The following is an 82,258-nucleotide window of genomic DNA, read 5'->3' on the forward strand; positions in this document are numbered from 1 at the left end:
ATGCCCACGCGGAGCGATGGGCACGATCAGTGTTGAGGCGGACTTGTGTATAACGATGAGCGCAGGAGCGTCGGAACGATCACTTACCCGGAAATCCCTCAGCCGCGCGCCTGTTCGATCAGCTCGATGTATTCCTCGGCGTTGCGCTGGTCCTTGATCAGGGCGATGAAATCATTGCCGTGCTCGTCCTTGCCGTCGAAGTCATGACCGGCTTCCTTGAAGAACACCAGAAAGCGCTCGAAATCGTTGATCCGCAGACCGCGATAGGCCTTGATCAGTTTGTGCAGCGAGGGCGAGGTGGCATCGTAGGGTTCGAAATTCAGGAACAGTTTGATCTGCTCATCACCGATCTCATCGCCAATCAACTGTTTCTTGTCTTTACGCATTGCGGGCTCCACCTGGTCGCAGACACTTTCACGGGCGGGCAGTTTACCCCTGCGTGAGTGTACGGCTCAACGCGCGCGTGCAGGCGTGGTGTGCAGGTCGGCCCAGATGTGACCGTTGGCGTAACTGATGAACTGGCAATACACTTTTTCGTTGCGCAGCAAATCCACAAGAATCCGGTATTGGGCCAGCGGGTAGTAAAGCGTCAGGGTGCGTGAAGGCTCGTCGTAAGCGGGTTTCTTCAGACTCTTGCTGTCGCCCGAATCGAAGTGGATCAGCACCTGCGAAATGGACGCCCCCTTGTTCAAGGACTTGCCCTTGAGGCGCAACAGCAACGACGAAGTGACCGGAATGGGCTGTTGGCTCGACGGTCTCTGATTACCGGCGACGATGGTGTACTCGGTGACCCGCATCAATTGCTGCACCTCGGGTTCACCGACACGCAGGCCCTGTTCGTCGGGCGGCAGGTACTGGTCGTGCATGGGGCTGGCTGACACCGGTACCGCAACGGTCAGACCTGAAAACAGCGCCAGCGCAAGGGCGCCCGGAATCAGTAGCTTCATGCAGAGTGTCCCTGAGAGATGCGGATAGACGCTGCCCCGGTCGCTCGCCAGAGCAGCGATCAGACAGCGTTACATGCCTTTGACGGCGTAGATACCGGCAGCATTGCGCCAGTAGCCCTTGTAATCCATGCCGAAACCGAAGATGTAGCGGTCGATGCATGGCAGGCCGACGTAGTTGGCTTTAAGGTCCGGGCGAGCCTTGCGGTCGTGGTCCTTGTCGATCAGCACGGCGGTATGAACCGCACGGGCTCCAGCGTGTTTGCAGAAGTCGATGATCGCGCCCAGCGTGTGGCCTTCATCGAGGATGTCGTCGATGATCAGCACGTCGCGGTCGATAAACGAGACTTCCGGCTTGGCTTTCCAGAACAGGTCGCCGCCAGTGGTTTCGTTGCGATAGCGGGTCGCGTGCAGGTAGGACGCTTCCAGCGGGAAGTTCAGATGGGTCAACAGCTTGCCCGAAAAGATCAGGCCGCCGTTCATGACGCAAAACACAACCGGGTTGCGTTCAGCCAGTTCGGCATTGATCTGCGCGCCGACACGAGCGATGGCAGCATCGACTTCGGCTTCTGTGTACAGGCAGTCAGCCTCGCGCATGATTTGACGGATATGCTCGAGATCAGCAGACATGAAGCGCTCTCCAGGTGGGGGCAGTGTAAGAAAAGCGGGCAAAGGTACGCATCCGTTCGGCTCAGAGCAAGTGATTCTGGACTAACGTTGCGAGTGTCTTCTAAAAGCAGCGAACGTCCAAGCCAAAGAACAATACTGCACACATCGTAAGACAGTATCGGCTGAATAGATTAATCTAGGCCGTTTTTTTGCCCCCGCTGGAGCCTTTCCTTATGCCCATTCGTGAGATCCGTCATCCGCTGATCCGCCACAAGCTCGGCCTGATGCGCCGCGCAGACATCAGCACCAAGAATTTCCGTGAGCTGGCTCAGGAAGTGGGCGCTCTGCTTACTTATGAAGCCACTGCCGACCTGACGCTGGAAAACTACGATATCCAGGGCTGGGCCGGAACCGTGTCGGTCGAGAAAATCGCCGGCAAGAAAATCACTGTTGTGCCGATTCTGCGTGCCGGCATCGGCATGCTCGACGGCGTGCTCAGCCTGATTCCGGGTGCCAAGGTCAGTGCCGTGGGCGTAGCCCGCAATGAAGAAACCCTGCAGGCCCACACCTACCTCGAGAAGCTGGTCCCGGAAATCGACGAGCGTCTGGCGATGATCATCGACCCGATGCTGGCGACCGGCAGCTCGATGGTTGCCACTATCGACCTGCTCAAGAAAGCCGGCTGCAAGGAAATCCGCGCCATGGTGCTGGTTGCCGCGCCCGAAGGCATTGCCGCCGTGGAAGCTGCACACCCGGACGTGATGATCTACACCGCTTCCATCGATGAGCGCCTCAACGAACACGGTTACATTATTCCGGGCCTTGGCGATGCCGGTGACAAGATTTTCGGCACCAAACAGAAGGACGCATAACCCGATGACGCAGCACGAGTTCAACGATCCACTGTGGCGTACGGTTCTGTCCGGTGCGCAAATGCTGTTCGTGGCTTTTGGCGCGCTGGTCCTGATGCCGCTGATCACCGGACTCGATCCTAACGTTGCATTGTTCACCGCAGGTCTGGGCACGCTGTTGTTCCAGATCGTGACCGGCCGCCAGGTGCCTGTATTTCTGGCATCGAGCTTTGCCTTCATCACCCCGATCATTCTCGCCAAGGGTCAGTTCGGCCTCGCCGCAACCATGGGCGGTGTGATGGCCGCGGGCTTCGTCTACACCTTCCTCGGCCTCGCCGTGAAGATCAAAGGCACCGGTTTCATCGACCGCCTGCTGCCGCCGGTGGTGATTGGTCCGGTGATCATTTCCATCGGCCTGGCCATGGCGCCGATTGCCGCCAACATGGCGATGGGCAAATCCGGTGATGGTGCCGAGCTGATTCATTACCAGACCGCGATGCTGATTTCGATGCCTGCCCTGCTCACCACGCTGATCGTGGCAGTGTTCGGCAAAGGCATCTTCAGGCTGGTGCCGATCATTTCCGGCGTGCTCGTCGGTTTTGCGCTGTCGTTCTATTTCGGTGTGGTCGACACGGCGAAGATTGCCGCAGCACCCTGGCTGGCGATCCCGCATTTCACCGCGCCGGAATTCAACTGGCAGGCGATCCTGTTCATCGTGCCGGTTGCCCTGGCTCCGGCCATTGAACACATCGGTGGTGTGATTGCGGTGGGCAGCGTGACCGGTCGCGATTACCTGAAGAAACCGGGTTTGCACCGCACCCTGCTCGGTGACGGCATTGCCACCACCGCCGCAGGCCTGTTCGGCGGTCCGCCCAATACCACGTACGCCGAAGTGACGGGCGCGGTGATGCTGACCAAGAACTACAACCCGAAAATCATGACCTGGGCATCGATCTTCGCGATCACCCTGGCGTTCATCGGCAAGTTCGGCGCGCTGCTGCAGAGCATTCCGGTGCCGGTGATGGGCGGGATTCTGTGCCTGCTGTTCGGTTCGATTGCGGCGGTGGGCATGAACACCCTGATTCGCCACAGGATCGACCTGTCGGAAGCGCGCAATCTGGTGATCGTCTCGGTGACGTTAGTGTTTGGTATCGGTGGCGTGCTGATCGGTACAGGCACTGGCCCGGACGATTTCGGCATGAAAGGCATCGCCCTGTGCGCCGTGACCGCCATCGTGCTGAACCTGATCCTGCCGGGCAACGACAGCTGGAAAAACAAGCAGCTGGATGATCAGTTGCCGTAAGAGCGTTGACCGTGACGCACTGCGTCACATCACGGCCGGACGCAGAGCGTCCTGAGAGGCATTACCACGCGGAGCGTGGTAACGATCATTGTTTTCATGCATGCAGCCCGGGACGCTCTGCGTCCCGTTTGAACCAGCGCCTTACAACATCAACGGTGCACGTTCGCAGAGCTTGTTCAACTCACGTGCCCAGTTCGGATCGTCGTTCAGGCACGGTATCAGTACCAACTCCTCCCCGCCCGCTTCCTTGAACTGCTCGGCACCGCGGTCGCCAATCTCTTCCAGCGTCTCGATGCAGTCGGCGACAAATGCCGGACACATGACCAGCAGCTTCTTCACGCCCTGCGCCGCCAGCTCGTCAAGGCGCGCTTCGGTGTAGGGTTCGATCCACTTGGCGCGCCCCAGACGCGACTGGAACGATACCGACCATTTGCCATCGGGGATGCCCATGCGCTTGGCAAAAGCGGCAGCCGATTGCAGGCATTGCGCGCGGTAGCAGGTGGCGAGCACCTCTGCGGGCGCGGTCATGCAGCAGTCTTCCTTGAAGCAGTGCTTACCGGTCGGGTCCAGCTTGTGCAAATGGCGCTCGGGCAGACCGTGAAAGCTCAGCAGCAAGTGGTCGTGTGGCTGCTCCAGGTGCGGGCGTACATTGTCCACCAGTGCGTTCAGGTATTCCGGCTGATCGAAGAACGGCTGCAGCAGTGAGAACTGCACCTTCAGCGATTTTGCCCGCACTACACGCTTGGCTTCTTCGATGACCGTGGTGACGGTGCTGTCGGCAAACTGTGGATACAGCGGCGCAAGGGTGACTTTCTTGATGCCCTGCTCTGCCAGCCGCGTCAGCACGGTTTCGATGGAGGGCTCGCCGTATCGCATCGCCAGCTCGACCGGGCCGTGATCCCACTCTTTCTTCATGGCCTGTTGCAGACGCTTGCTCAGCACAACCAGCGGCGAGCCCTCATCCCACCAGATCGACGCGTAAGCGTGAGCAGACTGTTCCGGGCGCTTGATCAGAATCAGCGACACCAGCAGCCTGCGCACCGGCCACGGCAGGTCGATGACGTAAGGATCCATGAGGAACTGATTGAGGTAGCTACGCACATCTGCCACCTGGGTGGATGCAGGCGAACCCAGGTTGACCAGCAACAACGCGTGATCAGTCATGCAACTTCCTAATTCAATGGCTTTCAGTGTCGACCCAGCAGATCCTGCAGGGCGGTTTTCAGATCAGTAAAACGAAACGTGAAACCGGCTTGCTGCAGACGATCGGGGCGCGCCCGTTGCCCGCCCAGCAGCAGTACCGACAATTCCCCCAGCAGCACTTTGAGCGCCAGCGAAGGCATCGGCATGAAAGCCGGCCGATGCAGGATGCCTGCAAGGGTCTTGGCAAAATCGCGGTTGCGTACGGCCGCAGGCGCACAAAGATTATAAGGGCCGCGGGCATCGTCGAGATTCAACAGAAAATCAATCGCTGCGATTTGGTCCTGAACGTGAATCCAGGGCATCCACTGCCGACCGTTGCCAATCGGGCCGCCCATGCCGAACTTGAAAGGCGGCAACAGTTTCTGCAAAAAACCGCCACGGTCGGACAACACCAGACCGGTGCGTATCAACACCACCCGCACACCCAAGGCTTCACCCCGCTGCGCGGTCTCTTCCCAGGCACCGCACAACTGGCTGGCAAAGTCTTCCTTGGCGGGGTGAGAGGTTTCGTCCAGCTCTCGTTCACCGCTGTCGCCATACCAGCCCACCGCCGACCCGGAGATCATCAGCGCGGGCTTTTGTGTCGCCTTGCCCATCCACGCCAGCAACTGCTCGGTCAGACCGATGCGGCTGTCCCAGAGCATCAATCGACGCTTGCGGGTCCAGGGCCTGTCGGCAATCGGCGCGCCTGCCAGGTTGACGACGGCATCGACGGGCTGATCGCCCAGTTCGTCGAGACGGGCAATGCCCTTCACCGATGATCCGCACAGCTTGGGCACATCAGCGGGCCGTCGACTCCAGACGGTCAATTGATGACCCTGGGTGGACCAGTGTCGGCAGAGCGCTCGTCCTATCAAACCAGTACCGCCGGTCAGCAATATGTGCATGGCAGGTTACCTCGCGTGGCGTTCGTGGCAATTGAGTAGTCTATTTTTCAAGGGTGACGCTTATCCAGACAACGAAACCATTGACTGAACCATAGGCCACACCTGAACGGACTGGAGCTTTACTGCCCCGCTCGGGTGGTTGGCCCATTGTCGATTGGCAGCAGACTGAACGTCTTCGACCTTCAAGGTTGCAGAGTGACTCACAACAGAATCGAGAACCACTGCAAGTTATACCAGACAAGAAGATTGTACAGGTTTTAACTACGGCGTAGTCTGTACAGACAAGGTAACGAGGCCCCTATGACTGTCCCTATCGCAATCATCGGTACCGGTATCGCCGGACTTTCAGCGGCCCAGGCGCTCACTGCAGCCGGGCATGAGGTGCACCTGTTCGACAAAAGCCGCGGCAGCGGCGGTCGGATGTCCAGCAAACGCAGCGACGCAGGCTCGCTGGACATGGGTGCGCAATATTTCACCGCTCGCGATCGGCGCTTTGCGACGGCCGTCAAACAGTGGCAGGCCCAGGGCCATGTCGCCGAGTGGACACCTTCGCTCTACAACTTTCAGAACGGCAGACTCAGCCCGTCGCCAGACGAACAGGTGCGCTGGGTCGGCAAGCCCGGCATGAGCGCTATCACCCGCGCCATGCGTGGCGATCTGCCGGTGTCGTTCTCGTGCCGCATCACTGAAGTGTTTCGCGGTGAACAGCACTGGAACCTGCTGGACGCGGAAGGCGAGAGCCATGGCCCGTTCAGCCACGTCATCATCGCAACGCCCGCCCCTCAGGCCACGCCGTTGCTGGCAGCGGCACCCAAGCTGGCCAGCGTCGTGGCCGGGGTCAAGATGGACCCGACCTGGGCCATCGCGCTGGCATTCAGCACACCGCTGCAAACGCCCATGCAAGGCTGCTTCGTACAGGACAGCCCGGTTGACTGGCTGGCACGCAACCGCAGCAAACCCGAACGCGATGACACGCTCGACACCTGGATTCTGCACGCCACCAGCAACTGGAGTCGGCAGCATCTGGACATGCCGAAGGAAGAAGTCATCGAGCAGTTGCAAGGTGCGTTTGCAGAGATGATCGAGTGCACGATGCCCGAACCTGTCTTTACCCTCGCCCACCGCTGGCTGTATGCACGCCCGGCAGGCTCTCACGAATGGGGCGCGCTTTCCGACGCCGACCTTGGCATTTATGTGTGCGGCGACTGGTGCCTGTCAGGCCGGGTCGAAGGTGCATGGCTCAGTGGTCAGGAAGCCGCGCGCCGTTTGTTGGAACACGCGCAATGAACCAGATCAATCCACGCAAACTGCTGCTGTCGAAATGGACAGCAGCCACGCCGGTCAATCGTGAGAAGCATTTTATGGTGACCGAGCTGTTCAAGGACGAAGAAGGCACAGTGCTGGAAATCGAGCTGCAGGCGGTGCTGACCCAACGCAGCGAGCGCCTGCCGTGGCAGGTGCTGCAGGCAGCGGACGTATGGCGGATGGGCTGGAAGTAGCACTTCAAGCGTGTCTGCCGTGCGACAGCATTACGCTGGAGACGTGAAGGCCTCCTACAACCCAGTAATCACTGCCTCAACCCCCTTTTCCACCCTCTACAAACAATTTGACTTGTACAGCTATGCACCTATGATGAGTGCAAGTTGTACAGAGCATTTTGTCTGTACAAGTCTTCTGTAGAGGTTGGTGATGTCAACGGACGTAATCGAAAAGCCCAAACTCGGTATCAGTGCCTGCCTGATGGGCGCCGAGGTTCGCTTCAATGGCGGCCACAAGGAATCGCATCTGTGCACCCGTGCACTGAGCCAATACTTTGATTTCGTCCAGGCCTGCCCTGAAGTCGCGATCGGTATGGGCATCCCGCGCGAGCCTATCCGGCTGGTCGGTGATGCGGAAAATCCTCGCGCGCTGGGCACGGTCAATCGCGAACTTGACGTCACCGAGGCCTTGGCCGATTACGGCACGCAGATGGCCGAAGAGCTGGGCGACCTCTGCGGTTACATCTTCATGCAGAAATCTCCGTCGTGCGGCCTGGAGCGAGTGAAGGTTTATCGCGAGAACGGCGCGCCGGTCGACGGTGGAGGCACCGGCATCTACGCCAAGGCCTTCTGCGAACGCCACCCCAACCTGCCGGTAGAAGAAGACGGACGTCTCAACGACGCCGTGCTGCGGGAAAACTTCGTGACGCGGGTGTTCGCTTATTCGGCGTGGCAGCAGCTTCTGAAAGAAGGCGTGACGCGCCGCGCCCTGACCGAATTCCACTCGCGCTACAAATACCAACTGATGGCCAACGACCCCGTGCAATACAAGGCACTGGGCAAAATGCTCGGCAGCATGGGCCGCAGTGATCCGAAAGACATCGCTCCACAGTATTTCAGCGACCTGATGACCGCACTCAAGAAATGCGCGACTCGTCGCACCCACACCAACGTACTTCAGCACCTGGCTGGCTACCTCAAGCAGACCATCGGCGCCGAAGACAAACAGGAAATCCAGCAGTTGATCGGCCAGTACCATCAGGGGATCGTGCCCTTGATCGTGCCGCTGACCCTGCTCAAACACCATTTCCGCCAACACCCGGATCCGTATGTGGCGCTGCAGGTGTACATGCAGCCGCATCCGGAAAACCTCAGCCTGCGTAATGCGATTTGACTATGAATGAACTGGATAAGGATGCCCCGGACGACTGGCTGCCGATCCGCGAGGTTGCACGTCAGACCGGCGTCAATGCCGTCACTCTGCGTGCGTGGGAACGGCGTTACGGCCTGATCGTCCCGCACCGTACCGAGAAGGGTCATCGCCTGTATTCACAGGAACACGTCCAGCGCGTGATGATGATTCTTACCTGGCTCAACCGTGGCGTGTCGGTCAGCCAGGTCAAGGCCTTGCTCGACGACGACCTGCAGGACGCGCCTGTACCTTCGAACGACTGGGATGCGCTGCGTCAGACGCTGCTGATCGCCATTGGCGAGCTGGCCGAGCGTCGAGTCGATGATGTGTTCAACCAGGCCATGTCGCTGTACCCGCCACGCACCCTGTGCGAGCAACTGCTTATGCCGCTGCTGGCGGAGCTGGAACAGCGTTGGCAAGGCAAGTTTGGCGCTCAACTGGAGCGCACCTTCTTTTACTCCTGGCTGCGCAGCAAGTTCGGCGCACGCATCTACCACAACAATCGCCAGCTCAGCGGCAGGCCCGTGTTGCTGGTCAACCAATCCGACCTGCCGCTGGAGCCACACCTGTGGCTGACGGCATGGCTGGTCAGCAGCGCCGACTGCCCGGTCGAAGTGTTCGACTGGCCCCTGCCCGCCGGAGAGCTGGCGCTGGCGGCCGAATACCTGCAACCGCGCGGCATCGTGCTGTATTCGAGCAAATCCCTGAACGTCGCCCAGCTGCCACGCTTGCTGGCCAATATTGCCTGCCCGGTGGTGCTGGGTGGACCAACGGTGAAGATCCATAACGCCGAGTTGCTCGTAAGTGCAAACGAGGTTGTAGGTCTGACCCTCGTCGACGACCCGCTCAGTGCTCAGATCGAGCTCAACAGGCTCGGCATTATCTAAGGACTCAACATGCAACTGCTTTGGCTGCGCACTGACCTGCGCGTTCATGACAATACTGCCTTGAGCGCCGCCATGGAGCGGGGACCGACACTGGCGGTCTATCTGATCAGTCCGGCCCAATGGCAAAGCCATGACGACGCAGACTGCAAGGTCGACTTCTGGCTGCGTAATCTGGTCGAGCTGGAAAAGGCGCTCGGCAAACTCAATGTGCCGTTGCTGATCCGCGAAGCGGACACCTGGGACAAGGCGCCCGAGGTTCTGTCGACACTGTGCGGGCAGTTCAAGATTGAAGCTGTTCATGCCAACGAGGAATACGGCATCAACGAAACCCGCCGCGACGAGGCGGTGCAGAAGACGCTGGAAGATGCCGGGGTTCATTTCCACAGCCATCTGGACCAGTTGCTGTTCAAGCCCGGCAGTGTTCTGACCAAGACCGGCAACTATTTTCAGGTCTTCAGCCAGTTCAAGAAAGTCTGCTATTCGCGACTGCACGAAGCGATGCCGCGTACGGTACGCACGCCCAGGCCACAGGACTCTTTGCCGACCAAAAGCGACGCGATTCCGCATACGGTCAAAGGCTTCTCTACGCCGTCCGAAGCACTGCGCAACCTGTGGCCTGCGGGTGAGGACGAGGCGCATCGGCGTTTGTCCGAGTTCACTGACGATCAAATTCATTACTACAAGACCGAACGCGACCTCCCGGCAAAGCCCGGCACCAGTCAGCTGTCGGCCTACCTTGCAGCGGGCGTGGTCTCGCCGCGTCAGTGTCTGCACGCGGCCCTGACCAGCAATCATGGGGAATTCGAGACCGGCAGTGAAGGAAGCGTGACCTGGATCAATGAACTGTTGTGGCGTGAGTTCTACAAGCACACGCTGGTCGGCTATCCTCGTGTTTCACGCCATCGTGCGTTTCGCCCCGAAACCGAAGCCTTGCAATGGCGTAACGCGCCTGACGAACTGCTGGCCTGGCAAGAGGCGCGCACCGGTCTGCCGATCATCGACGCGGCCATGCGTCAATTGCTGGAGACCGGCTGGATGCATAACCGACTACGGATGGTCGTTGCGATGTTCCTCACCAAGAATCTGCTGATCGACTGGCGGGAAGGCGAGCGCTTTTTCATGCGCCACCTGATCGACGGTGACCTGGCCGCCAACAACGGTGGCTGGCAATGGAGTTCGTCCACCGGAACGGACTCTGTGCCCTACTTCCGTATTTTCAACCCGCTCTCGCAGTCGGAACGATTCGACCCTGAAGGCGTGTTCCTCAAGCGCTGGCTGCCGGAGCTGGCTGACCTTAACAAAAAGCAGGTCCACAACCCGGCCTCTGCCGGTGGCCTGTTTGGCGTCGCGGATTATCCGGCGCCCATCGTCGACCTGAGCAAAAGCCGCGCCCGTGCGCTGGCCGCCTTCAAGGCGCTGCCCGGCCGCCAGTCGGCGACGGAGAAAGCGGATGACTGATTTCCTGCATCGATTCGCTGAAGGCTTCGCGGCGCTGAACAAGGAAAACCTTGATCGGATCGCCGAGCTGTACAGCGACGACGTCTCTTTCAGCGACCCGATGCACGACATCCATGGCCTGGCAGACATGCGGCGCTATTTCGCCGAGCTGTATGCCAACGTCAGCGACCTGCGTTTCGACTTCCATGCGTTCGACGAGGTCCGGTCCGGTGAGGGCTATCTGCTCTGGACCATGCACTACTCACATCCGCGTCTGGCCAATGGCCGCACCATCCATGTCCAGGGCTGCTCGCACCTGAAGTGGCGCGACGACAAGGTTTATCGGCACCGGGACTACTTCGACGCTGGCGCACTGCTCTATGAGCATTTGCCCGTCATGGGTCGGGTGATCAATTGGCTCAAGAAGAGGTTGGCATGAACACTCCTGTTGCTCGACGTATCTGGCTGACCGGTGCAAGCAGCGGTATCGGCCTCGCGCTGGCCATTGAACTGCTCAAGGCGGGCCATCGTGTTGCGCTGACCGCACGCACGCTGGAGCCGCTGCAGAACCTGGCCGCGCAATACCCTACTCAAGTGCTGCTGGCGACCGGCGATATCACCGACGGCCTGCAGGTCACTGCCATTGCAGACCTGATCGCTCAGGAATGGGGTGCGCTGGACACGGCGATCCTCAACGCGGGCACCTGTGAGTACATCGATGCCCGGCAATTCGAAGCCGCGATGGTCGAGCGCGTGGTGCGCACCAACCTGCTGGCCAGCAGTTTCTGTATTCAGGAAGCCTTGCCGCTGCTGCGCAAGGGGCGTCGTCCTCATCTGGTCGGCGTAGCCAGTGCCGTGACCTTTCTGGCCCTGCCACGCGCCGAAGCCTATGGCGCGTCCAAGGCCGGTCTGCGCTATCTGTTCGAAGCCCTGCGCCTGGATCTGGCCAGCGAGAATATCGACGTGACCATCGTCAGTCCGGGTTTCGTTGATACACCGCTGACCGAGAAAAACGATTTTCCGATGCCCATGCGCTGGCCGGTCGGCAAGGCAGCGAAATACATCGCCCAGAATCTGGCTCGCGAAAAACGTCCGCTGGAGATCGCCTTCCCTGCCGCATTCATTTTCAGCATGCGACTGCTGGCCATGCTGCCCGCCCGAGCCAGGTTCGCCATTGGCAAGCGCATGGCACGCTCTTCCGAACCCGGCGCGACGTCGAATAAGGACTTTCAATGAAAATCGCCGTAGTCGGCAGCGGTATTGCCGGGCTGACCAGTGCCTACCTGCTCAACCGCTCGCACGATGTGACGGTGTTCGAATCGTCCGACTGGATCGGCGGGCACACGCACACCGTGGATGTGCAGGTCGATGGTCGTCATCACGCCATCGATACCGGTTTCATTGTGTTCAACGACTGGACGTATCCGAACTTCATCAAGTTGCTCGGCCAGTTGGGTGTGGCGTTCAAACCCACCGAAATGAGCTTTTCGGTACACGATCCGCGTACCGGGGTCGAGTACAACGGCAACAACCTGAACAGCCTGTTCGCCCAGCGCAGCAACCTGCTGTCACCCAAATTCTGGGGCATGCTGCGCGACATTCTGCGCTTCAATCGCTTGGCCATCGAAGACCTGGAAAACCAGCGCATCGCAGCTGACACCACGCTGGGTGAGTACTTGAAGAACGGCGGTTACGGCCAGCGCTTTATCGATCATTACATCGTGCCGATGGGTGCGGCGATCTGGTCGATGTCGCTGGCGGACATGCTGGGATTCCCGCTGCAGTTCTTTGTGCGCTTCTTCAAGAACCACGGCCTGCTGTCAGTGACCAACCGGCCGCAGTGGTGCGTGATCGAAGGCGGTTCGAGAAGCTACATCGAGCCGTTGACGGCCTCTTTCCGGGAGAAGATTCGTCTGTCCTGTCCGGTCACCCGAGTCGAGCGCGATCAGGACGGCGTCACGCTGCACAGCGCGATGGGCACCGAGCGCTTCGACAAGGTGATCTTCGCCTGTCACAGCGATCAGGCCCTCGCCATGCTGGCCGAGCCGTCCAGTGCCGAGCAAAGCGTTCTGGGCGCGTTGCGCTATGCCGAGAACGACGTGGTGCTGCACACCGACACCCGACTGCTGCCTGACCGCCGCCTGGCTTGGGCCAGCTGGAATTACCGGCTGGGCGGCGGCGAGCAGCAACTGGCGGCCGTCACGTATGACATGAATATTCTGCAGGGCATCGAGAGCGAGACCACTTTCTGCGTAAGCCTGAATCAGAACGCGGCCATCGATCCTGAAAAGGTCATCGGCCGCTATCGCTACGCTCACCCGCAATACAGCCTGCAGGCCGTTGCAGCCCAGGCTCGCTGGGAAGAAATCAGCGGCGTCGATCACACGTGGTACTGCGGCGCGTATTGGGCCAACGGCTTTCATGAAGACGGCGTGGTCAGCGGTCTGCGTGTCGCCAAAGCCTTCGGGGAAGCCCTGTGAACAGCGCGCTGTACAGCGGCTGGATCTCGCATCGGCGGTTTGCCCCCCGAGCGCATGCGTTCACCTATCGCATTGGCCTGCTGTATCTGGATCTGGATGAACAGGCCAGCGTGCTCGGCTTATCGCCGCTGGCCGGGAGCAAACGCTTTGCGCCGTTCTCGTTTCGTGAGCGCGATTACCTGCCGGAACTGACAGGCCGTGGTCTCTCGCTGATCGAGGCCGTGCGCGAACGGGTCAGTGCTGCGCTGGGGCGCACGCCGACGGGCTCCGTTTGCCTGCTGACCCAGGCGCGCAGCTGGGGCCTGTCGTTCAATCCGGTGAGTTTCTTCTATTGCCATGAGGCTGACGGCTCGCTGGCCGCCATCTTGTGTGAAGTGACCAACACCCCGTGGGGCGAGCGCTACAGCTATGTACTGCCGGCCGACGGCGAAGGGCATCAGCATTTTGCCGTGGCCAAGGCGTTTCATGTTTCACCGTTTCTGCCTCGCGATCTTGAGTACCGAATGAGTTTCAGCCAGCCCGCCGAACGCATCGGCGTGCACATGGCCGACTGGCAGGGCGAACTGAAAATGTTCGACGCCACGCTCAACCTGACGCGCCAGAGCCTGAGCCGTCAAACGCTGCACCGTTACCTGATCACGTTTCCCTGGATGACCGCAAAAACCTGTCTGGCGATTTACTGGCAGGCCATGCGCCTGCTCGCCAAACGCATACCGATCTTTTCCCATCAGGCCGCCGACGGCGAGTACCGTGCTGCCGCCGCGCAACCCAAGGATTCACGCCATGAAAAGCAGTAGCAGTAGTTTTTCTGCCAATCTGGGTACCAACAGCCTGACCGCCAGCATCCTGCGTCGAGGTGTGCTTCGACAACTGGCAGGCCTGCGCAATGGTCAACTGGTCGTCATCGAAGGTGGCGAGCGCCACACATTCGGCAAGGCAGGCGCCCTGATTCAAGGTGAAGTGCACGTTCTGGATTCTGCCGCCTGGGGCATGATCGCCAGCACCGGCTCGATCGGAGCTGCCGAGGCGTTCATCCACGGGTACTGGACCACGCCGGACCTGACCGCCGTGGTCAGAATCTTCGTCAGCAACCTGGATGTGCTGGACGCCATGGAAGGCGGTTTCGCCCGCCTGACGCGCCCGGTGATTCACGGCTTGCACTGGCTGAACCGCAACACGCGCAAAGGCTCGCAGAAAAACATCGCGGCCCATTACGACTTGGGTAACACGCTGTTCGAGCAGTTTCTCGACCCGACGATGATGTACTCCGCCGCCCAGTTCCTGAGCCCGGACGACACACTGGAACAGGCGCAGTTGAACAAACTGGAGCGCATCTGCCAGAAGCTGGCGCTCAAACCGACCGATCACCTGCTGGAAATCGGCACGGGCTGGGGCAGCATGGCCATCTATGCGGCGCAGCATTATGGATGCCGGGTCACGACCACGACCCTTTCCGCCGAGCAATTCGCCTACACCGAACAACGCCTGAACGAGCTGGGCCTGAAGGATCGCGTCACGCTGCTGCTGACCGACTATCGAGACCTGACCGGCGAGTACGACAAGCTGGTGTCCATCGAAATGATCGAAGCCGTGGGCCACCGCTTCCTGCCGACCTATTTCAAGCAATGCGCCAGCCTGCTCAAAAGCGACGGGCTGATGCTGCTGCAGGCGATCACCATTCGCGAGCAGCGTTACGCGCAGGCCAAGCGCAATGTGGACTTCATCCAGCGCTATATCTTTCCCGGCGGCGCCCTGCCCTCGGTGGCGAAGATGCTCGACATCGTCGGTTCCGACACCGACATGAACCTGCTGCACATGGAAGACTTCGGCCTGCACTACGCGCGCACGCTGCGCATGTGGTACGACAATTTCAGGCACGCCCACGTCAAACTGACCGAACTGGGCTATGACGAGTATTTCCTGCGGTTGTGGGAGTTCTATCTGTGCTACTGCGAGGGTGGCTTTCTGGAGCGTACCATCGGCACTGCTCAACTGCTGCTGGCCAAACCCGAAGCACTGCGTGAACCGTTGCTCGGACGTTTCAATGCTTAAGCCGGTCGCCAACGCACTGCTGTTCCAGGCGGGCTGGTTCGCCTGTGTGCTGGGCAGCAACAGTTACTGGCTACTGATTGCCGTCGGCGTGCTGCTGATTCACTTCCTTTGGCTCAGCTCTTGGGCGGCCGAAGGAAGGCTGGTGCTGATGGTCACACTGGTGGGCATGGTGTTGGACAGCGTGCTGATGATGCTGGGGGTCTTCGACTTCGGCACCGGCGGTTATCTGATCCCGCTGTGGCTGATTCTGTTATGGGCGATTCTGGGCACCACGCTCAACCATTGCCTTGCCTGGACAGCGACGCCCGTCTGGCGGGCGGCGGTTCTGGGCGCTATTGGCGGCCCGATGTCTTACTATGCCGGCTCACAACTGGCGCAGGTTCATCTTCCGCTCGGGTTCTGGCCCAGCATGACGCTGCTGGCCTTGATCTGGGCAGCTGTATTTCCCCTGCTTCAGTGGCTGGCAGCAAGCGTGCGCGCCAGACACCCGGGAGCTTCCCTCTGAACGACACCCTCATCCCGCTCGTACCTGTCATCGACGAGGAACCCGTCACCTGCTCCACCTGCGCAGCCTGCTGCTGCCAACTGGAGGTGATGCTTATCACCGATACGGGTGTGCCTGAGCGTTACATTGATACCGATGACTGGGGCGGCGAAGTCATGCTGCGCCTGGACGACGGCTGGTGCGCGGCGCTGGATCGCAACACGATGATGTGCACGATCTATGAGAAACGACCGTTGATCTGTCGGGAATTCGAGGCGGGTGCGGAGGATTGTCTGAACGAGCGCAAGGGGATTGCGACGGCTTATCTTTGATGGGGCTGCAGGTGAGACCTGCAGCTTGCCGGACGCATGCCAATGCAGCGCATTGGCACGATCAGGTTTGAATCAGAACGGCATTTTGTAGTGCAGTGCGTAGCTTTCGATACCATCGTTCGGCTGTTTGATGCCGGCGTTGGAGTAGTGAGTGGCACGGATGCCAACCTCATGACCGCCCGCGAAACGCAGACCGAAGCCGATACGGTCTTCGAAGTTGAAGGCCGAGCCAAACTTGCGATCTTCAACCTGAGTGTTCGAGAACACGGAAACGCCGATACCTGCCTCGATGTAAGGCTTCACGCTGCCGCCTGCGAACTCATAGACCAGAACCGGAGAGAACGACAGACTGTGGTTGTCTTTGTAATCCTTGCCGTCCCAGTAGGTGTAGGCACCATCCCAGTAACCGGTCAGACGACCCACGTCGCTTTGCAGCCAGCTCTTGTCCCAATCGAATTGAACGCCCAGACGATAGGTCATGGTCGATTCGCCGGTCTGACCGACCGAAAACTCGACGCCATCAGCCTGCGCCATTGAAACTTGCCCCGCCAGGATGGCTGAAAAAACAGCCATGCAAAAGAATCTCTTCATGAGAAACGCCCTAAATTGTATGAAGTGTTACCAGTATTGAAATTGGGTCAGTCGCGCTTATAGAAATCGCAGACGAAGCGTTAGTTCAGCCCCGAAACGATTTTTTTCACGTTTTTTTTACAAATGGAAGCTTCTCACATTACTGGAAGTTTTCCATAGGTCGCGTAGGACTTTTCTGAATTTGTCAGGATCGTCACTGGACCAATACAACGTCTCGCGAGCAGGGCCGCTGGCGAGCAGACCGTTTGCGGATAAGAGACGCTCAAGCTGACGCGCCACCGCAGCGCCGGTATCGATCAGGGCGACCGACTCGGGGAGCATTTGCTGCAGCAACGGTTTGAGGAAGGGGTAATGCGTGCAGCCCAGAATGACAGTGTCGCAACGCTCGGCCAGCAAAGGCTCGACGTAGCGACCCAGCAACTGACGAATCTGTGGGCTTTGCAGATCACCGGTTTCAATCAGTTCGACCAGCCCCGGGCAGGGCTGAGTCACCACACGAACATCACTGGCGAACCTGTCGAGCAAGGCGGCGAAGCGAGCGCTCTGCAGCGTTCCAGTTGTTGCCAGTACGCCTACAACGCCGCTGCGGGTCGCCTCGGCCGCGGGTTTGACCGCAGGCTCCATGCCCACGATGGGCCAGTCCGGATAAAGCTGACGAATATGGGCAACGCCTGCCGCCGTGGCCGTATTACACGCAACGACCAGCGCCTTGGCACCCTGCTCGCGAAAGAAACCGGCGATGCTCAGGCAGCGTTCGACGATGTACTCGGGGCTTTTTTCGCCATACGGAATGTGGCCGCAATCGGCCAGGTACATCAGCGATTCGTGGGGCAGCCTCTGACGAATCTCGCCCAGCACCGACAGGCCTCCGACACCGGAGTCGAACACCCCGACCGGAGCATCGCTGCCATAGCTCATGTGAACGTCAAGCATGCTCGCCCTGCCCGTTTGCCGCACCACAGACGCTGCAACCGGGATCACGCTTGACCTTCAATTCTCGAAAACGGGTGGTCAATGCATCGATCAACAATAGGCGACCCACCATCGGTTCGCCAAAACCTGCGAGCAGCTTCAACGCTTCAAGGGCCTGCAGGCTGCCCACCAGTCCGACCAGCGGACCGATGACACCCGCCTCGCTGCACGTCAGTTCGGCCTCGCTGCCATGCCCATATAGACAGTGGTAGCAGGGACTCTCGCTGCGCCGCGGATCGAACACCGACAGCTGACCTTCGAGCCGAATGGCCGCACCGCTGACCAGCGGCTTGCCAGCCATCACGCACGCAGCATTGACTGCCTCGCGGGTCGAGAAGTTATCGGAGCAGTCCAGAACCAGATCCACGGCCTGTACCGCAGCGCTCAATGAATCGACGTTCAGCGCTTCACGATGGGCGACCAGCCGGACTTCCGGGTTGATGGCGGTCAGACGGACGATGGCCGAATCCACCTTGGTCATACCGACACTCTGGGTGTCATGAATGATCTGGCGTTGCAGATTGGTCAGGTCGACACTGTCGAAGTCTGCCAGGTGCAGCTCGCCGACTCCGGCAGCCGCCAGGTACAAGGCGACCGGCGAGCCCAGCCCGCCGAGTCCAACCACCAGTGCCCGACTTTTGCCGAGGCGCAATTGTCCTTCGATATCGACGTGTTGCAGCAGAATCTGCCGGCTATAGCGCAGCAGCTCCTGATCACTCAGCACGGCACGCATCCGAAGGTAATACGCTCATGTTCACCCAGATCACGGCGGGTCTGAATGCGCTCGAAGCCATGACGGATCAGCAACTCGCGCACTGCAGGACCCTGGTCATAGCCATGTTCCAGCAACAACCAGCCGCCCGGAGTCAGGTGAGCGGGCGCCTCGCTGATGATGGTGCGCAGATCGTCCAGACCATCGGGGCCTGAGGTCAGCGCACTGCCTGGTTCGAAACGCACATCGCCCATCGAAAGATGCGGATCGGTTTCGGCGATGTACGGCGGGTTGCTGATGATCAGATCGAACTGCCGACCTTCCAGCGCACTGAACCAGTGGCTGTTCAGAACTTCGGCGTTGTCCAGTTGCAGACGCTGGCGATTGCGCTCGGCCAGCGCCACGGCTTCAGGCACACGATCAACAGCCGTGATTTTCCATTGCCGACGGTCATTGGCCAGCGCAAGACCGATGGCTCCGGTGCCCGTTCCCAGGTCCAGAACCTGGGTAGGCGCGAAAGCAGGCACCAACTCCAATGCAGCCTCGACCAGCATTTCAGTCTCGGGTCGTGGAATCAGGGTGTGCGGCGCGACTTCGAGGTCGAGCTTCCAGAAGCCTTGCTGACCCAGAATATAGGCGACAGGCTCACCGGTACGGCGACGTTGCAGGTAACCCGCGAACGCCAGCGCCGCTTCAGTGCTGACAATGCGCTCGGGCCAGGTGTGCAGGAAGCTGCGGGGCTTGCCCAGGACAGCGGCCAGCAACAACTCGGCGTCGAGCCGGGCGGTCGGGGAATCGGGAAGCTCAGCGCTTCTTAACAAGCTGGCGATGATGGTCATTTACTCACCCAGTGCCGCAAGTTGATCAGCCTGATATTCAGCGAGTAGCGGTTCTATCACTGCATCGACTCCACCGGCCATGACTTCATCCAGCGAATACAGGGTCAGGTTCACGCGGTGATCCGTTACTCGCCCCTGAGGGAAATTGTACGTGCGAATACGCTCCGAACGGTCACCGGAGCCCACGAGCAGCTTGCGCTCGCTGGCAATCGCATTGGCCGCGGCGCTGGTCTGCTGGTCATTGAGTTTGGCAGATAACCAGGACATCGCACGCGCTCTGTTCTTGTGCTGCGACCGCTCTTCCTGGCACTCCACGACGATACCTGACGGCAAGTGGGTGATGCGGATGGCCGAGTCGGTCTTGTTGACGTGCTGACCACCGGCGCCGGAGGAACGGTAGGTGTCGACACGCAGGTCCGCCGGGTTGATCTCGATCGCCTGCTGTTCATCAGGTTCCGGCAACACCGCCACCGTGCAGGCCGACGTATGAATGCGGCCCTGGGATTCGGTTTCCGGTACGCGCTGCACACGATGCGCACCGGACTCGAACTTCAGCTTGCCGTAGACGTTCTCGCCTTCGACGCGGGCAATGACTTCCTTGTAGCCGCCATGTTCGCCTTCGTTCTCGGACAGTACTTCGACGCGCCAGCCACGTCGTTCGGCATAACGCGAATACATGCGAAACAGGTCGCCGGAAAAAATGGCCGCTTCGTCGCCGCCGGTACCGGCGCGTATTTCCAGAAACACGTTACGGCCGTCGTTAGGGTCTTTGGGCAGCAACAGGCGCTGCAACTCAGCCTCCAGCTCGACCAGTTGCAGCTTGGTCTCCCGAACTTCCTCAACCGCCATTTCACGCATGTCCGGATCACTGTCCTTGAGCAGCGCCTGCGCACCTTCCAGATCGGCCACCAGCTTGATGCGCTGATTGTAGAGCGCGATAACAGGCTCTACCTCGGCGTATTCACGAGAATAGGCGCGAAATTTGGTCTGATCGCTGATGACTTCTGCATCGCCCAGCAACGCAGTCAGTTCCTCGAAGCGGTCGCTGAGCACATCCAGCTTGTTGAGCAGTGAAGCTTTCATTGCGGGGTTTTATCCGTCGAGCCCTCACCGAGGGCAAAAAGTTCCTGAGCCATGGCCAGCGCATCGACGCGGCCTTCGGCAGACAGCTTCTTGAGCTGAACGCTCGGAGCGTGCAGCAATTTGTTGGTCAGACCGCGCGCCAGTTGCACCAGAACGTCTTCAGCATTGCTGCCGTTGGCGAGCATGCGCTGGGCCTTGCTCAGTTCTTCGTCCCGCAGCCGCTCGCTCTGCTGGCGATAGGCGCGCAACACATCGACTGCCGCCAGCTCACGCAGGCGGGACATGAAGTCCTCGGCTCCGGCACTGACCAGCTGTTCAGCCGCCAGTGCTGCGCCCTGACGACTTTTGAGATTCTCGGCGACGACTTCATGCAGGTCATCGACGCTGTACAGATAAACGTCATCCAGTTCGCCGACTTCCGGCTCGATATCGCGGGGTACGGCAATATCGACCATGAAGATCGGCTTGTGCTTGCGCAGTTTCAGCGCACTTTCAACGGCGCCCTTGCCCAGAATCGGCAACTGGCTGGCCGTCGAGCTGATGACAATGTCGCTGTTGACCAGCTCGGCCGGAATATCCGACAGCAACACCGCATGGGCACCGAACTCGGCGGCCAGAATACTCGCGCGTTCCAGCGTGCGGTTGGCGACCACGATGCGTTTGACGCCAAGGTCGTGCAAATGCCGGGCAACCAGCGTGATGGTCTCGCCCGCGCCGATCAGAAGCGCCTGACTGCGCTGCAGATCGCTGAAAATCTGTTTGGCCAGACTGACGGCGGCAAACGCTACCGATACCGGGTTCTCGCCAATGGCGGTGTCCGTGCGCACCTGTTTGGCAGCGCTGAAAGTGGCCTGGAACAGTCGGCCGAGCAACGGACCGACGGTACCCGCCTCGCGGGCGACAGCGTACGCCGATTTCATCTGGCCGAGAATCTGCGGCTCACCCAATACCAGAGAATCGAGACCCGACGCCACGCGCATCATGTGCCGCACGGCCTCGTCGTCTTCGTGGACATAGGCGCTGGCGCGCAGCTCATCCAGGCTCAGATGATGGTAATCGGCGAGCCAGGCCAGAATCTGATCGGCCACCCGCTCGTCATGCTCGATGTACAGCTCACTGCGATTGCAGGTCGAGAGGATTGCCGCTTCACGACTGTGCGTCAGGCGACACAGCTGCTGCAGGGCCTCAACCAACTGTTCGGGCGTAAATGCCACGCGCTCGCGAACGTCGACCGAGGCGGTCTTATGGTTGATACCAAGTGCAAGGAAGGCCATTCAGGGTCGCTGGTTGTGACGTGAAGCCGGCAATTGTCCTACTTCAATAAGCTCAGAACAACCACCGCATATTATTGTCCCACTAGAATCGTTCGTCGCAGGCCGCCTGTGCAGGCCTGCAGCACCGCTAAAATAAGCATTGCAGTACTTTTTCCGACGGCTGTGGGTTTGCCAACAGCCTTGTGTCATGATGATCCAAACCGCAGGTAAGCCGCCCTTCTTATATATGAATAGATTCTCCGCGTTGTTCCTTGCCCTGGCCTTTCTAGGCGGCTGTCAGTCCATGACCCCCGTTGCGTCGCAGCCCGATACTGCGCAGAAAGACACCCCGCCCGCGCCTGAAACCAAGCCGCAGGTTTACGGTTCGTTCACTCAGGAGACCCTTGTCAGCCTGCTGAGCGCGGAGCTGGCTGGCCAACGCAACCGCTTCGACATCGCGCTGGACAACTACGTGACCCAGGCGATCAAGACTCAGGATCCGGGCGTTTCCGAACGGGCCTATCGCATCGCCGAATACATGGGCGCCGACCAGTCGGCCCTGGAAACCGCGCTGATCTGGGCCAAAAACGACCCGAAGAACCTTGAGGCGCAACGGGCCGCCGCGATTCAACTGGCGCGCTCCGGCCGCTACGACGACTCCATGGCTTACATGGAGAAGGTGCTGCAGGGTCAGGGCGACACGCATTTCGACTTCCTGGCACTGTCCGCCGCAGAAACCGATTCGGATACGCGCAACGGCTTGCTCAAAAGCTTTGACCGGTTGCTGGGCAAATACCCGAATAACGGTCAACTGATCTTCGGCAAAGCACTACTGCTTCAACAGAACGGCGACTCCGAACAGTCGCTCAAGCTGTTGGAAGACAATCCCCCCAAGGAAGGCGAAGTAGCGCCCATCCTGCTCCGCACCCGCCTGCTGCAAAGCATGGGACGCGGTAAGGAAGCATTGCCGATCCTTGAAAAAAGCATCAAGAAATACCCCGAAGACAAACGTCTGCGCCTGACCTATGCCCGTATGCTGGTGGAACAGAACCGCATGAATGATGCAAAGGTGCAGTTCTCCAGCCTTTTGCAGCAGTATCCGGAAGACGATGACCTGCGCTTTTCGCTGGCACTGGTCTGTCTGGAAGCCAAGGCCTGGGATGAAGCGGCTGGTTATCTGGAAGAACTCATCGCTCGCGGTGCCCACGTCGACTCGGCGCACCTGAATCTGGGCCGCATTCATGAAGAGCGTGATGACCCGCAAAGCGCGCTGGATGAATACGCCCAGGTCGGTCCCGGCACTGATTTCCTGACGGCACAGTTGCGCCAGAGCGACATCCTGATCGGCAATGGCAACGCCGCAGAAGCCTCCAAGCGCCTGGCCGAGGCTCGCGACTCCCAACCGGAATACGCCATACAGCTTTATCTGATCGAAGCCGAAACCCTGACCAGCAACGACCATGCCGACCGCGGCTGGCAGGTACTGAGTCAGGCGCTCAAGCAATACCCGGACGACATCAATCTGCTGTACACCCGGGCGATGCTCGCCGAAAAGCGCAATGACCTGGCGCAGATGGAAAAGGATCTGCGCTCGATTATCAAGCGCGAGCCTGAAAACGCCATGGCCCTCAATGCACTGGGCTATACGCTTTCAGACCGCACCACGCGCTATGCCGAGGCACGAGCACTGATCGAAAAGGCTCACTCGATAAACCCCGACGATCCGGCCGTTCTCGACAGCCTTGGCTGGGTCAATTATCGAATGGGCAATCTGGACGAGGCCGAACGCCTGCTGCGCAAGGCCCTCGAACGCTTTCCCGACCACGAAGTTGCCGCTCACCTGGGTGAAGTGCTCTGGGCCAAAGGCCAACAGAGCGAAGCCCGAAAAGTCTGGGCCAAAGCCCTGGAACAGCAACCCGACAGCCCTATTCTGCGCAGCACCCTGCGGCGCTTGACCGGATCAGAGACCCTTTGACGTTATGTTTTTGCGCCACGTAGTTGTATTCAGCCTCATCGCCCTGCTTGCCGGCTGTGCCGGCCTCACGTCCCGCGAATCGGTTCAGGGCAAGGGCGATCCCGCGCAATGGCGCGAACACAAACAGCAACTGAGCAGCCTCGACGGCTGGCAGATCAACGGCAAGGTCGGTATTCGCGCGCCGAAAGACTCCGGCAGCGGCACTCTGTTCTGGCTGCAGCGTCAGGATTACTACGACATCCGTCTCTCCGGTCCGCTGGGACGCGGTGCGGCGCGCCTGACCGGCAGACCCGGCGCAGTCGCGCTCGAGGTGGCCAATCAGGGTCGCTACGAAGCAAAGACCCCTGAAGAACTTCTGCAGGACCAGCTCGGCTGGAGACTCCCGGTTTCTCACCTTGTGTGGTGGGTACGCGGCCTTCCCGCACCGGACAGCAAAAGCCAGGTCACCCTGGACGGCGACAGTCGTCTGGCGACCCTTGATCAGGACGGCTGGCAGGTCGAGTACCTGAGTTACGTCGAACAGAACGGCTACTGGCTGCCCGAGCGCGTGAAACTGCACGGCCAGGACCTCGACGTCACGCTGGTCATCAAGGACTGGCAGCCTCGCAAACTGGGGCAGTGAACATGAACACACCACAACTGGTTCTGCCCGCCCCGGCAAAACTGAACCTGATGCTGCATATTCTGGGACGCCGCCCTGACGGCTATCATGAGTTGCAGACGATCTTTCAGTTTCTCGATCACGGCGACGAACTGGGCTTCGCCATTCGCGAAGACGGCGAGATTTGCCTGCAGACCGATGTGCCGGGCGTTCCACACAACAGCAATCTGATCGTAAAGGCGGCCCGGGCACTTCAGAAACAGTCGGGCTGCAAGCTCGGCATGGATATCTGGCTGGAAAAGCGCCTGCCCATGGGTGGCGGTATCGGTGGCGGCAGCTCTGACGCCGCGACCACCCTGCTGGGTCTTAACCACTTGTGGAATCTTGGCTGGGATGAAGATCGTCTCGCCGCGCTGGGCCTGACGCTCGGTGCCGATGTACCGGTTTTCGTCCGTGGCCACGCGGCGTTTGCAGAAGGCGTCGGAGAAATTCTGACCCCCGTAAACCCCGAAGAACCTTGGTATTTGGTGCTTGTTCCGCAAGTCGCTGTAAGTACAGCAGAAATTTTTTCAGATCCGTTGTTGACACGCGACTCGCCGCCCATTAAAGTGCGCCCCGTTCCCAAGGGAAACAGTCGAAATGACTGTAAAGCGGTTGTAGAGAGGCGTTATCCAGAAGTACGTAACGCTTTGAATTTGTTAGGTAATTTTACCGAAGCAAAATTAACCGGAACTGGAAGTTGTGTGTTTGGGGCCTTCCCAAACAAAGCTGAAGCTGATAAAGTCTCGGCCCTTCTTACAGAGACCCTTACAGGGTTTGTCGCGAAAGGAAGTAACATTTCGATGTTGCATCGCAAGCTTCAAGATCTGTAGCAGGAATTGAGTGCCAGGCACTCGATTGATTCAATACAGGGGCGTCGCCAAGCGGTAAGGCAGCAGGTTTTGATCCTGCCATGCGTTGGTTCGAATCCAGCCGCCCCTGCCATTTTCCATACTCATCCAGGTTACCCTCAGCCTCTAGGTACTGCGCGTGTCCAAGATGATGGTCTTTACGGGGAATGCTAACCCCGATCTCGCTCGGCGTGTAGTACGTCAGCTGCATATCCCACTGGGTGATGTTTCTGTTGGTAAGTTCTCCGACGGCGAAATCAGCACTGAGATTAATGAAAACGTCCGCGGTAAAGACGTCTTCATCATTCAGCCGACCTGCGCTCCGACAAATGACAACCTGATGGAACTCGTCGTGATGGCTGATGCCTTCCGCCGCTCCTCAGCGTCCCGAATCACTGCTGTGATTCCCTACTTTGGTTATGCCCGTCAGGACCGCCGTCCGCGTTCCGCACGTGTGGCTATCAGCGCGAAAGTCGTCGCCGATATGCTGACCGTGGTGGGTATCGATCGTGTTCTCACGGTTGATCTTCATGCTGACCAGATCCAGGGCTTCTTCGATATTCCGGTAGATAACATCTACGGCTCCCCCGTTCTGGTGGATGACATCGAAGACCAGCGCTTTGAAAACCTGATGATCGTTTCCCCGGATATCGGCGGCGTCGTGCGTGCACGAGCAGTGGCCAAATCCCTGGGCGTGGATCTCGGGATCATCGACAAACGCCGTGAGAAAGCCAATCACTCCGAAGTGATGCATATCATCGGTGATGTCGAAGGGCGTACCTGTATTCTGGTCGATGACATGGTCGACACCGCCGGCACCCTGTGCCACGCGGCCAAGGCCCTGAAAGAGCATGGCGCTGCCAAGGTCTTTGCCTACTGCACACATCCTGTGCTGTCGGGTCGGGCGATCGAAAACATTGAAAATTCCGTGCTGGACGAACTGGTGGTGACGAACACCATCCCGTTGTCCGCTGCTGCACAAGCCTGTAGCCGTATCCGCCAACTGGATATTGCCCCGGTAGTCGCCGAAGCGGTTCGCCGCATCAGCAACGAAGAATCGATCAGCGCGATGTTCCGCTAAGGGTTCTCCCTAAGCCTGCATTTCGTCGACGAAAAGCGCCCCGCCCTGGCATTCGGTCAGGGCGGGGCTTTTTTGCCCATATCGCTCTGGCGCTGGTCGCAAACGCCATTGTGAATGTGGTTATTTTGGAGAAACAACATGAACGATTTTACTCTGAATGCTGAACAGCGTTCCGACCTGGGGAAAGGTGCGAGCCGCCGCCTGCGTCGTCTCGCTAGCCTGGTTCCAGCTGTTGTCTACGGTGGCGACAAAGCCCCTGAGTCCATCAGCATGCTGGCCAAGGAAGTTGCAAAACTGCTCGAAAACGAAGCTGCTTTCAGCCACGTTATCGAACTGAACGTTGCTGGTAAGAAGCAAAACGTTCTGATCAAGGCCCTGCAGCGTCACCCGGCCAAAGGCCACGTGATGCACGCTGACTTCGTGCGCGTTATCGCTGGTCAGAAACTGACCGCTATCGTGCCGATCCACTTCATCAACGAAGAAGCTCCGGTCAAGAAAGGCGGCGAGATCTCGCACACTACCACTGAACTGGAAGTGACCTGCCTGCCGAAAGACCTGCCTGAGTTCATCGAAGTTGACTTGGGCGCGCTGGAAATCGGTGACAACGTTCACCTGTCCGAACTGAAAGCCCCTAAAGGCGTTGAGTTCGTCGCTTTGGCACACGGTACCGACCTGGCAATCGCCAACGTCCACGCACCGCGTATCGTCAAAGACGAAGACGAAGGCGAAGCAGAAGAAGGCGCTGCAGAGTAATTTCATTACTGTGCAGAGTCGGAGTTGCTCAGGAAACATCGCGAGCGATAGCAGGCAAAGCGGGCGGAATCGCGGAGTTTACATCATGGTAAATGAGCACTTTTCGTCCACGTTGCCGCTGTCGTCAGCGGCTTGACCACAACTCCAAAGGAAGGGCCCCTGTCGTGACCGCCATACAACTGATCGTTGGCCTGGGAAATCCAGGCGCTGAATACGAACAGACCCGGCATAACGCAGGGGCTCTTTTCGTTGAGCGTATTGCTGCGGCGCAACGAGTCAATCTCGTTCCCGAGCGCAAATTCTTTGGCCTGACCGGACGCTTCTCGCATCAGGGTCAGGATGTTCGTCTGTTGATCCCCACCACGTACATGAACCGCAGCGGCCAGGCCGTGGCGGCACTCGCCGGTTTCTATCGCATTCCGGTCGACTCGATTCTGGTGGCGCACGACGAACTCGATCTGCCTCCGGGCGTTGCCAAACTCAAAGTGGGCGGCGGCCATGGCGGTCATAACGGACTGCGCGACATCATCGCGCAGCTCGGCAATCAGAACACTTTTCATCGCTTGCGGCTTGGCATCGGCCACCCGGGCGATGCCAGCAAGGTGTCGGGCTTTGTTCTGGGTCGAGCGCCGCGCGCCGAACAGGAAAAGCTGGACGCCAGTATCGACTTTGCCCTCGGCGTGCTGCCGGATATCTTCGCCGGTGAATGGAACCGGGCGATGAAAAACCTGCACAGCCAGAAGGCCTGACATCACTCGAGGGGAAACACCATGGGATTCAATTGCGGCATCGTCGGCCTGCCTAACGTCGGCAAGTCCACCCTGTTCAACGCCCTGACCAAATCCGGTATTGCGGCCGAGAACTTCCCCTTCTGCACCATCGAGCCGAACAGCGGCATCGTGCCGATGCCGGATCCACGCCTTGCCGCGCTGGCCGCGATCGTGAACCCGAAGCGCATCCTGCCGACCACCATGGAATTCGTCGACATCGCGGGCCTCGTTGCCGGCGCCTCGAAAGGTGAAGGCCTGGGCAACAAGTTTCTGGCCAACATTCGCGAAACCGACGCCATCGCTCACGTGGTGCGCTGCTTCGAAGACGAGAACGTGATTCACGTCTCCAACAGTGTCGACCCCAAGCGCGATATCGAGATCATCGACCTCGAACTGATCTTCGCTGACCTCGACAGCTGTGAAAAGCAACTGCAGAAAGTCACTCGCAACGCCAAGGGCGGCGACAAGGACGCAGTGGTCCAGAAGGGCCTGCTCGAGCAATTGATCAGCCACTTCACCGAAGGCAAGCCGGCACGCAGCCTGATGAAGTCCATGAGCAATGACGAGAAAGCCGTCATTCGTGGCTTCCACCTGCTGACCACCAAGCCGGTCATGTACATCGCCAACGTCGCGGAAGACGGTTTCGAGAACAACCCGCTGCTGGACGTGGTTCGCGCCATCGCCGAAGAGGAAGGCGCGATGCTGGTGCCGGTCTGCAACAAGATCGAAGCGGAAATCGCCGAGCTGGATGACGGCGAAGAGAAGGACATGTTCCTCGAAGCCCTGGGCCTTGAAGAACCCGGCCTCAACCGCGTGATTCGCGCAGGCTACGAAATGCTCCACCTGCAGACCTACTTCACCGCCGGTGTAGAAGAAGTCCGCGCATGGACCGTCCGCGTCGGTGCCACCGCACCTCAGGCCGCAGGCGTCATCCACACCGATTTCGAAAAAGGCTTCATCCGCGCCGAATGCGTCGCCTACGACGACTTCATCCAGTACAAAGGCGAAGGCGGCGCGAAGGAAGCAGGCAAATGGCGCCTGGAAGGCAAGGACTACATCGTCAAGGACGGCGACGTGCTGCACTTCCGTTTCAACGTGTAACCAAACAGGGTCATTCGAAGACTCTGCTCCCTCATTCGAGTGATTACTGCAAAGCCCCTTAACCGGGGCTTTTGCATTTCTGCTGCCCCTGAATTATTTGATGGGGATCACATATCTTTCTATGTAAAATGCGCACTTTCATGTTGCCATCACTGCGTCTGGGTGAACATTTTTTCAGACTGGCACTCAATGGTTGCGACATAATCCAGATCAACTCCACGGACCGGGCAAAGCCTTGTCTCGAACCAAGGTGAATATTCTCTTGAAGATCTTAGTAACAGGTGGCGCTGGTTTCATTGGCTCGGCAGTTATCCGCCATATCATTTCCAATACAAATGATTCGGTCATCAACGTCGACAAGCTGACCTATGCGGGCAACCTCGAGTCGCTTCAATCGGTTGAAGACAGCGAGCGCTATGCGTTTGCGCACGTGGACATCTGTGACCGTGAAGCGATCGACAAGGTGTTCCAGGAACATCAGCCAGACGCAATCATGCACCTGGCCGCCGAATCTCATGTAGACCGCTCCATCACCGGCCCGTCCGAGTTCATCCAGACCAACATCATCGGCACTTACACGCTGCTTGAAGCGGCACGTGCCTACTGGAACCAGCTGGACGAAGCACGCAAGAGCAACTTCCGTTTCCACCACATTTCGACTGACGAAGTGTATGGCGACCTGGAAGGCCCGGAAGATCTGTTCACCGAAACGACACCGTATCAGCCAAGCTCGCCCTACTCGGCCAGCAAGGCCAGCTCCGACCACCTGGTTCGTGCCTGGAGCAGAACCTATGGTTTGCCTACCCTGGTCACCAACTGCTCGAACAACTACGGCCCGTGCCACTTCCCGGAGAAGCTGATCCCGCTGATCATTCTCAACGCGCTGGAAGGCAAGCCGCTGCCGATCTACGGCAAAGGCGATCAGGTTCGTGACTGGCTGTACGTCGAAGATCACGCTCGCGCACTGTACAAGGTCGTGACCGAGGGCGAGATTGGCGAGACCTACAACATTGGCGGCCACAACGAAAAGCAGAACATCGAAGTCGTCCATACTGTCTGCGCCCTCCTCGACCAACTGCGTCCGGATTCGGCTTACCTGCCACACGCAAGCCTGATCACTTACGTTCAGGATCGTCCTGGCCACGATCTGCGCTACGCTATCGACGCCAGCAAGATCCAGCGTGAGCTGGGCTGGGTTCCGGAAGAGAGCTTCGAGTCCGGCATCCGCAAGACGGTGGAGTGGTACCTCAACAATCCGGAGTGGGTTGCTCACGTGAAAAGCGGCAGCTACCAGCAATGGATCGACAAGAACTACACAGCTCGTGCCGATAAATAAATGAAAATTCTTCTGCTGGGTAAAAACGGCCAAGTGGGCTGGGAGCTGCAACGCTCCCTCGCCGTGCTGGGCGAAGTCATTGCTCTGGACCGTCAGGTGGCCTCGACGGCCTATGGCGAGATTTCCGGTGACCTGTCCAACCTCGACGAGCTGCGCAAGACAATTCGTCAGGTTCAACCCCAGGTGATCGTCAATGCTGCCGCCTACACGGCCGTGGACAAGGCTGAAACCGAGCAGGTACTGGCCCGCACGGTCAATGCGCTGGCCAGCCAGGTCCTGGCAGAAGAAGCCCTCCAGCTGGATGCATTGCTGGTCCACTATTCGACCGACTATGTCTTCAACGGAACCGGCAGCCAGGCGTGGAAAGAGACCAATGCAGTCTCGCCGGTCAATTATTACGGCGCGACCAAGCTCGAAGGCGAACAACTGATCGTTGCATCGGGCTGCAAGCACCTGATCTTCCGCACTAGTTGGGTCTATGCCGCACGAGGCAACAACTTCGCCAAAACGATGTTGCGCCTCGCCAAAGACCGCCCGAGCCTGAACGTTATTGCCGACCAGATCGGCGCCCCTACAGGCGCGGAGCTTCTGGCCGATATAGCCACAGCTGCACTGCAGCAGGCGCTGACACGCCCCGAACTGTGCGGGATTTACCATCTTGCGCCCGCCGGAGAAGTGTCTTGGCACGCCTACGCCCAATTCGTTATCGACTTTGCTCGAGCGAACGGGGAACCGCTGGCTGTGGAAACGATCAATCCAATCGCCACAACCGATTATCCGACACCTGCGCAACGCCCACTGAATTCGCGTCTGAATACAGAAAAGTTGCGTCACAACTTTTCTCTGCATTTGCCGGACTGGCAAAGCGGCGTAACCCGCATGCTCATGGAATCTCTGAATAAATGACAACGACTAATCGTAAAGGCATCATCCTGGCCGGCGGCTCGGGGACTCGTCTACACCCCCTGACACTCGGCGTGTCCAAGCAAATGCTGCCTATCTACGACAAGCCGATGATTTTCTACCCGCTGTCGGTGCTGATGCTGGCCGGCATGCGTGAAATCCTGATCATCTCGACACCTGAAGACCTGCCCTCCTTCCGCAAACTTCTGGGCGACGGCAGCCAGTACGGCATTCAGCTAACTTATGCAGAGCAACCGACTCCGGATGGCCTGGCTCAGGCTTTCATCATCGGTGAAGAGTTCATCGGCAAAGACCCTTGCTGCCTGATTCTGGGCGACAACATTTTCTACGGTCAGCACTTCTCGGAAAACCTGCGCTCAGCCAGTCAGCAAACCAGCGGCGCAACCGTGTTCGGCTATCACGTGTCCGATCCTGAGCGCTTTGGTGTTGTCGAGTTCGACGAAACCGGCCGTGCCCTGAGCATCGAAGAAAAACCGTCGGCACCCAAGTCGAGCTACGCAGTAACCGGTCTGTATTTCTACGACAATCAGGTTGTCGAGATAGCCAAGAACATCAAGCCTTCCGAGCGCGGCGAGCTGGAAATCACTGACGTGAACCGCGCCTACCTCGAACAGAAAAGCCTGACCGTGGAAATCCTGGGTCGCGGCTTTGCCTGGCTGGATACCGGCACCCACGAGTCGCTGCTGGAAGCGAGCCATTTCGTACACACCATCGAACAGCGCCAAGGCTGGAAAGTGGCCTGCCTCGAAGAAATCGCGTACACCAATGGCTGGATCACCCCAGAACAACTCGGCGCGCAAGCGCAGAAGCTGAAGAAAACCGGTTACGGTCAGTACCTGCAAAAACTGCTGGATCTGGGATCGTTCTGATTTCCGGCGCCTCTTTACACTTCATACCGCAAGGCGATGGACAGCATGTCTTCTGTTTTTCCCAGGGTTGCCGTGCTGCTGGCCGCCTACAACGGTATGAAGTGGATCGAGGAGCAACTTGATTCCATTCTGAATCAGATCAATGTCAGCGTTGCCGTCTTCATCAGTGTCGACCCGTCCACGGACGGCACTGAAGCACGCTGCATGTCCTACGCACAGAACCACGCGAACGTCATTCTGCTTCCCGAAGCAGGTCCGTTTGGCGGGGCATCTCGCAACTTTTTCCGCCTGATCAAAGATGTCGATTTCTGCGCATTCGACTATGTGGCGTTTTCTGATCAGGACGATATCTGGCACCCCGACAAGCTCGACCGAGCGACTTCACGCCTGAGCTCAGGGGATCATGACGCCTACTCCAGTAACGTCACGGCCTTCTGGCCCGACGGCAGACGTATGCTGCTCGACAAGGCACAGCCGCAGGTCAAGTGGGATCACGTGTTCGAAGCGGCCGGCCCTGGCTGCACTTACGTACTGAACCGCACGCTTGCTGACGCATTCAAGGCCTCGCTTCTTGAACACTGGGCTGCGGCTCAGGATGTCGGCCTGCATGACTGGTACTGTTACGCGTTCGCCCGCAGTCATGGATTTCGCTGGTTCATAGACCCGACCCCCGGCATGGATTATCGCCAGCACGCGGGCAATCAGGTTGGCGCCAACACTGGCCTTGCAGCGCTCAAGACTCGACTGGGTAAAATCACGAACGGCTGGTGGCCTGCCCAGGTATTGCTTATTGATCGGCTCACCGGTGGCAGTCAGGTGCTGGATCATGGACAGTCACGCTCTACCCGCGCACTGTTTTTTGGTCTCGTGTTCAAAGCCCGCCAATGCCGACGCCGCCCTCGCGACCAGGGTCTTTTCGTCATCGCCTGCCTTGCGGCCGTGATAGCGCGATAATGACGCGCTCATCCTCCTCCGCGACACGAAAGCGCCTAGCCAGCACAAGCCATTGATAAATAAAGTCAATGCCTACGCGAGACGATCCACGACCGCCAGCTAAGCCCTGAACAGAATTGTCGGGAACGAGCAAACACCTAGCGATCCTATGGTTAAATTCCCGCCATCGAATGTTCTCCGAAGGCCGCCTATGTTAATGTGCGCACCTTTGTTTACAGCGTAACGACGCTCAAAGGAGCAGCACGGCACGACCTGCCAAAACCCTTGTCCAAGGGGAGTTCCCTCCGGGGAGCTGTCTGTTTCGATGCGGAGTCGCCTTCGTGCCGACACACGATCCCGGATGAGTTTTTGCAAAATTGTCCTGTACTGAAATCCTTGAGTTGTTCGTCATCGCAACCCTATCGAAAAGACCTAAAACAACGATGCGTGCAATGTGCTCAGCAGTACTGATGACTCCCGCTCTCCACGCCGTGCAGAAGCCTTTCGCCGGAATCGCTCATACGCGCTTTTTTCATCGCGCATGCACTATCTCTTCAAAGCGCTTTTTCCACATGCCCTCACACGTCGGGCAGCAAGCATCCTTTATCAGACGCTTTTCCAAACCAGTGCCGCACGAGTCTGCGCTGGTCAGTTTTTCGGAGATACCCTACGTATGATCGCAACCCGCCTCGCTATTCCTGACGTCATCGTCTTCGAGCCAAAGGTATTTGGTGATGATCGCGGTTTTTTCTATGAAAGCTTCAACCAGAAAGCGTTCGATGAAGCCGTTGGTCATCCCGTTACCTTTGTTCAGGACAATCACTCACGCTCGGCGAAAGGTGTGCTTCGGGGTCTGCATTATCAAATCAGGCAAGCCCAAGGCAAGCTGGTGCGCGTCACTCAGGGCGAAGTGTTCGATGTCGCTGTGGACCTCAGGAAACGCTCGCCGACATTCGGCAAATGGGTAGGCATACATTTGAGCGCTGAAAACAAAAAGCAGTTGTGGATTCCGGAAGGCTTCGCCCATGGCTTCGTGGTGTTATCCGAAAGCGCCGAGTTCCTGTACAAGACCACGGATTACTGGGCGCCAGAGCATGAACGCAGTCTGGCCTGGAACGATTCGAGCGTAGCGATCCAATGGCCCATGAGCGAACAGCCTGCGCTGTCCGCCAAGGATCAGAACGCCGTGCGTTTCGAAGACGCCGAGGTATTCGCTTAATGAATCCCCACATGACGCCATCTGCCGGCCCCTTGAGACTGGTACACAGCCTCTGGACGAACCGCTCGTTGATTTCACAGATGACCCGACGCGAAGTCATCGGTCGCTACCGCGGCTCCGTCATGGGACTGGCCTGGTCATTCTTCAACCCGGTTCTGATGCTGGCGGTATACACCTTCGTCTTTTCCGAGATTTTCAGTGCCCGCTGGGTCGGTGTCGACACTGGCAAGGGTGGTTTTGCCATCCTCTTGTTCGTCGGCATGATCGTGCATGGCCTGTTCGCAGAGTGTGCCAACAGGGCGCCCTCACTGGTGATGAGTAATAGCAACTACGTGAAGAAAGTGGTGTTCCCGCTGGAGATTCTTCCGGTCATTACCCTGGGTTCTGCACTCTTTCACAGCTGCATCAGCCTTGTGGTGCTGGTGATCGCCCAGTTGTTGATCTCCCATACGCTGTACTGGACCGCCCTGCTCTTTCCGCTGATCCTCGTACCTCTGATTCTGGGTACGTTGGGCATCAGTTGGTTTCTGGCCTCATTGGGCGTTTACCTGCGCGACGTCGGCCATGTGATCACCGTACTGACAACTGTTCTTCTGTTCCTGTCTCCAGTTCTCTATCCAATCGCTGCGCTGCCAGAAGTCTATCGACCATGGCTGCAGATGAACCCCCTGACCTACGTCATTGAAGAAAGCCGCAGCGTCTTGCTGTTCGGACATCTTCCTCAATGGGACAGCCTGGGCATCGCGATAGTGATCGGCTCGCTGATGGCGGTCGCAGGGTTCTGGTTCTTCCAAAAGACACGTAAAGGATTCGCTGATGTCATCTGATCAACCGGTTATCAGCGTAAACAACGTCTCCAAGTGTTTTTACACCTACGACAAGCCCCATGAGCGTCTCAAGCAGGCCCTGGTGCCGAGACTGCAGCGTTGGGCAGGCAAACAGGCCACTACTACGTACGGTAAAGAGTTCTGGGCGCTGCGAGACATCAGCTTCCATGTCAACAAAGGCGAGACTGTAGGCATTGTCGGGCGCAACGGATCCGGCAAGTCCACGCTGCTGCAGATCATCTGCGGAACGCTGGCCCCGACCCTCGGTGAAATCCAGACCCGTGGCCGCGTCGCGGCCTTGCTTGAACTGGGCTCGGGCTTCAACCCCGAATTCACTGGCCGTGAAAACGTTTACCTGAACGCAGCCGTGCTGGGCCTGACCCGTGACGAAGTCGATGAGCGATTCGACGCCATTGCAGGCTTTGCCGACATCGGCGAGTTCCTTGATCAGCCCGTCAAAGCCTACTCCAGCGGCATGGCAGTACGCTTGGCGTTCGCGGTACAGGCTCAGGTCGATCCAGAGATACTGGTCGTCGACGAGGCCCTGTCCGTTGGCGATGCGCGCTTCCAGGCCAAGTGCTTCGAGCGCCTGCGACAGCTGAAGGAAAACGGCACCAGTATCCTGCTGGTCACGCACTCCAGCGAACAGGTTGTCACCCACTGCTCACGCGCCATTCTGCTGGAGCAGAGCAGAATCGAGATGATTGGCGAATCACGCCCCGTCATCAACCGCTATACCGACCTCCTGTTCGGACGTGACAAGAGTCCGATCACCGACAAAAGCCTGGACCTGGCCGAAGCCGAGCGTGTCGAGATCGCTCCGGTTGAGACGGATACCATCGCGCTGCGGTTTGACGAGGATGTCTACGCCAGCCGACCTGGCTACAACCCGCACGAGTACCGCTGGGGCGATGGCGCAGCGACGCTGCTTGATTTCCATTTGAGCGCGTCAGGCCGTGAGTTTCCGAACAGCGTAGAGTCCGGTGAGGAAATTGTTTTCAATCTGGCGTTGAGGTTTAACCGCATGATTGTCAACCCGATCATTGGTTTCACCATCAAGACCAAGGAAGGCGTGACCGTATACGGCACCAATTCCTACATGCAGGATTGCGCAGGCGTGAGCAGCATAGGGGGCGTTGGTACTCAGGCAAAGGCATGCCTGAAATTCAAGAGTTCTTTGGCAACCGGCGATTACTTCATATCCGTCGGGATTGCTTCTCGAGAAGGTGAAGAAATCGCCCCTCATGACAGACGCTACGACTCCATACATTTCGTCGTAGAGCCCACCCCCAACCTCCTTGGTTTGATCGACCTGGGTGCGTCCATGGATATCGAACCGGTAACAGTTAATGCTTGATCTTTCCAGATATGGCTATAGCCACGATGTTGATACAGCGGTTTGGGTTCGCTCCGACTATCAAGGCATCGCGTACAGTGATGGCGACAACTCCGAGACTGAGCTGGCGAGAATTGTTCGTGAAGCGAACGACGTGTCAGTGCTTTCCAGCGAGCTTCCTCAATACTGCACCGACTGGCCAAAGCTTTATCACCTGACGTCCAGCCGCGGAAACATCTTTCGTCCGTTTGAGCACCTGCTCAAAGGTAAATCTGTTCTTGAGATAGGCGCAGGCTGTGGCGCGATCAGCCGCTATCTGGGCGAAGCCGGCGCTGAAGTGCTGGCCTTGGAAGGCAGCCCTCGTCGAGCGGCGATCGCCGCAAGCAGAACCCGGGATCTGGACAATGTCACAGTCCTTTCGGAAAGATTCGACGACTTCAAGGTCGATCAGCAGTTCGATGTCATCACCCTGATCGGGGTGCTCGAATACGCGAGCATGTTCAGCGCGGACGCCGATCCGGCGTACGGCATGCTGAATCGAGTCCGCAAGCTTCTCAAACCTGACGGCCATCTGTTCATCGCCATCGAGAACCAGCTAGGACTCAAGTATTTTGCGGGCGCGCCAGAAGACCATCTAGGCATTGCCATGTACGGCATCGAAGGTCGATATGTAGAGCGCCAGCCGAAAACGTTTGGCAGAAAAGAGCTGGAAGCGCTCATTGATCGCGCAGGATTTGCGTCCTCGGACTTTTTGTCTCCCTACCCCGACTACAAGATTCCCAACTCCATGATCACGGAGAGGGGCTTCAAATCCAGGCATTTTGATGCCGCTGCACTGGCCTGCCAGAACACCAGGAAAGATCCGCAATTGCCCGCGGACACTACGTTCAATCTCGAGAGAGCCTGGCCCGTAGTGATCGATAATCATCTGGGCATGGACCTTGCCAACTCCTTTCTGGTAGTCGCTTCATGCCAGAGCGAGCAGGTAGTACCAACCGACATTCTGGCTTACCACTACAGCACCGGCCGCAACGCGGCATACTGCAAGGCCTCTGTTTTCGTAGAGACCCCGGAAGGCATCGAAGTTCAGTACCAGCGACTTGGCCACACCGCTGCCCAAACGGAAGATGCGGACGATACGTTCAACTTTATCCTGCCCGAGTCTCACGGTTACGCCAGAGGCTCGCTGCTGAGTCTGCATTTCCAGCAAGCGGCTACCACACAGAACTGGACAGTTGAAACGTTCACTCCATTCTTGACGCTCTATCTCGACAGCCTGAAAAAGTTGTTGGCGACTGAGGGAAATCCGATAACGCTCGACAGTGTCGATTCACGTCTGCCAGGTCATTATCTGGACGCCGTTGCCCAGAACATTATCCTCGACGATCAAGGCGAGCCTCATCTCATCGATATTGAATGGGAGATGAAAGGCGGCGTCGAGCTTGGGCATCTGTTGATGCGCGGCTTGTTGCTGCTGATAGCAGGTACGGTGCCGTTTCACCCGACTGCCACCATGATCAGCCGACGTGATTTCATTATTCAATTGCTGGGCAGCGCCGGACTTGCCGTCACTGACGAGGAACTGAATCGTTTTGCAGTTCTGGAGGCGATGTTTCAGGAAAAAGTGACGGGACGCGAAGCTGCAAGCTTTTTGAACTGGGTTCCAGAAGCCACTATTCAAAAAAACGGATCCGCGCCCAACGAAAGCCCCAAGATGGCGATGCTTTATCTTGGCGACACCGACGGTGGATTTTCCGAGGACAGGACTCGAAGCCATCGAGTTCATGACGGGTATCAAACAGTTATTTTCAGCGTTCCAGCTTCGTCGCGATGCGCTTCCTTGCGATTTGACCCTGCAAACGTTCGACAGTCGTTCTCGGTCAGCACGATAAAGGTCTATGTCGCCAACGAGGAGGTCTGGACCTGGCATGACGGTATCGACTTACCGTTGACTGCAGCGGGCACCACAGCGTTTTCCAACAATGCCAACGGTACGTTATTCATGGCGCTCAATGACGATCCGCACGTCATGCTGCCTGCCGATCTCAACACGTTTATCAGTCAGAAAGCCTTCAAGATTCAGATCTCGTTCACGCTGCTGACCGAACCTCAGGTTGCTGAAAGGTTGCAGCAGCAGGAAGAGGAACTGAAGCAGGCGCTTGAGACCACGACCGATCAAAACATCAGGGAGCACTCTGCGCTTGAAGCCATCGAGGCAGCGAACCTGGCGGAGCAGGAAAGCCATCGTCTGGCACTTGCCAAAATCGAAGTTGAAAATCTTTCAATACAAGAGTGTCATCGTCTTGAGCGAATGGAATTTGAAGCTTCGAACGCGGCCCTTAGAGCACATCATGAGCGCGAACTGCTGGAACTCATGGCAGAGAAGCAGGCGATCCTGGCGGAGCATAAGCAGGAACGTCTAGCCATTGAAGCAGAGCATCTTGCAGATCAAGAAGATCAACAGCTCCAATTACTGCAGAAAGAAGCAGAACATTTGCAGATTATTGAGCAGCATCGTTTCGCTCTGGCAAAGCTGGAAACCGAAAACCAATTACTGCATGAAAATCATCGACTGACCTTGGCTGGTATTGAGTCAGACACAATGATCCTGAGAAGAAATCAAGGCATTGAACTCAGTGGGCTTGAAGAAAAAATTCTAACGCTGACGGAAAATCATCGGCTTGAGCTAGAGGCTAAAGACACTCATATTCATAATTTGAATACGAGCATACTCTCAATGCAGGCCTCTCACAGTTGGCAGTTGACGGCCCCTCTAAGAAAGGTCACAAAAGCCATCTATAGAACAAAAAACAGCATCACTGCATTACCGAAGATCATACGACGTGGTGGTGGAGTTTACGGGACCGCGAAGAAAGCACTCAAAGTTTGGCGTGTGCGGGGGGTTGCCGGTGTCATAGCTCAAGCCCGATGGGCAAAGGGTGAGGCGATGCAGGGAGCTAATGGGAACCGGAATGATTACTCCCTCTGGGTCAAGACTTACGACACTCTGGACGAAAAGAAAATTTCCCGAATTACCGACGACCTGAACACGTGGGATGACGGTCCGGTTATTTCCATTATCATGCCTGTTTTTAACCCACCGCTCGACTTGCTGCGCGAGGCCGTCGAAAGCGTACGCGCTCAGTTGTACCCCCATTGGGAACTTTGCATAGCTGACGATGCTTCAACCCACCTGAATGTTACCGAATACCTGAGGACCTTGTCGGCCCAGGAAGACCGTATCAAAGTCATTTTTCGTGACCATAATGGTCATATTTCAGCGGCGAGCAACTCCGCCCTGGGGCTGGCATCGGGGCAATTCATAGCCTTGATGGACAATGACGATTTATTGCCGAAGCACGCCCTTTACTGGGTGGCCCGCACGATTCGTGAAAATCCCGAGGCTGGCCTGATCTATTCAGATGAAGACAAGATCGATGTCCGCGGCACGCGCAGCTCTCCTTACTTCAAGCCGGACTGGAACGCATATCTATTCCGTTCGCAAAATATGGTTTGCCACCTGGGTGTATATCGTAGAGATCTGGTCAACGAAGCAGGACAGTTCAGAGTTGGATTTGAAGGCGCACAGGACTACGATTTGGCACTGCGGTGCATAGAAAGGCTGGACCGCAGCCAGATCATTCACATTCCTCATGTGCTTTATCACTGGCGTGCTCATGAAGGCAGTACCGCTTTGGCGGGTAACGAAAAGCCTTACGCTGGGCAGGCTGGCGTTAACGCGCTCAATGAACATCTCCAGCGCAAAGGAGAGATCGGCGTAGCGGAACTGTCGAGGCTTGGCATGTACCGTGTTCGTTACCCATTGCCCGCTTCGCAACCGCTAGTCAGTCTGATCATACCCACTCGTAATGCTCATGCACTTGTCAAACAATGCGTTGATAGCATCAAGCGCCTGACCACCTATGGCAATTACGAAATCGTCCTTATTGATAACGGCTCCGACGACCCAGCGGCACTGGAATACTTCGCGCACTTGGACCAGGAAGAAAACATTCGCGTGGTACGTGATGAAGGCCCCTTCAACTATTCTGCCCTCAACAATGCCGCCGTGCGTAGTGCCAACGGTGAACTGGTAGGACTCATCAATAATGACATCGAAGTCATCACACCCGACTGGTTGAGCGAAATGGTGTCGATAGCGCTGCAGCCCGATGTCGGAGCCGTAGGGGCTCGACTCTGGTACCCCGATGATACCTTGCAGCACGGTGGCGTTATCGCCGGGCTAGGCGGCGTCGCGGGTCACTCCCACAAAGACCTCCCCAAGGGGGCCCCAGGGTATTTCTGCAGAGCAGAACTCATCCAGGAGTTCTCAGCGGTGACAGCAGCGTGCCTGATTATCAGAAAAACAGTCTTTGAACAGGTCGGTGGCTTAGAAGAAGAACACTTGAAAATTGCCTTCAACGACGTGGATTTCTGTCTCAAAGTGAAAGAGGCGGGGTACGTCAACGTATGGACGCCGTTTGCAGAGCTGTATCACCATGAGTCAGCGACTCGAGGGCTGGAAGACACCCCCGAAAAACAGGAGCGATTCGCCAAGGAAATCGAGTATATTAAAACCCGTTGGCCGAAGATTCAGATGGACTATTGCTACAGTCCAAATCTGACTTTGGATTATCAAGATTTTAGTCTGGCCTGGCCTCCAAGGAAGATAAATTGAAAAAGTTTCATGCACAAAAGAACCCAGCACCTGATGCACGCCTGGGTTTGGGAGAAGTCCGTGTTTAATAATACACACGTTGAAAAACCAGACGATCATGTCGTGATCCGTTACCAGTTATTGTTGGCTATTTTCTACTTCCTGATTGTGGCATTTTGGTCTGTAGGCATTACGTTTCATGGTGCGCCGGACGAAGCCACGCACTTCTTTCTTTTAGAATACATGAAAACGTTCCACACCTTGCCGGGGGCGACCGAGCCGAGCCAGCTGTTTGTCGGTCCCATATCCGGGTGGCCGTGGCACCCAGGCGCTTTTTGGTATCATGGATTGCCCTTCCCTCATGTGCTGGGTGCGCTGGTTACTTCCTACAGTTTTGGCTGGCTCCTACCAGACGACTTGGGTTACCTGGCTGTCCGGTCGTTCAACTGGCTGCTGGGCGCAGTATTCATCTGTGCTCTTTTTCGTATTGCGCACCGCTCAGGCATGCAAAAGAAATCGGCAGCTTTCGTTGCGCTGCTGATAGCGCTGATCCCCCAAGTCTCCTTCGTCTTCTCTTATTTCAATAGCGATGCGTACGGACTGACGAGTATTGCATTGGCCTTGAGTGCGCTCTTGGGCTTTTCGAAGGCCCCAAGCAAACTGACCGCCATTTATCTGGGTGCGGCGTTAGGGCTCTTGCTGCTGGCAAAGCTTTACTTCTTACCCGCGTTGGTTTTCGTTGCCATCATGTTTTTTGCCTATCAGCACTTAGGCAATAGAAAACCCACCGATTATTTGGCCACGGTAGCCGTCGTCGCACTGATCGTTGCCGCGCCGATGCTTCTGGTGACGTACTTAAAATTTGGAGAAGTCACCGGCATCTCTGGACAGCTGAAATTTGTAGCCATGCACAAGTCCAACCTTGGGCTGGGTTTTGGAACGTGCTACATCGGATGCGCAGACCACTTTTTCAACACGGACACGCTGTGGCCCTGGTTGAGTCTGGCGACGAAAAGCTATTTCTCGGTCACCGGCTGGATGGACACCTATCTGCCGCCGCCTTATTACATGGGCGCTGCATTACTGTTCATCATCTTCGTGATCGGTGCGGTAGTTCAAACCATTCGCCTCTACACGCCGGATGATAAAAAACAGTTTCTGCTCAACCACCTTCTGCCGCTGGTTATGATATTGGGTCTGTTTCCCTCTATCGTCTTCTTCAGCATACTGGGTTCGCAAAACTCTCTACCGCAGCCGCAAGGGCGTTATCTGTTTGTGACCGTTCCGTTTCTGGCCCTTTTGATAGCCATCGCCACGACGCGCTATGCAAATGTCCAGAACTCGGCTTCGGTGGCCCGCGTAGCAAAGTCAAATCGATTCCACCTGAAATTTCTCTTCATCGTTACGATCTGGATGGTGTGGACGAACATGCTTGCCTGGAGCCTGAATACACTGCACCCGACAAACATACAACGCTCGACTCTCGGGCGCCCGGTGGTCGAAGCCTTACAAGACAGCCCAGCGTTTGGCGCTCTAGGGGGCGTAACGCTCAATGCACAGCAACTGGCAAAGCTCTTGTTTATTAATCAGGGAGAGTTTTTGCTGAAAGCCCCATTGAACACGCCTATTGCAACTGGAAACATCGATATCCTACGTCCGACCAAGGACGGCTGGCTTATCGGTGGCTGGACCTTCATTGAGCAAACTGACGGCTTGCCTCAGTATGTCGTTGCCGTCGAGGCCGGAAAAGTAGTAGGGGCTGTCAAAGTTGATCGTAAACGCCCGGATGTCGCAGCTGCCCTTGCAAACAAGAAAGCCCTCAAAAGTGGCTATGAAGGCTCAATTGTGGCCTCCTCGTCGCCTGAAAAATGTGATCTGAAACTCTACACGTTGACCTCTAATTTCAAAATTTTTGCAATGGCTGATGCTTGCGAGCCTATTAGCCGTTCGTCTCACTGATTATGGAAGCCCTCATGGAAAATATCCCTCTTTTCTCCGCCATCAAAGCCAACGCCGGACTCGATTTCGTCACCCCGCTGAAATCCGTTCTGGACAGCCACTGGTACGTATTGGGTAACGAAGTAAAACTGTTCGAGGAAGAGTTCGCTGCTTACGTTGGCGTCTCGAACTGCATCAGTGTAGCCAACGGCTCCGATGCGCTCGAACTGGCACTCAGGGGGCTGGGTGTTTCGAAGGGTGATCAGGTCGTTGCGGTCGCAAACGCCGGTTTCTACGGTAGCACCGCTATTCATGCAGTGGGCGCAGAGCCTGTCTATGCGGATGTCGATCCGAAGACCCTTACCCTTTGCACCCAGTCGCTGTCCGCTGTAATTAACGCGTCCAAGCCATCGGTCATCATCGTTACGCACCTGTACGGCCAGCTTGCGAACATTGAAGAAATCGTTCAGATCGCTTCGGCTGCAGGCATTCCTGTGCTCGAGGACTGCGCGCAATCCCACGGCGCTCGTCGTAACGGCAAACAGGCAGGCAGCTTTGGCACCATCGCATGCTTCAGCTTCTATCCGACCAAGAATCTGGGTGCACTAGGTGATGGCGGTGCCGTGGTAACCAGCGACGACCAACTCGCCGCCCGCATCCGTCAGCTCCGCCAATACGGCTGGGATCAGAAATACCGCGTTGCCATCCCTGGTGGCCGTAACAGTCGCCTTGACGAAATGCAGGCTGCAATCCTGCGTATCAAATTGCCGCATCTGGACACTTGGAACGAACAACGTCGTTCGATTGCCAAGCGCTACAGCGAAGCGTTTGCAGGCTTGGATATGCAGTTGCCGTGTTCGGTGGCAGATGATTACGTTGGACACCTTTATGTGGTGCGCGTCGAAGATCGAGCTTCGTTCGCAGCAGCCCTGAAGGAAAAGCAGGTCAGCACCGACATTCACTACCCGATTGCCGACCACAGACAACCGGCTTACAACGCGGCGACCTCGGTCGCTCTGGACGTAACCGAGCGTACGTGCGATACCGTCATCTCGCTACCATGCTTCCCTGGTCTGGCCGATGAAGAAGTCGAGCGTGTCATCGAAGCTGTGAAGGCTTATTTTTCCAAGGAGCAATGATTTTGCTGACGTTGGTCATTCCCGTTTATCGCAACGAGAGCAATCTTCCAGACCTGCTCGCTGCTGTGACGGCTTTGGATGTGCAGCTTGAACATGCACTCGAAGTGGTGTTTGTGGTGGACGGCAGCCCTGACCGCTGTTACGAGATTCTGCGAGAGCAATTGCCCTCGCAGTCCTTCACCTCAAAGCTGATTCTGCTGTCGAGAAACTTCGGTTCTTTCATGGCGATTCGTACCGGCCTGCAGCATGGTACCGGTGAGCGTTACGCCGTCATGGCAGCTGACCTTCAGGAGCCTCCGGAGCTGGTTCTGGAAATGAACAGGGTTCTGACCCGCGGCGATATCGATGTCGTGGTCGGCGTGCGTGAAGGCCGTCAGGACCCTTGGGCAACACGAACGGCCTCAAAGCTGTTCTGGGGCTTCTACCGACGCTACGTCATCCCGGAGATTCCACCGGGCGGCGTGGACATGTTCGCTTGCAACAAGGCGTTCAGGGATACCTTGCTGACCCTTGAGGAGCGTCACAGCTCCTTGATCGCGCAGATTTTCTGGATGGGCTATCGCCGTGAAGTAGTGACTTACACTCGGCAGGAACGTGTCCACGGCACGTCAGCCTGGACCTTGCGCAAGAAGATCAATTACCTGATGGACAGCGTGTTCTCATTTACGGACATGCCCATCAGGATACTGACTCGAGTCGGTGCAACTGGCTCAGCCCTGGCCGCTATTTTTGGCGTCTTCACGCTCATTGCAAAACTTGAAGGCAGGATCGAAGTTCCAGGCTACGCGATGATCATGCTGGCTATCACCTTCCTGGGATGCCTGAACCTCATGGGTTTGGGGATCGTTGGTTCTTATGCGTGGCGCACTTATGAAAATACAAAGAACAGACCCTTGGCCATCCCCATGCGGGTAGAGGGATTTGGAGAAAAAAATGAGCAGCGGTAAGGATTTCTTTGTTCACAGTCACGCCTTGTGTGAGTCGGAAAACATAGGCAAGGACTCACGTGTCTGGGCTTTTGCTCATATCCTGCCGGGTGCCCGGCTGGGAAGTGAATGCAATGTCTGCGACAACGTGTTCGTCGAGAACGATGTCATTATTGGTGACCGCGTCACGCTGAAATGCGGCGTACAGGTGTGGGACGGTATTACCATTGAAGATGATGTCTTCATCGGCCCGAACGCTACTTTCACCAATGATCTCTTCCCACGCAGCAAGGTCTATCCGCAGACTTTTGCTCGCACCATTATCCGTAAAGGCGCTTCTCTGGGAGCCAACTGCACCATCCTGCCAGGCATCACCATCGGAATGAATGCAATGGTAGGGGCTGGCGCCGTAGTAACACGATCGGTGCCGCCTAATGCAATCGTAGTGGGTAACCCGGCCAAGATCATCGGTTATGTGGATGCCAAGCCGGTTGCAGCAAACAGCGAAGCGCGCGCTGAAAAGGCTTCGCCTGGCGTAATCGCCACAACCGTGAAAAACGTCACCCTGCACACCATGAATGAAGTGTCGGACATCCGTGGCAGCCTGTCTGCGGGCGAGTTTGAACGCTCGATTCCATTCAAATCCGAGCGTTACTTTCTGGTTTATGACGTGCCGACAGCCGAGACTCGAGGCGAGCACGCGCATCTCCAGTGCCACCAGTTTCTGATCGCGGTCAAAGGTTCGGTTCATGTCGTTGCTGACGACGGCGTCAATCGAGAAGAGTTTGTTCTGGACAAGCCAAACAAAGGTATTCACCTGCCGCCCATGACGTGGGGCATTCAGTACCGTTATTCTCAGGACGCCGTGTTGCTTGTATTCGCCTCTCATTATTACGATTCCGCCGACTACGTTCGTAACTATGACGAGTTCAAATCACTGATCGCAAACGCCGAATAACGACTCGATGATGAATCAGGCTGTCTCTAAATTCTTGAAGCAAGACTTTGCCCGATTCCTGATGTCAGGCGGTTTCAACACCGCCTTGACCTACGGACTGTATCTCGTGTTGCTGATGTTTCTTTCTTACAACGTCAGCTACACCATCTCCTATGTGACCGGCATCCTGCTGGCGTATACCTTGAACAGATTCTTCGTATTCAAGAGCCATCAAGGCCTGCGCTCAGTTATCCTGCTTCCTCTGATTTATCTCGTTCAATACTGTTTGAGCCTGATGATACTGTGGTGCTGGGTCGAAAAGCTTGAGCTGGATGCAAGGCTTGCACCTCTGGTTGCCATTGCGCTTACGCTGCCTGTGACCTTTGTTCTTTCGAAACTGGCTTTTTCCGCAAAACGCGTGAGTACATAATCGCGCTTAAAGCATCCAATCTAAAAAGCAAAAAAATGCTGCTGGTTTAAACCAGCAGCATCGCATAACAGCTATAAAATCTTCCTGCAGTTACTCTATATCGCCACTTCAATCATTGACTCTCGGAGGGAACGCCACTGAGAAGTCTTCTGCTGCAAACGTAAGGTTTGGGTTGTAGAACGGGTCATTTGCAATGACATCTTTCCACTTGGTTTGCATGTATACCACCTCACTCATAAAACGCTTGACCTTTTCCGGCGTGTCTTCGATTCCTCGAGTGGCTGACTCGTGGTGGTAAAGATCTGCATTGGGTGTCCAGACATTCTGATAACCAGCGTCCATAATCTTCAAGCAAAAATCCACATCGTTAAACGCAATTTTGAGATCGTTTTCATTTAGCCCACCCACCTCTTGGAAGACAGATTTCTTAACGATAAGACACGCCGCGGTTACGGCCGACATTCCCTGGATCAAAGACGCTCGCCCAAAGTATCCATGATGCCCCCTAGGCAGCATTTTATGGGCGTGTCCGGCCAATGTCAGAGGCCCCATTATCACGCCACCATGCTGCAGCCGATTATCGGGGTACCACAACCTGGCACCAATCGCGCCTGCATTCGGCTGCAGTGCAAGGGAAACCATTTCATCCAGCCACTCAGGACTGATGACTTCAATGTCATTGTTGATCAGGCCGACGAGTTCACCGTTTGCCTGTTCGACAGCATTGTTATTGATCGCTGAGTAATTGAACTCACCGTCATCACGAATGACAGTGATCCCTTTAAGCTGGGACAGTAATTCAAAATAATGCAGCGATTGAGGATCGTCAGAACCGTTATCGACTAAAATTATTTCGTAATTGGGATACAGCGTTTTATGACGAATGCTTTCAATACACTGCCTTACCAGAGCATAGGCATTACGCGTCGGTATGATCAGGCTGACAAGCGGCTTACGCTCAGGCAGATCGTAGTGGACGCGGTACATACCGAAATCGAGCAGCTCTGCATGACCCGCTATACCGGATCTTTTCAGGTGCTCATCAAGTGCTTTTTGGCCTGCATTTTGCGCATACGGCTTTTCATCACCCGACATCGCCGTGCTTCCAGCATGCATGCGCCAGTGATAAAGAACACGGGGGATATGAATAATCTGGGCGGAATCAACTTGCTCTGAGCAGCGAAGTGCAAGATCGTAGTCTTGTGAGCCTTCCATGCCCAATCTGAACTTTCCAACCCTCTCAACCAACGCCTTTCGATAGACACCCAGATGGCTGATCATATTGTGCGAGCGGAAAAGATAGGGGTTCCAGTCAGTTTTGAAATAGGGAGCCGACCTAACACCTTGCTCGTCTATCTTATCTTCGTCTGAATAAATAATGGCCGCATCGGGGTACTTATTGATCGTCTTAGCGACCCAAAACAACGCATGTTCAGGCAATGCGTCATCGTTATCCATCAAAACGATAAATTCGCCATCAGCAATATCAAGCGCCGAATTGCTCGCTTTTGAGATATGACCGTTTTCTTCACGATAGATGACTTTAATCCGATGGTCCGCTTGCACACACTGATCAAGGAACAAGCGAACCTTCTCATCGGTCGAAGCGTCATCTGCAATGCACAGTTCCCAATTAAAATAAACCTGGGCCTTTACGCTTTCTATCGCTTCTCTGAGCATTTCAATTGGAGGGTTGTAGACGGGCATGATGATAGAAAGCAGGGGCTTAAGCTTCCAATTGCCTATTTCTTCATACATCCCCAGGCGGTCGATATCATTAATCGTATCGAACTGTTCAACCCACCGCGCATACGACAGCGGTCCATCTTCAGTTGGTGTCACGTGCACCAAAGCAGCGGTGTCGGAGCCTATCAGTTCCGGCGAAGTGTCTTGCTCCAACGCGTTTTGCGCAACTGAACGTCCATGTACGATACGTCGAATGGCAGAAACCAGCTTTCTGAGTGGTGACGTGACTTTCCAGCTGGTCGAGCCTTGCAGAGCCATAATCGTGAGGTTCAGATTATGAATGTGTGTATCTCGCTCAATCAAAGCATTTCTTGAGGCGGCTTCTCTTAACGCGATCTCCTTCTGAAGCATTTCAAGGGCTCCAGCAGATTGCTTTTTTTGAAGGGAGTTTTCTTCGCGGAGACGCTTAAGCATGACTCAATAACCTCATAATTTTAACATTCCTTCGACCGCTCTTCCTCGCGCCTGTGGCAAAACGACGACCGCGCTCCAATCAACATTTTGTATAGTACACGACTTGTCTTTATGCGTTAAGTTTTCTGAAGGCATTTTTGCATCACTGCACTGCCACAATCGTGTCAAAAAAACGAAGCTTTATTTGCTTAGAACCCCCCATAAACTGCCGCTACGCAGACACATCAGACTGAACGAGTGCGTCACGTCATCGTGATCTTCACCAAGATTCGTAATTTAACAGACCAGAGCAGGATCTGTTAAAAACGCTTGAACCGAGGCCGTGACATCATTACAACCCACCCAACCTGTTACAAAATCAAACGAGCGCCAGTGTTATTATTAGATATCACAGGGAGTTCGAACGTTTTTTACTTATGTGACTAATGGTATCGAATTCAGCCTGTCACCCACATCACAGGCGCCCCATTGTCACGACCAATGCCACGAGTTCCAAACATCAATCAAGCTCTGGTATCAACGAAGTATCAAACGACATTCTAAGCAGCCGAGACCTAATAAGCTCCAAAGCCTCTGCACTTGCATTTCTAATGACTTCAAACTTAAGAAACGGAAAGCCCTCCTCAAGTAACTGCTCCCACTTGAATATCGTGGCGTTATTGAGTCCCGCCTTACTATAAACGCAAGCCATTTTTAAATCGAGCGCTCGCATACATTGAGTAAACGTGATTTCATAGTCTCTTATCACCTTACTTTTATCAGCGTGATTGACAACACCCAGCCAAAAATCTTTAAAGCCCTTGGCCCTTATAGCCTGTTCGCCCAACACCAAGAAGAAGCTTTGAAGATGATCCGCATGCTCATGATTCTCGATGAGCCCTATTATGTCCGCGGGCTCGGATCGCACGATATCCATGAATTCCAAACCTGATATGCCAACCGGCCCTACAATACTGTCGTTGGTCAGAATGATTTCGGTGCAATCAGAAATCCAGGAAAAAGCTTTCATCACATGAGCCCACGCAGCAAAATCATATCCAATATTTTGGCGCACCACGATATTGGAGCAGATATCATGCAACCCTTCGGGCACCGCAACGCATCCGAAATCAGACGCAACGATCAGAAATACGGAGGAGCCACCGGACACCAGCTGGCTTGCATAATAGTGCACGTGCGGCTTTATAGTTCCGTCTCTACTGTGGGTGATAAGCAATGCCACTCGTTTGACTGGATCAGAGCACTTTACCACCCTCAAAAACGCGGACTCTACTTGCTCACCCCATTTCAACGGTTCTGCCCTGCGCAACGGCACACCGGCCTGCATCCCAAACTCAAGGTAGTGTTTCAGCGGGTTACCTACGCATCCCGTTTCCTCAACATAAGCACGTGCGTCAAACCTTGGCGATGGATTAAAACCTTCGGCGCCATACTTGATGAAATGTGCCAACGGCTCCTTACCGTCAAGCTGCTTTCTATACTTTTGAAGGTAATAGGCAGATTCAAAGAAAGGATTAGGCTCATAACCGAGCTTGCTGCCGATTTCGACATAATGAAACAGGCTGTTTTTCGCATGCCTCTTGGCGCTTGGGTAACGCTCCATGTACCAATCACTTCGAAAAAACACGCTTGCCCATCGACCTTCAGCGCACCCGCTATTTAAAAAGTGTTCGTAAGGATCAATGCCTGCTTCTGTCACGTCAGGGTATTGTTTTAGATAGAACTCAGGATCAAATATTCCTGTGCTGATCAGATACTCTTTTTCTGTACGGCTGTCCGTATACATCCGTCCCTCAGCCTGACCGAATTCGAGATAGTGATGGGTTGCGTCCAATCCCGCAGAGGCAACGTCAGGGTTCAAGCGAAGGTAGTCAGAGGCAGAAAAATCTGCGGGAAGGGACTTCATAATGGTTCTCAAATATTATTTAAAATTCCAGAGCTTTGCCGAAGGCCTAGTATTGAAGCCTGTTAGCGACCCCTATCGTATAACATCCGCTTCGACTGTTCAGTTACGTTGCGTTACCCGATGTCTGCCAAGGGTATTCAACGACTTTAGCCAAGGATTATTTTGCTGCACTTGGTCAGCTACAACAAGCGCGACCTGCACGATACCGTCGAAACACTACTGAGAACCAGCGTAACGTCGCCCTCGATACGTGACGCCGACAGTGGCACCGCTCAGATCTTGCCCAGGCAAGCAGCCAGCAACAGGCTCAGATTGCCTTGCGGAGTCTGCCTGTAGATTCCAGCTTTGCGGAGCATCTGCATGCGTTTGAAAAAGCGCTGCTGTCGACCGTGGTCAAAATGGGCAAGGACATGCCGATTTTCCTCAGTCAGCATTTGCTCCATCTTTTTCAGAACGATCATGTTGGCATCGTTCCATTTGACAAAACGTCCGGACAACATCTTGCGCAGCCTGATCAGCCTGTCTCTGGAACTTGCGTTGGCCCCGATCAGATTGCCACTGTGCTGACGATAATCCAGGGTCGGCTCAGCCTCATAGATCACCTTGCCGCCACACCCTGTGACCAAAAGGTAGGCCAGCCAGTCATGGGCGATCAAGGGGGCTCTGTCAGGCAGTTGCAGGAGTAACTGACGGGCAGCACGGTTGATCAACATCGTGTTGGCACCCGCGATACTCTGGACCAGTGCATTTTGAAAGGACGGGGGCCTGGTGAAGAGCTTCGACACGCCTATTACATTCAGGTCAGCGTCGACCAGTCGGGTGGTGGAGCAATAGAGTGCCGGTTTCTTTCCGCTGAGCGATTCGAGGCGACCGACACTGCGTGTCAGCTTGTCGTCGAACCAGATGTCGTCCTGATCGCTAAAGGCAAAGTAGTCACCTTTGAGTTCCGGACGGCGAACCAGTGAAATGAAGTTCTCAGCGAACCCGTTGCACGGGCCGTCGAAAATGATCAAGCGATCGGAGCCCCAACGATGCTGGTAATCAAGCAGAATGTTCCGGGTTTCGTCTGTCGATGCATCGTCTGAGACGTAAAGCGTCCAGTCCGAGAAAGTCTGATCGTGGAAGGAGTCCAGTTGCCCCTTGAGATAGGCCTCACCATTGTAGGTGCACATCAGGATCGCAACATGTGGCTGGCGCGCAGTAGCCTTGGTGAGGTCCTGTCCCTCCACCGGGCTCGCCTCTCTGATCATGCCTTTCTCGTTAAACTGGCTGCTCAAGAAAATCTTCACTTGCAAAAGCAGAGAATATTACGCTTTGGATGAACGCTAGTCAGCCATTACCTTAACGCCAAAGGCACCACTGATCGAAGTTTCATCATTCAGATCCGATCCAATGACCATGGATACAAAAAGACCGGCCTAGAATCCCACGTGCCGGTCTGTGTGTCTAAAACGATGCAGGCAGCCTCATCCCAACCGAAACCGCGCCGTATTCCCACTCAATGCCTGGCTCCCCTGGCTCAGCGTATCCGCCGCCCTGTTCACCGCTCGAGCACCTTCAAGCAAGCGGCCCGCAGCCTGGTCGACCTGCTGGATATTACTGCTGACTTCGTCTGCCGTTGACGCCTGCTCCTCGACCGCTGTGGATATCTGCACCAGCGTGTCAGTCACGCCCTGCACTGCCGTAGCGATCTCGCCCAGTCGCTCGCCGAGGCCTGTGACCGAACGCGCGTCATTGACCGCCTGGCCGCACGCGGCCTCCATCAGGTTGACCGCTTGGGTCACGGTCGCGCGCAGGCTGTCCACCGTTCCGGCAATCTGCGCCGTAGAGGCCTGGGTGCGTTGCGACAGGCTGCGCACTTCATCGGCCACCACAGCGAAGCCACGGCCCTGCTCGCCCGCTCGTGCTGCCTCGATGGCGGCGTTGAGCGCCAGCAGGTTGGTTTGTTCGGCGATGCCGCGGATGGCGTCCACCACGGACTGAATCTGCTGGCCCTGCTCACTGACACGACCAAGCGCGGCGGCGGTGTCGGTCAGGCGTTGGTTGAGCTGTTGAATGCTGTCGGTTGTACGCTGGCTGTCTTGGCTGCTTTGTTCGGCTATCTGGCGCGTGTGTCGCGCGCTGGCAGAGGCCTGTTCGCAGCTTCTGGCCACGCCTTGGGAAGTGGCTGCCAGTTCGGTTGCAGCGGCCGCGATCTGACTGATCTGCTGTTGCTGGTCTTCAACCTCGGTGAGCGTTCCGCTGGACTGGGCATTGAGCGTCAGCACCGCATCACCGACGCGCACGGTTTCCTGATTGACGCCCAGCAGGCTGGTGCGCAACTGAACGACTGCGACGTTCAGCGCGCGGCTGATGGCTGCAAGCTCGTCGCGTCCCTGAACCGGGACCTCCACGCAGAGATTGCCGTCCCGCAGCGACTCGGCCAAGGTGGTGATACCGCTGGCACTGCTTCGAATCGAAGCCTGCAGGCAGGCGAACAGGTACATCGCCAGCAACATCAGAACGCCGAACACCACCGCCAGCGGGATGAACTCCATGTTGGACACGTCGTGGTAGTAGTCGAGTCGATCATAGAGCGCCTTGAGCGAATGATTACGGAAGTCACCCACGCTTTTCGTCAGCGTATCGATGCTGCGCTCGAACTCCTGCGGCTTGAGTTTGATGGTCCCGCCAAACACGCCTTCATCCAGTACTTTCAGCTCGGTGTTCAATACCTGCGTGACCTGCGAATACTGATCAGCCCAAGGCTGCATCTGCGCGGGCAGCTTGGACATCAGCAAGGCGCCCGCCTTGTGCATCTGGTCCTTCGCGTCGTCGATGCGGCTGCGCAAGTCGCGCATCTGCAAACGGCTCTGCAGGCTGAACTGGCCCGAGGCGACCGAGGTCTGGCCTATGCTGGACATGCGCCCGATGCGCTCGATGAGGTCGGGCACCTGCTGCGTGGAAAGCTGCATCAGCATGTAGGTCTCGAGCCACGGATCGAGAATCAACCCGCTGTCCATGGCGATCTGCTCGCGCAGCGCCTGTACGTTGCTCAGAGCAGTGGTAAAGCGGTCATAGCCATCCGGCCACCAGCCGACGGTTCGCAGGGAAGCGGTGTCCATGCCTGCCACGGAGACCTGAAGCGTCTTATAGCGGTTCATCGTGTCGGCAGGCGCGCTTTCGGCGTTCAGGGCCGCGCCGAGATTTTCGAGCGCCTTGGCAATGCGCGGGTTGCCGGCATCGACGTTAGCCATGGCAGCCTTGGCTTCCGGGGTCGGTTCCTTGAGGATATCCGCCGCTTTCCAGCGCGCAGCGTGGTCACGCTGGGCTGCCAGCTCGACGTTCAGGTCATCGAGGGCCAGCAACTGCCGAACGCCTGACTGCTCGCCCGAAATCACCGCCAGTTTGTTCCGGTAATCGGTCGCGATCACCCACCCACTGCCTACCAGCGGCAACATGAACAGCAAAAACAAGAGCTGAAACTTGCGAGCAAACCCGAAATGCCCCATCAGGCGCATACCCGGCGACAGAATACTGTTCATGTCCAGCGACTCCCCGTGAACACCTCACGCTTTCAAAAAAAGCAGAGCGGTGTCTTTTTCGAAAAAACGATAGCAGCAAAATGCCATGCTATTGATTCAATGGCGATACACATCGCTTCACATTGGTACGAAAAGCGCGGATGCCTATTCTTTTTTGTGGCGAAAAGCCGCGTAATTGGCGTTTCACCGTCTTTCAAGCAAGAAGCGGACCGGGTCTGCGGCGTCCGAGGGTGCCTATATCCACAAATTATTCATTCTGAAAACCCGTCTGAAAAAGTAAGCTTCTTCCCAACAGCCGAAGGCTCGGCCCACCCAATCGCCTATCCAGGGAGGCCTCACCATGACCGCTCCTTTCTCTTCGCCACGCGTCGTCGCGCAGCCGTCCAGGCCCCAGCTGAGCAAAGAGCAGAAGAAATTCAATGCGCTGATGGAGAAGCTCGAAACCAAGCGTACGTTGCTTCAGCAGTGGCTTGAAGTCTGGACCACTTCCGAGCAGATCTGGAACGCCGAGTTGCTTCCGCTGTTCATCCAGCAGGAAGAAAACGACCTGGATCGACTGCGCCTGCTTGACCAGGCGCATGATCAGTTCCGTTTGAGCAAGAAAGACCGCGCCACACTGCAAGAGATCATCTTCGAACTCATCACAGGACTCATGGCTCAAGGGCGTGAGGAGGAATTGAAACAGCTGTACTTCAAGTACACCGGTAACGATTACGACGATGATGAACGCGAGGCCGCCGAGATGTTGCGGGCGTCGCTGGAAGAAAAATTGGGTATAGATCTGGGGGACGATGTCGATCTGAATTCGCCGGAAGACGTCATCCACCTTTTCGGTGAACACTTCAAAGCCGAGGACGAAGCCGCGCAGGTCAATCGAGAACCCAAAAAGCCGTCCGCCAGCGACATTCGTCGCGAACAGGAACAGGCGGAGAGCAGCCAGTCGGTGCGCGAAATCTATCGCAAGCTGGCCAGCGCGCTGCATCCGGATCGCGAACAGGATGCCACCGAGCGAGACCGCAAGACTGCACTCATGCAACGAGTCAACGACGCCTACGCCCGTAACGATCTGCTCGCGCTGCTTCAGATGCAGATGGAAATCGAGCAGATCGATCAGGAACACATCGACAACATCTCCGAGAAGCGCCTCAAGCACTTCAACCTGATACTGCGCGACCAGTTGACCGAACTCGAGGATGAGATTCACGACCGCAAGATGATGATCAGAGAACGGTTCCTGATGGAACCCGATACGGACATCCGACCCAAGACCGTGATTGCCAAGTGCACAAAGCGTGTTGACGTCGTCCGTGATCACGTCGGGCATCTGCGTGATGAGCTGACCCTACTCACCGAGCCGAAAAGCCTGAAGGCCTGGCTGAAGCTCCAACGGGACCTGGCGGCGGACTACGACGACTTTGACGAATTCATGGACTTGAACGAGCCCGATCCATTCCGGGATCTGTACCGCTGAGCCCCCCGAAAAAAGGGCTCCAGTAGAAAGCCGCCACCTAACCGGTTGATCGTACGCAATTATTTTTCACACAGACGCTTGACACATATCCGTTCTGCGCGAATAATGCGCGCCACTTGGCTACATAGCTCAGTTGGTTAGAGCATAGCATTCATAATGCTGGGGTCCGGGGTTCAAGTCCCTGTGTAGCCACCAAGTTCAACAAGAAGCCCGCCTCGTGCGGGCTTTCTTGTTTCTGGGCGTTTATCCTTATGCTCAGCTTCAGGCCGTGCTTCGTCGGAAAAGGATCATAGACGTTTGAGGACTGCCGACTGCGGTCAATCCAGGAAAGGCTGACCGAATACCCCTGGCACTTCCAACATCCGGATGCGCGCCTCTCAGGATCATTTGATGCCGACGCATGCCAAGCGCATGAATTAAAAGCAAACGGGCTGTAACGCAGCCCAAGGCCTTTAGACAGTCCAGAGCTAGGCAACTGGGCGTGGTAGAAAGCCTTCCGGCCTTGCCGTCAGGCAGCACCCTGACGGAGATCTTTGCGCTGCGCCAAATCGTTCTGGTAACAGACTCAGCAGTCTCCCCCTCAGCATCACCATCAAGAACAAACTGATAGCAAACCTCACTGGCCGACGAGGGAACGGCAATGAGTTACCGACCCACCACGCCAACCAACTTATCTTTTGATAATCCAAAAGGAATAGCCGTTAACCGCATCAAGCCTTGTGTATCCTTCTGTGCTCAAAATATCGATAGCCAAAGGCGTTTCATTAGCAATGTTAAGAATAACGAGCGCTACATTTGCGGACCGAAAGATTGGACGAACCTGCTCACCATTACCCTCAATTTTTCCCGTAATGAAATTATACAACGCAAGCCTTTTCGCGTATTCCTCCTCTCCTATCGCGGGCCTTAGAAGATATAAATAAAGCGCTCTGGTCATTAAAAGCCGCGGGTGATGCTCGAACCTTGAAATGACTCCAGCTATCTCATCCTGCGCAAGGACTGCACCACCATCAACCTTTAAGTCCATCGCCTTCTCTGCGACTGAAAGGTCTGGGGCTAGAATCTTCCAACTTGCAAAACTCTCAATCTTTCCTATGTTATCAGGACGCAGCGTATGATAGGGAAGCGAGTAAATAACCAGGCCAACAACGATTGCTGACAATGAAGCACTGAGCCATCGATACCGCTTTTGCTCAACGAGCTCGACCACGATCATGCACAGAGATACAGCGGCAAACGTCATTAGCGGAAAAGACCAAACTACACGCCAATACACTGGCGGAGTTGTGAGGTACCTCGATATGAAATCAGCCAGCCATGGATTGAGATAAAGTCCGAAAAGGATCAAAGGCGGAACCGCCAACCGCCACTTGGTAACAGTGTCCTTGGCCAAAACAGGCCCAGCCAACAAAAGAATACCCACCAAATATTGTTGGTGCGGCCCAAAGACCGTTGTCCAGACGTTTTCAGACGTCTCCACACCAAAATCGAGGACGGGTGATCCTTTGGCTTGCAGAACCACATTTATCAAGTAAGGCAGGGGGATAACTAAAGTAGCTATACCATAACAAAGCTTTTTCCTTTCACCTAAAGCCAAGGGCAGATTAGAGGCCAAAGCACCAAACCCCGCCATCGGCGCTGCGAGCATACCAAAGTTTGACAAACCAATGGCGGTCAGCTGACAGCACGCCAGCAAAAACAGGTCTTTATTAGTACCCTTGTCTGAGAAGTACCTAGCGGTCAGGTAAAAGATCGCTGGGACTATGAAAGAAAGGAAAACGGCTTTCCCCTGAAAAATCCGTACAAATGAAAAATTTGCTGTACTTCGGTGCATTTCTCCTAACAGCAACAATAGACCTACTGTTATTACACCCACCAAAATCCAACTTCTGGGCATCAGTGCCTTGGCCAACAAAAAATTCGCAGCGATACTTGCAATCACCCACACAGGCAAAAGGTAAATATAATAAAAATCCATCGACGGGGCCGAGAACACGTACGCCAGAGCGCCCGAAAGCAATTCGAAAGAAGCAAACCGATAGCTTGGAAACAGCAAAGGCAAGCCGGCCTCGCCAAGCATGGGATCGCCTGCAAGCAGCGCGTGTTCTGGATTGGACGACGAAAATGCTGCTACTGCTACGTAGAAAGAATCGTCCAGATCACTTCTGGAAACCGCCAACGAAAGCGAAACTGCGAATACGGCGACTATTAAAATGGTGAGTGCAGAATATCGTTTACTGATCTCAATCGCGTATAACGCTTTTGATGCCGGCGCTGATCCGCTTGAAAAAAGACTGGCTGTCAGCATAAGCGTAGAAAGAGCCCAGAACACGGTCCATGAGCAATACAGTGCCGCAGGCAATGCGATAAGTGCCGCCAGCGTTAAGGGTGACGAAAACTTGCTGGTGACTTGGTATGTGTTAAAGCCTACCATACCTTCGGCAATGTGCGTTTTATCTTTTTCTCGCAAAAAACAGTACGCGACAACGAAGCACGCCATAACCAAAGGAGCCAGAACCAGAAGGTTTTTCATGTTCCAGCCGAGTAGCACACAGGCCTGTACAGAGACGGTCCAGCCTGTGAATGCAATTAGAAACGTCGCAAGAATCCAACGCAACGTCCGCTCACCCGGCTCTTCGAAAAGCGTCGAAACCCGACGCTGGGGCTCTGCGCCATTCGTTTCGCTGGAACTATCAATTTTAGCGTCACCGTTAATCATAAGAGTCAGTCCAACAAAAAGCATTATTCATTGTTAAAGTCCTTACGCATGTCATCGCACGGGGAGGCATCACCGAACGTCGAAATATGCGTGATCATGGGCATTGGGCGGGTAACCAGCTCAGCCCTTGATGGTCAGCACGATTCCCAACACAATCAGTCCCAAGCCAATAAAATATTGGGGATGAAAGCGTTCACCAAACATAAAATAGCTGCCTAACGGAACAAAAATAAAAGCCAACGCCATCATTGGGTAGACTCGCCCGAGCTCGGTCCGTTGTAAAACCCAAACCCATGCTATGGAGGTGACACCGTAAATACCCATGGCGGAGATCAGTGGGATAGCCGACTTCCATGAAAATAATGTTCCCGTCGCCGCGAGAGCGGTTGAACTAAGTTTGAATAACAGCTGCCCGACAGCCAGCCCCATCACACACAGAAAAGCGACGACATAAGCTGTCATTCCGAGCGTCCTTTCTTACGAACGATGGCGTGAAATGAGAAAAAAAGATTCAGGTCAATGGACGGCACAGGAAACGGCCACCAAGCCTCCTTCGCATCAGGAAAATAGTGCCTGAGGATAGCGATTAGATTATTGCAGGCATTCACGTGCTCTCTTGCCATTACATAATCGTATGCAATCCCTTGGGCAATCGCATTTTTTCGTGGCCCCAGGTGCCTGCCCAGTCGCCAGGCAAGTCCGGGATCTGTGGGAATCAAAATTGACAACACGCCGCCGTCTTTAATGACTCTTGACCATTCTTTTAACGCCAGGTGTGGCTGGTAAATATGTTCCAGCACGTGGGTCGCAATCAGTCTGTCAAACGTATCGTCTGCATAGTTCAACTCACTGCCTTCCTGGCGCTCGAACTTCAGGTTGCCGCGCTGCATCGTCAGAAGCTTGCCTTTCGCGACTTCAAGTGTCTTTTCATCCATATCAGACAACGTGTATTCATCGTACTCATGGCGAACAAACTTCACGTGCTCCCCGGTACCGGCACCAATTTCCAGAACCTTTTTAAAATGCGTACCTTGACCATATTCTTTTTCGACAAGCTTGTGGCTTGCACGCATAACGAACGATTGAAGTGGACTTGCGTAATTCGAATCATCGTAAAGCTCAGAGAACTTTTCTCTGTAATCAGTCCAGGCTTTGTCTTCATGCTCCACGTTGGAACTCCTTCTTTATTTTCGCTGGAACTGTCTTGAGTTTTTGAAGCGGATTATTGGGAACGGAGTTAATGTCGTATCCCAAAAAGGCCAATGTAAGTTGCAATCCTATAATCACGGGCAGTGCCGAAAGCATCACAGTCCCTGCGGATGAGGGCAGGCCTGTGCTAGCAGAATGAAGCCATTGATAAGTCCCAAATATCAGACCAAAAAGCAAAAAACCCAAGCCGAGCGGAAGTTCAATCGAAGCAAGGGACATGTCTCTCAAGTAGTAATTATAAAAAATCCGCTTCAGAAAATTTCGGGTGTGCTTGACCGTAAACTCTCCAATGATTTTGGAAATTTTCAAATTGCTGACTTCGTCACCATACTTTGCGCTCATCGGTATGTCCACCACTACAGCACGCAGTGTATTCAAACGAAACAGCATGTCGGTTTCAAAAAAGTAACGGTGGCTGATTTTCTTGAATGGCAGACTTCTTGCCACATTGGCGTGAATGGCAGTGAATCCATTCGTCGGATCGAATAAGTTCCAATACCCGGATGACAGCTTTGTCACGAATGATAGAACAGCATTACCGAACAACCGCACGTTCGGCATGGCTCGAATTTCTTCAAGATCAAAGAATCTGTTTCCTTTGGTATAGTCAGCTCTGCCGTCAATAATTGGAGAAATCAGACCTGGAATCAACCTCGGATCCATTTGGCCGTCACCATCCACCTTGATAATGATGTCCACATTGTCCTCTATGGCAGCTTGGTATCCCGTCATCACCGCACCACCAACGCCTTGGTTTTCGGCATGACGAATTACCTTAACACGCTGATCACCACAGTTCCCTTCTACAAAGTCGCCTGTGCCATCGGGGCAGCAATCGTCAACCACATAGATATTTTCGACTTCCTCGCCTATGGCCTCGATGACATTTAAAATGTGGCCCTTGACCTTATAACTGGGTATTACAACTGCGACTTTTAGGGTTGAGTACATCAGACTTACCACGAAAGATTATTATAAAGGATATATTCCGAATCAAATTACACCCTGATAAACAGCAGCTGCTTAGGCAAAAATAAAAACTTAACAACGGCCAATAACGTACTCGCTGAAGCCGCAACGGGATATTTTCTGCAGTGGATCGTTTCAGCAGAACAGTGCTGATACTGAGAGCCCCGCATACTTGAAACGTCATTCAATAACGTAACGATAATCAAGCCTCCCCGCCCTTTCATCGGTGGTGTACAGATGAAAATTGTAATGCTCGATAATTCTCTTATCGACCAGTCTGGATCGGCAAAGGACCGCTATAGGCGAGTCAGGCTGCCGCCAATGGCACTATACACGGGTACGCCCCGTATCAGCATGTCTGACACTGGCCGCTTTATCAGAACGCTTGCTATTTTTTGAAAATGAAACAGGGAGTCTTTTCCGGCGCTGGGCGACGCGTCCACACCACAGGCCGTATTCATGATCGAGGTGAATCCAACGCTCGATGAAGCCGCTCAGCACGCACGAGTCTGGGGGTAAGGCGGTCGTCCGGCTTGTCGTGTGATTGCACATTGTGCACGCGTAGGGGCAAGAAGATCCGAGTGAAGCGACTCTGCACGCAGGGAAGCGCTGGACGAAAAAGTATCACTAAATCTGTCCGCGGACCGAATCAGGGCAGCATGCAAAACGAGGCACTGAGCTTCTGTAAGCCGCCTGTGCTCGAGATCCAACCGCACAAACATCCTTCCCCAGAAACGACCGGGCACCTTTCTCGAGGTTTTATTCACGTTCTCTATAGGCCAGGTTACATATTATTAATTAGTCCTACCCCCTCCCCTCACGTATGGTCGCAACTCTCAAGTGATGCCCCATCGCCATCACCACTTGAATCTCCCGAAAATCCGAGCCCTGATCATGAAAACACCCGTCCGCCTCGCTACCCGTATCGGTCTCGGCTTTGCCGCTATCGTGTCGCTGCTCGTCCTGATCACAGCCGTCGGCATGCAGCGTGTGGGCGTCATCGATTCCACGCTGCAGGATGTCAGTGACAACGCGGCAAAGGTTCAGCGTTACGCCATCAATTTCCGTGGCAGTGTCCATAACCGAGCGATTGCCGTACGCGATGCGGTGCTGGTGAATAACGACCGGGATCTTGCGTTTCATCTGGCCGAGGTGGCAAGTCTGGAGCAGGCCTATACCGACTCTGCGCAACCCATGGACCAGTTGATAGGCCACGCCGGGGTGACGCGTGAAGAGAAGGAGCTGCTGCGCGCTATCAAGGAAATCGAAGTGAAGACCCTCGCGTCCAGCAAAGCGGTGGTCGACTTGCGCCGCACTGGCGACATTGCGGGCGCTCAGGCGTTGTTGCTGAGTCGCGCCTCTGGTGATTACAGCGAATGGTTGAAGCGCATCAATGCGCTGATCGATTACGAAGAAGCCACGATCAAGGCTCAGCTCAATGAGGTGCAGACCACCGCCAGCCGGTTTTCCGGTCTGATGCTGCTGGCGACCGGTGCGGCCTTGCTGCTGAGCATCATCATGGCGACCGTCATTATTCGCTTCGTGAAATCCACGCTGGGCGCAGAACCTGTCGAGGTCGCCGAGGCGATCCGGCGGCTGGCTGCGGGCGACCTGCAGCAGACCATCGTCACTGATTACCCCGACAGCGTCATGGGCGTCTTGAAAACCGCACTCGCTCGGCTGGCTGACACCATTACTCAGGTACGCAAGGCGGCGCAGGAGGTGAACCATTCCTCCAGCCAGCTCTCGGCGACCTCCACACGCAACAACGATCACATCAGCCTGCAGACCCGTGAGGCCGAGCAAGTTGCGACGGCGATCAAGCAGATGGCGGCGTCGGTGAGTGAGGTATCCAACTATGCCTCCAGAGCCGCAAACGCCACCCGCGAAGCCGACAATGAGGTCGAGAGCGGCAATCGTCTGGTTGCGGGCACCACTCAGGCAATCGAAGAGCTGGCCGTGACGCTGGGGCAGACCACGACAACGGTTGAGCAGGTCTCCAAGGACAGCGAGCAGATCGAGACGGTCATCGAGGTGATCAACTCCATCGCGTCGCAGACCAACCTGCTGGCCTTGAACGCAGCCATCGAAGCCGCCCGCGCCGGAGAGCACGGACGAGGCTTTGCGGTCGTGGCCGATGAGGTGCGCTCGCTGGCGACTCGCACTCAGGAATCGACTCAGGAAATTCGCGAGATGATCGGGCGCTTGCAGAGCGGAACCCAAGCCGCCGCACTCACCATGCGTGACTGCTGTGAGCGAGTAACCCAGACGGTCTCACAGACCCGCGATGCCCAGAGTGCGCTGACCAGGATCAGTCAGGAAGTAGGCGCCATCAATAGCATGAACGCCCAGATCGCCAGCGCGGCTGTCCAGCAAAGCGCCGTAGCCGAAGACGTCGCGGTCAACATTACCCGTATTCACGACTCGACCGTCAAGTCCGCCAGCGGATCCCTGCAGGTCGCGTCGGCCAGCAGGGAGCTGGAACAGCTCGCAGATCGACTTGCACAAAAGGTTGCCATTTTCAAAGTGGGCGGAGCCTGATGGTTTATGCTGTGACGTAACACATGAGCCTGGGCTGACGTCAGAACGTCGCCAGCCCAAGGACTCACTGGTACGAGCATTTATTTATATATCTGCACCCCACGCCACGAATGGTGGCACTAAGACATCTCGAGCGCTGTCCTAATGGATTCGATGTGATGAACCCGGTGCCACATGCTCACTCCCGCCCTTGATCGCCCGACCGAGGAAGACTCGCAGACCCTTGCCGAAGTTGAGCGAACCATTGCCTGCGGAGTGGGCACGCTGCGGTTCAGCCGTGAACTCGAACGACGCTACGAAGCAGACACCCTGCACCAGCGGCGTCGGTTCATCACGGCGGTCGGCATCGGCGGCGGACTGATCTACAACCTGTACCTGCTCAGCGACTGGCTGATGTTGCGCGACATGTTTTTCTACGTCGCAATCGGCCGACTGTGCGTGATTACCCCAATGTTCATCGCCTTGCTGTTGTTGATCCAGCGCATGACGTCTCGTCGTGCGCTGGAAACAACCGCAGCGGTCGGCACTGTGCTGTCCTCGCTGATGCCGATGGTGGTCATGACCTACAGCGAAAGCCCGCACCAGCTCCATTACCAGTTGGGGATGCTGCTGGTGATGGTCTATTGCACCATGATTCAGCAATTGCCGTTTCGCTACGCCACTGTGGCAACGCTAAGCATGCTGGGCATTCAACTGGTGACGACCTATGTGGCTGACTTTGCGGATTTCCTGACCTGGCAGGCCAATGCCCTGCTATTTGTGTCCACCGTTGCGCTGCTGCTGATGTCTTCGTACTTTCTGGAGCGAGGCGCACGGCTGAGCTACCTGTTCGCGCTGCGCGGACGGCTGCTGCATATCCAGTTGATGGAAGTTGCGCGTACCGATGCGCTGACACGCCTGTTCAATCGACGGTATCTGGACGAACTGGTGAGCTCCATCTGGGAACGCTCCAGAGAGACGCCCACAAACGTCGCGTTCATCCTGCTGGATATCGATCACTTCAAATCCTACAACGACAACTATGGTCACCCTCAGGGCGACAGCTGCCTGAAGTTGATGAGTCAGGTGATCCAGCAGAATGCCCAGCAACATGGCGCCGTGGCGTTTCGGTATGGCGGCGAAGAAATTCTGATCCTGATGGTCAACACCGACGTCAGCCAGGCCAAGGCACTTGCCGAGATCATGAAAGCTGCACTGGCGACGCTCAAGTTGCCGCATCCGGCACAGGGCGAAGGCGCGCTGGTCACCATCAGCCTGGGTGTCGCCGCGGCCGTAGCGCCGCTGGCCACGGCCGACCAACTGATCAATGCCGCCGACGTTGCGCTGTACGCAGCTAAACATGCCGGTCGTAACTGTATCCGCTCAGCCTGACCCTCAAGCGCAGGCGTACGTGCCTTCTGTGCTTTACCCCGGTTGACCGCCGCTCTACTCTGCCGGTTTGAGATCAACGGACGGGAGTCAGCGCATGGGCGTGCATATCGAAGTCAAAAACGATCCTACGGAAGAAGATCGCCTGGCCATCCTCGAGCCTTTGAGGCGCTACAACGCCGAGCAGGCCGGTGATGGGCAATCGGAAAAGATCGCGTTACTCGTGCGAGATGAAAAAGGCGACATCATCGGCGGTTTGCATGCCCGCCTCTTTTACCGCTGGCTGTTCATTGAACTGCTGGTCGTTCCCGAACAGACCCGAGGTCAGGGAACAGGCTCGCGCCTGATGCAGATGGCCGAAGAGCTGGCCATGGAGAAAGGCTGCGTCGGGATGTGGTTGGACACCTTTGACTTCCAGGCGCCGGACTTTTATCGCAGTCACGGCTTCAGCGAGTTCGGGCAGATAGAAGACTACCCGCCCGGCCACAAGCGCTTCTTCTTTCAGAAGCGCCTGGACGTTCAAGCCGTTTGAAAGACCGGGGCAGCGTCGTGAAACGCTGACCCCGCGTTCAAGGATCAGACCTTGAACTTGCCCACCAGGTTGTTGAACGAAATCGCCAGTCGCGACAGTTCCTGGCTCGATGCGCTGGTCTGGTTGGCGCCCGCAGCGGTCTGGGTGGACAGGTCCTGAATGTTGATCAGGTTGCGGTCCACTTCGCGCGCAACGTGGGATTGTTCTTCCGACGCCGTGGCAATCAACATGTTGCGGTCGTTGATTTCAGCGATGCTCTGAGCGATGCGCTCCAGCGATTGGCCTGTGGCCTGGGCCAGTGACTGAGTGTTGCTGGCCAGCGTACGACTGTTCCCCATCGCACGAACGGCCTGATCGGCGCTGCTCTGTACGCTGCCAATCATCGCTTCGATCTCGCCGGTGGATGCCTGAGTACGGGCCGCAAGGGCACGCACCTCATCAGCCACCACGGCAAAACCACGACCCTGTTCGCCGGCACGGGCGGCTTCGATGGCCGCGTTGAGGGCCAGCAGGTTGGTCTGCTCGGCGATGCCGCGAATCACGTCCAGCACCTGACCGATTTCGCGCACACGCCCAGCCAGCTCTTCGACCATTGCAGTTGAACTGCTGATCTCGGTGCTCACCGTGTTGATCGCGTTCACCGCTTCGCGTGCCTGATCGCGACCGGTCGCCGCCTCGGTGCTGGTCAACTTCGACGCATCGGAGGTGGAGATGGCATTGCGCGCCACTTCCTCGACCGCTGCGGTCATTTCCGTGACAGCGGTAGCCGCCAGTTGAATCTCGTCATTCTGACGCGTCAGGCCTCGGCTGCTTTCTTCTGTGACTGCGTTCAATTCCTCGGCGGCCGAGGCAAGCTGATCGGCAGCACTGGAAATTTGCCCGATGGTGTTCTTGAGGCTGTTTTGCATGTCGCCGAGCGCGGACAGCATCAGTCCGGCTTCATCACGATGCAGACTGACAATCGACTGGGTCAGGTCGCCACCGGCAATACGCTGGGCATTGACCAGAGCGGACGCAATCGGTCGGCTGATCACGCGGCTGATGAAAAGGCCGAGCAGGAAGGCGGCCAGGAACGCCACGCCAATGCCGATGTACAGATTGAGCTTGGCAGCAGACTCGGTCTTGCCGGCAGCGACTGCGCCCTCGCCCGTTTGCCGGGCGTTGGAGTCAACCATGATGTTCAGCTCGTTCATGATCTTGAGGTAGATGTCACGAACCTCACCGTCCACCAGCGTTCTTGCGGCATTGACATCGCCGGCCAGAGCCACGCTGACGGCTCGATCAATCGCCGCCTGATAGGCAGGCCAGTCCTTGTCCATCAAATCACCGGCGGCGCGCTCATCATCTTCAAGTGGCGTGGTTCGATAGGCGGCGTACGCTTTTTCCGCCTGAGCGCGGTTTTCACGCAAGTTCGTGACGACCTGATCCTTGACGCTCTGAGGCGCGTTGGCGGCCACTGTCGACAGCAGGCGGTAGAGGTCACGGTTCTGCGCGATGGCATTGGCCTTGGTTTCACTGGTCTTGCCAACCGACACCAGGTTATTGGAAAACGTGAGCTTGAGGCTATTCGACAGGTCGCCGATGCCCTGGCTGCCGATGATGCCTACCACCAGTGTGATGAGCGCACAGAGTGCAAACGAGATGAACAGCTTGGTGGACAGTTTGGCGTTGTAGAACCAGTTCATGACAAGATCCTTGGTCGAGAAAGCTGGGGGAGGCTCCATTACAGACGCGTGCATGCGTCGATCTGAATCTCCTTGTAGAAAGTTCTATCGGCAATGTGCGAAACCACTGGAGTGTACGAACGATAGTTTTCGTAAAGACGTCGGATTTTTCTGAACTAATACCCCGTGCACACAGCTCCCTGAAACATGCTGACAGCAATGCGGATTTGTGTAACAGGAACTTTCCACCTGCGCTGCGTTACTATTTCCAGCCATTGTTCAGTCAGAGCCCGACCCCAGGATGTTCCCCTCGCCCGTGTCACCGCATGATTCGTTACCCGCCGTTCTTGCCGGTCCGCTGCTGCGCCGACAGGAAGCCAATCGCCTCGTGTTGTGGCTGGTGGGCTCGCGGCCGTTGCCGCTGACGTTGCGTCTGCGGACTGATGAACAGGCGGACGCGACATTCACGGACTATCCGCTCGATGAGCAGCAATGCCAGATCATCGCGATGGGCCAACGGGCGTTCATCCATCTGATCGACGTGCGCCTGGACGGCGATTTGCCGAAGGACCGACTGATCGATTACGACCTTTATATAGAAGACGAACAAACCGTAATTGCCGACTGGGCGCCCCATTTGCTCTACAGCGGCGCCAGCCATCCCAACTTCGTGGTGCGCAGCAAGATCGACCACATCCTCCACGGCTCATGCCGCAAGCCGCATCATGGTTCTGCCGATGGACTGTTATGTGTCGATCAGTTGCTGGCGGACACACTTGATCCACTGCAGCGTCCCGCCTTGCTGATGATGAGCGGTGATCAGGTCTACGCCGACGACGTTGCAGGCCCCATGCTGCGTGGGGTCCATTCGCTGATCGACCGTCTGGGCCTGTTCGACGAGAGGCTGGAAGGCGCCGTGGTCGACGACAGCCAGAGTCTGTACGACCACCCGGCCAGCTATTACCAGCGCGCCGACCTGTTGCCCGCCCTGAAAAGTAACGACACCTTGCGTGATCGCTTCTTCGGCGGCACCAGCAAGCCCGTCTTCACCAGCGCCACTGCAGACAACCATCTGGTGACCCTGGCGGAAGTCATGGCGATGTACCTGCTCGTCTGGTCGCCGGTGCCCTGGTCCCTCGTCACACCGGACATGCCGCAGCTCGACGCGCAAGAGTCCGAGCGCTATGCCCGGGAAAACGTGGTGATCGATGATTTCAGAGCCGGCCTGGGCAACGTCGCCAGAGCCATGGCGCACCTGCCCTGCATGATGATGTTCGATGACCACGACATCACGGACGACTGGAACCTGTCGGCGAACTGGGAAGAGACCGCCTACGGTCATCCGTTTTCGAAACGCATCATTGGCAACGCTTTGATTGCTTACCTGCTGTGTCAGGGCTGGGGTAACAACCCTGATGCGCTGAACGAGCTTGTCGGGCAGGCACGAGCCTTGAGCGATGAAACCGTCAGCCGTGACAACCAGCTGGAGAGCAAGACCCAGGACGCACTGATCGATCAACTGCTGAAATTCCAGCAATGGCATTACGTGCTGCCCACGACGCCAGCGCTGGTGGTGTTGGATACTCGAACGCGTCGCTGGCGCAGTCAGTCGAACTTCAACCACCCTTCCGGCCTGATGGACTGGGAAGCACTCTGCGAACTGCAGCAGGAGCTGATCGATCACAAATCAGCCATCATCGTTTCACCGGCCCCGATTTTCGGGGTCAAGCTGATCGAGGCTATCCAGCGCGTTTTCAGCTGGTGCGGCTACCCGCTGCTGGTGGATGCGGAAAACTGGATGGCCCATCGCGGCGCGGCCCAGGTGATCCTGAACATCTTTCGCCACTCCCGAACGCCGGGCAATTACGTGATTCTGTCGGGGGACGTTCATTACTCGTTCGTCTACGAAATCCTGATCCGGCACCGCAGTGGCGGCCCGCGCATCTGGCAAGTCACCAGCAGCGGTATCAAAAATGAATTCCCCCGACGCTTACTGGATACTTTTGATCGGTTGAATCGGTGGTTATACTCACCGCGTTCGCCGCTGAACTGGTTCACCAAACGTCGCCTGATGAAAGTCATCCCGCGTACGCCAGAACACAGCAAGGCGGGTGAACGGCTGTGGAATTCTGCGGGTGTGGGCCAGGTATTGTTCAACGACCAGGGCCAGCCAACGCTGATCAACCAGCTCAACGCCAACGGCGCACCGCCTACCTGCTTCGTCGAACCGGCAGAATACAGAGACGAGCGGTCAGGTACGGATCGCCGTTTTCTGGAAAACGACAGGGAAACGAGCGATAGTCACCGCTGAACCTTATCGCCGATTGCCGGGTCGATAGTTGCTACCGGTCAGGTTTACGGCAAACCCTGACAAGCATTATTTCCTGGAGAGCGCCCCCGTGATAACCAATCAACGCATAGCCAGACTCAACGCCTGGGGCGCGCATGGCTTCACCGCCACCGGCGTGGTCCTTGCGTTCCTGGCGACCATTGCCTTGTTCAACAATGAACCGAAAGCCTGCCTGCTCTGGCTCGGTGCCGCCCTGATCGTGGATGGGGTGGACGGTTCGCTGGCACGCAAGGTCAATACTACTTCAGTCCTGCCGCACTTCGATGGCTCGGTGCTGGACTTGGTGATTGACTACCTGACCTACGTATTCATTCCCGCGCTGTTCCTCTACCGCTACATCCCGGTCCCGGATTACACGCTGCTGTTGAGTGTGTCGGTGATTCTGGTTTCGTCGCTGTTCTGCTTCTGCAACGTCGACATGAAGAGCAAGGACAATTACTTTCAGGGCTTCCCCGCTGCCTGGAACGTTGTCGTACTGTGCCTTTACATCCTCTCGCCAAGCCCCTGGATGACCTTCATCACCATCATTGCGCTGGCCCTGCTGACCCTGACCCGCATGAAGTTCCTGCACCCGTTCCGGGTACGTCGTTTCATGCCGATCAACATTGCGGTCACAGCGGTCTGGTTGCTGTCCAGCGCACTGCTGATCATCAACCATCCGCACAATGGCCCCGTGGTCATGGGACTGTGGCTGGCGATGTCGGCGTATTTCCTGGGGATTTGTATCTGGAGAACGTCGCTGGAATGGCTGGGCCGTCTCAAGGCCTGAGCTGATTCGCTCGCTGCCCGGACACGCCGGTCAGCGAGCGAGTGACCTGATCAGACTCTGCTTTCGGTTTGAGCCTCGGCTGCATTGGCCGACTTGCCGAAGTGATACGTGGTAAAGCTGCACAGTCCCAACCCGCCCAAGGCCAGCAGGCCGCCGACAATCCCGACGCTCGATACGCCCAGTTGGCTGCTTACCACGCTGCCAAGCAGCGCCCCGCCGCCGATCCCGATGTTGAAGATGCCCGAAAACAGCGCCATTGCCACGTCCGTTGCATCCGGCGCAAGCGACAGCACGCGGGCCTGCAGCAACAGGCCGAAGCTCATGATCGCCATGCCCCAGACCACCGTCAGTGTTCCCAATGTCACAGCATCGCCGGACAGCGGCAGCAGCATCAGCAGACACACCGCAATGGTGCCGATCGCGGTAATCAGCAGCCCGTTTGGAAAGCGATCACTGAACAGGCTGAACACGATCGAGCCCATGACGCCAGCGCCACCGAAGACCAGCAACAGAATCGTCGTGACCTCACCACTGAGATGCGCCACGGTCTCGGTGAAGGGCTCGATGTAGCTGTAGGCCGTGAAGTGGGCGGTGACCACCAGCACGGTCAGCAAATACACCGCCATCAGTTTCGGGCGCTTGAACAGCATCGGCAGGCTTCTCAGCGAGCCGGAGTTCTGGCTTGGCAGCAACGGCAGCGAGCGGGTCAAGAGCACCACGACCAGAGCCGCGACGCCTGCGATGCCCATGAAGGTGGTGCGCCAGCCCAATGCCTCGCCCAGGACCCGTCCCAACGGAATACCCAACACCATCGCCAGCGACGTGCCGGTCGCCAGCAAGCCAAGGGCCTGCACCTGCTTGCCGGGCGGCGCGATACGTACCGCCAGAGACGCAGTGACCGACCAGAACACCGCATGCGCAAACGCAATGCCGACCCGGCTGATCAACAGCACCGTAAAGCTGGTGGCCATGGCCGAGACGATGTGACTGCCCACGAACACCGCAAACACAAAAATCAGCAGCTTGCGCCGCTCGATATTGCGCGTCATCAGCATCATCGGCAGCGACATCAGCGACACGACCCAGGCGTAAATGGTCAGCATCAGGCCGACCTGCGCCGTGGTCATGTCGAAGCTCTTGCCAATGTTGCTCAGCAAGCCGATCGGCACAAATTCTGTGGTGTTGAAGATAAAGGCCGCCAGGGCCAGAGCGAGTACGCCAAGCCAGCTACCGGCATGTGCATTCGGTGGTGTAGTCATCAAAAATATACAACGCTCGAAGTGGGTTGCGACCCGGGGGCCTACCGCCACACAAACACGCGTGGCACCTGTAAAAACCAAGGCATGCGCCCCAATGAAAAAACAACGCGAAAACGCCCCGCTCAATGATCAGGACCGAGCGCAGTGTGCGAAGTGGATTATTGTCGATATGGGGGGATGCAGCCGAATACGTGGAATTCTACGGACCGGGACGCGTGATCACAACACATCCATGAAGCACATCCCGGACAAGTGACCGCCGGTCGGTAAGCACAAGCGCTTATCTGGACGAGGCGTCACCGAGAAAGCGTTTTTCGTGATCCGGCGATGGCAGCAGGCACTGATCATAACGACCGAACAATCGATAGCGATTGAGCGCGATCCGGTTGTAGGCCCAGTCCCGCAGGAAACGTGGAAACACCCGCAGGACACTCAATAGCGGCCACGGCGGGGGCAGCAGACGCATGATGTGCAGAAAGCCATCCGAACGCACATACACGTGGCCATTCTGGATCACGGCGATGGTGTGAAACTCGTCCAGCGGCAATCCCGCCCACTTCAACAGCGCCTGACCTTCATCAGACTGCACCGCAGCCAGTCGCAAACGCCGTTCAGGGTCGTGGCGAATCAGAAACTTCACCACGCCGTTGCACAACTTGCAGACGCCGTCGAACAGCACGACGCATTCATCGGGCTTGAGGTAGGGAGCGGGAGTTTTCGGCATGATCAGACCCTGCTGTAGAAAAGAAAACGCCCCGCCGGTCACGAGACCGGCGAGGCGTTCAGGCTAAAACGCGAAGCGCGAGGAATCAAACCTTCCTGACGAACTCGGACTTGAGCTTCATCGCGCCGATGCCATCGATCTTGCAGTCGATGTCATGGTCGCCATCCACCAGACGGATGTTCTTGACCTTGGTGCCGACCTTGACGACCAGCGAGGAGCCTTTGACTTTCAGGTCCTTGATCACAGTGATGGTATCGCCGTCCTGCAACACGTTTCCGGTGGAATCCTTGATGACCTTGACGTCGTCGGACGCTTCGCTGCCGCCGCCGTCAGCGGACCATTCGTGGGCGCATTCCGGGCAGATCAGCAAGGAGCCGTCTTCGTAGGTGTATTCGGAATTGCATTTTGGGCAGGACGGTAAGCTCACAGGGGATCTCGCATCGGGGTAAAAACCATGGATTATAAAGGGCTTTTCGGTTTTCAGGTGGATCACACGAAATCGCACGTCCATGTCCTTTTGTCACTGCCTTGCAGGGACGTGATTTTCTACAATGCTTCAATAGCAGTCGCATCAGGAGAGTCCAATGTTCGAAAACCGTTTCGCCCCGTTCGAGGACTTGGCTCACCTGCTGATTCCGCATACCCACGCCGAGAAGATCGACGGTTCGCATGACGTCTCGCATTTGCTGAGAGTCTGGAGAAACGTCTGCGCCATTCGTGACGATGAAGGCGGTGACGCCCGCGTGCTGGTGGCTGCCACTTTGCTGCACGACTGCGTGGCGGTCGAAAAGAACTCGCCCTTTCGCTCCCGAGCGTCACGAGTCGCAGCTGCCCGAGCCAGCGAGTTGCTGACCGAAATGGGCTGGGATGAAGAAAGCATCGCTTCGGTCGCTCACGCCATCGAGGCGCACAGCTTCTCGGCACAAATAACGCCCAGGACCCTGGAAGCCAGAATCCTGCAGGACGCCGACCGTCTCGACGCGCGGGGCATGGTCGGAGTGGCGCGCGTGTTTTATGTGTCAGGACGCATGGGACGTTATCTCTACGACCCTCTCGATCCGCACGCCACGCAGCGGCCCTATGACGACAAGAACTTTGCTGTCGACCACTTTCACACCAAGCTGCTGCACCTGGCCGATGGTTTTCAAACCCGTACGGGGGCTTCGCTGGCGAAGGTCAGGCACGAGCGATTGAAGCGTTGTCTGGATGAACTGATGGAAGAAATCGGCGCGCCACACGACTGAAGCCTGCGCATATCGGCCATAGATGACATCAATGCGACATTAACGCGAAACACCGCAGACATGTCATAAAGACATCACACATGTGCCTTATAAACGGCTCTCCGAAAGGGTCCGTTCAAAGAGGTCATCCGCTGTGAAAAATTTCCTGCCTCGTTTCTTGCGCCAAAGGTCCGGGGTAACGGTGCTGCGCCGTTTCAGGATCGCGCCACGTCTGGTCATCTGCTTCGGCATCACGGCCCTGCTCATGGTTTCTCTGGGCGCGTTCTGCCTGTTGCAAATGCAAGACATTCGCCGTCAGGGCGAGGCCGTCGAAAGCGGCGCCTTGCCGAGCATCGCCATGGCCGACGCCATTGCCATCGGTCTGGTGAAACTGCGCAGCGAAACCACTCGGCTGATTGCCAACGCCGACGATCCGGGCGCGGTGATCAACAGCAAGATCAACGTCGAACAGCTCAGGAACGAAGTCGAGAAAGGCTTCGTGGATTATCTGGCGCGTATCCCGGCGGGTACCGAGCACGATTCGATCATCGCCCTGCAGGATGCCTACAAGGCGTTTATGCCGGGGCTGCAGGACCAGATGGTGCTGATCGAGCAGAACAAGCTGGAGGAAGCACGCATGCTGGCCAATACCATGCTGGCGATGCAGGGCGACCTGATGGACATGCAGGTACAGTTACTGCGCGAACTGAACAAGCAAAGTGCCGCTGCTGCCGTGGACGAAGCGAGCGCCCGTTACGAGCAGACGCGCATCATTGCGCTGAGTGCCATTGCCATTGCCCTTGCACTCACCCTGCTGCTGGCCTGGCGTCTGAGCGTCAGCATCATCCGCCCGGTTCGCCATGCGCTGCACATCGCCAGCACCATCGCCGATGGCAACCTGACCCGTCACGAGATTCCAGACGGCAAGGATGAAACCGCACAACTGCTGACCACACTGGGCCGCATGCGCAACAACCTGCACAGCACCATCGACCAGATTTATGCCGCCGCCACGCAGCTGTCCCAATCGGTTCAGGAAATGGGCACCATTGCCGAAGCCAGCGCCCTCAACCTGCAATTGCAGAACAATGAAATCGAACAGGCGGCAGTGGCGGTCAACCAGATGAGTCAGGCTGCCGTCGAAGTGGCGGGCAATGCCAGCAACACGGTGAGCGAGTCCGAAGCCTCTACTCAGGCGGCAGCGCAAGGTCAGGTCAAACTGTCGGCGACCATCAGCTCGATCAAGGAGCTGACCGAGAACGTATTGGATTCATCGCATCAGGCCGAAGGGCTCGCCGAACGTACGCAGAGCATCAGCAGCATCCTGGATGTGATCCGCGCCATCGCCAACCAGACCAATCTGCTGGCACTCAACGCGGCCATTGAAGCCGCACGTGCCGGCGAAGCCGGACGCGGGTTTGCCGTGGTCGCCGACGAAGTTCGCTCACTGGCACAACGCACCAGTGCCTCGACGACAGAAATCGAAGGCCTGATCAGCGGAGTCCAGCAAAGCACTCAACAGACAGCCAGCTCGCTGCGTCATACGGCATCACAAGCCAGCCTGACCCTGGAGCAGGCCGCTGCGACGGGTGAAGCGCTGAACGTGATCATCAGCTCGACCGGCACCATCAACGACCGCAATCTGCTGATTGCCAGTGCGGCGGAACAGCAGGCGCAGGTCGCCGGTGAAGTGGATCGCAACCTGAGCAGCATTCGCGACCTGTCATCGCAGACCGCATCCGGCGCGCAGCAGACCACGGTCGCCAGCAACGCGTTGTCGATGCTGGCGACGGATCTGAATCTGATGGTGCAACGATTCGTGCTCTGAGCATCGGGCGCTGCGTGCCTTCACGGCAACACAGCGTCCGACCGACCTTCAGGCTTGATCAGTCCTGCGGACGCAGGCGGTACTGAGGCGGCAACTGCTCGAAGCCGCTGATGGTGGTGTCCAGACTCTTCCAGCGACCATCCTTGATGCCATAGATGCAACCGTGCACCGACAGGCTCTGGCCGCGATGCCAGGCGTTCTGCACGATGCTGGTGTGAGCGACGTTGGCGACCTGCTGAATCACGTTCAGCTCGCACATGCGGTCGACGCGTTCTTCTTCGGTCGGCAACTGAGCCAGCACGTTGCGATTCTCGTAATACAGATCACGAATCGTGCGCAGCCAGCCGTCGATCAGGCCGAACTGACGGTCCTGCATGGAAGCGCGAACGCCGCCGCAACCATAGTGACCGGTCACCAGAATGTGTTTGACCTTCAAGACATCCACGGCGTACTGAATCACCGACAGGCAGTTCAGGTCCGTGTGCAGCACAACGTTGGCCACGTTGCGGTGTACGAACAGATCGCCGGGCAACATGCCGACAATCTCGTTGGCGGGAACGCGCGCATCCGAGCAACCGATCCAAAGAAATTCCGGGGTCTGCTGGCGAGCCAGCTTGGCGAAGAAGTCAGGGTCCTCCTGTTTGATCGCCTCGGCCCAACGTGCATTGTTATCAATCAGGTCTTGTAGCTCGTTCATGCTTTGATGCCTCGTTTATGATGCTCAGCCTTGGACTGGGCTTTGACACCGGAAGTCACGTCCTTGTGCCACTACCTGATATCACCCTTGATGACAAACCGCACTGATAAACCGTACTGATAAACCGCGCTGATAAAAAAAGGAATCTTCAAAGTTGCGACCGGTCCACCTAACAAGACCACCTGCAATGAGGATTCGTCATGAACGATTCACGCCGTCCATTCGATGCCACCCAACCGGAACCCATCGACGATAACGAAGACCGCATGGGCTCCATGGAAGAACTGAACTTCAGGGATGATGAGACCGCCCGTATCGGTGATCTTATGCCTGAAGACGAACTGCAACATGAAATACCGGATGAGCGCGTGCGCGAAGCCGGCATGACCGGTGCGTCCACCGATGACCACCAGCCAACCGACGATGATCTCTCGCCTGAAACGCTGATTCATGAAGATGGCGCCCGCTCGGCCAGTGAGCGCGGTGAGGACAATCCTGCCGATCTTGACCTGACTGTGGTCGATGAAGATGACATCGGCGGTGGCGACGGTCTGGATGAAGAAGAGATGGCCATTGTCGACCCGCTGGATGGCAAGGCCGGACGCTGAAGCCGGGTTATTCCAGAAGCGTGCAGGCCATGACCACGGCATCTTCACGACCGCCGACTGCGGGGTAGTAATCACGCCGCCGGCCTATCTCGTTGAAACCGTAGTTTTCATACAGACGATAGGCTGGTCGGTTGCTGTCACGCAGCTCAAGGAAGCACTCGCGTGCATTGAGCTGGTAAGCGCGCTTCATCAGGTGATCCAGCAACAGCAGCCCAAGGCCACGCCCCTGACTTTCAGGCTTCACGGTGATGTTGAGCAGATGGGCTTCGTCGATGATGACCTGGACCACGCCGTGCCCGACCTGCTGAGCGCCTTCGAACATCAGCCATATCTCGTATGACTTGAGTCCGTCCAGAAAGATGCCGCGGGTCCAGGGATGGCTGAAGGCTGCGTACTCGATCTTCAGCACCGCATCCAGATCGGCCTCGGTCATGGGCCGGAAGCTTATTGCATCACTCATCAGTTGGTTTCCAGCGCGTCATCAGCCGACGCATGGCTTTCCAGACATCAGCCTTGCGTTCAGGCTCGTCCATCAATAATTCCAGCCCCGGCAGCGCCCACACAGTGCCCAGGCCGTCTACCTGCAAATCCTGATAGTAGGATTCGGCGTCGGCTTCGCCTGCGAATTTCATGGCGGGCAAGCCCACCAGCCACAGGCAGGTGCACGGTTCATCTTCGAGTCTTGCACCGACGAAACCCTGCACGAAGTCACGCGCGGCCTCCGGCCCTTGATCCATCTGGCCACGAACCAGCAGCGGCCAGCGCACAGGCTCGCCAATGATCTGCGGACTGTCCGGCAGACCGGCGGCGCGCAGCATGTCCTTGAGCAACAGATAGGAAGGGTCGCGACTCTGGAACGGCTGGCCGGTGGACAGCTCCACGAGCAGCATGCAACGCCCGGCGCGCAACAATTGCAGGGAGAAACGCGGCGGCGGCACGACCACAGCCTTGGGCGGTGCGGGTTCGGCGTCTTCAACGACCGCAGCGACGGTGCGCGTGCTGGCCAGCGAAGGTCGCGGCACTTCGATTTTCGGGCGTTCGGAGGCTCGCTCGGATGGCCGATCGATGGGCACCACATTGTCTGCAACCACAGGCGCAGGTGAGGAAACCGCTGGCAACTCGTTCTGCACCTCGACCGGCGGCGGCAACGGCGCGAGCAGTTCCGGACGGGAAGGTGCAGCAAACGGCAGTTCAGTGCGCGGCAGCCAGTTGACCACCTGCATGGCGGTCAAATAAGCGCGGCGACGGGACTCATTGAGCAAGGGTCGGCCACCTGTGGATAGTTAGGCGCGCAATTCTAGCGTTGTTCGTCTTTTCGTGCTGAAGCATATCGCGCCCGGGTGAAATCTTGAGTGAATGATGCAGTACAATCGCCGCCTTTCATTCGCCAACAGTCGGCCTATCCATGATCGAACCCAAGCGCGTCCTGCGCGCCCTTGCCGAGCATTGGGCGCTACTCGAGCCCTTATGTGAACACTTCGACCAGGGCACCCTGAGCCTGAGCGAGCTGCGCCTGCAGCTTGCCGCTCAGCAACAGGACAGCACCCCGCAAGACATCACCAATCTGCTGGACGTGTGGATTCGTCTGGACATCCTGGTGCCTGTCGCCAAAAGCCCGAACCGTTTCGAGCTCAATGCGCAGATCCATGACTTTCTGTCCTATCTGCGCCGTGAGCACCGGCTGGGGCTGTGCCTGGAGATTGAAGCCTATCTGCGCCACCTCGAACGTCTGGCCGGTTACATTCAGGACGCCTTCGAGATTCGCGATGCCAATGATCTGGCCAGACAGCTTCGATTGCTGGACATGCGTGTCCGTGACGTGCTGAAAAAGCTCGCCAATGACGAGCAGGCCCTGGTAGCGGTCGCTGATCGGGCCAAGACCAGCGACCGGCAGATCCCGCTTCGCCAACGCTACGCAGAAGTGTTGGCAACCTGGGATGAATACGTCGAGCCGATGATTCAACTGGTCAATGCCGACGGGGCTTTCGAGCAAGGCGTGCGCAAGGTCGAGAATGTCCTGCTGCGTCTGCTGACCGAACAGCAGCGTCTGGGCCATCTGGTCGACGACGACATGCTGCTGCGCACCCATGCGCGCATTCTGGAAATGCAGACCAGCGCCCAGCTCACCCTGCGCCATGCGCGTGAGCTGCTGCTGCCGTTGCGCGAAGAAGCACGTCGCCACAACGCCGTCACCCGCGGCGCAGCGTTGGCATTGTCAGCCATTCGCCGCAAAGGGCTGGACGCCGTGCCGCAGGCTGCAATGCCAATGTTCACCCGTCCGCAAAGCACCTTTCTGGGCAGCGCGAGCCAGGTTGAAGCCTACGTCTACGCCCTGGCGCGCTTCGAGCCCAAGCCAGCACGCTTCCCCAAGGCCAGCGGCACCCGCAAGGGCGAACCTGCCCGCGCGCCGCGTACGGTCAAGGAAATGCTCGAGCGCTGCGAAGACGCCCTGCCGATGCCGGATCTGATGAACTGGCTGCTGGAGCAGGAGCCGAACGGCGAAACAGAAGAATTGCTGTATTGGTTTTCACGCCTCTCCCGCGACAAGCGCTTTGAGCGCGAACGCCTGGAGCGCCGCGAATATTACACACGGGAGCACCGCGTCAGCCTGCGCTCCTTTGCCCTGCTTGCCCCCGCAGACACGCAGTCAGAGAATTCCGAGAGCACTGTTCATGCATCTTGATCTATCCGAAATGTCCCAGCTCGCCCCGATCTTTCGCGAGCTGTTCAAGGGCTACCATGTCAGCCGCCGTGATCCGGAGCTGTACGCCCAACTTTCTAACTTCCAGGATCAGTACCGAGCGCTGTTCAAGGCGCTGGGCTTCGAACTGGTGTGCGATACCCGTGGCTTCTACTACTTCGTGCCGGACCTTGCCGCAGCGCAGGTGAACAAGACCGCCCAGCGTCTGGCGCTGTTCACTTTCATCCTCGTCGAGCATCTGGCCGATCAGGGCCGCGACCCGATGGCCGTGCTGGACGGCGGCAGTCTGGGCCGCGACGAATTGCCGTCGATGCTGGAAAAGTACCGCGATCTGTTTTTGCAGGCCGAGGTTCAGACCCAGGAAGAACTGGAAGAGAAAATCATGCGCCGCATGACCCAGCTCGGCTTCGCCAGCGAGGAAGTGGGTATCTATCGATTCCTGCCGCCGATGCACCGCTTTCTCGATGTATGCCTCTCCGTGCAGCAGGACCGTGACCTGGCAGCCAGCCTGCACAGCGCCCTGCCCTTGCCGACGCCGGTACTCATCGACGACGACAGTGATGAAAAGCTGCTGGAAACCGATGATCCACTGGACCTCGCCGAATTCAGCGAAGAAACCGAAGAAGAGGCGTTGGCCCGTGCCATTGCCGATGAACAGGAGTTGGACGCATGAGCCAGGAACGCTATGGCATTCGCCGTTTCGCCCTGTTGAATACCGCAGGTTACAGCCTGGGTCTGTTCCCGCTGGAGAATCCGCTGTCGGTGTATGGCGCGAACAACCTCGGCAAGAGTGCGTCGATCAACGCGCTGCAGTTCCCGATTCTGGCGCGCATGTCGGACATGAGCTTCGGCAAGTACAGCCTGGAACAATCCAGACGTTTCTACTTCGCTTCGGACACCAGCTACATTCTGGTGGAAGTCTCCCTGCCTCATGGCCCGCACGTCATCGGTGTGGTCGGTCGCGGCCCGGGCGGCGGCTTCGGGCACCAGTTCTTCGCCTACGCCGGTGAACTGGATCTGGGTCATTACCAGAAGAACGACACCTGCCTGCGTCAGAAAGAGCTGTTCACCAATCTGGAAAGCAAAGGTCTGAAAGCGTACGAGCTCAAGCCGGACGAACTGCGACGCCTGCTGGTGGGCGGCCACACCTCGATCCCGCTGGACCTGACACTGATTCCGCTGCGCTCGACCAGTGAGCAGAGCCTGAAGACGTTCCGGGCACTGTTCATCAACCTGCTGCACATGCGCGAAATCACCGCTGCCAAGCTCAAGCAGCTGTTCCTCGATGCCTTCGAGCACAGCCTGCGCTCCGGCAGCGTCGACTACATTGCGGCGTGTGAAGAGGCCTTCCGTGACGTGCGTCGCATGGAACAGGATTACAACTCGCTGGTGCTGGCCGGTCCGCTGGTCGAAGCACTGGCTGCAGGCGTCAAGCAGCGCGACCTGTTGCGCGGCAAGCTGCATCGTCTTTCGCCGATCCTCGATTCTTTGCTGGGCACCTGGTCGGACTACTCGGGTGCACGCAAGGAAGAGCTGGTTATCCAGGCCGAGCACTACCGTGCCCAGCAGGACGAAATGCAGAACGAACAACGCTCCAGCACTCAGGAACTGATGCGCCTGGAACGTGAGATCAGCGGTATACAGCGCTGGGTCGGTGAGCTGTCGGTCCTGAAGAACCGCTTTGCGCTGGTCGACGATGTCAAAGTGCTGGAGCAGCAACTGCTGGCCGCCAAGGACGCGCATGACGAACTGGCCGGTGCAATGGCCCAGTCCCGGCAGTTCAGCGCCGAGGATCTGGACGAGCGACTGCGCGATCTGGAAAAACGCCTCAAGTCACTCAGGCAGCAACTCGATCACGCGGACAACAACAGCTACGCCCGCTTGCGCGAAGAGTTCTCGCAACCGGATGTCGAGCGCCTGATGCGCCTGTTCAACAGCTCGCTGTTCAGTCTGCCGCTTGGCGAGCAGGGTATTGCGCTGGACGATGGCGACGCGTGGGTCAAATCGCTGGAAACGATTCTGGATGGCTTCAAGGGTGATCAGTTCACCGTACCGGGTTTGACGATCAACCTGTCCAGTATCGAGCCTCCCGCTCTCCAGGCGCTGGCCGATCGGGCCGCGTTGCGCGACCAGAAAGAGCGTCTGGAAAAAGAACTGAAGCAGTTGAAAACCCAACAGGCTGTGGCAGCAGATCGTTCGGCGAGCAAGACGCAGACCGAGGCGCTGTATCAGCAGGTACTGGACGCACAGAAGGCGCTTGAAGACTTCCGTCGCTGCCAGACGCTGAGCGTAGAAGAGCCTTCCAGGCTTGAAGACCTGGCGCAGATGGAAGCGGCGCAGGACGAGCTGAAACGCTCAAGCGATGCGTTTACTGAGCGTGTCCAGCAACTGTCGGCCAAGCTGCAACTGGTTGCGCGACAGATCGGCGACCTGGAATCCAAGCAACGTACGCTGGACGATGCACTGCGCCGTCGCCAGTTGCTGCCGACTGACTTGCCGTTCGGCACGCCATTCATGGACCCGATCGACGATTCGATGGACAACCTGCTGCCGCTGCTCAATGACTATCAGGACAGCTGGCAGGGTCTGCTGCGCAGCGATGGTCAGATCGAGGCGCTGTATGCGCAGGTCCGCCTCAAGGGCGTTGCGAAGTTCGACAGCGAAGATGACATGGAGCGCCGTCTTCAGTTGCTGATCAATGCCTATGCGCACCGCACCGATGAAGCGCTGACGCTGGGCAAGGCGCGTCGTGCTGCCGTGACTGACATTGCCCGTACGTTGCGCAACATCCGTAGCGACTATGACAGCCTTGAGCATCAGCTTGCCCTGTTCAACCGCGAGATCAACAAGCGTCAGGTGTCCAACCTGGCCAGCTTCCGCATTGTCCTTGCTCCCAACAAGGAAGCACTCAAGCATATCGATCAGATTATCCACAGCGCCGGTCAGTACGAAGAGGGTGAGACGCTGTCGGTCTTCGATCTGAGCCGGAGTGCTGAGCAGGACAACAAGAACGAAGAAGCCAAGGAATACCTGGCACGTCTGGTGGCGGCTAACCATAACCAGCTGGGCCTCAGGGATCTGTTCGAACTGGCTTTCGAAATCACCAAGGTCAACGGCCAGCCGGTTATCCACACCGACATCGACGGCGCTGCGTCCAACGGCACGACGATGACCATCAAGGCGCTGACCAACATGTACCTGTTGCTGCACTTGATGGACCGCGATCAGGCCGGCCGTGTGCGCTTGCCTTACTACCTGGACGAAGCTGCAGACATCGACGAGAAGAACCAGGCGGCATTGCTGGAGACGAGCCTGCAGCTGGGCTTTGTGCCGATCCTTGCGAGTGTGAAGCCTCAGGTCTCTGCCCATGTCGCTATCGACCTGGAAGGCGGCAGCGGGCCGAACGGTATCTACATTGATGAAGCCGACTGGAAGTACATCCAGCGTCGTGACGAAGTGAAGAAAGAGGTCTCGGAGCTGGCTTCGTAAGTATGGGACCGCTGTGATGAAAAGGCCGCATGTGAATGCGGCCTTTTTTGTGGGCGGCGTTCGGGGGCAGGACCTTGATGGTCTGCACGGTGCGTGGTGTGAACGGCCGTATGGGGGGTTGTGAGCTGCTGCTGACGTCTGCAACTGAATCGCTGGAAGCAGGCTGAGCGCTATAGATAACTGACGAGGGTGATGCGTCTTTTGCAGACGCCACAAAGACAAAACCCCTCACCGCGTGAGCGATGAGGGGTTTCGGAATTCAATCTTGACGATGACCTACTCTCACATGGGGAAACCCCACACTACCATCGGCGAT

At 56.8% G+C, this 82,258-nt stretch carries 71 protein-coding genes, 2 tRNA genes and 4 pseudogenes; 50 read left to right on the forward strand and 27 right to left on the reverse strand.

What is annotated here, in order from left to right:
* Positions 1 to 98: 98 nt before the first annotated feature.
* From QRN20_RS12695 to QRN20_RS12705, 3 genes are all read right to left on the reverse strand, one after another.
* A complete protein-coding gene (locus QRN20_RS12695) occupies positions 99 to 386 on the reverse strand; it encodes a PA4642 family protein (protein WP_004879753.1) in 288 nt (95 codons plus the stop codon).
* Positions 387 to 452: 66 nt separating this feature from the next.
* Positions 453 to 947 carry a hypothetical protein gene (locus tag QRN20_RS12700; protein ID WP_029241315.1) on the reverse strand — a complete coding sequence of 165 codons (495 nt, stop codon included), beginning with the start codon at positions 945 to 947 and terminating at the stop codon, positions 453 to 455.
* Positions 948 to 1,016: 69 nt separating this feature from the next.
* Positions 1,017 to 1,574, reverse strand: a complete 558-nt coding sequence (locus QRN20_RS12705) for a hypoxanthine-guanine phosphoribosyltransferase (RefSeq protein ID WP_004879756.1) — start codon at positions 1,572 to 1,574, stop codon at positions 1,017 to 1,019.
* 212 nt (positions 1,575 to 1,786) lie between these two features.
* Here QRN20_RS12705 and upp point away from each other — a divergent pair, with 212 nt between their 5' ends.
* Positions 1,787 to 2,425, forward strand: coding sequence for a uracil phosphoribosyltransferase (gene upp, locus QRN20_RS12710; protein WP_004879758.1), 639 nt, complete (start codon positions 1,787 to 1,789; stop codon positions 2,423 to 2,425).
* A 4-nt stretch (positions 2,426 to 2,429) separates the two neighbouring features.
* Positions 2,430 to 3,707 (forward strand): uracil-xanthine permease family protein, encoded by a 1,278-nt coding sequence (locus tag QRN20_RS12715; protein WP_004879760.1) that lies wholly within the window; start codon positions 2,430 to 2,432, stop codon positions 3,705 to 3,707.
* Positions 3,708 to 3,848: 141 nt separating this feature from the next.
* On the opposite strand, the gene hemH is transcribed toward QRN20_RS12715, so the two are convergent.
* Both hemH and QRN20_RS12725 read right to left on the reverse strand, forming a co-directional pair.
* Positions 3,849 to 4,871, reverse strand: a complete 1,023-nt coding sequence (gene hemH, locus QRN20_RS12720) for a ferrochelatase (protein ID WP_025993206.1) — start codon at positions 4,869 to 4,871, stop codon at positions 3,849 to 3,851.
* Between the two features lie 23 nt (positions 4,872 to 4,894).
* Positions 4,895 to 5,797, reverse strand: coding sequence for a TIGR01777 family oxidoreductase (locus QRN20_RS12725; RefSeq protein WP_058430997.1), 903 nt, complete (start codon positions 5,795 to 5,797; stop codon positions 4,895 to 4,897).
* 300 nt (positions 5,798 to 6,097) lie between these two features.
* Between QRN20_RS12725 and QRN20_RS12730 the strand changes: the two genes are divergently transcribed.
* The 12 genes from QRN20_RS12730 (at position 6,098) to QRN20_RS12785 (ending at position 16,139) form a co-directional block, all read left to right on the forward strand.
* Positions 6,098 to 7,084, forward strand: a complete 987-nt coding sequence (locus QRN20_RS12730) for an NAD(P)/FAD-dependent oxidoreductase (RefSeq protein ID WP_043305715.1) — start codon at positions 6,098 to 6,100, stop codon at positions 7,082 to 7,084.
* Entirely contained in the window at positions 7,081 to 7,296 is a 216-nt protein-coding gene (locus tag QRN20_RS12735; protein ID WP_004879770.1) for a TIGR02450 family Trp-rich protein, read from the forward strand. The genes QRN20_RS12730 and QRN20_RS12735 overlap by 4 nt, the downstream gene beginning before the upstream one ends.
* Positions 7,297 to 7,486: 190 nt before the next feature.
* Positions 7,487 to 8,449, forward strand: a complete 963-nt coding sequence (locus tag QRN20_RS12740) for a YbgA family protein (protein ID WP_058430996.1) — start codon at positions 7,487 to 7,489, stop codon at positions 8,447 to 8,449.
* Positions 8,450 to 8,451: 2 nt separating this feature from the next.
* A complete protein-coding gene (locus QRN20_RS12745; protein WP_058430995.1) occupies positions 8,452 to 9,354 on the forward strand; it encodes a MerR family transcriptional regulator in 903 nt (300 codons plus the stop codon).
* 9 nt (positions 9,355 to 9,363) lie between these two features.
* Positions 9,364 to 10,812 (forward strand): deoxyribodipyrimidine photo-lyase, encoded by a 1,449-nt coding sequence (gene phrB, locus QRN20_RS12750; RefSeq protein ID WP_058430994.1) that lies wholly within the window; start codon positions 9,364 to 9,366, stop codon positions 10,810 to 10,812.
* A complete protein-coding gene (locus QRN20_RS12755; RefSeq protein WP_004879778.1) occupies positions 10,805 to 11,230 on the forward strand; it encodes a nuclear transport factor 2 family protein in 426 nt (141 codons plus the stop codon). Before phrB ends, QRN20_RS12755 begins: the two co-directional genes overlap by 8 nt.
* The gene (locus QRN20_RS12760) at positions 11,227 to 12,027 is read left to right on the forward strand and encodes an SDR family NAD(P)-dependent oxidoreductase (protein ID WP_025993212.1); all 801 of its coding nucleotides are present in this window, start codon (positions 11,227 to 11,229) and stop codon (positions 12,025 to 12,027) included. The genes QRN20_RS12755 and QRN20_RS12760 overlap by 4 nt, the downstream gene beginning before the upstream one ends.
* Positions 12,024 to 13,271: an NAD(P)/FAD-dependent oxidoreductase gene (locus QRN20_RS12765; protein WP_058430993.1), complete on the forward strand. Its 1,248-nt coding sequence runs from the start codon at positions 12,024 to 12,026 to the stop codon at positions 13,269 to 13,271. Before QRN20_RS12760 ends, QRN20_RS12765 begins: the two co-directional genes overlap by 4 nt.
* On the forward strand, positions 13,268 to 14,068 hold the full coding sequence (locus QRN20_RS12770) for a DUF1365 domain-containing protein (protein WP_004879783.1): 801 nt from the start codon (positions 13,268 to 13,270) through the stop codon (positions 14,066 to 14,068). The genes QRN20_RS12765 and QRN20_RS12770 overlap by 4 nt, the downstream gene beginning before the upstream one ends.
* Positions 14,055 to 15,323 carry an SAM-dependent methyltransferase gene (locus QRN20_RS12775; RefSeq protein ID WP_025993215.1) on the forward strand — a complete coding sequence of 423 codons (1,269 nt, stop codon included), beginning with the start codon at positions 14,055 to 14,057 and terminating at the stop codon, positions 15,321 to 15,323. Before QRN20_RS12770 ends, QRN20_RS12775 begins: the two co-directional genes overlap by 14 nt.
* The gene (locus tag QRN20_RS12780) at positions 15,316 to 15,828 is read left to right on the forward strand and encodes a DUF2878 domain-containing protein (protein ID WP_058430991.1); all 513 of its coding nucleotides are present in this window, start codon (positions 15,316 to 15,318) and stop codon (positions 15,826 to 15,828) included. The genes QRN20_RS12775 and QRN20_RS12780 overlap by 8 nt, the downstream gene beginning before the upstream one ends.
* The gene (locus tag QRN20_RS12785; RefSeq protein ID WP_032632501.1) at positions 15,825 to 16,139 is read left to right on the forward strand and encodes a YkgJ family cysteine cluster protein; all 315 of its coding nucleotides are present in this window, start codon (positions 15,825 to 15,827) and stop codon (positions 16,137 to 16,139) included. The genes QRN20_RS12780 and QRN20_RS12785 overlap by 4 nt, the downstream gene beginning before the upstream one ends.
* A gap of 72 nt (positions 16,140 to 16,211) precedes the next feature.
* Here the strand turns inward: QRN20_RS12785 and QRN20_RS12790 are convergent, their stop codons facing one another.
* The 6 genes from QRN20_RS12790 to hemA all read right to left on the reverse strand — a co-directional run bounded on the left by QRN20_RS12790 (position 16,212) and on the right by hemA (position 21,610).
* Positions 16,212 to 16,730: an acyloxyacyl hydrolase gene (locus QRN20_RS12790; RefSeq protein WP_043305708.1), complete on the reverse strand. Its 519-nt coding sequence runs from the start codon at positions 16,728 to 16,730 to the stop codon at positions 16,212 to 16,214.
* 117 nt (positions 16,731 to 16,847) lie between these two features.
* The gene (gene murI, locus QRN20_RS12795) at positions 16,848 to 17,663 is read right to left on the reverse strand and encodes a glutamate racemase (RefSeq protein ID WP_058430990.1); all 816 of its coding nucleotides are present in this window, start codon (positions 17,661 to 17,663) and stop codon (positions 16,848 to 16,850) included.
* Positions 17,656 to 18,426: a molybdopterin-synthase adenylyltransferase MoeB gene (locus tag QRN20_RS12800; protein ID WP_163001121.1), complete on the reverse strand. Its 771-nt coding sequence runs from the start codon at positions 18,424 to 18,426 to the stop codon at positions 17,656 to 17,658. The genes murI and QRN20_RS12800 overlap by 8 nt, the downstream gene beginning before the upstream one ends.
* Positions 18,420 to 19,253: a peptide chain release factor N(5)-glutamine methyltransferase gene (prmC, locus tag QRN20_RS12805; RefSeq protein ID WP_285360488.1), complete on the reverse strand. Its 834-nt coding sequence runs from the start codon at positions 19,251 to 19,253 to the stop codon at positions 18,420 to 18,422. Before prmC ends, QRN20_RS12800 begins: the two co-directional genes overlap by 7 nt.
* Positions 19,254 to 20,336, reverse strand: coding sequence for a peptide chain release factor 1 (gene prfA, locus QRN20_RS12810; RefSeq protein WP_004879800.1), 1,083 nt, complete (start codon positions 20,334 to 20,336; stop codon positions 19,254 to 19,256).
* Positions 20,333 to 21,610 (reverse strand): glutamyl-tRNA reductase, encoded by a 1,278-nt coding sequence (hemA, locus tag QRN20_RS12815; RefSeq protein ID WP_025993221.1) that lies wholly within the window; start codon positions 21,608 to 21,610, stop codon positions 20,333 to 20,335. Before hemA ends, prfA begins: the two co-directional genes overlap by 4 nt.
* A gap of 226 nt (positions 21,611 to 21,836) precedes the next feature.
* Here hemA and QRN20_RS12820 point away from each other — a divergent pair, with 226 nt between their 5' ends.
* The 21 genes from QRN20_RS12820 to QRN20_RS12920 all read left to right on the forward strand — a co-directional run bounded on the left by QRN20_RS12820 (position 21,837) and on the right by QRN20_RS12920 (position 46,231).
* Entirely contained in the window at positions 21,837 to 23,564 is a 1,728-nt protein-coding gene (locus QRN20_RS12820; RefSeq protein ID WP_082654179.1) for a tetratricopeptide repeat protein, read from the forward strand.
* Between the two features lie 4 nt (positions 23,565 to 23,568).
* On the forward strand, positions 23,569 to 24,186 hold the full coding sequence (gene lolB / locus QRN20_RS12825; protein WP_004879806.1) for a lipoprotein insertase outer membrane protein LolB: 618 nt from the start codon (positions 23,569 to 23,571) through the stop codon (positions 24,184 to 24,186).
* 2 nt (positions 24,187 to 24,188) lie between these two features.
* Complete coding sequence (gene ispE, locus QRN20_RS12830) at positions 24,189 to 25,037, forward strand: 4-(cytidine 5'-diphospho)-2-C-methyl-D-erythritol kinase (protein WP_058430986.1); 849 nt, start codon at positions 24,189 to 24,191, stop codon at positions 25,035 to 25,037.
* 37 nt (positions 25,038 to 25,074) lie between these two features.
* A tRNA-Gln gene (locus QRN20_RS12835) sits at positions 25,075 to 25,149 on the forward strand.
* Positions 25,150 to 25,194: 45 nt separating this feature from the next.
* Positions 25,195 to 26,136, forward strand: a complete 942-nt coding sequence (locus tag QRN20_RS12840) for a ribose-phosphate pyrophosphokinase (protein ID WP_002552145.1) — start codon at positions 25,195 to 25,197, stop codon at positions 26,134 to 26,136.
* 138 nt (positions 26,137 to 26,274) lie between these two features.
* Positions 26,275 to 26,889: a 50S ribosomal protein L25/general stress protein Ctc gene (locus QRN20_RS12845; protein WP_025993224.1), complete on the forward strand. Its 615-nt coding sequence runs from the start codon at positions 26,275 to 26,277 to the stop codon at positions 26,887 to 26,889.
* Between the two features lie 164 nt (positions 26,890 to 27,053).
* Positions 27,054 to 27,638 carry an aminoacyl-tRNA hydrolase gene (gene pth, locus QRN20_RS12850; protein WP_004879811.1) on the forward strand — a complete coding sequence of 195 codons (585 nt, stop codon included), beginning with the start codon at positions 27,054 to 27,056 and terminating at the stop codon, positions 27,636 to 27,638.
* A gap of 21 nt (positions 27,639 to 27,659) precedes the next feature.
* On the forward strand, positions 27,660 to 28,760 hold the full coding sequence (gene ychF, locus QRN20_RS12855; RefSeq protein ID WP_004879814.1) for a redox-regulated ATPase YchF: 1,101 nt from the start codon (positions 27,660 to 27,662) through the stop codon (positions 28,758 to 28,760).
* Positions 28,761 to 29,022: 262 nt separating this feature from the next.
* Entirely contained in the window at positions 29,023 to 30,096 is a 1,074-nt protein-coding gene (rfbB, locus tag QRN20_RS12860; RefSeq protein WP_043305702.1) for a dTDP-glucose 4,6-dehydratase, read from the forward strand.
* A complete protein-coding gene (gene rfbD, locus QRN20_RS12865; protein ID WP_058430985.1) occupies positions 30,097 to 31,002 on the forward strand; it encodes a dTDP-4-dehydrorhamnose reductase in 906 nt (301 codons plus the stop codon). It begins immediately after the preceding gene.
* The gene (gene rfbA, locus QRN20_RS12870) at positions 30,999 to 31,889 is read left to right on the forward strand and encodes a glucose-1-phosphate thymidylyltransferase RfbA (RefSeq protein ID WP_004879820.1); all 891 of its coding nucleotides are present in this window, start codon (positions 30,999 to 31,001) and stop codon (positions 31,887 to 31,889) included. Before rfbD ends, rfbA begins: the two co-directional genes overlap by 4 nt.
* A 45-nt stretch (positions 31,890 to 31,934) precedes the next feature.
* Positions 31,935 to 32,843, forward strand: coding sequence for a glycosyltransferase (locus QRN20_RS12875; protein ID WP_058431013.1), 909 nt, complete (start codon positions 31,935 to 31,937; stop codon positions 32,841 to 32,843).
* A gap of 652 nt (positions 32,844 to 33,495) precedes the next feature.
* Positions 33,496 to 34,041: a dTDP-4-dehydrorhamnose 3,5-epimerase gene (rfbC, locus tag QRN20_RS12880; RefSeq protein WP_043305700.1), complete on the forward strand. Its 546-nt coding sequence runs from the start codon at positions 33,496 to 33,498 to the stop codon at positions 34,039 to 34,041.
* Complete coding sequence (locus QRN20_RS12885; protein WP_025993228.1) at positions 34,041 to 34,868, forward strand: ABC transporter permease; 828 nt, start codon at positions 34,041 to 34,043, stop codon at positions 34,866 to 34,868. The genes rfbC and QRN20_RS12885 overlap by 1 nt, the downstream gene beginning before the upstream one ends.
* A complete protein-coding gene (locus tag QRN20_RS12890) occupies positions 34,858 to 36,225 on the forward strand; it encodes an ABC transporter ATP-binding protein (protein ID WP_058430984.1) in 1,368 nt (455 codons plus the stop codon). Before QRN20_RS12885 ends, QRN20_RS12890 begins: the two co-directional genes overlap by 11 nt.
* Positions 36,218 to 40,882 carry a glycosyltransferase gene (locus QRN20_RS12895; protein ID WP_058430983.1) on the forward strand — a complete coding sequence of 1,555 codons (4,665 nt, stop codon included), beginning with the start codon at positions 36,218 to 36,220 and terminating at the stop codon, positions 40,880 to 40,882. The genes QRN20_RS12890 and QRN20_RS12895 overlap by 8 nt, the downstream gene beginning before the upstream one ends.
* A gap of 9 nt (positions 40,883 to 40,891) precedes the next feature.
* Positions 40,892 to 42,820 (forward strand): glycosyltransferase family 39 protein, encoded by a 1,929-nt coding sequence (locus QRN20_RS12900; protein ID WP_232917815.1) that lies wholly within the window; start codon positions 40,892 to 40,894, stop codon positions 42,818 to 42,820.
* Between the two features lie 14 nt (positions 42,821 to 42,834).
* The gene (locus QRN20_RS12905; protein WP_191626780.1) at positions 42,835 to 43,938 is read left to right on the forward strand and encodes a DegT/DnrJ/EryC1/StrS family aminotransferase; all 1,104 of its coding nucleotides are present in this window, start codon (positions 42,835 to 42,837) and stop codon (positions 43,936 to 43,938) included.
* Positions 43,935 to 44,885 (forward strand): glycosyltransferase family 2 protein, encoded by a 951-nt coding sequence (locus QRN20_RS12910; protein ID WP_058430981.1) that lies wholly within the window; start codon positions 43,935 to 43,937, stop codon positions 44,883 to 44,885. Before QRN20_RS12905 ends, QRN20_RS12910 begins: the two co-directional genes overlap by 4 nt.
* Positions 44,872 to 45,822, forward strand: a complete 951-nt coding sequence (locus tag QRN20_RS12915) for a WxcM-like domain-containing protein (RefSeq protein ID WP_058430980.1) — start codon at positions 44,872 to 44,874, stop codon at positions 45,820 to 45,822. Before QRN20_RS12910 ends, QRN20_RS12915 begins: the two co-directional genes overlap by 14 nt.
* A gap of 7 nt (positions 45,823 to 45,829) precedes the next feature.
* Positions 45,830 to 46,231 carry a GtrA family protein gene (locus QRN20_RS12920; RefSeq protein ID WP_058430979.1) on the forward strand — a complete coding sequence of 134 codons (402 nt, stop codon included), beginning with the start codon at positions 45,830 to 45,832 and terminating at the stop codon, positions 46,229 to 46,231.
* Between the two features lie 108 nt (positions 46,232 to 46,339).
* On the opposite strand, the gene QRN20_RS12925 is transcribed toward QRN20_RS12920, so the two are convergent.
* From QRN20_RS12925 to QRN20_RS12940, 4 genes are all read right to left on the reverse strand, one after another.
* The gene (locus tag QRN20_RS12925; RefSeq protein WP_058430978.1) at positions 46,340 to 48,391 is read right to left on the reverse strand and encodes a glycosyltransferase family 2 protein; all 2,052 of its coding nucleotides are present in this window, start codon (positions 48,389 to 48,391) and stop codon (positions 46,340 to 46,342) included.
* A 499-nt stretch (positions 48,392 to 48,890) separates the two neighbouring features.
* The gene (locus QRN20_RS12930) at positions 48,891 to 50,297 is read right to left on the reverse strand and encodes a rhamnan synthesis F family protein (protein ID WP_058430977.1); all 1,407 of its coding nucleotides are present in this window, start codon (positions 50,295 to 50,297) and stop codon (positions 48,891 to 48,893) included.
* A 272-nt stretch (positions 50,298 to 50,569) separates the two neighbouring features.
* Positions 50,570 to 51,469 (reverse strand): glycosyltransferase family 2 protein, encoded by a 900-nt coding sequence (locus QRN20_RS12935; RefSeq protein ID WP_058431011.1) that lies wholly within the window; start codon positions 51,467 to 51,469, stop codon positions 50,570 to 50,572.
* A 294-nt stretch (positions 51,470 to 51,763) separates the two neighbouring features.
* Positions 51,764 to 53,821 (reverse strand): methyl-accepting chemotaxis protein, encoded by a 2,058-nt coding sequence (locus QRN20_RS12940; protein ID WP_058430976.1) that lies wholly within the window; start codon positions 53,819 to 53,821, stop codon positions 51,764 to 51,766.
* 340 nt (positions 53,822 to 54,161) lie between these two features.
* On the opposite strand from QRN20_RS12940, the gene QRN20_RS12945 reads away from it, so the two are divergent.
* Both QRN20_RS12945 and QRN20_RS12950 read left to right on the forward strand, forming a co-directional pair.
* Positions 54,162 to 55,292, forward strand: coding sequence for a J domain-containing protein (locus QRN20_RS12945; RefSeq protein WP_058430975.1), 1,131 nt, complete (start codon positions 54,162 to 54,164; stop codon positions 55,290 to 55,292).
* Between the two features lie 118 nt (positions 55,293 to 55,410).
* Positions 55,411 to 55,487: transfer RNA gene (locus QRN20_RS12950), tRNA-Met, on the forward strand.
* 475 nt (positions 55,488 to 55,962) lie between these two features.
* Here the strand turns inward: QRN20_RS12950 and QRN20_RS12955 are convergent.
* The 4 genes from QRN20_RS12955 to QRN20_RS12970 all read right to left on the reverse strand — a co-directional run bounded on the left by QRN20_RS12955 (position 55,963) and on the right by QRN20_RS12970 (position 60,171).
* Entirely contained in the window at positions 55,963 to 58,011 is a 2,049-nt protein-coding gene (locus tag QRN20_RS12955; protein ID WP_163010129.1) for a DUF6077 domain-containing protein, read from the reverse strand.
* Positions 58,012 to 58,131: 120 nt separating this feature from the next.
* Positions 58,132 to 58,473, reverse strand: a complete 342-nt coding sequence (locus tag QRN20_RS12960) for a DMT family transporter (RefSeq protein WP_122490567.1) — start codon at positions 58,471 to 58,473, stop codon at positions 58,132 to 58,134.
* Entirely contained in the window at positions 58,470 to 59,180 is a 711-nt protein-coding gene (locus QRN20_RS12965; protein WP_069145121.1) for a class I SAM-dependent methyltransferase, read from the reverse strand. Before QRN20_RS12965 ends, QRN20_RS12960 begins: the two co-directional genes overlap by 4 nt.
* Complete coding sequence (locus QRN20_RS12970) at positions 59,170 to 60,171, reverse strand: glycosyltransferase family 2 protein (protein ID WP_122509574.1); 1,002 nt, start codon at positions 60,169 to 60,171, stop codon at positions 59,170 to 59,172. The genes QRN20_RS12965 and QRN20_RS12970 overlap by 11 nt, the downstream gene beginning before the upstream one ends.
* A 912-nt stretch (positions 60,172 to 61,083) precedes the next feature.
* On the opposite strand from QRN20_RS12970, the pseudogene QRN20_RS26870 reads away from it, so the two are divergent.
* The 4 genes and pseudogenes from QRN20_RS26870 to QRN20_RS12985 all read left to right on the forward strand — a co-directional run.
* A pseudogene (locus QRN20_RS26870) lies at positions 61,084 to 61,596 on the forward strand (MCP four helix bundle domain-containing protein); the annotation flags it as partial.
* Positions 61,597 to 62,214: 618 nt separating this feature from the next.
* Positions 62,215 to 62,730: pseudogene (locus tag QRN20_RS26875) on the forward strand (methyl-accepting chemotaxis protein); the annotation flags it as partial.
* 174 nt (positions 62,731 to 62,904) lie between these two features.
* Positions 62,905 to 64,101, forward strand: a complete 1,197-nt coding sequence (locus tag QRN20_RS12980; RefSeq protein WP_285360501.1) for a GGDEF domain-containing protein — start codon at positions 62,905 to 62,907, stop codon at positions 64,099 to 64,101.
* Positions 64,102 to 64,195: 94 nt separating this feature from the next.
* Positions 64,196 to 64,630 carry a GNAT family N-acetyltransferase gene (locus QRN20_RS12985; RefSeq protein ID WP_004879867.1) on the forward strand — a complete coding sequence of 145 codons (435 nt, stop codon included), beginning with the start codon at positions 64,196 to 64,198 and terminating at the stop codon, positions 64,628 to 64,630.
* A 44-nt stretch (positions 64,631 to 64,674) separates the two neighbouring features.
* Here the strand turns inward: QRN20_RS12985 and QRN20_RS26880 are convergent, their stop codons facing one another.
* Entirely contained in the window at positions 64,675 to 65,559 is an 885-nt protein-coding gene (locus QRN20_RS26880; protein ID WP_406656082.1) for a methyl-accepting chemotaxis protein, read from the reverse strand.
* Positions 65,533 to 66,369 (reverse strand): annotated as a pseudogene (locus QRN20_RS26885) (MCP four helix bundle domain-containing protein); the annotation flags it as partial. The gene QRN20_RS26880 and the pseudogene QRN20_RS26885, both read right to left, overlap by 27 nt.
* Positions 66,370 to 66,595: 226 nt before the next feature.
* On the opposite strand from QRN20_RS26885, the gene QRN20_RS12995 reads away from it, so the two are divergent.
* Both QRN20_RS12995 and pcsA read left to right on the forward strand, forming a co-directional pair.
* A complete protein-coding gene (locus QRN20_RS12995; RefSeq protein WP_058430972.1) occupies positions 66,596 to 68,605 on the forward strand; it encodes an alkaline phosphatase D family protein in 2,010 nt (669 codons plus the stop codon).
* Positions 68,606 to 68,693: 88 nt separating this feature from the next.
* Positions 68,694 to 69,413: a phosphatidylcholine synthase gene (gene pcsA / locus QRN20_RS13000; RefSeq protein WP_004879872.1), complete on the forward strand. Its 720-nt coding sequence runs from the start codon at positions 68,694 to 68,696 to the stop codon at positions 69,411 to 69,413.
* 50 nt (positions 69,414 to 69,463) lie between these two features.
* Here pcsA and QRN20_RS13005 read toward each other — a convergent pair whose 3' ends face one another.
* The 3 genes from QRN20_RS13005 to QRN20_RS13015 form a co-directional block, all read right to left on the reverse strand.
* Positions 69,464 to 70,675, reverse strand: a complete 1,212-nt coding sequence (locus tag QRN20_RS13005; RefSeq protein ID WP_025993144.1) for a sugar transporter — start codon at positions 70,673 to 70,675, stop codon at positions 69,464 to 69,466.
* Between the two features lie 277 nt (positions 70,676 to 70,952).
* Positions 70,953 to 71,396, reverse strand: coding sequence for a thiol-disulfide oxidoreductase DCC family protein (locus QRN20_RS13010; RefSeq protein ID WP_029241428.1), 444 nt, complete (start codon positions 71,394 to 71,396; stop codon positions 70,953 to 70,955).
* 85 nt (positions 71,397 to 71,481) lie between these two features.
* Positions 71,482 to 71,823, reverse strand: coding sequence for a zinc ribbon domain-containing protein YjdM (locus QRN20_RS13015; protein WP_025993143.1), 342 nt, complete (start codon positions 71,821 to 71,823; stop codon positions 71,482 to 71,484).
* A 157-nt stretch (positions 71,824 to 71,980) separates the two neighbouring features.
* On the opposite strand from QRN20_RS13015, the gene QRN20_RS13020 reads away from it, so the two are divergent.
* The 3 genes and pseudogenes from QRN20_RS13020 to QRN20_RS26895 all read left to right on the forward strand — a co-directional run bounded on the left by QRN20_RS13020 (position 71,981) and on the right by QRN20_RS26895 (position 74,447).
* Positions 71,981 to 72,640, forward strand: coding sequence for an HD domain-containing protein (locus QRN20_RS13020; RefSeq protein WP_285360510.1), 660 nt, complete (start codon positions 71,981 to 71,983; stop codon positions 72,638 to 72,640).
* Between the two features lie 181 nt (positions 72,641 to 72,821).
* Positions 72,822 to 73,589: pseudogene (locus QRN20_RS26890) on the forward strand (MCP four helix bundle domain-containing protein); the annotation flags it as partial.
* Positions 73,590 to 73,658: 69 nt separating this feature from the next.
* Positions 73,659 to 74,447, forward strand: coding sequence for a methyl-accepting chemotaxis protein (locus tag QRN20_RS26895; RefSeq protein WP_407072063.1), 789 nt, complete (start codon positions 73,659 to 73,661; stop codon positions 74,445 to 74,447).
* A gap of 58 nt (positions 74,448 to 74,505) precedes the next feature.
* Here the strand turns inward: QRN20_RS26895 and can are convergent, their stop codons facing one another.
* Positions 74,506 to 75,144: a carbonate dehydratase gene (gene can / locus QRN20_RS13030; protein ID WP_004879883.1), complete on the reverse strand. Its 639-nt coding sequence runs from the start codon at positions 75,142 to 75,144 to the stop codon at positions 74,506 to 74,508.
* Positions 75,145 to 75,344: 200 nt separating this feature from the next.
* Between can and QRN20_RS13035 the strand changes: the two genes are divergently transcribed.
* On the forward strand, positions 75,345 to 75,752 hold the full coding sequence (locus tag QRN20_RS13035; RefSeq protein WP_004879885.1) for a hypothetical protein: 408 nt from the start codon (positions 75,345 to 75,347) through the stop codon (positions 75,750 to 75,752).
* 7 nt (positions 75,753 to 75,759) lie between these two features.
* Here QRN20_RS13035 and rimI read toward each other — a convergent pair whose 3' ends face one another.
* Positions 75,760 to 76,212, reverse strand: coding sequence for a ribosomal protein S18-alanine N-acetyltransferase (rimI, locus tag QRN20_RS13040; protein ID WP_004879887.1), 453 nt, complete (start codon positions 76,210 to 76,212; stop codon positions 75,760 to 75,762).
* Positions 76,205 to 77,014, reverse strand: a complete 810-nt coding sequence (locus QRN20_RS13045; protein ID WP_029241425.1) for a hypothetical protein — start codon at positions 77,012 to 77,014, stop codon at positions 76,205 to 76,207. Before QRN20_RS13045 ends, rimI begins: the two co-directional genes overlap by 8 nt.
* 143 nt (positions 77,015 to 77,157) lie before the next feature.
* Here QRN20_RS13045 and mksB point away from each other — a divergent pair, with 143 nt between their 5' ends.
* Genes mksB through mksF form a run of 3 tightly spaced genes read left to right on the forward strand, consistent with a single transcriptional unit; the run spans position 77,158 to position 81,942 of the window.
* Positions 77,158 to 78,435, forward strand: a complete 1,278-nt coding sequence (mksB, locus tag QRN20_RS13050) for an Mks condensin complex protein MksB (RefSeq protein ID WP_122412448.1) — start codon at positions 77,158 to 77,160, stop codon at positions 78,433 to 78,435.
* The gene (gene mksE, locus QRN20_RS13055) at positions 78,425 to 79,126 is read left to right on the forward strand and encodes an Mks condensin complex protein MksE (RefSeq protein ID WP_004879893.1); all 702 of its coding nucleotides are present in this window, start codon (positions 78,425 to 78,427) and stop codon (positions 79,124 to 79,126) included. The genes mksB and mksE overlap by 11 nt, the downstream gene beginning before the upstream one ends.
* On the forward strand, positions 79,123 to 81,942 hold the full coding sequence (gene mksF / locus QRN20_RS13060; RefSeq protein WP_122412449.1) for an Mks condensin complex protein MksF: 2,820 nt from the start codon (positions 79,123 to 79,125) through the stop codon (positions 81,940 to 81,942). The genes mksE and mksF overlap by 4 nt, the downstream gene beginning before the upstream one ends.
* The last annotated feature ends 316 nt before the right edge of the window (positions 81,943 to 82,258 follow it).

Source organism: Pseudomonas sp. fls2-241-TYG-175, from assembly GCF_030209155.1.
GTDB classification, from domain to species: Bacteria; Pseudomonadota; Gammaproteobacteria; order Pseudomonadales; family Pseudomonadaceae; genus Aquipseudomonas; species Aquipseudomonas viridiflava.

Bases quoted from the DNA above. Each gene is read 5' to 3' on its own strand.
- QRN20_RS12695 (WP_004879753.1), bottom strand. From the start codon at position 386: ATGCGTAAAGACAAGAAACAGTTGATTGGCGATGAGATCGGTGATGAG.
- QRN20_RS12700 (WP_029241315.1), bottom strand. From the start codon at position 947: ATGAAGCTACTGATTCCGGGCGCCCTTGCGCTGGCGCTGTTTTCAGGT.
- QRN20_RS12705 (WP_004879756.1), bottom strand. From the start codon at position 1,574: ATGTCTGCTGATCTCGAGCATATCCGTCAAATCATGCGCGAGGCTGAC.
- upp (WP_004879758.1), top strand. From the start codon at position 1,787: ATGCCCATTCGTGAGATCCGTCATCCGCTGATCCGCCACAAGCTCGGC.
- QRN20_RS12715 (WP_004879760.1), top strand. From the start codon at position 2,430: ATGACGCAGCACGAGTTCAACGATCCACTGTGGCGTACGGTTCTGTCC.
- hemH (WP_025993206.1), bottom strand. From the start codon at position 4,871: ATGACTGATCACGCGTTGTTGCTGGTCAACCTGGGTTCGCCTGCATCC.
- QRN20_RS12725 (WP_058430997.1), bottom strand. From the start codon at position 5,797: ATGCACATATTGCTGACCGGCGGTACTGGTTTGATAGGACGAGCGCTC.
- QRN20_RS12730 (WP_043305715.1), top strand. From the start codon at position 6,098: ATGACTGTCCCTATCGCAATCATCGGTACCGGTATCGCCGGACTTTCA.
- QRN20_RS12735 (WP_004879770.1), top strand. From the start codon at position 7,081: ATGAACCAGATCAATCCACGCAAACTGCTGCTGTCGAAATGGACAGCA.
- QRN20_RS12740 (WP_058430996.1), top strand. From the start codon at position 7,487: ATGTCAACGGACGTAATCGAAAAGCCCAAACTCGGTATCAGTGCCTGC.
- QRN20_RS12745 (WP_058430995.1), top strand. From the start codon at position 8,452: ATGAATGAACTGGATAAGGATGCCCCGGACGACTGGCTGCCGATCCGC.
- phrB (WP_058430994.1), top strand. From the start codon at position 9,364: ATGCAACTGCTTTGGCTGCGCACTGACCTGCGCGTTCATGACAATACT.
- QRN20_RS12755 (WP_004879778.1), top strand. From the start codon at position 10,805: ATGACTGATTTCCTGCATCGATTCGCTGAAGGCTTCGCGGCGCTGAAC.
- QRN20_RS12760 (WP_025993212.1), top strand. From the start codon at position 11,227: ATGAACACTCCTGTTGCTCGACGTATCTGGCTGACCGGTGCAAGCAGC.
- QRN20_RS12765 (WP_058430993.1), top strand. From the start codon at position 12,024: ATGAAAATCGCCGTAGTCGGCAGCGGTATTGCCGGGCTGACCAGTGCC.
- QRN20_RS12775 (WP_025993215.1), top strand. From the start codon at position 14,055: ATGAAAAGCAGTAGCAGTAGTTTTTCTGCCAATCTGGGTACCAACAGC.
- QRN20_RS12780 (WP_058430991.1), top strand. From the start codon at position 15,316: ATGCTTAAGCCGGTCGCCAACGCACTGCTGTTCCAGGCGGGCTGGTTC.
- QRN20_RS12790 (WP_043305708.1), bottom strand. From the start codon at position 16,730: ATGAAGAGATTCTTTTGCATGGCTGTTTTTTCAGCCATCCTGGCGGGG.
- murI (WP_058430990.1), bottom strand. From the start codon at position 17,663: ATGCTTGACGTTCACATGAGCTATGGCAGCGATGCTCCGGTCGGGGTG.
- prmC (WP_285360488.1), bottom strand. From the start codon at position 19,253: ATGACCATCATCGCCAGCTTGTTAAGAAGCGCTGAGCTTCCCGATTCC.
- prfA (WP_004879800.1), bottom strand. From the start codon at position 20,336: ATGAAAGCTTCACTGCTCAACAAGCTGGATGTGCTCAGCGACCGCTTC.
- hemA (WP_025993221.1), bottom strand. From the start codon at position 21,610: ATGGCCTTCCTTGCACTTGGTATCAACCATAAGACCGCCTCGGTCGAC.
- QRN20_RS12820 (WP_082654179.1), top strand. From the start codon at position 21,837: ATGAATAGATTCTCCGCGTTGTTCCTTGCCCTGGCCTTTCTAGGCGGC.
- lolB (WP_004879806.1), top strand. From the start codon at position 23,569: ATGTTTTTGCGCCACGTAGTTGTATTCAGCCTCATCGCCCTGCTTGCC.
- ispE (WP_058430986.1), top strand. From the start codon at position 24,189: ATGAACACACCACAACTGGTTCTGCCCGCCCCGGCAAAACTGAACCTG.
- QRN20_RS12845 (WP_025993224.1), top strand. From the start codon at position 26,275: ATGAACGATTTTACTCTGAATGCTGAACAGCGTTCCGACCTGGGGAAA.
- ychF (WP_004879814.1), top strand. From the start codon at position 27,660: ATGGGATTCAATTGCGGCATCGTCGGCCTGCCTAACGTCGGCAAGTCC.
- rfbD (WP_058430985.1), top strand. From the start codon at position 30,097: ATGAAAATTCTTCTGCTGGGTAAAAACGGCCAAGTGGGCTGGGAGCTG.
- rfbA (WP_004879820.1), top strand. From the start codon at position 30,999: ATGACAACGACTAATCGTAAAGGCATCATCCTGGCCGGCGGCTCGGGG.
- QRN20_RS12875 (WP_058431013.1), top strand. From the start codon at position 31,935: ATGTCTTCTGTTTTTCCCAGGGTTGCCGTGCTGCTGGCCGCCTACAAC.
- rfbC (WP_043305700.1), top strand. From the start codon at position 33,496: ATGATCGCAACCCGCCTCGCTATTCCTGACGTCATCGTCTTCGAGCCA.
- QRN20_RS12885 (WP_025993228.1), top strand. From the start codon at position 34,041: ATGAATCCCCACATGACGCCATCTGCCGGCCCCTTGAGACTGGTACAC.
- QRN20_RS12890 (WP_058430984.1), top strand. From the start codon at position 34,858: ATGTCATCTGATCAACCGGTTATCAGCGTAAACAACGTCTCCAAGTGT.
- QRN20_RS12895 (WP_058430983.1), top strand. From the start codon at position 36,218: ATGCTTGATCTTTCCAGATATGGCTATAGCCACGATGTTGATACAGCG.
- QRN20_RS12900 (WP_232917815.1), top strand. From the start codon at position 40,892: ATGCACAAAAGAACCCAGCACCTGATGCACGCCTGGGTTTGGGAGAAG.
- QRN20_RS12905 (WP_191626780.1), top strand. From the start codon at position 42,835: ATGGAAAATATCCCTCTTTTCTCCGCCATCAAAGCCAACGCCGGACTC.
- QRN20_RS12910 (WP_058430981.1), top strand. From the start codon at position 43,935: ATGATTTTGCTGACGTTGGTCATTCCCGTTTATCGCAACGAGAGCAAT.
- QRN20_RS12915 (WP_058430980.1), top strand. From the start codon at position 44,872: ATGAGCAGCGGTAAGGATTTCTTTGTTCACAGTCACGCCTTGTGTGAG.
- QRN20_RS12920 (WP_058430979.1), top strand. From the start codon at position 45,830: ATGATGAATCAGGCTGTCTCTAAATTCTTGAAGCAAGACTTTGCCCGA.
- QRN20_RS12925 (WP_058430978.1), bottom strand. From the start codon at position 48,391: ATGCTTAAGCGTCTCCGCGAAGAAAACTCCCTTCAAAAAAAGCAATCT.
- QRN20_RS12930 (WP_058430977.1), bottom strand. From the start codon at position 50,297: ATGAAGTCCCTTCCCGCAGATTTTTCTGCCTCTGACTACCTTCGCTTG.
- QRN20_RS12935 (WP_058431011.1), bottom strand. From the start codon at position 51,469: ATGTGCACCTACAATGGTGAGGCCTATCTCAAGGGGCAACTGGACTCC.
- QRN20_RS12940 (WP_058430976.1), bottom strand. From the start codon at position 53,821: ATGAACAGTATTCTGTCGCCGGGTATGCGCCTGATGGGGCATTTCGGG.
- QRN20_RS12945 (WP_058430975.1), top strand. From the start codon at position 54,162: ATGACCGCTCCTTTCTCTTCGCCACGCGTCGTCGCGCAGCCGTCCAGG.
- QRN20_RS12955 (WP_163010129.1), bottom strand. From the start codon at position 58,011: ATGATTAACGGTGACGCTAAAATTGATAGTTCCAGCGAAACGAATGGC.
- QRN20_RS12960 (WP_122490567.1), bottom strand. From the start codon at position 58,473: ATGACAGCTTATGTCGTCGCTTTTCTGTGTGTGATGGGGCTGGCTGTC.
- QRN20_RS12970 (WP_122509574.1), bottom strand. From the start codon at position 60,171: ATGTACTCAACCCTAAAAGTCGCAGTTGTAATACCCAGTTATAAGGTC.
- QRN20_RS12980 (WP_285360501.1), top strand. From the start codon at position 62,905: ATGCTCACTCCCGCCCTTGATCGCCCGACCGAGGAAGACTCGCAGACC.
- QRN20_RS12985 (WP_004879867.1), top strand. From the start codon at position 64,196: ATGGGCGTGCATATCGAAGTCAAAAACGATCCTACGGAAGAAGATCGC.
- QRN20_RS26880 (WP_406656082.1), bottom strand. From the start codon at position 65,559: ATGCTGTCCGCGCTCGGCGACATGCAAAACAGCCTCAAGAACACCATC.
- QRN20_RS12995 (WP_058430972.1), top strand. From the start codon at position 66,596: ATGTTCCCCTCGCCCGTGTCACCGCATGATTCGTTACCCGCCGTTCTT.
- QRN20_RS13010 (WP_029241428.1), bottom strand. From the start codon at position 71,396: ATGCCGAAAACTCCCGCTCCCTACCTCAAGCCCGATGAATGCGTCGTG.
- QRN20_RS13020 (WP_285360510.1), top strand. From the start codon at position 71,981: ATGTTCGAAAACCGTTTCGCCCCGTTCGAGGACTTGGCTCACCTGCTG.
- QRN20_RS26895 (WP_407072063.1), top strand. From the start codon at position 73,659: ATGGGCACCATTGCCGAAGCCAGCGCCCTCAACCTGCAATTGCAGAAC.
- can (WP_004879883.1), bottom strand. From the start codon at position 75,144: ATGAACGAGCTACAAGACCTGATTGATAACAATGCACGTTGGGCCGAG.
- QRN20_RS13035 (WP_004879885.1), top strand. From the start codon at position 75,345: ATGAACGATTCACGCCGTCCATTCGATGCCACCCAACCGGAACCCATC.
- rimI (WP_004879887.1), bottom strand. From the start codon at position 76,212: ATGAGTGATGCAATAAGCTTCCGGCCCATGACCGAGGCCGATCTGGAT.
- mksB (WP_122412448.1), top strand. From the start codon at position 77,158: ATGATCGAACCCAAGCGCGTCCTGCGCGCCCTTGCCGAGCATTGGGCG.
- mksE (WP_004879893.1), top strand. From the start codon at position 78,425: ATGCATCTTGATCTATCCGAAATGTCCCAGCTCGCCCCGATCTTTCGC.
- mksF (WP_122412449.1), top strand. From the start codon at position 79,123: ATGAGCCAGGAACGCTATGGCATTCGCCGTTTCGCCCTGTTGAATACC.